This is a genomic window from Planktotalea sp., from assembly GCF_965659345.1.
In the GTDB taxonomy this organism is placed as follows: Bacteria; Pseudomonadota; Alphaproteobacteria; order Rhodobacterales; family Rhodobacteraceae; genus Planktotalea.
The window spans coordinates 114,932-230,274 of sequence record NZ_CBFHVK010000002.1 but is presented as its reverse complement, the minus strand read 5'-3'; the positions used below and the strand labels follow the sequence as shown (position 1 = coordinate 230,274).

Genomic DNA, 115,343 nt, shown 5'->3' with positions numbered 1-115,343 from the left:
CGAGCCTGAGGATGGCGGCAAGGATGTTTTCGTGCATATTTCCGCTGTGGAGCGTTCTGGACTGACAGGTCTTGCAGACAATCAGAAAGTCTCTTTTGAGATGGAAGCGGGTCGCGATGGTCGCGAAATGGCTGCCAATCTGACACTCCTGTAAGCATGCAAAAAGCCCAGCAAATCATGCTGGGCTTTCGTTAATAGAAGCGTATTTCGCGTTTAGTGCGAATGATACGTCGTGTGCGTTGTTATCGTAGTCACATGTTTGGTGACGTGCTTGTGCTTTTTCTTCATCGGTGTGTAACCACGTGCTGCGGTACCGCAGCAGATGACGCCGCCCAGAACGACAGGCTGCAAACCCGCTGGGCAATAATTAGGACCATGATATGCGACCGGGCCTACGCTATTGGGATTATGCGTGCCGTCACCCATATACATATCACCCCATGCAAGCGCCTGAGATCACATAGCGACTGTCGCTGCGATGGCGACTGCGAAAACGTTTGAAAACATGAAACTGCCCTTTTCGATTACTGCTCAAGATCGTCTTTTTATAAGAACTAGAGGTAACATGCGGCGAAATTAAGTCAATTTGAGCAGAGGTTTCTCGTGCTTTCACGAGCTATTCCACTTCGGACCTGTGATTCTTTTGCCAACAAATCGGCTGATTTCCACGACATTACGCGCGCAAATACTCAAAGACTGTACAGCTTGGATCATCTTCGCGCAGATGCGTTTCACCGATGATTTGCCAGCTGTCGGGCGAGATTTCGGGAAAATAAACGTCAGGTTCTTTGACGTCCAGATCGACCTCGGTGATCAAAAGCCTGTCTGCAATTTCGATCATCTCGCGATAAATTCCAGCACCGCCGATCCCGTAAACACGGCGATACCCTTGTGCATAGGCTGCATCAACCGCGTCTGACACGCTGCTACAATCCAGCTCGGCGCCGCATTTTTGCGAGGACACCACGATGTTCAATCGGTTCTTCAACGGCTTGAACGGTAAGCTGTCCCAAGTATTGCGCCCCATGATGATCGCACCGCCAAGAGTTTCGCGTTTGAAAAATTGTAAATCCTCAGGCGCATACCAAGGGATTTCATTCCCCTTTCCGATGGCCCCGTTCTTGTCGCGCGCAACTACCAGTGAAATCATCTGCTAAACCGCCACAGGTGCGCGAATTGCGGGATCTGGCTCGTAGCCTACAATCTCAAAATCATCAAAGGTGAAGTCAAAAATCGAAGCGACAGTCCGCTTGATGCGCAGTTGCGGCAACTCTTTTGGCGTACGTGCAAGCTGTGTTTGCACCTGCTCCATATGGTTGGAGTAGATATGCGCGTCGCCAATAGAATGGATGAAATCACCCGGCTCATAGCCTGTGACATGTGCTAGCATATGCAGCAAAAGCGCATAGGACGCGATGTTAAACGGAACGCCAAGGAACATGTCCGCCGAGCGTTGATAGAGCTGAAGATGCAATTTGCCGCCTGCTATGCGCACCTGCCAAAGTGTGTGGCACGGTGGCAGCGCCATGTCAGGGACTTCCGCGGGATTCCATGCAGACACGATCAAGCGGCGACTGTCTGGAGTATTTTTGATCGCCTCCACAAGGTCAACGATTTGATCAATATACCCTTTGTCGTTGGGCGCTGGAAAGCGACGCCACTGAGAGCCGTAAACAGGCCCTAGATCACCATTCTCATCGGCCCATTCATCCCAGATAGAAACGCCATTCTCCTTGAGGTATTTGATGTTCGTATCGCCCGCGAGGAACCATAGAAGTTCATGAATGATGGATTTGAGGTGTAGCTTCTTGGTGGTAACCAACGGAAAGCCATCGGCCATGGGGTAGCGGCATTGCAAACCAAAATGCGAGGTCGTGCCCGTCCCTGTGCGATCTGTGGATTGCACGCCCAGTTCCAAGACGTCGCGCAAAGCTTGATGATATTGTATCACGTGATGCTCCCCAATTTACTCGGTCCATAACCTGCGTAATTTATACAGACAAGGTCGCCTGGACAGCACGATCCCAACGCGCATAACGCTTGGCCCGCGTGTCTTCGTCCATGTTCGGCTCAAACTTTTGCTCCAACGCCCAAGTCGCCGCAAATTCATCCATCGCCGGATAAATTCCAGCCCTTTGTCCTGCAAGCCACGCGGCTCCAAGTGCTGTTGTTTCCAACACTTCTGGGCGATCAACTGGCGCACCCAAAATGTCTGACAGGAATTGCATCGCCCAATCTGACGCGCTCATCCCGCCATCAACACGCAAAGCCGCTTCCTCTGCGTTTGGCCAATCTGCGTGCATCGCTTCCAAAAGGTCACGGGTTTGAAACCCAACACTTTCCAGTGCCGCTTTCGCAAGTTCTTCGGGACCGGAACCACGCGTCAAACCGTAAATTGCCCCGCGACATTCCGCATTCCAATAGGGCGCGCCAAGCCCTGTAAACGCTGGTACAAGTACCACATCCTGCCCTGCATCCGCATTGTCAGCCAAAGGCTGGGTTTCTTTCGCATCGCGAATAATTTTCAAACCATCGCGTAGCCATTGAACGACCGCCCCTGCGATGAAGATCGATCCTTCAAGTGCATACGTTGGTTGGCCATCAAGTTGATAAGCTATTGTTGTTAAAAGGCGGTTCTTAGATGTAACAGGCTCATTGCCGGTGTTTAACAGCGCAAAACACCCCGTGCCGTAGGTCGATTTCAACATACCCGGTTTGAAACATGCCTGCCCGACAGTCGCGGCCTGTTGATCGCCCGCGACCCCCAAGATCGGAATTTCACGACCAAATAAATCGGCGCGCGTGACACCAAAATCGGCAGCACAGTCCTTTACTTCGGGCAACATGCTCATTGGGATGTCGAGCAGATCGCACATTGTCTTGGACCAACGTCCTTTACGAATATCGTAGAGCATCGTTCGCGCGGCATTCGTCGCGTCCGTTACATGCGACTGGCCACCCGTCAGGTTCCAAATCACCCAGCTGTCAATCGTCCCGAATGCCAATTCGCCCGCCTGCGCGCGGGCGCGCGCGCCCTCCACATTATCGAGCAACCATTTGAGCTTTGTCGCGCTGAAATATGGGTCGAGCAGAAGGCCAGTGCGCTCTGTCACCGTCGGTTCGTGCCCTGCGGCTTTCAAAGTTTGACACAGCTCAGAGGTCCGACGATCTTGCCAAACAATCGCGCGGTGCAGTGCTTTACCAGTTTTGCGATCCCAAATCACCGTGGTTTCACGCTGATTGGTGATCCCTATCGCAGCAATTTTTTCCGCACTAATCCCTGCTTTCTCAATCGCACCACGGCAGGTCGAGGCGGTCGTAGACCACAAATCGCTCGCCTCGTGCTCAACCCAGCCGCTTTGTGGAAAGTGCTGCTCAAACTCTTCCTGCGCAGACGCGACAGGTTGCATATCTGGTCCAAACAAGATCGCACGCGTAGATGTCGTGCCTTGGTCAATTGCGAGAATGTGGGTCATAGGATCTTTCAATACTTAAGTTTAGGACGCCAGCGTCGGCAGCCAAAGTACGATACCAGGGAACGCGACAAGCAGTGCAATTGTCACACCATCGGCGATGAAAAACGGTGTAACGCCTTTGAATACGTCCTGCACAGTAAGATCATCACGCACCCCAGCCACAACAAAACAGTTGAGACCAATGGGTGGCGTGATCAAACAGAACTCCGCCATTTTGACCACCAAAATGCCAAACCAAATCGCGCACATAGGTCCTGACATACCAAAGGCACTATCGGCAGCACTCACAAGCTCCCCCCCGTTTAGCGCCATGACCGCGGGATAAACCACCGGCAAGGTCAGCAATAGCATTCCAATGGCGTCCATGAACATGCCAAGCACCGCATAGGCCAGCAAGATACATATAAGGATCGTCAAAGGGGCCATGTCGAGCGAGGTGATCCAATCCGAAAACGCATCCGGCAATTTGGCAAACCCTAAGAAACGCACATAGATCAAAACACCCCAGATAATCGTAAAGATCATTACGGTCAGTTTAGCAGTTTCAAGCAAGGCTTCCTTGAGCTTCGGCCAGCGCATCCCACGATAAAGCGCCATGCAAAAGATGATGAAAGCACCAATGGCACCACCTTCCGTCGCTGTGCCCCATGCGTCACCAAAAGGGTTGTAGACGAAGAAAATGATAATCACGACGACCGCCACGATAGGCAGTGCGGGCGGCAGCGATTCAAACCGCTCACGCCAGGTGAAACCACCCACCGGCGGACCGATATTCTTAAAGCCGACCGCGAGACCGATGATGAGGACCGCATAAACAATCGCCGAAAACACGCCTGGAATAAAGCCAGCAAGCAAGAGTTTACCCACGTCCTGCTCGACAATGATCGCATAGATCACAAGGATTGCAGATGGCGGGATAAGCGATGCTAGTGTCCCGCCCGCCGCGACAACACCAGCGGCAAAGGCTTTGTTGTACCCAACCTTGAGCATCTCTGGGATTGCAATGCGCGCGAACACCGCAGCGGTTGCAACAGAGGCACCGGAAACAGCCGAAAAGCCCGCTGTCGCAAAGACCGTCGCGACCGCGAGACCACCTGGCACCCAAGCAATCCAGCGTTTGGCGGCCTCAAACAAAGCAACCGTAAGCTTTGCGTGATAGGCAAGATAGCCGATCAAAATGAACACAGGGATCAAGCTAAGGACTTGCGCGCTGACTTTGGAATGCGGGGTGAGACCCGCGACCTTTACGCTGATCTCAACCGCTTTCCAAAAGCGTTCGGGATCATAGTCAAATCCGTTCCACCGCAACCAGACAAGGCCGACAAACCCCGCAAGGCCCGCCGCGAATGCAACGCGCATTCCAAGCAGAACAAAAACCAACATGCCGCCGCTGACCCATAGGCCAATTTCAATGGGTTCCATCAGTCGTCTCCCATCAACGATTTGGCTTCAATTTGCGCTTGTTCCGCAACACTTAACGTCAGTGGAACCGCAACAGGATTTTTCAGTCCCAGAACAAGCGCACGGCCATATCCAACGGCCTGCAAAATCAAGCGTAAACTCAGCACACCAAAGGCGATTGGCACCACGAGCTTTGACGGCCAGATCGGTATTCCAACATCGATAGAACTGTCTCGGCTACACAGCGGCCTCGAACAGTCGAAAGAGCGGTCAAAATGCTCCCAAGCGCCCCATGTCAGCGCCACGATGAGCAACAAAATCAAAAGAACTGAGATCAACTCAAAGAGCCAAAGCACACGGCCACTCAATGCCGAAACCAGCATATCCATACGAATATGCGTGCCATCGCGTTGGACGTAAGAGACGCCCATAATCGCAATAATGGGCATAGCCGCTTCGATATAATCCACATATCCCATCATGGGGGAGGCGAAGAATTTTCGCCCTGTGACCGAATAAACTGCGAGAAACATCAGCGAAAAAATCGCAAGGCCGCTCAGAAGCGCGCAGAATCTTTCGAGCGGTAGCAGTGCGCGATCAAGCTTGCTGAGCAAGCTGGAATCTTCAAGGACGGCTGCGGAGCCTGCCATGTCATTAATCCCGAAATGTTATGAATATGAACGGATCACAAAAGTAGGGTGCGTGGTTTCCCACGCACCCCAGCTTCATTTACATCTTTGCATCAGCAAGTGTTTTGACGACAAGATCATAAAGCTCCTGACCCGGCAGGCCTTGTGCTTCCATATCTTTGATCCATGCATCGCGAATAGGATCTGCCGCTTTCGCGCGGAACTCAGAGATGACGTCTTCTGCAATCTCAACCTTTTCGACGTTCTTCTCTGCAAGAACACTGTCCCAGCGCTCCAACAGCTCGCCGTAGTTCGCAAGGTAGTGATCAAGCGATTCCTTTACAGAGCTGTCCAGTACTTCGCGATGCTCATCGCTCAGGCTCTCATATGCATCAATGTTCACCACAATCGGGCAGTTCACAGTTCCTGGGTTCAAGTTGGCCGTCCACCAAGTCGCTTGGTTGATCGTGCCAAAGCTCAGGTGCGCGTGCTGGGCAAATGCGACTGTATCAACAACGCCGCCTTCCATCGCTTGATACGCTTCTGAAGACGTCACAGACGTTGGAACCGCGCCAACTGCCTCAAATGCGTTGCCGATACCGCCTGTTGCACGCACACGCATGCCCTCAAAATCAGCAAGCGTTTTACGCGCTTCGCCAGTTCCGACCAAGTTGTACTGTGGCATAGGTGACGTCATCAAAAGTTTTGCATTCCACTGCGCCATTTCTTCTGTGGCTGCGGGATGCGCATAAACAGCTTTAGAAACCGCAACTTCTTGCTCAAGGTTCTCGACGCCCAAGAACGGCAGCTCCAGAACAGTAATCACACGGTTCTTGTCGCGGTGATAACCCGCACAGAACTGCGCCATTTCGAACGCACCGATGGAAATTCCATCTAGGTTTTCACGGTTCTTTGAGAGACCTCCATAAGATACGTTCATGGTAAATTCGCCGTTGGTCTTTTCCGACACCAGCTCGGCAAGTTTCTCAACATGCTCAGTAAACGCGCGACGCTTGCCCCAAACTGATACGTTCCATTCTGTCGCAGCAGCCTCAGCACCCAAGGACGCAATAAAAGCTGCTCCAACGAGCTTTGCAGATAAATGTTTCATTTCTCTCTCCCTATTATGATTGGCAGGAGACTAGCGCCACAAACGAAGGGCGCAACGGGATTCTTGAAAATTGCGCAAAGTAAGCACCATCAAACCTGCGCGGAGTCAGCTATAGCAAACTTTCAAAGTGGGCAAAAAAATCCAATTGACGGGAACCATTCTGGCGCAGGTTTGAGAACCGTTACAAAACGCACAATAAGGTTCTACTAGAATTGTCAAGGCAGTGGGATGTGGTGGCGATGCAGGGATTTGAACCCCGGACACGCGGATTATGATTCCGCTGCTCTAACCAACTGAGCTACATCGCCAACAGGGCGTCGGATACTGGACTGCAAAACGTCCGTCAAGTTAGAAAAGCATGGAATTCGGTGAAATTCTTCACAGCACAAGAATCGCGTTTTAGCTTGGAGCGATTGCGCTCGGTGGAACTGCATTTGCTTTCAGAACGGCCCATATGCTTTGCCCCACTTTCAGCTCCATCTGTGAAAGCGCACGGGCGGTGATGCGCGCGAGCAAACGATCGGTTCCTGCGCTTAGTGCAATCGCAAAACCAGAGCTTACGCCTTCTTCAATTGCAGTGATTTTCGCTTGCAGGATATTCTGACTGGACATGCCTTTTGGCTCGCTTTGTGACAAGATCACATCCTGCGCGCGGATGCGAATGCGTACAGAGGTGCCCACAGCGACATTCATTCGTGGCGCGAACAACATGCCTGCGCTCAAACGGATGCCGCTCAGCCCATCTTCGGCATGATGATCAACGACACCAGTGATCAACGCCCCCGCATCTTGAACACCTATCAATTTCATATTTGCGGGATTTGCCAAAACGTCTTCAGCGGTCCCTTGCGCAACGCTTCTGCCATTGCGCAAAACGCATAAATGATCGGCTAGGCGCACAATTTCGCTCATGTCATGGGTCACATAGATCATTGGCGGCCCACCCTCTGCGCGCAGGCGTTCGAAATATGGAAGTATCTCTTGTTTACGCGGCACATCAAGAGCTGCAAGCGGTTCATCCAGAAGCAATAAGTTTGGCGCGCTCAGCAACGCGCGACCAAGCGCGACACGTTGTTTTTCGCCCCCAGATAACGCAGCAGGCCGGCGCTGTAGCAATGCGCCAATTCCGAGCATTTCGATCACTGCATCACGCTGTTTCACAGACAAAGGATCCTCTGCGTATTCCGCGCCAAAATCAATATTATCCGCGACATTTAAATGCGGAAACAAGCGTGCGTCCTGGAATACGTATCCGATGCGGCGTTGGTGCACAGGAAGATTCACACCTTTCTGAGCATCAAAAAGCGTCTGATCATTCAAAGTTATGTAGCCATTCTGAGGAATCGAGAGCCCTGCGATTGCATTGATCAGGCTGGTCTTACCGCTTCCGGAACGCCCATAAATGACCGTTGCCCCCTGCCCTGCGCTCAGCTGTATATCTAGCTTAAACGCGCCAAGCGTGCTCTGGAGATCGACCTCTAAGCTCATAGCCCCGCCACGCGTTTAATTGCACGCCTCGCCAACCACTCCGATATCGCCAAAGCGAGCACCGAAACCACGACGGAGATGGCAATCAGACGCAGCGCATCCGCTTCGCCACCAGGCACTTGCAGCAATGTATAAATGGCGGAGGGTAACGTTTCACTTTCGCCCGGAATTGACGCCACAAACGTAATCGTTGCACCAAATTCCCCCATCGCTTTGGCAAAGCCAAGCACAGCGCCGGTCAGCAAGGCAGGTGTGATCAATGGCAAAGTCACGCGAACAAACACAGCGTTTCTTGGGGCTCCCAGCGTTGCCGCAGCCTCTTCCAAACCTTGATCTACTGCTTCAAACCCTAAACGGATCGCACGCACGATAAGTGGAAACCCCATGATCGCTGCTGCAAGCGCAGCGCCAGTCCAGCTAAATGCAAATGTGATCCCGAAAAGCGTTTCAAACAGCGCCCCTAGCGGTCCTTGGTTGCCAAACAAAAGTAGCAGCGCGTAGCCCGTCACGACGGGCGGAAGGACCAAGGGCAAATGCACAATAATATTTAGGATTGATTTGCCAAAGAACTCACGGCGCGCCAAAAGCCATGCGATCCAAATCGCAAACGGCAAACTCAAAAGCGTTGCAACCAGTGCAACGCGCAAAGATAAAGCGACAATCGCCCATTCAGCCGCGCTCAAGATCATTCGCAGCGCCCCACTTCCTGTGCCGGTACAGCGTTAAACCCTTGTTCCGCAAAGACTTCATTTGCACCCGCAAGCACTTTAGCAACAGCCGCGCTTTTAGCGCGCGCGTTTGCAGTAATAGCCATAGGATATCGTATCGCGGGATAGGCGTCGGGATCGGGAGTAAAGACAACGCGCACGCGCGGCTCTGCGGCGACGTCGCTAGCATAAACAAAACCAAGCGGTGTTTCCCCCCGCGCGACAAGAGCCAAAGCCAAACGCACATTCGATGTCTCGGCGAGATGAGGTCTCACCACCTCAAGCCAGCCCATATTGCTTAGATAAGCCCGCGCATATTGCCCTGCTGGAACAGAACGCATTTGCCCCAAAGCCAGACGTCCACCATTCAAAGCTGCGATCAGATCATCAGCAGTTTGAAAATCATTCTCAAGGGCATCATTGAGGGCCGCAATGACCAAAGCATTGCTCAAAAGATTACATCGGCTTTGGGGATGTAACGTGCCTTGCATGGCGAGCCAATCCATCCAATCGGTATGAGCAAGAATGACAATATCAGCTTCAGCACCCTGTGTGATTTGACGCGCAATCGCAGCGCTGCCACCATAAACCGGCACTGCATCGAGCGAATGTGTTTCGATGACCTGATCCAGCGCTGTTTTCAGGCTGGACGCTGCAAAGATTGTCACTGGCTCTGCCCAAATCGGAGTGGCGAGCGCAACGCTGGTACAAAGCGCGGTTATTAAGGAGCGAATGGACGTCATGGCGCGACTATTTCGAATGGCTGCACGAGGCGCAAGCGCTTGCTTGCGTGACATACGCGCGCTAGGGCTGAATGCACTGACCTGAACGCGAAAGATCTTAGTTTCAATGCTGCTTTACCGTTGCTTATTTACGCTTGCATTGCCGCTTGTGGTACTTGCCTTGTTATTAAGGGTCGTGCGCCGTGTTGAAAGTTTTGTCGACTTTCAAGAACGGTTGGGACTTTGGCCGGAACTTTCGAACGAACCGATTATCTGGTGTCACGCGGCCTCGAACGGGGAGCTAAGCGCAGCGCGCCCGATGATAGAAAAACTAAAAGAAACCAATGCCCTGCTCATTACGTGCAACAGCGTAAGTGGCAAACGTCTTGTTCAATCCTGGGCTTTAAAGAATACACAGTGCCGCCTTGCCCCGCTCGATCTAACATGGCTGCATCACCGGATCGTTCAGAAAAACAATTGTCGTATGTTCACCCTGTTCGAAGCAGATTTTTGGCCGAACCGTTTGATTGCATTAAAAAATGCGAACGTTCCAGTTTCGTTGATTGGGGGGCGTATTTCTGAAAAGAGCGCAAAAGGTTGGGCGCGCTTTGGTGGGCTGGCATCACGCGTTTTTGGGAGTTTTGATCTTATTTGCGCTCAAGATGGTGCATCTGAGAAGCGTTTGCGAAACTTGGGCGGACAGTCTTTCGGCCCACGCATTGCGCTGAAATCTCTCTACCAAGCCCCAAGGCCCCACACGCGCAATCCAGAGCGCGCGAGCACTTGGCTGGCGGCCTCTACTCATCAGGGTGAAGACGAGATTTTGCTCACGGCGCATAAGCAAATCTTAGAACGCGCACCGCACGTCAAAATGATACTCGCCCCGCGCCACCCAAAGCGCGGTGACGAAATAGCGAAGTTTGCGCAGACCCTAGGGTTTGAGGCCAAGCAACGCAGCAAAGTCGCTAGCTTTGATCAAGCGAACGCGCTTTTCATAGCGGATACGTTGGGTGAGATGGACAAATGGTATGCAGCTTCGAGCATCTGCTTTGTTGCCGGGTCTTTGGTCGCCAAAGGCGGGCACACACCGTTTGAACCGCTCGCCCATGACTGCGCTATTTTACACGGCCCGCACCTTGAGAATTTCGCCGAGCCATACGCAGCGCTTGCAACGCATGAAGGCGCGCGCATGTGTTTGAATGCGGAAGACGTTGCCAATAATGTGCTTACTTTGCTTGAGAACGACGTCGCGACGCGGCAGCGTCACAACGCGCGAAACGCGCTTGGGGCTGCACAAACGCTTGATCAAGTTCTCGATGCCCTTCAACACACCTTGAAAAGCTGATATAACGAACAAAAATAAGGATATGCCCACATTTCAACGGCATCATTCATGAGCGGACGAGGCAAAGATACACGCGATGAAAGAGCATCGGGCCAAAGAAACCCCTTTTTCCCCAATTGATTTAATGGGGGCTAAAAAAACTGGTTTGCGCACGCAATTTGCTGCACTTTGTTATCGGTTGCGCAAAGGTAAGCCAGAAGTGTTGTTGGTTACATCGCGTCGTAGCAAACGTTGGATCATCCCGAAAGGATGGCCACAAAACGGTATGCTGCCCGCTCAAAGCGCTGCGATTGAAGCGTTAGAAGAAGCAGGTGTTGAAGGCAAACTCAACAATGAATCGCTAGGGATTTATTCCTACACAAAGCATCATGTGTCTGGACGCCTTATTCCTTGTATCGGTATTGTTTACAGCTTGAAGGTCAAGACGGTTCATGATCGCTACCGCGAGATGGGCCAGCGCAAACGCAAATGGTTTAGCTTGGCAGAAGCGGCGCGCAAAGTCAGCGAACCTGAACTTGCGCACATCATTTACACTTTTAGTCCAAAACAAGCGCGCAAAAGTTAAAACACCTCGACCACAGATTTTTAACTCTATATCGTTGAGCTATGATCCAATACGCCCTCAAATGTTCCAACGCCCATCAATTTGACAGCTGGTTCCAATCCGCAAGTGCGTTTGACAAGTCGCAAAACGCAGGAATGGTAACTTGTGCGATTTGCGGCGTTGCGCAAGTTGAAAAAGTATTGATGGCCCCTGCGGTGCGACCTGCCCGCAAAATTGCCGAAACATCCGGCCCCAAAAGCCCGGGCCCCTTGTCAGCACCAGCGACCCCGGCAGAGCAAATGATCGCAGAAATGCGCGAAAAGGTCGAAGCCAACAGCGAATATGTGGGCGGTGAATTCGCCCAAAAGGCACGTGCGATGCACAACGGCGATGCGCCTGAAGCGTCCATCTATGGTGAAGCCAACTTGGAAGACGCTAAAAAATTGGTCGAAGACGGTGTTCCGGTGCTTCCGCTTCCCTTTAGACCGTCCAGAAAGGGCAATTGATGCAAGTTATACTGACAGGTGGCAATCGTGGCATTGGCGAACACATAACAACGCAACTGCGCGCGCGCGGCGATACGGTTCTAGCAACGTCGCGTGACAGCAGCACGGGCGATATTTTGGACGTAACGAATGCAGAGCAAATTCAAAATCTTGCTGCCAGTTATCAACCTGCCCTCGACTTGTTGATTTGCAATGCGGGTGTCTACCTCGACAAAGGCCATGCGCTTGAGAGCGGTTATGACCCGCAAATTTGGGCAGATACTTTTGCAGTAAATGTCACTGGTGTCTTTCAAACGATACAAGCTTTGCTACCTGCATTGCGCAAAAGCACGGCACCCAAAGTGGCGATCATTGCCTCCCAGATGGGATCATCTGAGCGTGCGGGCGGCAACGCCTTTGTCTATCGCGCGTCCAAAGCCGCGGCGGTAAACCTCGCACGCAATCTCTCCATCGATCTCAAAAGCGATGGAATCGCTGTCGGTGCTTATCATCCCGGCTGGGTCCAAACAGAAATGGGCGGTGCAGAGGCAGATATTGATGCTGCGACCTCTGCTGCAGGATTGATTGAGCGTTTTGATCTGCTGTCGCGTGATCACACTGGTGTTTTTGAGAATTATGACGGCGCGTTGATGCCTTTTTAGGTCAGGCTGTCGCGTTATCGCCCCCACCTCTTGCTCTTACAAGCATAGCGCCGTAAATGCGTGCCAACTTCTCCTAACAAGGACGCTGGTATGCCCGTTCTCGTGATGAAATTCGGCGGCACGTCTGTCGCAAATCTTGACCGCATCAAACGCGCAGCAAAACGCGTGGGTGTCGAAGTCGCAAAAGGCTATGACGTCATTGTCATCGTTTCTGCGATGTCTGGCAAAACCAATGAGTTAGTGGGCTGGGTGAATGAGACGTCGCCCCTTTATGATGCGCGCGAATACGACGCTATTGTAAGCTCGGGCGAGAATGTGACCGCAGGTTTGATGGCGCTGACGTTGCAAGAGATGGAAATCCCCGCGCGCTCTTGGCAAGGGTGGCAAGTTCCTGTGAAAACCACCTCTGCCCATTCCGCCGCGCGGATCGAAGAAATTCCAGACGAGAATATCCGCGAAAAGTTCGCAAACGGTGACCGCGTCGCTGTTGTGGCAGGTTTTCAAGGCGTAAGCCCCGAAGGTCGTATTACGACACTTGGGCGTGGTGGTTCCGATACAACGGCTGTTGCCTTTGCTGCAGCATTCGACGCTGAGCGTTGTGATATTTATACGGACGTTGATGGCGTTTATACGACAGATCCACGCATCACAGACAAAGCCCGCAAGCTCGACAAGATCGCGTTTGAAGAAATGCTCGAGCTGGCCAGCCTTGGCGCGAAGGTCTTGCAAACCCGCTCTGTTGAGTTGGCCATGCGCTACAAAGTTAAGTTGCGCGTGCTTAGCTCATTTGAAGAACAATCAGACACCGCAGGCACGCTTGTTTGCGCCGAGGAGGAAATCATGGAATCCAACGTAGTTTCAGGCATCGCCTACAGCCGCGATGAAGCAAAAATGACCCTCGTATCAGTGGCTGACCGCCCTGGCATTGCAGCAGCGATCTTTGGGCCTTTGTCAGATGCTGGTGTGAACGTGGATATGATTATCCAGAACATCGCTGAAGACGGTCGCACGGACATGACTTTCTCCTGCCCCACCGATCAGGTGAAGCGCGCAGAAAAGGCGATGGAAGATGCCAAAACCGCTGGTGAAATCAACTATCATGATCTGATAGCTGACACAGATGTCGCGAAGATTTCTGCAGTCGGTATCGGGATGCGTTCACAATCTGGCGTGGCGGCTAAGATGTTCAAAACGCTTAGCGATGAGGGTGTGAACATTAAGGTTATTGCAACGTCTGAGATAAAGATATCCGTTCTGGTTGATCGCAAATATATGGAGCTCGCGGTTCAGGCCCTTCACGACGCGTTTGAATTAGACAAAGCCTAAGCGCAAATTCAAACTTGCTAATAGTAATTGGCGTATAAGCTTCTTGCGTGAGACAAGCGCGTTCGAAAGCGACGTTCTCAAATGTTGCGTATCATATGCGTTTGCTCGCCATTTCGTTCAATTCATCTTATGCTAAGCTAAGGGACGGTTTTACCGCTCAAGTATTTGCCGAAAAGGGCACGAGATCGAATGCCGCAAAGACGCGAAAGTGAAAGCCGAAAGTTGCTTGGCCGTCTGCGTGATGCAATGGCTGAGGATGGCGACGGCCAACAAAGGTTGGACAAAATTACCGGTCTCATTGCGTCGTCAATGCAGACCGAAGTTTGCTCAATCTATCTTTTTCGCGATGCCGAAACACTCGAACTTTGCGCTACTGAAGGTTTGAATCCTGATTCCGTGCACCAAACCCGTTTGCGCCTAGGCGAAGGGCTTGTTGGGCGCGTCGCCAAACGTTCGAAAACAATCAACACCGCAGATGCGCCGTCGGAAAAAGGGTTCCGCTACATGCCGGAAACAGGCGAGGAAATTTTCTCGTCATTCCTTGGTGTTCCTATCCAACGGCTTGGCGAACGTCTTGGCGTATTGGTCGTTCAGTCCAAAGCCGCACGCTTGTTTTCAGCGGATGAGCTCTACGCGCTAGAAGTCGTCGCGATGGTTCTGGCTGAGATGACAGAGCTAGGTGCGTTTCTAGGCGAAGGTGAAGCACTTTCTGCGCGCCATCAGCAACCCGTTTTGGTGCGTGGCACCACTGGTCAAGAAGGCGCTGCGATTGGTCATGTGTGGCTACACGAGCCACGCGTCGTCGTAACAAACGTTATTGCAGAAGACCCCGACACTGAATCCAAGCGCCTAACGGATGCCGTCGAAACCCTGCGCGTGAGCGTTGATAAACTGCTCGCTGGGGCCGCTGGTGGGGATGGTGAACAACTTCAAGTCCTTGAAGCGTATCGCATGTTCGCCAATTCCAAGGGCTGGATGCGGCGTATGGAGGAAGACATTTCCAACGGCTTGTCTGCTGAAGCGGCTGTTGAAAAAGAACAAACTCAAGCGCGGACCCGTTTGGGCCAAGTATCAGACAGCTATTTGCGTGAACGCTTGCAAGATCTTGATGATCTGTCCAACCGTTTGCTACGTATTTTGACAGGCCAAGGCGCGATTACAGGTGCTGAAATGCCTGCTGATCCAGTTCTGATTGCGCGTAATATCGGCCCCGGCGAATTGCTGGAATATGGACGATCTTTGAAGGCTATTGTCCTTGAAGAGGGCAGCGTTGGCTCACACGCGGCGATCGTCGCGCGCGCATTGGCCATCCCTTTGGTGGTGCACGCAGACGCGATAACACGCGAGGCGTTAAACGGCGATCAAATCATGGTCGATGGCGATCAGGGCATCGTACACTTGCGTCCCGATGACACTGTGAATGCCGCGTTCCAAGACAAAATCGCCATGCAAGCGGACGCGCAGGAACGCTACTCTGCAACGCGTGATCTGCCTGCGACAACAGTTTGCGGAACGACTATAAGCTTACAAATGAACGCCGGCTTGATGGCAGATCTTCCATCATTGGAAAGCTCTGGTGCCGAAGGCGTTGGCTTGTTCCGCACCGAGTTACAATTCTTGATCCGCAATCAAATGCCGCGGCGTTCTGAGCTCAGTGCGCTTTATAAACGCGTACTTGATGCATCGGGCGACAAAAGAGTGGTCTTTCGAACACTCGATATCGGGTCGGACAAGGTTCTGACCTACATGAAACCGAATGATGAACCCAATCCTGCCCTCGGCTGGCGCGCCATTCGCGTTGGGCTTGATAAACCTGGCGTTATGCGGATGCAGTTGCAGGCGCTTTTACGCGCCGCTGCGGGACGGAACCTTTCTGTCATGTTCCCGTTTGTTGCGCAGTATAGCGAGTATGTCGCCGCAAAAGCCGAGATAGCGAAAGCAATGGATCGTGAGCGCAGACTCGGCCATCCATTGCCAGAAAAGCTCGAAGTTGGGGCGATGCTAGAAACACCATCACTTGCTTTTGCACCGCAAGCATTTTTTGAAGACGTCGGATTTCTTTCGATTGGTGGCAATGACCTAAAGCAGTTCTTCTTCGCGGCAGATCGTGAGAATGAGCGGGTCAGACGTCGCTACGATACGTTGTCCATCTCCTTTTTGAGCTTTTTACAAGGGATTGTAACGCGTTGCGATGTGGCGGGAACCCCGTTGTCATTCTGTGGTGAAGACGCAGGACGCCCTGTCGAAGCGGCGTGCTTTGCAGCAATCGGATTGCGCTCGCTGTCTATGCGACCAGCGTCAATCGGGCCGGTGAAGCACATGTTGCGCAACGTCGACCTAAACGTGCTGCGTGGGATCATAGAAAAGTGCCATGAAAGCGGTGAGCAATCTGTGCGCGCGCCTGTGATGGACTATCTTAAAAGCGTTGCGCGCTAGAGTGATTTAATCGCGTCTGACAAACGAAGCACCAAAGTCTCGCGCGGCAAGTCATGCGCTTTGCCTGCTTTCATCAAGCCAAAATGGACATGCGCCATTTCTTGGTAATAGCTGGTGTAGGCGTAATTGGTCGCCGCCCCTGCGACTGCTCCGATAATCGGCACGGTTTGTGCCGCGAGTTTCTGGCCCAAAGCCGCGCTCAAACGCGGAGCCACGCGCGCGATAATGCCATGCACCGTCGCGCCAGATAGGGTCACACGCGCACTCAGAAAGCCCATGTCAGCACCATCATCAGCAGCAAGTGGACCTGCGGCAGCAAAAACTTGCAAGCATTCGGCCTGAATGTCAGGTTCGCTTGGATCAAAGCCGTATTCCGCTGCAATCCCTTGGATAGCACGCAAAAGGACCGTGGTTGTCACTGGCAATTCGGCAAGTGCTGTGGGCAAGCCGCCTGCCCCACCTGCCGCGCCCATAGCCGTTGCTGCAGCTGTGTTGAGCCATGATTTCTGATCTGGAACTACACCGCGGCTTCTACTCGCGGCGCTCAAAGCAACGTTCAAGGCTTTGGTTGTCGCATCCTCGAGACGGTCTTTGACCGGATCAGGTAAACGTTCCATCAAATTCTCAGCTTGCCCGCCAACAAGGTTGAGCACCTGAATACCGACGCCCCCCGCCTTGCGGTAACGCTTTGCGATCACACTGATGTCGCGATCTAAATCAGGGGTGCTTAAATCTGTGGCCATGTCCCTAAGATCAGCACGTGGCGCATTAATTTCAAGCGCTGCGCGTCACCTTTCCCTGCACATCTTCCCAGACGGCCGCATCTGCATTCAATCCCAAGACGCGTTCAGGATTTGTTGGCGGAGGCATCAAAATGCCGTTCAAACGCGAGAAACCGAATTTTTGATAGTACGGCTCATCGCCGACCAGCATCACCCTGCGCCACCCATTCTCATCTGCGCGCGCAAGGCTATCACGTATCAAAGCACTGCCCAGTCCTTCGCCTTGGCGGGTCGGGTGGACTGCCACAGGACCAAGCAGCAACGCCTGATGCATCCCAATAAGAACGGGCCAATACCTGATTGCACCAGCAAGAATGCCATCGCTGTCACGTGCTACACTGCTCAAGCCCTCAACAGGTGGCACGCCATCGCGTAAGCGATAAGAAGACAACGCCTCTCGCCCCGGCGCAAAGCACAAATCATAAAGTGCTTCGACCTCCCACCAATCCTCAGCTGTTTCTGGTTTGAGCGCGTACACCAATCTGCTTTCACGTTTTTGCTGGCATCGCGCCTAGCATGGCGGTAGCGATTGGGCAAACAAGGAGTCCCTATTGATGTTTTATCGCCCCGAAGACGGTCACGACCTGCCCCATAACCCTTTCAACGCCATCGTTACACCTCGACCAATCGGTTGGATCTCCACACGCGACAGCGAGGGCCGTGACAACTTAGCGCCCTATAGCTTCTTCAACGCAGTCGCTTATGTGCCGCCACAGGTCATGTTTTCTTCGACCGGTGTAAAAGATGATCGCGGGGATACCAAAGACAGCGTTGCAGTCATCCGCGAAACAGGCGTCTTTTGCGTCAACATCGTATCGGCCGCATTGCAAGACGCCATGAACGCGTCAAGCGCTACGTTGCCCGCTGGCAGTGATGAATTTGCACATGCAGGTTTGGAAAAGCTTGAGTGCGAAAGCATAAACGCGCCGCGCGTCGCGGCGTCCCCTGCATCGCTTGAATGCAAAGTGACGCAAATTATCAAGTTAGAAGGCGCGAGCAATCATCTGGTACTTGGCGAAGTCACGGGCGTTCATATGGATGACGCTTGCATCAAGGACGGTCGCTTCGATGTCACGACCTTCCAACCGCTTTCGCGCTTGGGATATCGCGATTATGCCGTTGTGAAAGATCTGTTCGAACTGTCCCGCCCTGACGATTGAGATGAATGGGCGGTCTAATGGCCGCCCAAAATACCTGTACGCACTTGATAATCGACCGCGACTTCATAGTCAGGATCGTCATCACTATCGATCATCAAATGCCCTGCTGTCGTCAAAAGCTGGTGACAATCGCGGCTCAGATGGCGCAGCTGAATGCGCTTTCCTGCTTCCTCGTATTTTGCTGCTACAGCCTCAATCGCCTGCAGGGCTGATTGATCGACGACACGACTTTGGGCAAAGTCGACGATCACCTCTTTTGGATCATCTGCGACGTTGAATAGCTCAATAAACCCGTCTGAAGACCCGAAGAACAAAGGTCCTTGAATTTCGTAAACTTTCGCGCCCTCTGATGTGGAAGATGGACGCTCAATCGCGTGAATGCGGCGCGCGTTGTTCCACGCATACGCCAGCGCGGAGACGATAACACCGACAACAACCGCCACCGCGAGGTCAGAGTAAACTGTCACGACCGTCACGAGGATGATAACAAACGCATCCATCTTTGGAACGCGGCGCAAAATAAGCAGGGAGTTCCAAGCGAAAGTCCCAATCACGACCATAAACATCACACCAACAAGTGCGGCCAACGGGATCAGCTCGATCACAGAGGAGCCTGCAACAATGAACAACAGCAGGAAAATCGCGGCTGCAATGCCCGCAATCCGAGTTCGGCCACCCGACTTTACGTTGATCATCGACTGACCAATCATTGCACAACCACCCATGCCACCGAAAAAACCAGTGACTGTATTCGCGATACCTTGCGCAATACACTCTTGCGATGCACCGCCACGTTTGTTGGTCATTTCACCCACAAGATTGAGCGTAAGCAGGCTTTCGATCAAACCAATCGCCGCCAAAATAACCGCGTAGGGCAGAATGATTTGGAAGGTTTCCCAGTTTAGCGGGACCGTAGGAATGTGCCATGTCGGCAATCCACCTTGGATCGAGGCGAGATCACCAACGCGCGGCACGTCTAGTCCAAAAGCAATCACAACCGCCGCGACGATACCAATACCTGCCAAGGGCGCAGGAATAACCTTTGTAATGCGCGGAGTTACCCAAATGATCGCCATAGTACAGCCGACCAGAATAAGCATTAAGATCATCGGCATTCCCGTAAGCCACTCACCACCGGTCATACCGTGCCCATCACTGACGACGGTTCCAGGCACTTTAAATTGAGTCAATTGTGCTAAGAAAATAACGATCGCGAGGCCATTTACGAAACCGAGCATCACAGGATGCGGTACCAAGCGAATGAACTTGCCCCAGTGCATTGCACCAAAGAATATTTGTAAAAGCCCCATCAAAACAACGGTCGCAAACAGATATTCAACACCGTGTTGAGCAACCAAGGCGACCATAACGACGGCCAAAGCCCCCGTCGCGCCAGAAATCATGCCCGGACGACCACCAATCAACGCCGTGATCAAGCCAACCAAGAACGCAGCGTATAAGCCGACCAAGGGATGCACACCCGCAACAAAAGCAAAGGCAACCGCTTCAGGGACCAGCGCCAAAGCAACGGTCAAACCCGATAGCAGCTCAATGCGCAAACGTGAGATAGTGAAGCCTTCGTCCGGCATCCAGCGTAAGTCAGGTGCGGTCATATGATTGGCGAATGCACCGAGAATTGCTCGTTTCATGAATTTAACCTGTCTTTGGGGGGACGTTCTATTAGCGCTGCGTAAACTATGCTGCGTCCAAAGAACACCCCTGCCCTCACGCCAATTTGGCTCTCCTTTAGCGATTCTTGCATTTTCATTGGACGCGACGCTCGTTAGCTTACTGATAAACTGCACATGACAGGACATAATGAACATGACTGATACTATGATCGCCGTGATCGGCGGCTCTGGCATTTACGACATTGACGGTTTGGCGGACGCCACTTGGCAAACGGTTGAAACGCCTTGGGGCGATCCTTCGGACCAGATCCTGACAGGCACGTTAGATGGCATAAAAATGGCCTTCTTGCCGCGCCATGGCCGTGGGCATGTGCACTCCCCTACAACCGTGCCGTACCGCGCGAATATAGATGCGTTGAAGCGGCTTGGGGTTACCGATGTGATCTCCGTTTCAGCCTGTGGCAGCTTTCGCGAAGAAATGGCACCTGGTGATTTTGTCATCGTCGATCAGTTCATTGACCGCACTTTTGCGCGCGAAAAATCCTTCTTTGGAACAGGATGTGTTGCGCATGTGTCCGTGGCACACCCAACGTGCCCACGCCTCTCTGAAGCTTGCCACACCGCCGCAAAGGATGCAGGCATCACCGTTCACATGGGCGGCACGTATCTCGCGATGGAAGGCCCGCAGTTTTCCACCCTAGCAGAGAGCAAAATGTATCGCACAAGTTGGGGTGCAGATGTGATTGGCATGACCAATATGCCCGAAGCCAAACTCGCCCGTGAAGCAGAACTTTGTTATGCATCCGTTGCGATGATCACCGACTATGACAGTTGGCACCCCGATCATGGGGAAGTTGATGTCACAGAAATCATCAAAACCCTCATTGGCAATTCAGACAAAGGCCGTGACCTGGTTAAACGTTTGCCCGCCCTTCTTGGTGCTGAACGGGACGATTGTCCGCATGGCTGCGATAAAGCATTGGAATTTGCGATTATGACAGCGCCGGAAAAACGTGATCCAGCATTGCTCGCGAAGCTTGATGCCGTGGCCGGTCGGGTACTGGGCTGATGGATCTCTCGCTCTGGCTTGCTTTTGTCGCCGCATCCAGCGCGCTTTTGCTGATCCCTGGACCAACGATCTTGTTGATCCTGAGCTATGCGCTGACCCAAGGACGCAAAGTTGCGATTGCGTCAGCATCTGGTGTCGCCTTGGGGGATCTGATTGCTATGACCGTATCCCTTATCGGTTTGGGCGCGATTATCGCAACCTCAGCGACGGCCTTCATGATATTAAAGTGGGTCGGTGCACTCTATCTCTTTTATATCGGGATAAAAATGTTTCGCTCGGCACCGAGTGAAGGTGCGGGACTTGTGAAAACAGACCGACAAGCAACGCCGCGCCAAGTGTTCCGACATGCGGCCATTGTCACAGCGCTCAACCCCAAGAGCATCGGGTTTTTTATTGCGTTTGTTCCGCAATTTATCTCGGTTGATGCTGCATATGGCCCACAAGCGGGCATTTTGATTGCAACATTTGTCACCTTGGCAGCGCTTAACGCGTTTGCTTTCGCACTTTTGGCCGATCTGATGCGCACACAAATCGCGCGTCCAAAAGTAATGCGACGTTTGACGCAAGCCGGTGGACTTACATTGATTGGCATGGGTGCCGCGACAGCGGCACTGAAGCGCGCATGATCTCGCGCGCACTTATCCTTTGGCTTGCGCTTTCGAGCCAAGGGTATGCGCAAGAGTTTCTGAACAGCGACACAGCACTAAGCGACGATGATTTTTACCGACTGGTCGCCTGCGCCGCCCCCGCCAATGGTGAATGCGGCAAACCTTTCGTGCGCTGGGCTGACGCTAATTTAACAATTGGCATTACAAAGATGGAGCGCGCTTATTTGGGGGGCAAAAAGAAGCGCGCAGAAGCAGCGCTTCAACGTGCGATCGACGAAATAAACGCTGCCGGCTCTGCCGTTCAGCTCACAAGAAACGACGGCAATCCAGATATACCGATCCTTTTCCTCGATATCCCATCACGCAGCAAAATCAAAGGATCTGGCTTTCGAGCACTTGAAGGAACACCCATTTCCGGCGCGGGTGTACGTGTTTTTACAAAGGATGGCGTGATCCTTAAATCTGTCATCATCTTTACGACAGGCTTGCAAATACGTGCCTATGAAAGCGCGATGCTTGAAGAGATTATCCAAGGGCTCGGATTGCTTACCGATGTGGGTGGCACGTACTATGAGAGCCGCTCTATCTTTTCACAAAGCAGCAACGCGCTCACAAAACTGGGTCAACAAGACATCATGGCCCTTGGCCGTCACTACCCACCGCGCTAGACAGCGGTGCAACGCTAAAGGACGCAAGCCCATGAAAACCGTCAAAGACTACATTCGCACTATTCCTGATTTCCCTCACGAAGGGATTATGTTTCGCGATGTGACGACGCTTTTTAGTGACCCGCGCGGGTTTCGCATGGCGATTGACCAGCTTCTACATCCCTATGTGGGCGTTAAAATCGACAAGGTCGTCGGACTCGAAGCGCGCGGTTTTATCCTTGGGGGTGCGATTGCACATCAACTGAGCATTGGCTTCATTCCCGTGCGCAAAGCCGGTAAATTGCCTGGTGCTGTGATTTCTCAAGATTACAAACTTGAATACGGCGAAGCGACTGTTGAGCTACACGACGATGCGATTCAAGCGGGTGAGAAGATCCTCATCATCGACGATCTGCTCGCGACTGGTGGGACTGCCGAAGCCGGCATTCAACTCGTGGAGCGTTTGGGCGGCGAAATCGTCGGTTGTGGGTTCGTGATTGATCTGCCCGAACTCGGCGGACGCAAGCGCCTTGAAGCGCTTGGCGTCGATGTGAAAGCCCTGTGTGCCTACGACGGTCTATAGTGCCAGTACGGCACCGGGGTTCATAACCCCATTGGGATCAAGTGCAGCTTTAATTGCACGCATTGCTGCCAATTTTGCAGGGTCGCCATATTTCTCAAGATCATCTGTCTTGAGACGTCCGATGCCATGCTCAGCGCTCACGGAACCACCCAGCTCATGCACGAGATCATGCACGACGCGTTTCACTTCATCTCGCTCCGCCAGATAGTCTTGGCGCGATTTGCCTGCATCGGGGAACACGTTGTAGTGCAAATTTCCATCACCCAAATGACCAAAGCAATTAATACGCAACGGCCCAAGCTTTTCGATCACCTTCCCCGCACGTTCGATAAATTCCGGGACCAAGCTGATCGGAACCGAAATATCATGCGAGGAGATAGAGCCGACAAGACGGTTCGCCTCTGGAATGTATTCCCTCACTGACCAGAAATCGGTTCGCTGACCGACAGACTGCGCGATGAGCCCGTCGCTGACGAGTTCCTTCTCAAGCGCTGTTTCAAATAGCGTTTCCAGCGCTTCTTGCGGATCGAGCCCGCGTGCCAAGCCCACCTCAATGAGAACACACCATTCCGGCTTTTCCTCGAAAGGCACGCGCACGCTTGGCAAATACTCCTCAAGGAAATCGAGGCCTTGCTTATGAACAATCTCAAATGCACTAATCCCGTCACCAAGTTGGCTTCGCGCTTCAGCCAAAAGGGAAATCGCAGCTTTTGGATGCTCCACAACCATAAATGCCGTTCCTTCACCCGCAGGGCGCGGACTAAGTTTTAGAGAGGCAGCCGTGATAATCCCGAGCGACCCTTCGGAGCCGACAAGTAAATTGCGCAAATCATAGCCTGTGTTGTCTTTGCGCAAACGTGATAGGCCGTTCCAAATTGTCCCGTCAGGTAAAACTGCTTCAAGACCAAGGCAGAGATCACGTGCATTACCATAACGCAGCACATTCACGCCACCTGCATTCGTGGCAAGATTTCCACCAATACGCGCTGTCCCTTCGGCGGCCAGTGACAATGGAAACAGCCGATCCACATCCTGCGCAGCGGCTTGAACATCTGCGAGGATCGCACCGGCCTCTGCGATCAAAACATTTTCTTCAGGGTGCACCGATCTAATCGCATTCATCCGCTCTAAAGATAAGATCAACGGCGCTGGCCCCTCTGGTGCGACTTGCCCGCCAACCAATCCGGTGCCGCCGCCATAAGGTACGATCCCGACGCGCATTTCATTGGCAAGCCGCACAATCCTAGAGACTTCTTCAGTCGTTTGGGGCAATGCCAATAGACCCTCGCGCGTTTCATAGCGCCCGCGTGGCTCTTCTAGGTAGCGCGGCTCAGCAGCACGCACAGAATGCTCTGGCAAAATGGCGCGTAAGGCTGTTTCGAAAGCTTCGGTCACAGGATTAAGCACAAGTCAGACTCCAAATGGTTTATTGATCCCTATCGCGCAGCCACGAAGGACGCAGCAGGAAAATAGTTGGGCGCTTGGGCAATGTGGCCAAAGACACCTCAATCGAAGAGCCACCAACGCGCTTGACGTCAAATTCATCAATCATGCCAGAGACGAAATTTTGCAATCCAAAATCGGTAAACCAATGCATCGGAATCACGACAGAGGACCGTAGGCGTTTCAGGACACGAGTCATCGTCGACACGGGCAAGGTATACCCACCATCCACCGGGGCCATCACAACGTCCAAACGGCCAATGGCCGCATATTGGGCATCATTTGGTTCATGGTGCAAATGACCAAGATGGCCGATACAAAGGCCAGCAACTTCAAAGATAAAAATAGAGTTTCCGCGCATTTCCTCGCCACCAAACTGCGAGCGAATGTCCGTCGAAACGTTACGCACCAGCATTTCATCCAAGTCGAGATTATGATCAACGCCTTCACCAAACGGCCCCCACCCCTTTAGGACATGTGGGATCGCGGGGTCTGGGTTCGCGGTCCAATGGGTGTCATGGGCATGATTCATGGTGACGACGTCAGGAATAAGGTCCGTGGTCCCAACAAAACCAGTGAAATCGGTTACCGCGTTCAAGCCGCCTTGGGTCTGAATTAGAAAACTTGCGTGCGCGATATAAGACAGACGAACCGTATAATCAGGTAAAGGATCCCGAAAGCTCGCCTTATGCAGATAGCTAAGACCCGGCGTTGAGTTCGCAATCGCGATACAATGGCTGGGTCGTCGATCTTGCGCAATCAGTTGGGTCGCGCTGAAAAGAAAACAGAAGATTAGTGATAAACGGATCATGGCAGTCTCCCCCTTTGCGAAAGAGGATAGCGCATTTCGATCAAAAGTCAGCCAACGTCCGTACGACCGCGCCGATCCATACGAAGTGCCGAATAAAGAACGTGGCTTCGCCAACGTCCATCAATCTGCAGATAAGCTTGTGCCACGCCTTCATATTTGAAGCCCGTTCTCTCCAACAGGCCACGCGATGCTTTGTTTTCAGGCAAGCACGCAGCTTCCAATCGCGACAAGTCCATCCGCTCGAAGGCGTAGTGCACGATGGCTGCAATCGCTTCGCTCATATATCCGTGACGCGCGTAATGATGCCCGATCCAATAGCCAAGCGTGCCGCTTTGCGCAGGGCCACGTCTGATATTATCAAGCGTGATCGCTCCCATGAGTGCACCATCTTCGCGACGTTCAAGGAACAGTGGTACTGCCGTGTCACCAGAAATAGATCGCTGCGCCCAATAAACACGATTGGTAAATGCTTTGCGCGTTAAATGATTGCTCGCCCACGTGGGTTCCCACTTGGTCAGAAAATCTGAACTTTCATAGCGCAGTTTAGCCCACTCTCGAAAGTCGGAGTGAATGGGTGGACGCAACGAGAGGCGTTCTGTCTCCAAACGTACTTTTCGCTTGATGCGAAGCATTACGCCGCACGACCTTTAAGCATCTCTGCAAGCTGGGGCGCGCGTTCAACTGGCCCATAAAGCGCAAGCGCTGCTGGTGCTTGGCTCGCAAGGTTGGCTGCAAATTCCTTAACGCCTCCGGTTGTAACCGCATCAATCTGCGCAACGGTTTCTTCGAGCGCAGGGATACGTCCCCAGATTTGCATCAAACGCGCGAGGCGTTCTGCGCGGCTCGATGGGCTTTCGAGGCCCATGAGCATCCCCGCTTTCATCTGCGCACGTGCTCGCGCGACCTCAGCGTCGCTCATATCTTCAGAAGCACGGCCAAGCTCTTGGATAGTTAAACTTGCCAATTCAGGAAGCTGCTCCCCGCTTGTGCCCGCGTAAATCGTCATCATACCAGTATCAGAATGTGCACCGGTTTGCGCGAAGATTGTATAACATAGCCCGCGCTTCTCGCGCACTTCTTGGAACAAACGGCTCGACATCCCGCCGCCCAAAGCGACTGAATAAATTTGTGCTGTATAAATTGCATTGTCGCAATACCCGGGGCCTTCAAAAGCCAGCGCAAAATGCGCTTGTTCTAGTGTTTTGACCTCGCGCCGCTCGCCACCTTGGAACGTCGCAAGGATAGGATCATTTGCGACCCGAGCCTGCAAGCCACCAAATAGCTTTTCAGCTTCGCGCACAATTGCATCGTGATCTACATCGCCTGCTGCCGACAAGATCATCTGCGACGGACCATAGTGCTCATGCACAAAGCGCTTCAAATCTTCACGGCTGAAGCTGCGCACCCGTTCCTCTGGGCCAAGGATCGTGCGCCCTATAGGTTGGTCTGGATAGGCTTCATCCTGCAACCAATCAAAAATCACGTCATCGGGCGTATCAAGCGCTTGGCCAATCTCTTGCAAAATCACGCCGCGTTCGACTTCGATCTCATCCTCATCAAACACGGGATTAAGCAAAATATCTGAAATCACATCAAGCGCCAAAGGCACATCGCCCCCGAGCACACGCGCATAGTAAGCGGTGACCTCGCGGCTCGTATAGGCGTTGATATAGCCGCCCACATCTTCGATCTCTTCCGCGATCTGCAAAGAGGACCGTGTCGTCGTCCCCTTAAAAGCCATGTGCTCTAAAAAATGGGCAATTCCATTTTGCTCAATCCGCTCATCGCGGCCACCTGCTGTCACCCAAATCCCGATAGACGCGGATTGAAGCCCCGGCATTTTTTCCGTGACGATGCGAAAGCCATTAGCCAGTGTGTGTGTTTGCACGCTCATGAAGAAATACCTTTGCGTACAATATCTTGCAGCGCTTTTAGATCATTCGGGGCGCGGGTCACGCGTTCATCGCGCTCAAACAAATCTGCCATGCGCGCAGGTAGCGCTGGCCGCGCGCCTGTCGCAACCTCTACCGCATCCGGGAATTTCGCAGGATGCGCAGTAGCAAGTGTGATCATTGGCGTATCACCTAGATGGCTCTCTGCCACAGCAACGCCAATCGCAGAGTGGGGGCAAAGCACTTCGCCCGTCTCTTTTAGCGCACGCGTTATCATCGCAGATGTACCCGCCTCATCGAGCATGCCGCTGTCGTAATGTTCTTGCAACGCACCCATGGCATTGTCTGAAATCGCGAAGCTCCCATTTGCAGCTAGGTCTTCCATAAGACCCTTGATCGCTGTTCCATCTTGATCATGTGCGAAAAACAAAGCGCGTTCGAAGTTAGACGATACTTCAATATCCATAGACGGAGAAATCGACGGTTTCACCCCAGACTTCGTGTACGCAGAAGTTTCCATGCAGCGATGCAAAATATCGTTCTGATTGGTCGCGATGACCAAACGCTCGATCGGCAAGCCCATTTTTTTGGCGATGAACCCTGCAAAAATGTCCCCAAAGTTACCTGTCGGAACCGTAAAGCTAACTTTACGATCTGGTGCACCAAGCGATGCAGCGGTGGAGAAATAATAAACAACCTGCGCCAAAACACGCGCCCAGTTGATTGAATTGACGCCCGCCAGCTTTACGCCGTCACGAAACTCAAAATCATTGAACATATCTTTCAAGCGCGCCTGACAGTCGTCAAAGTCACCGTCCATCGCAATTGCGTGTACGTTGCTTTCAGTCGGCGTGGTCATCTGACGGCGCTGCACTTCGGACACGCGGCCATGCGGATAAAGAATGAATACATCCACGGCGTCTAGGCCACGAAAAGCTTCTATCGCGGCAGAGCCCGTATCACCTGACGTCGCACCCACAATGGTGACGCGTTGCCCTGAACGTTTAAGGGCAAGTTCAAACATTTGTCCGATAAGTTGCATCGCGAAATCTTTGAACGCGAGGGTGGGACCGTGAAACAGCTCCATCAAGAAGTGGTTTGGCGCGAGCTGCACAAGCGGAGCACGAGCCGTATGACCAAAGCCCGCATAGGCCCGCTCGATACATCCACGAAATTCGTCATCTGTGAACGTGTCGCCAACGAAAGGTCGCACCACTTTGAACGCAATCTCTTCGTAGCTGGCACCACGCATCGCGGAAATGTCGTCAGCACTGAGCTGTGGGATGGTCTCTGGAACATACAGGCCACCGTCACGCGCAAGACCGGTCAGCATCGCTTCTTCAAATGTGAGAACCGGAGCAGCGCCACGCGTTGAGACATATTTCATGATGTGCCCTTCTGCGCGCCGCGTGCGCGCCAAACGAAAGTAAAAGTCATAAGGATCCAGATCAGCGCGAGCGAGAACCACGTCAGCGCATATTGCAAATGATCATTTGGAATACCCACGGTATCAACCGGAAGCGGCGCAACCGGGTCATTGTCAATCGAAGTTTCGCGTGCCACGAGCAAAAGTGCTTCGGTATTGAGATGTGCAGCCATCGCGTCAACATCGCGCGCAAACCAAATCTCTGCCTTTAGGTCCGGCTCAGGAATAGAGCTCCCCTTTTCATCAGGCCAATGCAGGTTTCCGATAACCTCCGCAGCGCCAGTTGGGCGATCTGCGGCTTTTTGATCAACCTTGATAAACCCGCGATCCAGCAAAATGCGGCGACCTGTGTCCGTTTCGAACACAGCGATCACACGGTAGCCCGCGCCAATATTCTTTTGCGACACAAGAACGTGAATTTCTTCGCCAAATACTGTGCCCGCGGCGACCACAGGCAAGAAGCGATCTGCTGCGGGATCTGGTTGTTCCGGCAGCGCGGCAGGCTCAGCAGCAATCCGGCGTTCAATGTTGGACAGGATATCTTGTTTCCACTCAAGGCGCTGCAATTGCCAGACGCCGAGCCAAATGAGGATCGCCGCACCGAGCAGGCCAAAAAGCAGGGAGAAGAGCAGTGGAGTGCGCATGCGCGTCATCAAGGTCCGTCAAATGAAAAAGGCGCAGAAAGGATATTTCCTGCGCCTTTGCTTTTGTCGTTTTGCACTTGGGATTTCAAGCCGCAAATGCTGCAGTCAACGTGGTCTAGCCGCCCCAGACATAGACAGCGGCGAACAAGAAGAGCCAAACCACGTCAACGAAGTGCCAGTACCAAGCCGCAGCCTCAAAACCGATGTGCTTTTCTTGCGTGAAGTGACCGCGCTGAAGGCGCAACAAGCAAACGAACAAGAAAATCGTACCAATCACGACGTGAAAGCCGTGAAAGCCCGTCGCCATGAAGAAATTTGCGCCATAGATATTGCCAGAGAAGCCAAAGGCGGCATGGCTATACTCGTAAACCTGGAAGACTGTGAAAATCAGGCCAAGCGCAACGGCAAGGATAAGGCCGTTCTTCATGTCTTTGCGGTTGTTTTCATGCGCAAGAGCGTGGTGCGCCCAAGTAGCAGCTGCACCGGAGCAAAGCAAAATCAACGTGTTGATCAACGGTAGATGCCATGGATCGAACGTCTCAATACCAGCTGGTGGCCAAATACCGTCCACCGCAGGCGACTGTGGCCCCATTGGATACATCGCGTGCTTGAAGAAGCTCCAGAACCATGCTGCGAAAAACATGATTTCAGACATGATAAACGTGATGAAGCCATAGCGCAGACCAATACGCACGACAGGCGTGTGGTCACCCACATGGCTTTCGTCGACAACTTCTGCCCACCAGCCATACATGACGTACAAAACGCCTGCGAGGCCGATTAGGAACATCCATGGTCCGCTGTCATGGAACCAGAGTACCGCGCCAAACAGCATAACAAATGCGCCGATTGAGCCCAGTAATGGCCACAGCGAGGGGTTAAGAATATGATAGTCGTGATTTTTTGCGTGTGCCATGGGTCCCTCGTCGGATAGGCTTAGTTGTTGTTCGTGTCTGCGGGTTGCTCGAGAGCGGCCTGTTGGACCTCCTCGGGCAGATCGATTTCATAGAAAGTATATGAAAGCGTTATCTCTTGGGTATATTTTGCGTCGCGGTCCGTGACAATCTCTGGATCGACGTAAAATGTGACGGGCATCTCGACACGCTCGCCGGGTTGCAAGACCTGCTCTTCAAAGCAGAAACATGCGATTTTATTGAAGAAATAGCCAGCTTGATATGGGGCTACATTGTAGCTTGCCTGACCAGCGACAGGTTTGTCAGTCGGATTATAGGCCTCATAAAAAACAAGACCTGTCTCACCAATCCGCATTTCTATCTCGCGAACCATGGGTTTGAACTCCCAAGGCATGCCACGTTCTTTCGAAGCATCGAATCGCACAGTGATCTTTTGGTCTAGAATTTCATCGCTGCCGGTGTCGGATGTGTTGGTCACGCCACCAAAGCCCGTAACACGACAAAACCAATCGTAAAACGGCACCGAAGCCCAAGCCAAAGCGCCCATAAAGACAACAAGTGACGCGGCTTGAAGCACAGTTTTTTTCTTAGGATCCATAGGTTGGCGCTGTGTGGGGTTTTGATCTGACATTATTCTTGCACCTCCCCACGCGGAGGTTCGTGGTCACCGCGCGTTACCTTTACGACCGTCAGGCCGAAAATAATTGCAATGAACCCTGCGAGCAGAAGACCAACACCAACGTTACGGCCATAGCGGCGGGTGTGAATTTCATGTTGCTTACCAAGCGCCATTACCACCCCCCTATGCCAAAGCGCTGCATGACCGCTTCGACCAAGATCGCACCGAAATGCAGGAAGAGATACATCAGTGACAGTTTGAAGAAACCGCGCTCAGCTTTGAAATTATCGACTTCACTCATCTCTTCGTCTCGGTTCAGAATGTCCCAAGCCCCTTTGACGAAGAGAATGTTAAGAACAATCGCAAACGCCATGTAGACTGGGCCACCGATTGACGTAACACCTGCGCCAAGCGCAAGAGCCGCGAGCAATAGAGTATAGACAAAAATGTGGATCCGCGTAGAGCGGCGACCATGCGTTACTGTCAACATGGGAACGCCTGCGTGGTCGTAGTCTTTGCGCATAAATAGCGCGAGCGCCCAAAAATGCGGGGGCGTCCACATAAATGTCAGACAAAACATCAACACCGATTCAATGGAAATACCACCTGTCGCAACAGCCCAGCCGATCATCGGGGGGAACGCACCAGCCGCGCCACCAATAACAATGTTCTGAGGTGTCCAGCGCTTGAGCCACATCGTGTAGATCACGACGTAGAAGAATATGGTGAAGCCAAGCAAGCCACCAGCAACCCAGTTTGAAGCCAAACCCAGCATGATCGTGGACAGGCCCGAAAGCGCTATGCCAAATCCAAGCGCTTCGCCTTCTGTCACTTTACCTGCTGGGATAGGTCGTTTCTGAGTGCGCTTCATCACTGCGTCGATGTCCGCGTCCCACCACATATTTAGTGCACCGGATGCACCACCACCGATGGCAATAAACAAAATCGATGCAAAAGCGATCATTGGATGCACGGGCGTTGGTGCTGCCAAAAGCCCAACCAACGCAGTGAAGACCACCAGCGTCATCACCCGCGGCTTCAAAAGCGCGAAGAAATCGCCGAAGCTTGCTTCAGGCGCTAGGCTGGCACTATTTGCGCTGGCGTCGCTCATCATGCTCTCTTTCAACTCGTTGGCTTGAAGCGCGCGAGGGTACAGACCCCGCGCGACTATTTTGTCTTTGGCTTACTTAGCGTCTGCAACCTTGTACGGCTGTGGAACACCTGCGTATTCTTCGATCGCACCATTCAGCCACTGCTCATACGCTGCTTCGCTGACGACTTTGACCGTGATTGGCATATAGGCGTGGTCTTTGCCGCAAAGCTCAGAACACTGACCGAAATAGATACCTTCTTTTTCAGCAGCAAACCAAAGCTGTGCAATACGTCCTGGAACCGCGTCTTGCTTCACACCAAACGCTGGGATCGTCCAAGAGTGGATGACGTCCGCACCAGTGACATTCATAACGACTGTCTTGCCAACAGGCACAACAACCGCTGTGTCCGTTGCGAGCAAATACTGCTCAGGTGCGTAGCCAGCGTCTGCAAGTTCTTCTTTGGCAAGCATGAAGCTGTCAAAGCCAAACTCGTGATCGACGTACTCATAACCCCAATACCACTGGTACCCGGTCACTTTGATCGTGATGTCGGCCTTTGGGATTTCTTGCTGCTTGAACAAGATAGGCAGCGAGAATGCACCGATGAAGACAAGCACGACAATAGGAATAACCGTCCACGCCACCTCGATCGGGGAGTTGTGCGTAAACGTCCCAGGTGTCGGGTTCGATTTGCGGTTGTAGCGCACGATGCAATAAATGATCAACGCGGTTACGAACAGCGTAATGACAGTAATGATGATATTCAGCATGCCATCAAGCCAGCGGATATCGCGCATAAGTTCTGTTGCAGCAGGCTGAAAGCCGATGCCGCCTGGGATCGGCTGGCCGATCACTTCAAGACCTTCTTGCGCCATAGCAGGAACTGCTGCGAATGCTGCCAAAAGGCCGGAGAGAGTTTTTTTCAGTTGCATAGTACACCCTGATCGATAGTGGCGAAATGCCAGTCTAATCTGTTATAGTCGTTTATTTTCAAGTAAACGTCCCTGCCCTCCCGTGATGGCGAGTCACGGACGTTGTCTTTGAGCTGTTTAAAACCATATCCTTACTACTAAATAAAGACTAGGCGTTGCGGCAAACGGACGCTTCTATGATTTCGCCAATACACGAGAGAGACCCCCGCATGACGCATCAGCCCTTTCGCCCCTTTCAGGATCACTTTTCTAAAGAAAGTGCGCTGAAAATTCTGCAAAATGCCTGTTCTGGCGCGGATGATGGTGAGTTGTTCATTGAGCGCCGCACATCAGAGGGCTTGGTTTTTGACGACGGAAAGCTGAAAAATGCCTCGTACGATGCGTCAGAAGGGTTTGGGCTACGCGCAGTTTTGGGTGAAGTCGCAGGTTACGCGCACTCAACTGAAATTTCCGAAGCCGCTCTTTTGCGAGCGTCTGAAACCGCGCGATTGGCTGTCGGCGCTGGTGGAGGCATGTTGGCAGATGCACCGCGCGCAACGAATACCAAACTGTATAAAGACGTCGACCCAATCTCCGAAGTCACCTTTACAGCTAAACTCGACACGTTACGCGAAATCGATGCGTTTTTGCGAGAACTTGATTCGCGTGTTGTTCAGGTCAGCGCCTCAATATCGGCCTCTTTACAGGAAGTCACGATTTTGCGCCCTGACGGCGCAGAGGTCAGCGATACGCGCCCGATGACCCGGGTGAATGTATCCGTCATTGTTGAACAAAACGGACGTCGTGAAAGTGGATCAGCCGGTGGTGGTGGGCGAATCTCGCTCGGCGGTTTGATCACGCGAGAAGATTGGCAACCCAAGGCACGTGAAGCTCTTAGAATCGCTTTGGTGAATTTGGAAGCTGTCCCTGCACCAGCTGGAGTGATGGACGTGGTGCTTGGCCCCGGTTGGCCCGGCATTTTGCTGCACGAAGCTGTTGGGCACGGTTTAGAGGGCGACTTCAACCGAAAAGGCTCCAGTGCGTTTTCAGGACTTGTGGGGCAACGCGTGGCTTCAAGAGGCGTGACTGTTCTTGATGATGGAACCATCCCCGATCGCCGCGGCTCAATCACGATAGACGATGAAGGCACGCCATCGGCCAAGAACGTGCTCATCGAGGACGGCATTTTGATGGGCTACATGCAAGATCGCCAGAACGCGCGATTGATGGATGTGAAACCGACTGGCAACGGGAGACGCGAAAGCTACGCGCATCCGCCTATGCCAAGGATGACGAATACTTACATGTTGGGTGGCGACACAGATCCTGCAGATATCGTCGCAGACTTGAAAGACGGGATTTATGCGGTTGGTTTTGGCGGCGGCCAAGTCGACATTACCAATGGCAAGTTTGTGTTCTCCTGCACAGAAGCCTACCGCGTTGAAAATGGCAAAGTTGGTGCGCCTGTAAAAGGAGCAACTTTGATTGGCGATGGTGCTGCGGCGATGCAACAAATCAGGGCCTTAGGCAACGACATGGCGCTTGATCCAGGCATGGGCAATTGCGGCAAAGCGGGCCAGTGGGTGCCGGTTGGCGTTGGTCAACCGACACTTATGATTGGCGGTTTGACCGTTGGTGGTGCTGGTTCATAGGGCTTTGCCTCAAACTTTCTAAATTCGATTTACGCGCTATTAACCTCGGCTCTGATAGGTCTGATTCTGCAAGCAGACGGGGCCGAGATGAACGCGTATACCCATTCTTCCACTCACCCCCTACTCCCACCCGCCACGGAAGAAGAACGTCTAGATTGGCTTCGTCTCTTGCGCTCTCGTCGCGTTGGAATTGCCACATTTTACCGCTTGCTCGACGAACATGGCAGCGCAGCTGATGCGCTAAAAGCACTACCCGCGATCGCGTCAAAAGCGGGATTAACCAAGTATACTGCCGCAACGCGCGAATTTGCCGAGTGCGAATTCAAAGCTGGCAAGCAAATCGGTGCGCATTTGATTTGCCGCGGTGAAGAACGCTATCCCAGTTTATTGGCAGAAATTCCCGATGCGCCGCCAATGCTTTGGTTGCGCGGAAACCCAGAGGTTTTGAAGCGGCCGATGGTTGCGATTGTTGGCGCGCGTAATGCTTCCTCTTTGGGCACACGCATGGCGCGGACACTGGCGGGCGAACTTGCAGAGGCCGGATATGTTGTCGTGTCTGGCCTAGCCCGTGGAATCGATACTTGCGCGCACGTCGCTGCGGCACCCGCTGGCTCAATCGCTGTGCTCGCTGGTGGCATAGATGTGGTTTATCCCGCAGAAAATCTGACGCTTGCAGAAAGCCTTTTGAAATCAGGTGCGCTCGTTTCCGAACAACCGATAGGAATGGCTCCAATCGCGCGGCATTTTCCGATGCGAAATCGCATTATTTCTGGCTTGTGCAGCGCTAGTGTCATAGTCGAAGCCGCTGGTAAATCTGGCAGCCTTATCACCGCACGCGGTGCGCTTGATCAGGGACGTGATGTGCTCGCCGTACCCGGACATCCGTTCGATGCACGTGCATCTGGTTGCAATATGCTTATCCGTGATGGTGCCACTTTAGTCCGAAATGCTGAAGACGTAATAGCCGTGCTTCAGACGCAAAAGGCTTTGAATGACGGGCAAGCGGAACAAATTCCTTTACCTTTGGAGCGGCACGTCCCCCATCAGCGCAGCCTTACTGAGACAAGGGAACTCCACCAACAGATCCTAAATCGATTGGGGCCAAGTCCTATCGCGGAAGACCAACTGCTACGCGATATCGGAGCACGAAGCAGTCAGATGATTCCGGTTCTGACCAACCTTGAAATGGACGGCCAGATCAGACGCGCACCCGGCGGCCTGATCAGTCGCGCTTAATTTACGCCTTAGCAATAGTCTTTAATTACGCTGACATAACGGCGACAAAAAGGGCCATAAGCGAACCAAACATCTGTAGGTCCAATCGCCCAATGTACGGCCACCCAAGTCTCGCCTGAACGACGCATCAAAGCTTGCATGCTGGTACCGTCCATAAAATCAGGTTCGAGCGTTCCGTTTTGAAAACCAGGCGTCGCGTATAGATCGATTGCACCACCGCCAGGACGCTGGGCTTGTAAAGACGCAAAGCCAAACCGGCCCGCGACACGCAGTTCGTAAACAATAAATTCAACCGGATCACCAAGCTGTTCTTCAGCATGCGCCCGTACCGCATCGAGCATCGCAATGCGATCTTTGCTGCCGCGCGCGGGCTCAGCATACTCAGCCGAAAGCGGGATGATAGACATAAAAAGCACAACAACTGCGCTGCAAATAATATTGAAAAAACGCATCGAACAGGCCTTTTCTAGAATGAATAAGTTCAAGTTAACCTAACATTGACACGCTTGTCTTGTTCCAATTTCAACAGTGCCAAAGGACTGTTTTAATCGGCATGATTGACATTATGGGCTTTCCCCACACATGTAACGCACCCATAAGAAACGTAATACTTGAGACGAGTCGTAAGGAAATCATATGCCTGTTGTAGTTGTCGAATCCCCCGCTAAAGCCAAGACAATCAACAAGTATTTGGGTCCAAACTACACCGTCCTCGCCTCTTATGGCCACGTACGCGACCTGCCCCCCAAAGACGGATCCGTCGACACCGAAGCCGATTTCGAAATGAAATGGGAAATCGGAAATGACAGTCGCAAACATGTCAAAGCCATCGCGGACGCCCTGAAAGACGATAACGAACTCATTCTCGCGACCGACCCCGATCGCGAAGGCGAAGCCATTTCGTGGCACTTGCAAGAGGCCCTGACAAAGCGCCGTTCGATCAAGAAAGATACGCCCGTCAGTCGTGTCGTCTTCAATGCGATCACCAAGGCGGCTGTAACCGAGGCGATGAAAAACCCGCGCCAAGTTGATCAACCCCTTGTTGAGGCATATCTCGCGCGTCGCGCTCTAGACTATCTCGTGGGCTTTAACCTATCACCCGTTTTGTGGCGCAAGCTGCCCGGCGCGCGCTCTGCCGGTCGCGTTCAATCTGTGTGCCTGCGCATAATCGTCGAACGTGAACAGGAAATTGAAGCATTTAATGCACGGGAATACTGGTCCGTCAAAGCGCTGCTCGCGACACCACGTGGTCAAGAGTTTGAAGCGCGTCTGACAGTAATGGGCGGCAAGAAGCTCGATAAATACGATTTGGCAAATGAGACCGCTGCCGAACTGGCCGTTCAAGCGGTTACGTCGCGCGCACTGAAAGCCACGTCGGTCGAAGCAAAACCCGCTGCACGCAATCCGTCTGCGCCATTTATGACGTCCACGTTGCAGCAAGAAGCGAGCCGCAAGTTCGGCTTTGGCGCACGCCAAACAATGAACATCGCACAGCGTCTTTATGAAGCGGGTCACATCACATACATGCGGACCGACGGCATTGACATGGCGCCAGAAGCCATCACGCAAACGCGTGATGCTATCGAGGAGCGATATGGCAAGGACTATTTGCCAAGCAGCCCGCGCGAGTACAAAAATAAAGCAAAGAATGCGCAAGAAGCGCACGAATGTATTCGCCCGACTGAACTTACCAAAGATGCCGCCAGCCTGAAGTTGGGCGAACCTGACCAGCGCAAACTTTATGATTTGATCTGGAAACGCACGATCGCGTGCCAAATGGCGAGCGCAAAGATGGAGCGCACGACAGTCGATCTTGGCTCTGATGACGGTGAAGTCGTGTTGCGCGCGACAGGCCAGGTTGTTCTTTTTGATGGCTTCATGAAGGTTTATGAAGAGGGCCGTGACGATGCGGTCGTCGACGATGATGATAAGCGTCTTCCACAAATTGCGCAGGGTGATGCGATGGATAAGAAGTCCATTTCACCAGAGCAACATTTCACTCAGCCCCCGCCCCGCTACACCGAAGCCACACTGGTGAAGCGCATGGAAGAGCTCGGCATTGGCCGCCCTTCCACCTATGCGTCGATTGTGACCACGATCCAAGACCGCGAATATGTGCGCAAAGACAAGAACCGCCTTTTCCCTGAAGATAAGGGCCGAATTGTTACGATCTTCTTGATGAATTTCTTCCGTCAGTATGTGGGGTATGACTTCACCGCTGATCTGGAAAGCCAGCTCGACGATGTTTCAGCAGGTGACGCAAATTATAAAGAGTTGCTCAGTAAATTCTGGCGCGACTTCCATGCCGCTATTTCTGAAACCTCTGAATTGCGCATCTCGCAGGTTCTGGATGTTCTCGATGAAGCGCTCGCGCCACAGCTGTACCCGCCACGCGAAGATGGCAGTGATCCGCGGGTTTGCCCGAAATGTGGGCTCGGTAATTTGCATCTGAAAACATCACGTACTGGTGGTTTCGTTGGGTGTGGCAACTATCCTGAGTGCACCTATACCCGCCCAATCGCAGGCGAAGGCGCGGATGGGGATGAACGTGTGCTTGGCGAAGATGCCGGCGACGAAATCTGGCTCAAGTCCGGTCGCTTTGGCCCGTACGTTCAGCGCGGCGAAACCACACCAGAGAATAAGAAGCCGCCGCGTGCGTCCCTGCCCCGAGGTTGGGAAAAGGATGACATGGATCTCGCCAAGGCGTTGACCTTGCTCAGCTTGCCGCGCGAAATCGGGGAGCACCCAGAAGGCGGCATGATCAAATCGAACTTTGGTCGATTTGGTCCTTATATTATGCACCAAGGTCCTGAAGACGCGAAACCCGTTTATGTGAACGTCAAAGATCCTAATGATGTTTTTGAAATTGGCATGAACCGATCCGTCGAATTGCTGGCTGAAAAGCGCGCGAACCCGGGGCGTCGCGGTGGTGGAACCGCTGCAAAACCGCTCAAAGAGCTTGGCGAACACCCAAGCGATGGGGGTCCAGTGAATGTTATGGAAGGTCGCTATGGCCCCTATGTGAAGTGGGGAAAAATCAACGCGACCATCCCGAAGGGCACTGAACCCGCAGATGTGACCATGGAAATGGCAGTAGAGTTGATCACTGAACGCGCCGCCAAGAGCGGTAAGAAAAAGGCAGCGCCCAAGAAAAAAGCTGCGCCGAAAAAGAAGGCCGCTGCGAAAAAGCCTGCGGCCAAGAAACCGGCAGCAAAGAAAACGGCTGCGAAGAAAGATGCCGATTAAGTGCCCTAACTTAAAAGTGAATGGCAAATGATCGCACATTCTGAGAAGGCTGCATGAGAATGCAGCCTTTTTTGTGAGGTATTATGACAAAGATTACATTTTCGCGCCGTGCAACGCTTTTGGGTTTGAGTGCAACACTCGCCGCGCCAAGCATCGCACGCGCACAGCTATTAGCACCAAACGCCGTTGCCCCTGCGCGACGCAACGCATCTAGTTTTGTCACACAAGACTGGCGTGATCATTTTGAAACGCTGGGCAAAGGTGTGATTGTAGCCGATACTTTCTCGCGCGCTTTGCACTATTGGAATTCTGACGGCTCCGATTACCGCGTTTATCCAACCTCCGTCCCAATGACGGATGAATTAACAAAGCGCGGATACACGGAAGTGGTTCGCAAGAAAGTCGGCCCAACTTGGACCCCGACCAAAGCCATGCGTGAGCGTGACCCGACCTTGCCAAAATTCATGGAAGCCGGTGACGGTAATCCGTTGGGAAGTCATGCAATGTATTTGAGCTGGCCTGCGTATTTGATCCACGGCACGCATGACACGCGAAAAATTGGCCGTCGTTCGTCATCTGGCTGCATTGGTCTTTACAATGAAAAGATCGCCGAACTCTTCGAGATTACGCCGATTGGTACACAAGTTCGCGTCCTGTAAGCGCGCCGCAGCGCAGCATTGACATTGACTCTCTCTTGACCCTTCGTCACACCTTCTGACGATATTAAGGGTCAGGAGAAATTACTCATGAAAAAAGTCTATGGCAGCGCTGCCGAGGCTCTGGACGGCGTGCTTTTTGACGGCATGTTTATCGCGTCTGGCGGTTTTGGCCTCTGCGGCATTCCCGAATTGTTACTCGAAGCGATCAAGGAAGCGGGCACTAAAGATCTCACATTTGCATCCAACAATGCAGGAGTTGATGATTTCGGCATCGGTATTTTGCTTCAGACCAAGCAAGTGAAAAAGATGATCTCAAGTTATGTGGGCGAGAACGCTGAATTCATGCGCCAGTATTTGTCTGGCGAGCTAGAGTTGGAATTTAATCCTCAAGGCACCTTGGCTGAGCGTATGCGCGCTGGCGGTTGTGGCATCCCAGGTTTTTACACAAAAACAGGTGTGGGCACCGTGATCGCAGAAGGCAAAGAGCACAAAGACTTCAATGGTGAGACCTACATTATGGAAGAAGGCATCTTTGCCGATCTTGCGATTGTAAAAGCATGGAAGGCTGATGCCACAGGCAACCTTGTATTCCGCAAGACTGCACGCAACTTCAACCCGCCTGCTGCGATGTGTGGCAAGGTCTGCATTGTTGAGGTTGAGGAGATTGTGGAAACAGGCTCGCTTGACCCTGACAGCATTCATCTGCCCGGTATTTACGTGCACCGCATTATTCAAGGCGATCATGAAAAGCGCATTGAACAGCGCACAGTACGGGAGGCTTAAGTCATGTGGGATCGTAATCAAATGGCCGCACGCGCGGCACTCGAACTGCAAGACGGCTGGTATGTGAACCTCGGTATTGGCATCCCGACGTTGGTCAGCAACTACATTCCTGAGGGCATCGAAGTGACGCTGCAATCAGAGAATGGCATGCTTGGCATGGGCCCTTTCCCGATTTCGGGTGAAGAGGATGCAGATCTGATCAACGCGGGAAAGCAAACGATCACGGAGCTGCCTCAGACGGCTTATTTCGATTCAGCGCAGTCCTTCGGCATGATCCGCGGCGGCAAAATCGCTATGGCGATCTTGGGCGCAATGGAGGTTGCTGAAAACGGCGATCTGGCAAACTGGATGATTCCGGGCAAGCTGGTCAAAGGTATGGGTGGCGCGATGGATCTGGTTGCTGGCGTTGGCCGTGTGGTTGTTGTAATGGATCACACCAACAAGCATGGTGTCAGTAAGGTTTTGAAAGAGTGTACGTTGCCGCTGACGGGCAAATCCGTTGTTGATCGCATCATCACAAACCTCGGTGTTTTGGATGTTGTTGAAGGCGGTTTGAAGATTGTCGAAACGGCTGAAGGCGTGTCCGAGGACGAATTGCGCGCAGCAACGGAAGCCACAATCGTATAAATCAACGTAAGGTGCGCGCTATCACGCACCTTACTTTACCCACCGAGCTGTTTGAACACACACCCATCTGTCGCGAGTTGCGGCGGCGTCATACAAAGCCCGCGCGCGACTTGGAACGCAGCAAGGACCTTAGGCACATAGTCGCGGGTCTCTGAAAAAGGCGGCACACCGTTATTCTTACGCACGGCCCCCTCCCCTGCATTGTAGGCTGCCAAAACCAGCACTGGATCATTTCCAAACTCGCCCATAAGCCAATCAAGATACGCAACGCCACCAGAGATATTTTGCGCAGGGATATTTACATCTGTGACACCAAAACGAGAGGCCGTTGCGGGCATCAATTGCATCAAGCCTTGTGCCCCCGCAGAACTGACGGCATCAGATTTGCCTGCTGACTCGACCGCGATAACCGCAAGAACCAGCGCTGGTGACACTTTTTTCCCGATTGTTGATTTCAAAATCTCGACGCCATGCGCTTGGCTGATTGTATAAAGCGTCTGCAATCGTGGCGCACGCACACCGCTGCCAGCGGGCGGATTGTTCAACCTATTGAGCGCCGCTTGATAACGACCACCGCTTTTGTCGAGCGCGGTCGGAACTGTGTCCCAGAACCATCCATAAGAGCCTGACGCGCTTGGCCGTGACGACCCACTTGCGCCACTTGATGCACCACCGCTCACAATTGCACCCGCTTTCGGGCCTTCCGGCGTGATCTGAATAGTGATGCGTTTGCGCGACCCTTTTTTAGGTGGCTTTTGACGCTTGGCAGAAAACTCTGGAAATGGCTTTGGTTTTGCCCCTTCTGTTTGCGCATAGCTCTCAGGCGCACTGAATACCAAAGCGCTCGCCAAGATATATGCCGTCGTCATTCGTCCGATAAACCGGTAAAATATCATTGCTCAATCCAATAAACGTCTTTTGCGTTTTTTATGACTATTGAGCATCGAACGACTTTTTGCACTTAAAACCGTCATTTTTCCTATAATTTATCAATCTCGTCTCGAAACACACACACTCACAAATTCACAGATTACCTTAGACCTGCCTTTTTCATGTCTAAATTTTCACGCAACAGCAATCAGCGGGTCTGCGAAAAGGCCTTTGGATTTACCGCTCGACCTGCGCGTCGAGACATTATGAAAGGCAATTGTATGAAAAAGTTCATCTCGTCGTTCGCTCAAAAAGAAAGCGGCGCAATCACGACTGAGTTCTTGGTTATCTGTGCGGCCGTCGTCGGCCTTGGCATCGTAGGTGCGGGCGGCTTGAAAGGTAGTGCGCCGGAGCCAGAGCCAGATGTTAATAAAACTCTGAACCGCTTTACCGCAGGTTTTGAGTGAGTTTCAAACTCCCCTGCCCGAAAAGAAAAAGAACCGATCTGGAAACAGGTCGGTTCTTTTCGTTTACTGCGCAATATACCTATGCCGCCTTCCCGCAAAAGAACGGCTTAACAAAATATTAACATTTCTTAAAAAACCGCATCTCTGACAAATTCGCGCCCGAATTGTATTTGATACAACCTAAATCAGGTAACGGACCGCAGCGCTACGAGGCGGAGCAGACACCAGCGCTTGAGTGAACACAAACCTGATCCTTGAAAGGGACATACTATGACAAACTTTATCAAGAACTTCGCAAACGACGAAAACGGCGCCGTAACAGTTGACTGGGTTGTTTTGACAGCTGCCGTTGTTGGCCTTGCAGTTGCTGCATATGGCTCCATCCAGACCGGTGCTGGCAACTTGACAGCGGCAACAGACACCACAATGTCAGGCATGACAGTTGGTAACGTTGCTCTCCCAACAGAGTAATTTGAAATCACCTCAAGTGTGATTGTTGATACAAAGGGCGTTTCTGGAAACAGAACGCCCTTTTTCATATCATTGTGCAAAACTTAAGACATCATCGCGAATTTTTCACGAATTGAGACTGAAGTCGCCCCAGAGCTGCCCAAATCGCGCCTCATTTGAAGTCGATACAAGTTTCATCAAGTTAAGGACGACAGCGTGGTGAGAGGCGAGGTCGAGCACACCGAAGCTTGAATGACTTTAAAATCAAATCCTGGGAAGGAATATAACATGACTAACTTCATCAAGAACTTCGCAAACGACGAAAACGGCGCCGTAACAGTTGACTGGGTTGTTTTGACAGCTGCCGTTGTTGGCCTTGCAGTTGCTGCATATGGCTCCATCCAGACCGGTTCTTCCAACCTGACAGCAGCGACAGACACAACTCTGTCCGGCATGACAGTTGGTAACGTTGCTCTCCCAACAGAGTAATCGCTACATTTCATAGCCCCCTTGGGCGTGACGCGAAGGGTCGATCTGGGAACAGATCGGCCCTTTAGCGTTTTCGCCCAGGCTTGGAACAAGACCCCCTCATTTTTGAACAGAGTTCTGATAAATATCATTAATTTTTTTTAAAAAAATCTTAACAGGTACTTAAAAGGACGCGTTGCTTCCCCATTCGCGCCCCAATTGCAGGTCAAACATAATACATCAAACGATGAGCAGCCCCGAGGTGAGAGGCGGATCTGCATAACCTGACTTTGATAACAAACTGAGAAACCTGATCCTTGGAAGGACATACTATGACAAACTTTATCAAGAACTTCGCAAACGACGAAAACGGCGCTGTAACAGTTGACTGGGTTGTTTTGACAGCTGCGGTTGTTGGCCTTGCAGTTGCTGCATATGGCTCCATTCAGACCGGTGCTGGCAACTTGACAGCGGCAACAGACACCACAATGTCAGGCATGACAGTTGGTAACGTTGCTCTCCCAACAGAGTAATCGCTTAGCGCGATAGCGTGAATTGAGCGGCTTATCCTTCGCTTGCGTTGGGTAAGCCGTTTTTCGTTGAGCTTCCTTCAAAACAGTTGAAACCGCAGTTACACAAAATTGCGCGCGTTTTGCCCTCGTTTTGCCAAAGTTGAGCGTCATTCACTCAGAACCACGTGTTTTCGCAATAAAGCAACGACACTTTAAGGCCGCTCCACACAGGAAGGCCAGGAGACAACAATGCTGCATTCTCTTTTCAAATTTGCAAAAAATGAAACCGGCGCTGTAACAGTAGATTGGGTTGTTTTGACAGCTGCGATCGTTGGTTTGTCAGTCGCGGCGTACACAACGATCAACGGTGGCACGACCTCCATGAGAGCCAATACAGACACGGCTCTTTCAAACATGGAAGTTGGAAACCCTGTTATTCCTAACTGATCTCTGCCTAACGTCTTGAAAACAGCGCTGAGCAAAATCTGTTTGGCGCTGTTTTTTTGTCGCGCAATTCGCACAGCTTTGCCGACATGTCGCCACAAAGGGCTGGCAAGATTTCAATCATTATAGTGTCGCCAAGATTCGAGTGTTTTGAGTTTTGGCACAGCGAAAGGGTAAGAAAATGCGAATGATCTTCGGAGTCGTCTTATTGATCGGAATCGCCCTTGCTGGGGTAGCCGTTCACATGACGCAAAAGTATGTTAATCAGCACAAAGCCGCGCTCGCGAATGCGCAGGCAAACAAGGGCCCTGTTGTTCCGACGGTTCCGGTGTTTGTAGCGAATCGTAAGCTTAAATACGGTGAAGAAATAAAGCTCCAAGATATCGCAGTTGCGCAATGGCCCTCAAATGCGTTGCCAGATGGCATTTTCAAAACGAAAGAAGAGCTTTTTCCAGCTGATACGCCGGGCCCTCGTTACGTAAAACGCGCGACAGAGAAGTTTGAAGCAATTTTAGCCGTAAAGATCACGGAACCCGGTAAAGAGGTCGGCCTTCAGTCGCGCCTCGAGCCAGGTCAAAGCGCATTTACGATCAAAGTTGACGTAAGTTCAGGTGTTTCTGGCTTCTTGCGCCCTGGCGACAGCGTCGATGTGTATTGGACCGGAAAGGTGCAATCACCTGGCAACGAACGTAAGTCACGCACCGTCACACGCCTCATTGAGAACGCTGTAAAGATCATTGCGATCGATCAGAGCTCTAATGAAGAGGTCAAACAGGCAACAATCGCGCGTACTGTAACTGTCGCCGTGACGCAGCTGCAAGGCGCGTCCTTGACCCAAGCTCAAAGCACGGGTCGCTTGAATTTGTCCCTCGTTGGAGAGCAAAGCGAAGCAGTGGCTGGGCTTATTGAAGTAGACCAGAAACAGTTGCTCGGCATCGAAGAGGCACAACCTGTAGCTCAGCAGGTGGAGAAAAAGGTCTGTACCATCCGCATGCGTAAGGGCGGTGAAACGGTCAATATCCCGATCCCATGTGCCGAAGGTTCTTGATTAAAATGACAACAAAAACGGGGGGCATCGCGATGGCGGTGCCCTCTTTTGTTCCCGACCCTGTTGCTCAAGACACACAACAAGGTCGCATCAGAACCCATTGATTCTTGCAATAAAATCCAAACTAGCGCATGTTTCACATCAAAAGCGGGCAAAAGACCCGCACCCGAGGCGTGATCGGAGAGGCAGGTCACATGAAAAAGTTTAATACCCTAAAAGCGGCTTTCTTAGGCTGCGCAGTATTGTTTACCGCATCCGTCGCACCGGCGTATGCGGACACATTGCGTATCGTACGATCTGGCAGCAGCTCGACCTTACCCATTCCAATGAACCGTGCAGTTGTAGTTGAAAGCGACGTTCCTTTTGCGGAACTGAGCATCGCAAATCCATCTATCGCGGATATTTCGACGCTGTCGGATCGCACTGTCTATGTGCTTGGCAAATCGCCCGGTCTAACGACGCTCACCCTGCTCGATGAAGCTGGGCGTTTGATCACAAACGTCGATGTGCGCGTTTCAGCAGATGTGAGCGAGTTCAAAGAACGTCTTGGGCAGATCCTGCCAGGCGAGAAGATCGAAGTGCGCACAGCGAATGACGGCATTGTGCTATCAGGTACAGTTTCCAGCGCTGGTAAAGTTGATCGCGCGATGGATCTCGCACAGCGATATGCGCCTGAGCGCGTGACCAACCTTTTAACAGTCAGCGGCGTACAGCAAGTCATGCTGAAAGTCCGTTTCGCTGAAATGCAGCGCTCTGTTTCCAAATCGCTAAGCTCATCGCTTGCTCTCGGTGGCAGCGCGCTGGGTGGCAATTTAGGTGTTTCTGGCGGAACCAACACTCTAACAGGGGCTGAATCCGTATCTAATGCTCTGAGTGGGTCAACGCCTGCAGCGAATACAAACAATGGTGCCACACTCTTTGGCTTTAACGCAGGCGGCCTCGAAGTTGGCATATTGCTTGAAGCCCTTGAGAGCAAAGGCATGGTGCGCACGCTTGCAGAACCAAACCTAACGGCCTTATCGGGCCAAGAAGCCAAGTTTCTCGCAGGTGGCGAATATCCCATTCCTGTCTTAAGCAGCAATGGAGTGCAGATTCAGTTCAAACCCTTTGGTGTGCAACTTGCTTTCATTCCCCGGGTATTGGACGATAAGGTGATTAACCTTGAGCTAAACGCTGAGGTTTCCTCGCTCGATGCTGCGAATGGTATTGTAAACGATGGTTTCGCGATCAGCGGTATGAAAGTGCGTCGTACATCGACCACTGTTGAGATGCGCGATGGGGAAAGCTTTGCGATTGCAGGTCTTTTGCAGGATGACTTCACTGATCTCAGCGGTCAGGTTCCTTGGCTGGGTGACATTCCAGTTCTGGGCGCGCTTTTCCGCAGTGCAGATTACAAACGTGAGCAATCCGAACTTGTGATCATCGTTACGCCACATCTGGTCACTCCGACCCGTGGTGAAGCGCTCGCGCTGCCAACAGATCGCATCAGTCCACCGACGGAAAAGGATCTATTCCTATTTGGACGCGTGACAGGAGACTCTCGTCGTCCTAAGAAGGGGGCAGCGGCTGAAGTTGCTCGTCAAGACTTCACCGGCTCATACGGATACGTAATGGACTAAACATGGCAAAGCGCACCTTTCATACACACGCTGCTTTATTGCTCAGCTCCGCAGTTTTGCTGTCGGCCTGCGCCCCTCGCCAAGCTGTTTACAGCTCTTGGGGCACGGAAGCCGGATCAATGCTGGACACTGGTGCGTTTGGTAATGCCACAATGAACAACACGCAGTTGATGAGCGGTGAAAAGCAATACGCCTTTGATCTGTCATCTCGTTTCGCGAGCGAAGTTTTGACAACCGTCAACTTTGCGTTCAACAGCGCCCAACTTGACGCTGGCGCGCGTGACACATTGCGTGAGCAAGCAAACTGGATCCGTCAATTTCCAGAAGTGCGCTTTCGCGTTTACGGACACGCAGACGCCGTTGGATCAAATGGCGCAAATCAAGCATTGGGCTTACGTCGCGCCCATGCAGTCGTGAACTATCTCGCCTCACAAGGCATCAACAAATCACGCCTTGAAGCTGTTGATTCGTTCGGCGAAGAACAACCAGTCGTGCTGAGCGATGGGCGCGAGCGTCGCAATCGTCGCACTGTTACTGAAGTCAGCGGTTTTGTTGGAAGCCATCCAAATGTGATGGATGGACAATATGCGCGTGTTGTCTACCGCGAATATGTCACGAGCGGCACCGCGATTTCCGCGGTTAACCCACGTACACCAAACTAAAAACTTAAGCTTTTAAGAGATAAACAAGCGGCGCAAACAATTGCGCCGCTTGTTTTTTGTATTCGCACAATCGCGCCCATTCGGCCCTAATGTTGCCTAGATTGCCCACGATATCTGACGTCAGCGGGGCAAGTATGCCTTGCAGGAAAAAAGAGCGAACCGGCGACACGCAAGTGTGACGCCATATCGCCAAGCAGGATTTAGGCAATGTCAGGCAATGACGCGAATGAATATGACGACAGCCCCCTCCGGGCCTGTACGATCAGCCGAGATGTTCAAAATTTCGATCTTTTGATCGAAGATATGGAAGCCGTCATGGGCGAAGCTTGGGGAGACCTTAGCTTTGGCGATTCCATTGCGTTTCTGGAACAATTGCCAGCCAAAGGTATGGAATTCGTCGCCATTGCCATTGATTACGAAGACGAAGAGAACCTCGGTCTACTAGCGCGCGTTATCTCCGCCGCCAAATCGCGTGATATAAAAGTCATCTTGATTGCCGAAGATGTTACTCCGGCCTCTTTGCATCAATTGTTGCGCGGTGGCGCGGATGAATTTATCCCCTACCCGCTCCCAGAAAATGAGCTGCGCAATGCGGTTGAACGCTTGCGCAAACCACCGCCCACGCCCGTGGAACAGGCTCCAAACGGCACTGCCGTCGCGTCGCACACTGGCGATTCACGCAATGGCGCTGTGATTGCCGTGCACGGTTTAGCTGGCGGAACAGGGGCGACAACGCTTGCGGTAAACCTTGCTTGGGAACTCGCTACGTTTGAAAAAGAGGCCTCACCTTCTGTCTGCATTCTAGATCTAGATCTACAATTCGGTTCCGTTTCAACGTTTCTTGACTTGCAGCGCCGCGACGCCGTGTTTGAGCTTTTGACAGATACAGAAAATATGGACGATGAAAGCTTCCGTCAGGCGCTTTTGATTCATGAAGAGCATCTGCATGCGCTCACCTCCCCTGCGGACGTGATTCCGCTGGATTTGATCCGGCCTGAAGACATCAGCGTGATCATTGATCTCGCAAAAGCACGCTTTGACTATGTGATCGTCGACATGCCAACGACTTTGGTTCAATGGACCGAGACTGTACTGAACGCGTCGCAGATTTATTTTGCGACACTCGAGATGGACATGCGCTCAGCCCAAAACGCGTTGCGCATGAAACGCGCTTTGCAATCTGAGAACTTACCCTTCGAAAAGCTGCGCTTTGTTTTGAACCGTGCGCCGAAATTTACTGATCTTAGCGGCAAAACGCGCGTGAAGCGGCTTGAAGAAAGTCTTGGCATTACCATCGAAGTTCAGCTGCCAGATGGCGGCAAGCCCGTAGCTAACGGTGCGGATCATGGTCAAACGCTGGCCAAAACTGCACCGAAAAACCCGCTTCGCAAAGAAATCAATAAACTCGCAGCTTCCTTAAAAGAACTCGGGCAACAAGCTGATGCAGCTGCTTAAGGAGTACCACGGGGATGTTTTCCAGATACAAAAAGTCTGATGCTCCAGCACCGGCAGCCGCGATTGAAGCCGCGTCAGCCACGCCTGTTGCTAATATCGAAGCTATGGAACCCGCAGCGGCGGTATCTATGCGCCGTCCGGCGCAGACTGTGCCAGCGAAAAGTGCCACGGCTGACAAGGACAAAAAGCGCAAAGAACGCTTGAGCGAGATCAAGCTAGAGCTGCACCGCGAGCTTTTGGACAACCTCAACCTTGCTGCGTTGGAAACCGCGACGGAGCAAGAGCTACGTGCAGAAATCAATGCCATTGCAGCTGAAGTGCTGCAAGAAAAGGGTATCGTTCTCAACCGAGAGGATCGGACCTCGCTCAGCCAGGACCTTTTTGACGAGGTTACGGGCCTTGGGCTCCTTGAGACGTTGCTCAAAGACGATGACGTAAACGATATTCTCGTGAACGGTCCGCAGCAGGTCTTCGTTGAAAAACATGGTAAGCTCACGCTCAGCGATGTGACTTTCAAAGATGAAAAGCACCTTTTGCGCATCATCGACAAAATCGTTTCCGCTGTGGGTCGTCGCGTCGACGAAAGCAACCCTTATGTTGACGCTCGCTTGAAAGACGGCTCGCGTTTCAACGCAATGGTTCCCCCTGTTGCGGTTGATGGATCACTGGTTTCCATTCGTAAGTTTAAGAAAGACAAGCTTGGAATTGACGATCTCGTAGATTTTGGAGCGTTTTCTGAAGAAATGGCTGCATATCTGCAAGCTGCTGTCGCGACGCGCCTGAATGTTATCGTTTCGGGCGGTACCGGTTCTGGTAAAACGACGACGCTGAACGCGCTGAGTTCTTTCATCGACAACGCCGAACGTATCCTGACCATCGAGGACACCGCGGAACTTCAACTTCAACAGACCCACGTTGGTCGGATGGAAAGCCGTCCGCCAAACGTTGAAGGCAAAGGCGAAGTTTCACCGCGCGACTGTCTAAAAAACGCCCTTCGTATGCGACCAGATCGCATCATCGTGGGTGAGACGCGTGGCGAAGAAGTGATCGACATGCTTCAGGCGATGAACACGGGTCACGATGGATCAATGACCACGATCCACGCCAACTCTGCGCGCGATGGTGTGTCACGTTTGGAGAACATGATTGCGATGTCGGGTATTGAGATGCCCCTCAAAGCGATGCGTAGCCAGATTTCATCGGCTGTAAACCTGATTGTTCAGGCATCGCGCCTTCAAGACGGCTCGCGCCGCATGACGTCGATCACAGAAATCACCGGCATGGAGGGAGAAGTTATCTCTATGCAGGAATTGTTTAGGTTTCAGCGTGTAGGCCTGACACCAGAGAACAAAATTATCGGTCACTTCACCGCAACGGGCGTGCGTAGCCACTATGCCGAGCGCTTTCGTATGTGGGGTTATGATCTACCAACCAGCATCTACGAGCCAACAAAGTTAGACGGATAAACTCATGAGCCTTACAGCTGAACCAATTATCTACGCGCTTGTTTTTATTGGCGTTCTTGTGCTTGTTGAGGGCGTGTACCTCACAATGTTTGGTCGTTCGATCTCGCTAAACAACCGCGTGAACCGTCGTTTGGAAATGCTTGAAAAAGGCGGCAATCGCGAAGAAGTGCTGGAAAAACTCCGCAAGGAGATGAACCAACACATCCGTGGACGTTCGATCCCCCTTTATTCAATGCTTGCTGACAAGGCGAACAAAGCTGCAATCGCGTTTACGCCACAGCAATTGATGGGGATCATGGGCGCTTTATGTGTCTTCGCGTTTCTTGGATTGACGATTGGAACGCAAACCAGCGTACCTGTGCGCATAATTGCTTCTATCGGCATTGGCGTTGGCGGCGTGTTCATGTGGATCAGTCACAAAGCCAAAAAACGCATGTCTATGTTGGAAGAACAACTCCCTGATGCAGTCGAACTGATGGTGCGCTCTTTGCGCGTCGGTCACCCGTTCTCGTCCGCGGTGCAGATCGTTGCTAAAGAAGTACAAGATCCACTTGCCTCTGAAATGGGTGTGATTGCTGATGAATCCGCTTATGGACGTGATGTGGGTGAAGCTTTGAAATCCATGGCCGAGCGCTTGGACAATCAAGACCTTCGTTTCCTCGCAGTTGCGGTTACAATCCAACAGCAATCAGGTGGTAACTTGGCCGAAATCCTCGCAGGCTTGGCTCAGGTCATTCGCGCACGCTTCCGTCTTTTCCGCCGCGTGAAAGCGATAACAGCTGAAGCGCAATGGTCTGGCAAATTCCTGTCCAGCTTCCCGCTTATGGCGCTGGTTGTGATCAACGTGGGTGACCCGAACTACTATGACCCGGTGCTGGATCATGAATGGTTCATTCCCGCTTGCTTCCTTGTTGCCGGTTTCTTGGGCGTCAACCTGATCGTCATGCGCATGCTCGTTAATATTAAGGTTTAGGATCAAACTCATGGAATTTTTCAACAACTTCATGGATATGATGTTCGCCACCTTCGGGCCGAACGCCCAGCTGGTCCTACTCGCGGTGCTTGGCGGCTTACTGTTGCTTCTTGCCCTGCCCTTCATCATGTCCAAAGAAGAAGATCCGCTCGAAAAGCTAAAGGCCCAAGCACAAGGCAAGGCCAGCAGCGGTGACGATCGTCAGCGCTTGCGCACCGCAAAGGGCAATAAGCAGCTTGGCAAATACGCAGCCTTGCTTGAGCCTAAAAGCGAGGAAGAATACTCTGCGATCCGTCTCAAATTGATCCAAGCGGGTTACCGCGACAAAGATGCTGTGCGCTTGTTTCACTTTATGCAAATGGCGCTTGGTGTTTCATTCTTGGTGATCGGTTTGTTGTATTACACGTTTGTAATCAGCGGCGAAAACGCAACGACGCAACAGATGCTCATGTATGTACTTGGCCCCGGTGGTGCTGGATATTTCTTACCAAAATACTGGATCACACGCCGGATCGATACGCGTAAAGAGCAGATTGAGGGCGGTTTTCCAGATAGCCTCGATATGATGTTGGTCTGCGTAGAAGCGGGCCAATCACTTGATCAATCTATCGTACGTGTTGCAAATGAGCTACATCACTCCTACCCGTTTTTGGCGGATGAGTTCGAGATCGTCGCGCAGGAAATGAAGGCCGGAAAAGACAAGATCGCCGTCCTGAATGACATGTCTGAACGCTGTGGTGTACAAGACGTTGCCAGCTTCGTGACCGTTTTGATCCAGTCGACCAGTTTTGGTACCTCTATCGCTGAAGCTTTGCGCGTTTATGCGGGGGAAATGCGTGACAAACGCGTGATGCGTGCAGAAGAGAAAGCAAACAAGTTGCCAACCAAGATGACACTTGCCACAATGATGTTAACCGTGCCGCCACTGTTGATCATCCTTGTAGGACCTTCGGTCGTCGGCATTACAGAACTGGGCAATATGTAAGAGTAGGCAATTCCACATGGCGCAAACGCGTAGGGCAACGCCCCTGCTTTGCCTAAGTTTAAGCTTTGCTTTAGCCGCTTGTTCGTCAGGCGGCTTTGGCACGTCATTGAGTACGCCCTCGAAAGACTCGCCATTCGCGCCTGCGGTCAAACGCAATGCGCAAGGTGAAGACCCGTTGATTGTTGGACATCGACTTTCATCTGCAGGCGAACATGAATTGGCCCTCAAGTCGTTTCGTTTAGCCGCCGCCGATCAAGGGTTAACTACAGAAATCATCTCTGCAATGGCGTCTGTCAACCTCGGACTAGGGCGTTTGGGACAAGCTGAAACGCTGCTGCGCCGCGCGACTAATGCGGATGATGCGACACCAGAGGACTATAATAACTTGGGTGTTGTTCTGATGGAACGTGGAAAAACAGCTGAGGCAACACAAGTTTTCAAAAAAGCCTTCGCGCTTGATGATGGCAGAAGTGACTCAATCCGTCAGAATTTAACAATTGCGCTCGCAAAATTAGAAAATGTTGATTATGGTGAGCAGCAAGAACAAGACTACAAATTGGTGCGGCGGGGGACGAGTGACTTCTTAATCCGTAAGACACCATGACGAACAGAGGCAAGAGCAGTATAAGGACGCAAAAAAATGCGCCATCCTTTCCTTTTTTCGCTATGCATGTTTGGAGTCGTTGCAACAGCAGCGTGTGACAAACCAAATAGCGGGAGCGTGGAACGTTCAATTGCGGGTGTAAACGTAATTGACGAAACCAATTTGAACGACGTCATGTTGACGGTCGCTGATCCTAACGAGTCCGTCTCTTATTTTCAGCGCGCCGTCTCCGATGACCCTGATCGCATTGATCATTTGCGCGGCCTAGCCAGCTCACTTGTGAGAGCAAAACGCTCAACCGAAGCAGTTGGCGCATGGCAACAAGTCACCAGACACCCTGACGCAACAGACATTGACCGCGTTGATCTGGCAGATGCCAACATCCGCGCGAATAACTGGAAAGAGGCAGAAGCGGTCCTTGATCGCATCCCGCCAACCCATGAAACATACAAGCGCTACCGCCTTGAAGCGATGATTGCGGATAGCAATCGTGAGTGGAAAAAAGCTGACAGCTTTTATGAAACTGCAGCAGGTATGACCACGAAACCTGCGGGCGTTATGAACAACTGGGGTTATTCCAAGCTGACGCGCGGTGAGTTTAAATCAGCAGAGCGCCTTTTTGGCGATGCAATCCGCCAGGATCAAAAGCTCTTTACTGCAAAGAACAACCTGGTCCTCGCGCGAGGCGCGCAGCGCAATTACGAGCTTCCCGTCATCCCAATGGATCAAACAGAGCGCGCTCAGTTGCTTCACACCCTTGGTCTTTCGGCCGTAAAGCAAGGTGATGTTGAGACTGCAAAAGGCCTGCTGCGCGATGCCATCGAAACGCATCCACAACACTTTGAGGCCGCTGTGCGTTCTTTGCGCGCGCTAGAAGTGAACTAAGGACGCCAGATAATGATGCTAGAACTCAGCAACTCGGCGGTCTTTGCGCTTTGGTCTTTGCCTTTCATTCTCCCGCTTTGCTTTATCGTTGCGTGGTCAGACATGCGCGCAATGCGCATCCCGAATTGGTGCGTTTTGGCGATGTTCGCTACTTATATTGTTATCGGCATATTCACCCTACCCTTCACAATGTTTCTTTGGGGCTTCGTCAGCTTAATCGTCGTTTTGCTTGCCGGATTTGTTATGAACGCTGTTGGCATGATAGGCGCAGGTGATGCGAAATTTGCAGCAGCTGCAGCGCCTTTCATTCATTTGGGCGATACACGTTTTTTCGTTGCCCTTTTTGCGGCTAATATCGTCGCGGCATTGGTGACACACCGCCTGACCGCGAAGACAAAGATGACCGAACTTGCGCCCAAATGGGACAGCTGGGAACGCATGTGGGAATTTCCTATGGGATTGTCCCTAGGCGGCACCTTAGCGATCTATTTGATTTTAAGCGCACTCTTAGGAGCCTAAAGCAGGCCCCTTACACGCCACAATTTGCCCAAACTCGGTTGATAGCTTGAGCCCAATTCAAGTATTCAATGGGGCTTCAAGATGAACATGCAAACCAGCGCCGTGATGGCACCGCCGCCACCCAAGGGCTTGCAGCAGATGAAGCTTTCTGTCGTCATGATGCGCGACATTATGCTGAAAACGATGTTTCGCAAGAACGTCGACACTGCTTCGGAAGTTGCACGCGCAATTTGTCTGCCCCTTCAAGTAACGCAAGAGCTGATCGACCTCGCTCGCGAGCAAAAACTGCTTGAGGCAACAGGCACGCTCAACGCCAATAATGGCGGCGAAATGGGTTTCCAGCTGACCGATGCAGGCAAAGCGCGCACAATGGATGCGCTTCAGCAATCCGAGTATTTTGGTGCCATGCCCGTACCTTTGGATGTCTATCGCGAGCAAGTAAAGAGACAATCAATCCGCAATATCATGATCACACGCGGTCAATTGACCGATGCCATGGGGCACTTGATCCTGCCTGACGATCTGCTTGGCAATCTTGGACCTGCGGTCAGTTCGGGCCGCTCAATTCTCATGTATGGCCCGCCCGGAAACGGTAAGTCTTCGATCTCAAATGGTATTCGCGACGCACTGGGGGACAAGATTTATGTGCCGCGGGCTATTGAATATGCTGGCCAAGTTATCACCGTTTACGATCCGATTGTGCATAGTGCTGTTGAAGCACAGGTAGACGATCCAAACCAGCTGCGCCGCAAAACCGCTTTCGACACACGCTATGTTAAATGTCAGCGACCCACGGTTATCACTGGCGGTGAGTTGTCACTCGACATGCTCGATCTTGTTTACAACCCGACTGCGCGCACCTATCAGGCACCGCTGCAGCTCAAATCTACAGGTGGTATTTTCATTGTGGACGACCTTGGCCGACAAGCTGAACCTCCGCAATCACTGGTCAACCGCTGGATTGTTCCACTGGAAGAAAGCAAAGATATTCTTGCTCTACAATCAGGTGAAAAATTCGAGGTCCCCTTTGATACGCTGGTAATTTTTTCGACTAACTTCCACCCGAATGAGATTTTTGACCAAGCTGCCTTGCGCCGTATTTTCTACAAGATCAAAATTGATGGTCCGTCTCAGGAAAACTTCCTTAAGATTTTTGCATTGGTCGCAAATAAGAAGGGGATCCCGTTGACTGAAGATGCGTTGATCCATCTTTTGCAAACGAAATACCCGACGATTGATAATGTTTATGCGAACTATCAACCCGTTTTCTTGATAGATCAGATGATTGCCATTTGTGAGTTTGAAGGGATCCCAAACCAAATGTCGCCTGAATTAATTGATCGCGCATGGGCCAATATGTTTGTCAAAGACGAAGTCATTGTGAAGTAAACAAAACCCGTTTTGCAACGCGCAAAGTGCGACGTGGCTTGCACTTTGCTTTGAACGCGATATGTCCAAAGGATGAAGCCTGTTCACCCTTTGATCTCAGATTGGTTTGTCAAACAAGGATGGTCGATCCATCCGCATCAACAAGACATGCTTGATCGCGCGAATGACCCTGCAACTTTGCTCATCGCGCCGACAGGCGGCGGGAAAACCATGGCGGGTTTTTTACCAACGCTGAACGAACTCGCAGACGCTTCTCACGAAGGTCTACACACGCTCTACGTTTCGCCCCTCAAAGCGTTAGCCTCTGATATTAAGAGAAATTTGCGCCGTCCCGTTGATGAAATCGACCTACCAATCAGGATTGAAGACCGCACGGGCGACACCTCTGCGAGTCGTAAAAAGCGTCAACGCGCCGACCCGCCGCACATCCTTTTGACGACGCCCGAAAGTCTCGCGCTCCTAACATCTTACGAAGACGCGCCACGGATGTTCAAAGGGCTCAAGCGGATCGTGATTGATGAAATTCATGCGCTCGCGGACAGCAAACGCGGCGATCAGCTGATGCTTGCGCTAAGCGCGATCCAAAACATGTGCGAAGATCTGCGCCGCGTAGGGCTCTCCGCAACTGTTGAGGACCCTGCGGCCATCGCACATTTCCTCGCGCGTCATCCCGACCCTTGCGACATCGTGCTCGCCGATCCAGGTCCTGATCCAGACATTTCCATGCTGAATATTGCCGAGCCTCCCCCCTGGGCGGGTGGCGGTGCAGCCTATGCCATTCCCGCAGTGCTGGAGCAAATCAAGCAACATAAAACGACGCTTATTTTTCACAATACACGTGCGCAGGCCGAAATCTTCTTTCACAATCTCTGGCTCGCCAATGAAGACAGTTTACCAATCGGTATTCATCACGGCTCGCTCGATAGGGTGCAACGCGAACGGGTTGAAGCAGCAATGGTGCGGGGAGATCTTGCAGCGATTGTGTGCACGGGCTCGCTCGATCTTGGGATTGATTGGGGCGATGTGGATTTGGTTATTCAAATCGGCGCGCCAAAGAACGTGAAGCGCCTCGTGCAACGAATTGGGCGTGCCAACCACCGTTATAACGCCCCCTCGAAGGCGCTGCTGGTGCCAGCAAATCGCTTCGAGGTCGTGGAATGCGTCGCGGCTTTGCAAGCTGTTAAAGAACATGAACTTGATGGCGATCCACGCGGTCACGGGCCCTTAGATGTGCTGTGCCAACACATCCTGATCCGTGCCTGCGCGGGCCCGATTGACCCCAGTGCGCTTTACCATGAAATCAAAAGCGTCGGTGCTTACAGCATGGTTACCCGTGCGCAGTTTGATGACTGTTTCGATTTCTGTGCAACCGGCGGCTATGCCTTGCGCGCCTATGATCGATGGAAGCGACTGCAAGAACGCAGCGATGGAACTTGGGCGCTACGCGACCCGCGCGCGGCGCAACGTATTCGCATGAACATAGGGACGATCCAAGATACTGATACGCTCAAAGTACGTTTGCAAAAAAGTCGCGGCGGCAAACCCTTGGGCGAAATAGAAGAAGGTTTTGCATCCACGCTTACGCAGGGCGATACCTTTCTGATCGGAGGCCAAGTCGTACGCTATGAAGGCCTGCGCGAAATGACAGTCGAAGTGACACGCCGCGCTGACAAGAAGCCCAAAGTGGCGACCTTTGGCGGGACGAAGTTCGCCACTTCGACACAACTGAGCCAACGCATATTACGCATGTTTCAGCAAGACGAATGGCCTGATCTTCCAGCACATACCGCTGATTGGCTGACACTTCAAAAAGGTGTCAGTATCCTTCCACGCCCAGGTCGCCTGTTGATCGAGAGCTTCCCGCATGAGCATCGCAGTCATACAGTTGTATATGGATTTGCAGGCCGGAACGCACAACAAACCTTGGGCCTTCTTTTGTCCAAGCGCATGGAGGAGCTGGGCTATGATCCTCTTGGTTTTGTCGCCACGGATCACGCAACGCTTTTTTGGGGTTTGAGTCCGATTAAGGACCCCGATGCGCTCATGGATCCGAAAACAATCGAGCAAGGTGTTGAACACTGGCTCGCCGGTAATGCATTGATCAAACGCACATTTCGCGCATCTGCAACGATTTCCGGCTTGATTGAGCGCAACCTTCCGTCGCAACGAAAGAACGGGCGGCAGGCAACCTTCAGCTCTGACATTCTCTACGACACGCTGCACAAATATGACCCCGACCACCTGCTCCTACTCATCACCAAACAAGAAGCGCTCAGCGGTCTCGTTGATTTTGGACGCATTCGTTTGATGTTAGAGCAAACCCGCGGGCGCATAGATTTCATGACACTTCCGCGGGTCACCCCACTAGCAGCGCCGATGTTTCTAGAAATGGGCCGTATTCCTATCAAAGGTGCTGCGGAGGAACGTCTTCTCGCTGCTGAAACCGCCGCACTGATGAGTGCTGCGGGATTGTCATAGGGACCGCAAGATGAGCCATTACGCGTTTTCTTTTAAGGGTGAAACTCTTCATGCGCTGCCCTCTGGCGCGCTCTTTTGGCCTGCGCAAAACTTGTTGTGCGTTTCGGATTTACACTTTGGCAAAGCGCAGCGATTTGCGCTGCAAGGCGGTGGAGCACTCCCCCCCTACGAGGTGCATGATACGTTAATGCGTTTGGATCATGACATCACAACACAAGCCGCAACGACGGTGGTATGTCTCGGTGACAGTTTTGATCGTCTGGGGGCGAGCGTTGATCTTGAGCCCGCTGCACGCGACTGGATTATACGGCTGCAAGCAGGACGAAAGTGGATCTGGATTGAGGGCAATCACGATCCTGGACCTGTCGATTTAGGGGGCACCCACTTAGCTGAATATTCCTGCGATAACCTTGTGTTTCGCCACATCGCACTGGGCGAGGCAGCACAGAGCGGTGAAATTTCGGGCCATTATCATCCCAAGATGACCTTGAATTTAAAGGGACGTTCACTCACGCGAAAATGCTTTGCAATAGATCAAGGTCGTCTGATCATGCCTGCGTTCGGAACCTATACAGGCGGCTTGAGTGTCCGCTCTGAACCACTAACAACACTGCTGAGCAATCATGCCATCGCAGTGCTCACCGGTGACAGTGCCCTCCCCGTTCCAATCAACGCGGGTTAAGGCCCTTGGTTACGCAATATCCAACGTTGGAATGCCGAATTTTTCGACTTTAGACATATTGGTTTTACTCACTGGAATTTGGCTATCATTCTCTAGCAACACATATGGTTTTTTAGCATCGGGAACCCAACCACGTATTGCATCACGATGAACCCAATGTGAGCGATGGACCGTCACACCGTATGTGCCATCAAGTTCATCCACGGCGTCCAGAAATCTCATTCGCGTCTGATACGTTTCCGAACACGTCTGAACCTCTACAAAATGGCCTTTTGCCGTAATATGGATGATGCGAGAGCTTTGCGGAATATTAAGCCGCTTCGCCAAACGCGAATGCGCTGGCAAAGAGGCAGGAGCCAAATCGACGATCGGTGCGACAATTTCTTGCGTCTTTTCATCTTCCTGCAAGAAGAAAACAAAGTGTATGAATAACATGAAAGCTACACTTAAGAACACGTAAAGAGTCAGCATCCAAAACCCAGGAATCTCTGCCTCGTCCCCTCCCAATATACTGATCAATATAAAGTTGATCAAAGTCGCTATGATTGGCGCGCAAATTAGAACAAAAGTAATTTTTTGTGCGAATTCGGACAACTTGGCAAAGAAAGCGGTACAAATTTCATGTACGATATAAACAGCAATCGTAGACATGCCCAACAAGATCGACCATGTTAGAAAAAGCTCATAAACGGTGTTGCTGCGATAAGTTCCGAAAGGTCCACTAAAAGCCGCGACAACTGAACACGCGAACCAAATCAAAAGCGTTTTGGGCTGCAAAGCGCCCACAACACCATACATTATAGCGTTTCGTAGTATTTTGAAAAAACTGGGTTTTAAATGGTCTTCTAGGTCCAATACTTCAGTTCCTTGCTCTGCTCTGTCTCCCAATTTTGCTTGTAACAAAAGTGTGTTACATGGGAATTACAGAAAGTATTCCCCTTTGCTGTATTATCAATCATTTAGAAATGTCCCAATGAAGACTATTTCCATATTGATACACGAGTATTTGAACAGCTTTCCGATCCAATGTCATCCTGATCTTGCGACGTAATGCAAGAAAGGCTGCGCAGTGAACTGCACAGCCCTTGAATTCAGTTAGCTGGTTAGGTGGTATCAGGCGGTCAAACCGTCAGGCTCTGCCAAACCGTTCGCACGGCAACACGCCGTGACCGTATTGGCCAACAAGCAAGCAATGGTCATGGGACCAACGCCGCCTGGAACAGGCGTAATTGCGCCTGCTACTGCTGAGCATGATGCGAAATCAACATCACCAACAAGCTTGTTTTTCCCATCACGTTCGATGCGGTTGATACCAACGTCGATAACCGTCGCACCCTTTTTGATCCAATCACCTGGTACCATCTCAGGGCGTCCAACCGCGGCAACAACGATGTCCGCACGACCGACGACTTCGGGCAGGTCTTTGGTACGCGAATGTGCGATTGTGACTGTGCAGCTATCGCCAAGCAAAAGCTGCGCCATCGGCTTTCCGACAATGTTTGAACGCCCAATCACCACCGCGTTCATTCCAGAAAGTGAACCATGATAGTCACGTAACATCATCAGGCAGCCAAGCGGTGTGCAAGGCACCATGCTTTTCTGACCCGTGCCAAGCAGACCCACGTTTGAGATGTGGAAACCATCCACGTCTTTGGCTGGGTTGATCGAATTGATCACCAGATCTTCATCAAGATGTTTGGGCAAAGGCAATTGAACCAAAATGCCATGAATAGTGTCATCATTGTTCAACTCATCAATAAGCGCGAGCAAGTCGGCCTCTGACGTCGCTTCATCAAGCTTATGTTCGACACTTTTCATGCCGACTTCGTTTGTCATTTTGCCCTTAGAACGCACATAAACCTGCGACGCAGGATCTTCACCGACCAGGACCACCGCAAGGCCTGGCGTGATACCGTGTTCCGCCTTTAGAGTCGTGACATGTTCAGCCACTTGGCCGCGAACTTTGGCAGCAAATGCTTTGCCATCTATAATTTGTGCGCTCATGGTTGCATCCTTTTTTAGTTCCTTAAGTACCTAAGTGGGGGTGCGTGCAAAAGCACGGCACCTTACAAACTAAACGCCCGTAAGGTGCGTGAAATCACGCACCGCCCTTTTTGCTTAGAACAAGCCTTCGATCTGACCGTCGTCATTTAGGTGGATATTCTCAGCAGACGGCACGCGTGGCAGGCCCGGCATCGTCATGATCTCACCGCAAACAACCACAACAAATCCCGCACCCGCTGACAAGCGCACTTCACGCACAGGGACAGAGTGACCCGTAGGTGCCCCGCGCAAAGATGGATCTGTCGAGAAGCTGTATTGCGTTTTCGCCATACAAATCGGCAGGTTACCGTAGCCCTGCTCTTCCCAAAGCTTCAATTGATCGCGAATTTTCGTGTCCGCAATAACATCATCCGCGTGGTAGATTTTCTTCGCAATCGCTTCGATCTTGGACATCAATGGCATGTCATCTTCGTAGATCGGTGCGAAATTGGATGCACCGCTTTCTGCAATCTCTGCAACGCGCGTTGCCAAGTCAGCAGAGCCTTCAGAACCAAGCTCCCAATGACGCGACAGGATCGCCTCAGAGCCTTGCGTTGCAACGTAATCCTTAACCGCCTGCACTTCTGCGTCGGTGTCCGTGACGAAGTGGTTTATCGCAACAACGACAGGTACGCCAAAGGACTTGAGGTTGCCAATGTGACGCCCCAAGTTCGCGCAGCCCTCTTTGACGGCGTCCACATTCTCTGCACCAAGGTCAGCTTTTGCAACGCCGCCATTCATTTTCATCGCGCGCACAGTCGCAACCAAGACAACGCAATCAGGTGACAAGCCAGCTTTGCGGCATTTGATGTTCATGAATTTCTCAGCACCAAGATCAGCACCGAAACCCGCCTCTGTCACAACGAAGTCAGCAATCTTAAGCGCTGTTGTTGTCGCAATCACAGAGTTACAGCCATGCGCGATGTTGGCGAATGGGCCACCGTGCACAAAAGCAGGGTTGTTTTCAAGCGTCTGCACAAGGTTCGGCTGCATCGCATCTTTCAGCAACACAGTCATCGCACCTTCTGCTTTGATATCGCGGCAGAACACAGGGCTGCGGTCACGACGATATGCAACGATCATGTCGCCCAAACGCTTCTCAAGATCCTTAAGATCTTTTGCGAGGCACAAGATCGCCATGACTTCGGACGCAACAGTGATGTCAAAGCCTGCTTCGCGCGGGAAGCCGTTCGCAACACCGCCCAAAGACGCTGTGATCTGACGCAAGGCACGATCATTCATATCGACGACGCGCTTCCACTGCACACGGCGAATGTCGATGTCGCACTCATTGCCCCAATAGATGTGATTGTCGAGCATCGCGGAGAGCAAAGAGTGCGCAGATGTAATCGCGTGGAAGTCACCTGTGAAGTGCAGGTTCATGTCTTCCATCGGTACGACCTGAGCGTAACCACCGCCCGCAGCGCCGCCCTTCATGCCGAAGTTTGGCCCAAGGGAGGCTTCGCGAATACAGACAGCCGCCTTTTTTCCGATACGGTTCAAGCCATCGCCAAGACCAACTGTTGTTGTCGTCTTACCCTCACCCGCTGGTGTTGGGTTGATCGCAGTCACAAGGATCAGCTTACCGTTCTTATTGCCTTGAACACCATTGATGAATTCCTGAGACACCTTCGCTTTGTCATGGCCGTATGGCAGCAAGTCTTTGCTTTCGATGCCAAGCTTCGCGCCGATTTCTTGGATTTGCTTTTTATCGGCTTCACGCGCGATTTCGATGTCTGATTTATATCCCATGGGTCTTACTTCCTGTTGAAAATTGGGGCTGCTTATTCCGCAGCGATTGTTTGAACGGCCTCGACGCGCACCGCCGAGAATTTGAATTCGGGGATTTTCCCGTATGGATCGATGGCTGGATTGGTTAGCACATTGGCCGCTGCTTCAACGTACGCGAATGGCACGAACACCATATCCTCAGAAACCGCGCGATCTGCGCGCGCCATGATATCGATAGAGCCACGGCGCGTTGTCAGGCGCACCATGCCTCCCGGCTCAACGCCCAAAGCGCGCAGCGTTTTGGGATGGAGCGAGCAGTTCGCCTCAGGCTCGACCGCGTCCAGAACCATAGCACGGCGGGTCATTGACCCTGTGTGCCAATGTTCCAGTTGACGCCCCGTGGTCATAATCATCGGGTATTCCGTATCCGGCGCTTCGTCCGGAGCAATCACAGCCGCAGGCGTAAAGCGCGCACGCCCATCCGCACGCGGGAAGCCATCGCCGAACACAACAGCCTGACCAGGGTCCGTCGGGCTAAGGGACGGATACGTCACAGTTTCTGTCTTAAGACGGTCCCACGTGATGTTGTCGAGCGATTTCATCACTTGCTTCATTTCTGCAAAGACTTGGCTTGCGTCAGTGTAGTCCCAATCGAGACCCAAACGCTGCGCAAGCTCCACAGTGATTGCCCAGTCTTCACGTGCTTGACCGGGTGGCGTCACCGCAGGGCGCACGCGCTGAACTTGGCGATTGGTGTTGGAAACGGTACCGTTCTTTTCATAAAGCGCTGAGGCAGGCAGTATCACATCCGCGAAACAGGCGGTCTCGGTGAGGAAGATGTCCTGCACGACCAGGTGCTCCAGTTTCGCAAACGCGTCGCGCGCGTGCTCCACATCAGGGTCAGACATGGCTGGGTTTTCGCCCTGAATATACATCCCCTTGATGTTGCCCGCATAAGCCTGATCCACAATTTCCGTAACCGTCAAACCACGTTTGTTCGACCAATCCTCATCACGGCCCCAGACGCCAAAGATATCCTCACGCACTGCATCATCCTCGACAGAGCGATAATCAGGCACAAACATCGGCACGAGACCTGCATCAGACGCCCCCTGCACGTTGTTCTGACCGCGCAGCGGATGCAGGCCAGCGCCCTTACGACCCACTTGTCCGGTCATCAGCGCAAGCGAGATCAAGCAACGCGAGTTATCCGTGCCGTGGATATGCTGGCTGACACCCATACCCCAGAAGATCATGCCCGCCTTGGCACCCGCAAAGGTGCGCGCAACATCGCGGATCACATCGGGCGCAATGCCACAAATCGGTTCCATCGCTTCGGGTGTGAAGGCCTTAAGGTGCTCCTTCTCAGCTTCCCAATTTTCGGTGTAAGCGTCGATATACTGTTGATCGTAGAGCCCTTCTTCAACGATCACATGCATGATCGCGTTGAGCATGCTCACATCTGCGCCGGGGCGGAATTGCAGCATATGACTTGCGTGTCGCTTAAGCCCCTGCCTGCGCGGATCCATCACAATCAGCTTGCCGCCGCGTTTGGTGAACTGCTTGAAATAGGTCGCCGCAACTGGGTGGTTTTCCACAGGGTTCGCACCAATGACGATAGCCACATCGGAGTTTTCAATCTCATTGAACGTCGCCGTCACTGCGCCAGATCCGACGTTTTCAATCAGCGCCGCAACGGAGGATGCATGGCACAAACGCGTGCAGTGATCGACATTGTTATGCTGAAAGCCTTGGCGGATCAGCTTCTGGAACAAATACGCCTCTTCGTTAGTGCATTTGGCGCTACCAAAGCCTGCAACCGACTGACCGCCATGCGCTTGGCGAAGCTTGGCGAGGCCACCAGCGGCATGTGCCATCGCCTCTTCCCAACTCGCTTCGCGGAAGTGCGTCAGCACATCGCCCGGATCGACGTTTAGCCCCTTCGCAGGCGCATCATCGCGGCGGATCAGCGGTTTGGTCAGGCGGTGCTCGTGATGGATGTAGTCAAAGCCAAAACGACCCTTAACGCACAGACGACCCTCGTTCGCAGGGCCATTGATGCCCTCAACATACTTAACTTTGTTATCTTTGACCTTGAGCGAAACCTTGCAGCCGACACCGCAAAATGGGCACACACTTTCGGTTTCGGTGTCGAAATCAGCGCGATCGCCAACTTGGTTTTCGTCAACCACGGTGGACGGCATCAGAGCGCCCGTTGGGCAGGCCTGCACACATTCACCGCAGGCCACGCAAGTGCTGTCCCCCATCGGATCGGCAAGATCGAAGGTTGGATAAGCGTTCTGTCCACGACCGGACATGCCAATCACATCGTTGACTTGCACTTCGCGACACGCGCGCACGCAAAGACCACATTGGATACAAGCATCAAGGTTCACGGACATCGCAACATGACTATCATCAAGCAGCGGAATGTGACCGTCTTCGAGTTTAGGGAACCGCGAGGCATCAATGCCATTCGCCTCTGCCATATCCCAAAGATGCGCGGATTTATCATGGGCAACATCACGCTCTGGCTGGTCCGCCAAAAGCATCTCGACAACCATCTTGCGCGCACTTGTTGCGCGGTTCGAATTGGTGGTGACAACCATGCCCTCGCTCGCTTCGCGAATACACGAAGCAATCAAAGTACGCTCGCCCTCGACCTCAACCATACAGGCACGGCAATTGCCATCGGGGCGATAACCAGGCTGGGGTTTGTGGCAGAGGTGCGGGATGACAAGGCCACGCCCGTTTGCGACTTCCCAGATGGTAAGCCCCGCGTCCGCTGTGACTTGCTCACCGTCGAGCGTGAATGTTACTTGATCAGACATCAGTTACACCTCATCCGCAAAATGTTTCATCGTCATCCGAATGGGGTTCGGCGCTGCTTGTCCCAAACCACAAATCGACGCATCGCCCATCGCCGTGCAGAGTTCTTCGAGCAGCGGTTGATCCCATTTATCGGCCTGCATCAGCTTGACCGCCTTCTCGCAACCAACACGGCATGGTGTGCATTGACCGCAGCTTTCATCCTCGAAAAAGCGGAGCATGTTTAGGGCTGCACCACGGGCGCTGTCTTGATCTGACAGGATCACAACGGCAGCGGAACCAATGAACGTACCAAGCGGTTGCAGCGTGTCGAAATCCATTGGCACGTCGTTGATAGATGCGGGCAGCAGACCCGCAGAGGGGCCGCCCGGTTGATAGGCTTTGAACGTGTGACCCTCAAGCATGCCACCGGCAGCCTCGATCAAGTCCATGATTGTGGAACCTGCGGGGAGCAGATGCACACCGGGATTATTAACACGGCCAGAGATAGAATATGAGCGCAGACCTTTGCGGCCATTCTTTTCTGTAGAGGACAGAACCTCAGGACCCTCGCGCACAATACGCGTAACCCAAAGCAATGTTTCTACGTTATGCACCAGTGTTGGCTTGTCGAAAATACCAACCTGCGCCACGAAAGGTGGGCGGTGACGGGGCAAACCGCGTTTACCCTCGATGCTTTCGATCATCGCGCTTTCTTCGCCGCAGATATATGCCCCCGCGCCGCGACGCAGATCAATGTAGCCTTTTTCGACAAGGCCAGCCTCTTCAAGCGCTTTGATTTCTTCGGCCAAAATGTGCAGGACAGCAGGATATTCATCGCGCATGTAGATAAAGCAGGTTTCCGCCTCGACCGCCCAAGCGGCTATCAACATGCCTTCAAGAAACAAATGTGGTGTGCGCTCTAAGAAGTAGCGGTCTTTGAATGTGCCGGGTTCGCCCTCATCCCCATTGACGGCCAAATAACGCGCACCTTCATTGGCGCGCACAAAGCCCCACTTTTTGCCAGAAGGGAACCCCGCACCACCAAGTCCGCGAAGACCTGCGCTGAGTACATTTTCCTGAACCTGCTCCCAATCGCCATTCGCGCGCAGCTCTTTCAAAGACGCGTAGCCGCCCGCCGCCTCATAGGCCGCGAAATCCTCATAATCCGGAATATCCGCGTGTGTGTGATTTGCAGAAATCGCAGCGTTCACCTTTTCAGGCGTCGCGTGATCAATGTGGTGGTGGCCCAGCTCAAGCACAGGCGCGGTATCGCAGCGGCCCATGCACGGCGCACGCAATACGCGCACTTCTGAAGCATCCAATCCGCCTTCGAGCGCAGATTTCAAAGCTTGTGCACCTGCAAGTTCGCATGACAATGAATCACACACGCGAATGGTCAAAGCAGGCGGCGGTGTCTCACCTTCTTTCACCACATCGAAATGTGCGTAGAACGTCGCAACCTCGTAAACTTCAGCCATGGACAGGCGCAATTCTTCAGCCAAGGCGCGCAGGTGTGCAGCACTCAAATGCCCAAAAGCATCTTGGATCAAATGCAGGAATTCTATCAACAGATCAGAGCGACGTGGACGATCGCCCAGCAAGGCACGCACTTCATCCCATGCTTGATCCTCTAGCTGGCGACCCTTGGGCGTATGACGGCCCTTACCTTTGCCAGATTTCCAAACGCCTTTGCGATCATCAAGCGCCATCTGCGATCCCTCCAAAGTGGCGCTAAATGCACCGAATCCAATGACTCCTTCCTACGCCATACAGTCGCATACAATCGCTGATTTAAGACACGATTTGTCGGAAAAACGGTCTTGGGTTCTAGTGCGTTTAGGACAGTTCAGACCAGACCGGCTGATCAGGGATATGCAAACGCAATGTCATGCCCAGGCTTAATGTTCCAACACGTTCAACACTTGCAGTAACGCCGCGACGGCCTTTGGCAGCCGCTTTGAACGCCTTGCCCTTGCCGGGGTTCTCCGCCTCGATGAAGGGCGCGGGCAAATGGCAAGGTCGGTTTTCCATATCAATAACAAGCCCCGGACCATCCGCGGCGACCAAGCGCGAGGATGGCGGAACATGGCTCCAATCTGGGATGCCTTCAATCACTAAAGATGCACCGACCAACTGCGGAGCGAGCTGCGCAAGCCCCATCTCAGCAGCGATCAGGTCCAATTCTTCTTGCGACACGATAGAAAGCTGGCGCGCGTTCTTGATCTCGGTAAAGCGCGGATATTGCTGCTTAACGCGGGAGCAAGATGGGCGCGTGAGACCTGCGTGAAACTCAGCTTCAAAACCCGCGAAGGTGAGAGGCATTTCGACGGTTGGCGTCGACGTCAAATCCGTTTCGCTGTCTTTGACAGAGCCGAGCCATTTGACTGTCGCATAATAATCTGTCGGTTTGAGTGCTGGCATGTGTCACCTATTCATTTTTCTTGCGCTGACACTGCCGCAGCAACCTGTTGCGTACAATCCAAAAGCTGTCATTTCAAATATCACAGTCTGGAATGAAAAACCCCGGCGCGTGGCCGGGGTTATTTGTCTTATGCTGTTGGTTCAGGTTCCATGCCACCCGTGGGCTTTGCCCGCGGCTTGGTCTTGGGGATGGCCGTAACGCTTGGCGCGCTGCCCTGATCCGGTGTGTCGTCCTCATCCGAGCCTGAGTTCGGCGCTTCGCCGTTCATCACCCGTTTGATTTCATCACCCGTTAGCGTTTCATACTCAAGCAAACCCTGCGCAAGACGCTCCCACTCTTCGTTCTTTTCAGTGAGGATCCGGTGAGCAGTCGTGTAAGCATCATCGATCATGCGCTTCACTTCGGATTCAATCAGCTCTTTCGTCGCCGCAGAGATTGAAAAACCACCCGCGCCATTGCCGTTGTATCCTTCGTGGGCCTGCTCATAATCGATATTGCCGACTTTGTCAGACATACCCCAGCGCAAAACCATTGCACGCGCTAAGCCCGAGGCTTGCTGGATATCACCTGCAGGACCGTTGGAGACATTGTCTTCACCGTATTTGATGATCTCCGCAGCTTTACCAGCCATCGTCATCGCCATCTTCTCTTCACATTCAGAACGATGCCAATTCAAACGGTCGATTTCTGGCAAGGACACAACCATGCCCAAAGCACCACCACGTGGAATGATCGTCGCCTTATAGACCGGATCACATTGCGGCAGCTCTAGCCCTACGACCGCGTGACCCGCTTCGTGATACGCCGTCTTCTCTTTTTGATCCTGCGTCAGCACCATAGATCGACGTTCGGCGCCCATCATAACCTTGTCTTTCGCGCTCTCGAAGTCTTCCATCGTCACGAAACGTCGCCCGACACGGGCCGCCATAAGCGCTGCTTCATTGACAAGGTTGGCCAGATCAGCACCCGAGAAACCAGGCGTACCGCGCGCTATGATGCGCATGTCAGCATCTGGGCCAAGCGGTGTTTTACGCGCATGCACGTTAAGAATTTTCTCGCGACCTTTGATGTCCGGGTTAGGCACAGTGACCTGACGATCAAAGCGACCAGGACGCAACAAGGCTGGGTCGAGTACGTCACGACGGTTTGTCGCAGCGATAATAATCACGCCTTCATTTGCTTCAAAGCCGTCCATCTCAACAAGAAGCTGGTTCAGCGTTTGCTCACGCTCGTCGTTACCACCGCCGTAGCCTGCGCCCCGGTGGCGACCGACCGCGTCGATTTCGTCGATAAACACAATGCACGGCGCGTTCTTTTTCGCCTGCTCAAACATGTCGCGAACGCGGGATGCACCTACACCGACGAACATCTCAACGAAGTCGGAACCAGAGATGGTGAAGAACGGCACACCTGCTTCGCCCGCAATCGCACGCGCCAGCAAGGTTTTACCAGTACCAGGAGGACCGACAAGCAAAGCACCCTTAGGGATCTTGCCGCCCAGGCGCGAGAATTTCTGCGGGTTGCGCAAGAACTCAACAATTTCCTCAAGCTCTTCCTTGGCTTCATCAATACCAGCAACATCGTCAAACGTGACACGACCTTCTTTTTGGGTGAGCATTTTAGCTTTGGACTTGCCAAAACCCATTGCCCCACCTTTGCCGCCGCCCTGCATACGGTTCATGAAGTAGACCCACACACCGATCAACAGAAGGAATGGAAGAAGCGATAGAATAAATGTCTGGAAACCAGATTGCTCTTGCTGCTCTGCGCGAACTGCGACGTTCTGCTCGATCAAGAACTCAGACACGTTCGCGTCCGCTGGCTTAATCGTTACATAGTCACTGCCGTCTGATCCACGGAACCGAATACGCTCTCCATCGAGCGTTACGTTAGTGACATTGCCACCGTTCACATTGGAGACAAACTCAGAATAGCTGATCTCTCTGCTCTGCAAATTGGCGTTGTTGCCACTAAACAGGTTAAACAATGCCAGGATCAACAGGAACAGAACGACCCAAAAGGCGATATTTCGTGCGTTACCCAACGACACTCTCCTTGATATATCTTTGGCGCGAGCCCTAGCACGTCGCCGTTGAAACTAAAATAGACACATCGCAGTGATGTTCAATGAAGCGCAGCGTTCAAAAACGATCAATTCTCCAAATATCGGGAATTTACGCGCTTATTCGCTGACTTACGTGGGACTTAGAGCTTTGAAGAAATCACACCAGTGGCAAAACCGCCCATGCGCAACTCTCCAAACAATCGCTGATATTCGATTTTAGGACAGCGGTTCTGGATCACATTTAAACCTGCACCTTCTGCTTTGACGGTGGCTTGTGCATGCTCAACCCCAATCTGCATCCAAAGCGTTTTAAGCTTAGGAAGATGCGCCAGGGCTTCATCCAAGACCTCTGGCACATGCTCGGAACGGCGAAAAATGTCCACCATATCAACGGGTTCACTGACCTCGTTTAAATCTGCCCGAATAGTTTGGCCGAATAGCTTTTGCCCCGCATAGACTGGATTTACAGGGATCACGGTGTATCCCTTCAAATCAAGGTAGCGTGCAACGTAATAGCTCGGGCGCACTGGATTGGTCGAAACACCAACAACCGCAATGACCTTGGTGCGCTTCAGTATGTCGCGCAAATGTGAATCAGAATAGCTCATAGGCGTATTCACGCTAGTTTTTTCAGAAAGTTCAAAAGAAAAATGCGCCCGCGGGAGGGACACCCGGGGCGCAAGGTATGGAACGAGGGACAGTCGAGGGACGCTAAAGGTTCCAATTTTGGCGTCTCTGGTATTCAAATGGGCACTTCCAGCGCGTCTTAAAGGTCTGCTCGAGATTTCGTGAACACGCGGCTGAAATCCGCTGATTGCTCGCTATACTGACAAATACGTATCACGGATTTCCGGCTGAGCGTTCAGTTCCGCAAGCGTACCTTGATACTTCGCCGTGCCGCTTTCGATGATCACAACACGATCGGCAACCGCCTGCGCGAAATGCAAGTTCTGCTCTGACAAAAGTACCGTCAGCCCGTCTTTCTTTAGACGTAAAATGACCCGCGCCATTTCCTCAACAATCACAGGCGCGATTCCCTCCGAGGGTTCATCCAGCAGAATGAGACTTGGATTGCCCATCAAAGTTCGCGCAATCGTGAGCATTTGTTGCTCGCCACCGGACAACTCTTTGCCCCTATTCGTGCGCCGCTCTGCAAGGTTCGGGAACATATCAAACAGCATATCCTCAGACCATTTGACCGTGCCCTCGCGCGCTGGCTGTCGGCCTACTTCAAGGTTTTCCATCACAGTTAGATCCGTAAAGATCCGCCTTTCCTCTGGCACATAACCAAGACCCATTTTTGCGACTTTATGGGGCTGCGTGCGCGTGATGTCTGTGTCTTGAAACGTGACCGAGCCTGTTTGCGGAACAACAAGTTGCATCACCGATTTCATGGTCGTCGTCTTGCCCGCACCATTGCGCCCGAGCAGCGCCACCACCTGCCCCCGTGCCACATCAAAGCTCAGATCATTGAGGACATGCGCCTTACCATAAAAGCTGTTGATGCCTTTTATCTCAAGCATTGGCGCTCTCCCCGTCGTGCTTGAACAATGTGCCACCGCCAAGATAAACCTCACGCACGCGCGCATCATTTCGGATCTCATCAACGGACCCATTCGCGATCAGCTGACCACGATTGAGCACCATCACGCGATGCGCATGGGCGAAAACAACGTCCATGTCATGTTCGGTAAAGAGTACGCTCACCCCACGGCTTTCCACGATATCGGCCGTGAGTTGCATCAATGCAATGCGTTCTGCGGGAGCCATCCCAGCTGTCGGCTCATCCATCAACAAAAGCGTCGGTTCATGCGCCAGAGCGATTGCAAGTTCGAGGCGCTTCAAGTCGCCATATGCCAGCACTGCACAGTGCCGTTCCGACTGATTTCCCATCCCCACAAGATCAAGCAGCGCCATCGCTTCGTCGCGATACATTTGATGCGCGCGCGGTAAGAGTGAATAGATCTTTCGGTGATGTGAGATCAAAGCCATCTGCACGTTTTCGATCACGGTCATTGATGCGTAAGTGCCAGTTATCTGAAACGTGCGCCCGACACCAAGTCGCCAGATTTGGCGCGGCTTCAAACCTTTCAGGTCTTTGCCTGCAAGCTTAACAGTGCCGCCAGAGGACTTCAGCTGGCCCATAAGCATGTTGAAACAGGTGCTCTTGCCAGCCCCGTTTGGACCAATGAGCGCGAGTAACTCACCCTTTTGAAGGGTAAAGCTTACATTATCGACGGCTTGGATCGCGCCAAAAGCTTTGGAAAGCCCATTCACTTCGAGAACCGCACTCATGCTTGATCCTCCCGCTTCATCAAACCGATTTTCTCGGCCCATTTGCGCAAAGTTCCTGCGATGCCATCCGGTGCCACAATGACGACGAAAATGATCAACAAACCAAGCAACAAACGCCAGTATTCAAAGCGTGTAATATAATCTTTTGCACCCTCCAAAGCGGCCCCGCCAACAACGCCCCCCGCGAGGGTTTTCACGCCGCCGAGGAAGACAACGATCAAGGCATCGAAACTGCGCGCTATCTCTAACTCGTTCGGAAAGATCGATCCTTTAGAGAAGACAAATAAGCCACCTGCAATTCCGGCCATCGCACCCGCAAAGCCAAAGGCAACCCATTGCACATGTTTGGTGTTAATTCCTGTCGCTTCCGCCTGACGAGCAGAGTCCCTCGCGCCGCGAAGCGCATACCCGAAAGGCGAATGCGCGGTGTGACGCAGCATGATGATGCCACCAATACACAGCACCAACGAAAGGTAGTAGAACGTAGTTGTGCCAGAGGCCCATTCAGATGGCCAAATGTCCACAAGTCCATCGTCGCCCCCCGTGAAATCGCCCCACTGAAAGACCAGTGACCAAAGAAGCTGCGCAAAGGCGAGCGTGAGCATGGCAAAGTAGACACCGGTTAAGCGCAAACAGACCCAACCAAAAATGATTGCCGTCAAACCCGCAGCAATCGGGGCGAGGATAAGGGCAAGCTCCATAGGCGTGCCCGCATATGTAACGAGCAGCGCCGCTGCATATGCGCCGCCCCCGAAATAGGCCGCATGTCCAAATGATACGAGACCGCCAAGCCCTAGAAGAAAATGTAAAGACGCGGCAAACAGACAAAAAATTGCAATATCCGTAATGAGAACCTGCAAGAAACTGTCACCCACCAAAGGCAGCACAGCGAGTGTCAAAAGCCCTGCCATCACAATCATCCGTGCCGTTTGTCCTGCGGGTTTGATTGGGCGCTCTGGTTCGCCGACTTGTCCATGCTCTCCGGCGACCTCTTCGCGCCCGAATAGTCCAAAGGGTCGGAAAATCAGTACAACGACCATAACAACAAACATCAAGGCAAGCGTGGATTGCGGCAAATAATTCACGCCAAAGACGTTGAGCACAGAAATAAGCACAGCCGCCACATAAGCGCCGGGCAATGAGCCCATACCGCCAATCACAACAACAACGAAGATCGCGGACAGAATATTGAAATCCATCAACAAATCTGCGCCACCTTTTGGCAACTGAACCGCGCCACCCAGACCTGCAAGAGCGCAGCCAAGGAAGAACACACCTGTGAAAAGCCAAGCCTGATTGACACCTAAAGCGCCAACCATCTCGCGGTCTTGTGTTGCGGCACGCACAAGAATGCCAGTGCGGGTTTTCGTGATTAGCCACCAAAGCGCGAAAGCGACGAAGGGCGTCAACGCGATAAGTGCAAGGTCATATTTCGGGACAGGTTCCCCCATGATCCGAATGATCCCTTTCAACCCTGGCGCGCGCGGGCCAAGCACGTCATCAGCGCCCCAAACCAACAACGCAAGGTCTTGGATCACGAGGATCACACCAAAGGTTGCAACAAGCTGAAACAGTTCAGGCGCTTTATAAACGGGACGCAGCACAAGGACTTCAACGACAATCCCGATAAGCCCAACCACAAGACCCGCAAGCAGAATTGAGGTCCAAAACCCCCACGCCCCCGGCAAAACTTGCATGAAGGAATAGCCAACATACGCGCCGAGCATGTAAAAAGAGCCATGGGCAAAGTTTACAATGCGCGTAACCCCGAAAATCAGCGAAAGGCCAGAGGCAACCATAAACAGCGCACTCGCGTTGGCGAGGCCCGTGAGGATCTGCGCAATAAAGAAACCCATGTTATGACCTTTGGTAGGAAAGTTTAGGACGGCCCGCCACGTTTGGCGGACCGTGTTTCGAATTTTCTAACGAAATTCGTACGCTTAGTTGCCAGAACCGCGAAGCTTCATGACTTCTTCGTCTGACAGCGTGTAATCCGCGCCATTTTTGTAAACCCAATCGACCAACGTGCCTTTACCGTCTTTCAAAGCAATGGTTCCCACGTAAGCGCCCATCGTCGCTTGGTGATCTTGTGAGCGGAATGTAATGTCGCCAACGGGTGTGCTGACTGGCAAATCAGCAAAGGCCGCGCGAATTGCCTCGCTATCAGTGGTACCTGCTTTTTCCAAAACCGCAGCAATGGATTGTGCAGTCATATAGCCAACCAAGGACCCGATACGAGGGTGATCATCGTATTTCGCCATATATGCATCCACAAAGGTTTTACCCGGACCTTCTGTAATTTCAGACCATGGATAGCCTGTTACAACCCAACCCTCTGGTGCTTCGTCACCGAGCGGATCCATATACTCTGGCTCACCTGACAGCAGACCATATACATTGCGCCCCTCAAACAAACCGCGGGTGCCGCCTTCGCGCACAAACTTGGCAAGATCCCCGCCAAAGGTAACGTTATAAATTGCGTCAGGTTTTGCACGCTCGAGGGCCTGCGCTTCCGCGCCCGCGTCAATCTTGAACAAAGCTGGCCATTGCTCGGCCACAAACTCAACTTCTGGCTTCAGCTTTGTCAGCGCTTTCTTGAAAGCAGCAACCGCATCTTTACCATAAGCGTAGTTTGGCGCGATTGTCGCATAGCGGATCGCATCGGTTTTAGCGGCTTCTTCCGCAAGCATCGCAGCCTGCATGTACGTGGAAGAACGCAGACGGAAAGTATAGTCGTTGCCCTTGGACCATGTGATCGCGTCAGCAAGGGGTTCGGAGGCGAGGTATACGTATTTCTTCTCCGCTGCGAGCGAACTAATCGCCAAACCCACGTTTGACAAGATCGTTCCTGTCAGCATCACCGCGCCGTCGCGTGTCATCAATTCTTCCGCGATCTTCACAGCTTCGCCTGGCTTGCCTTGGTCATCACGGAAAATGAATTCCAGCGGCTTGCCCAGCACACCACCATCAGCATTGATTTCTTCCAAAGCCATCTCGATCCCGAGCTTATAAGGGCCAGCAAAAGCCGCCATGCGCTTGTAGTGATTGATCTCACCAATCTTGATCGTTTCTTGAGCAAATGCAGGTAGACCCACTGCGGCAATCGCAGCTGCGCCCATAAGGCTTTTCAAAAATGTCTTTCTTTTCATGTCGTTCCCTCTTCTGTTGGCCCGACTCTCACAGCGTCAATCGTGCTGTACAAAGGTCGGATGGAGCGGCGCACCGAGATCTTCGGTCGCCTCCGCCTCCACAAGGTCGCGTATTCTTTTGCGATACACATTTGGTCCCTTGTCGATGGCAATTCTGATCGGCTTGCGCTTTTGTGGGCGCTGTTCTTCGATGTGGATGGCCTCTAGCACTTCTTTATCTTCGGCAAAGGCAATGCGGAACATTTTGTCCATGTTTTCTGATGCAGCCTCATCGCCAACCGCCGTGTTGCGCAGGTGCATCCAATGATCGATTGTGTAATCTTCAGTCACAGGCGTCACGAAATGAAGTGCGAAAATACGAACGCCTTTGTCACGCTCGTCTTCTTCCAGCTTCGCTTCAACCGCGGCACTACCGAAATCAATTACAGCGGTGCTGGGAAGGTGCAGATAGTAGTAATGCCAGCGGTCCACATTGCCTGTGAAATCACCAAAGTTCTGGAAAAAACCAACCGGCGCAGAATCCTTGATCCAACGCCACGCAACGATCTGATCCCCAGACGTCGACACATGCACAGGCACGTTTTCTGACGCGGCACTGCCAAGCGTCGTAGGATGCACAAAACTCACATGCGCCGGATCAACCAGGTTCTCCGCCACGTTGAGATAATTAGCCTTAAGGTGCAGCCCATCCCCATGATGCGCATGCCAGTTCGGATCGCTGAACTCGGGCATATCAAAAACAGGCGTATCCGCCGCCAAAGCCGCTTCACCGGGCCAAACCCAAACGATGCCATGCGCTTCATACACCGGAAAAGTATCCACATATGCGGACGCAGGAAGATTGTCCTGCCCCGGTACGCGCACGCACTTGCCGTCAATGCCAAAGGTCATGCCGTGATAGCCACATTGCACAGTATCGCCGATCCGCTTGCCTTTCGACAGCGGCAAAAGGCGATGCGGGCATCGATCCTCAAGCGCGACGATACGACCATCAGACGCACGGAACATAACCATGTTTTGTTCTGTAATAGTAATCGCGCGCAGCTCTTCGCCAAAGTCTTTGGACCAACCGGCCACGTACCATGCATTGCGCACAAACGGCATATTGAGTGTTCCCTTTAAGTCTTGGCAGACGAGTTAATTGGGACCAAAAACTTGTTCGTTGTCAAACAAATTATGCGCGCATATCCTTAGCAAACACCTATGAGGGCATCAGATGGACCAGAGCGAGGCAAAAAGCGCGTATAAGCTAGAAGACCAGATTGGTTTTCGGCTTCGTTTGGCTAATCAGAAACACTTAGAGCTCTTCGCTGAAATCATGCCCGATGCAACGCCGACGCAGTTCGCCATTCTCGCGCGCTTGTTTGAGGACGGCCCTTTGTCGCAAAACCACCTTGGTCGCCGCGTTGGCATGGATGCTGCGACGACCAAAGGCGTTGTTGATCGTTTGAGAAGCAAGGGGTGGGTCAAAAGCACCGCCTCCAAAACGGATTTACGAAGGTTAGAAATATCTTTGACTCCAGAGGGTAAGGGTTTTACCAAAGATGCCATTGATCGCGCGCAAGTCGTGTCGGAGCAAACCACGAAAAACCTTAGCACACGCGAGACAGAACGCCTTTTGGCGCTACTCGACAAGCTCTAGTCAACGGATTCAACGCAGAAAATGGCCTTAACGTAGGCCGTCTTTGCCTTCCGCATCCGTATGCGTCAAACCACCCACGCGGGGCAAAGGCCGACCACTGTCTGTAACTGCGATGGCGACTAAAATTTCATTTGAACGCGGCGCATCATTCAAACGCACCTCCACGCCATCAAAATGGGAACGTACATAGGCCGCGTCTTTATGGCCAAGGGGCACATCCAAATCCTGCCCGGGACCACCCATCTTTTTGGATGATGGCACCAAGGCCGCGCCCTTTTCAACTTCTTTGCGCAAAGGTGCACCCATCTTTGGATGAAGCAAAGCGGCCGCATGTTCCAGCTCGCCATTCTCACCAACCATCGCAGCTTTGCCGTAGCTTTCCGCTTGCTCTGGTGAAATGCCCAACGCTTCGACACATCGTTTTCCGAGCGTTTCGCCAAGCTCTGCCCCGATCTCCATTAACGGTGACAGGTCTTCAACATATTTTCCCGCAAACGGATTCGCGATAACAGCAACGGCGACCGCTTTGCGCGTAGCGGGCGAAATTGCTCGTCCCGCTTCTTGATGCGTTTCTTCAACCCAAACAGCGATTTTTCGAATGTCAGCAGTCATCGTAGACCATCCTCACCTTTGATATCCGCGGCGCTCAAGCCGCCAGCACGGTCGTGAACACGCGCTCCTGTGCTCATCACAAGTACAAAGGCCAATTCACTTGCGCGCGGCGCATCGTTCATACCCACTTCCATCGCATCGAAATGTCCACGCACATACGACGCGTTGATATGCGTGATCGGCACATCAAGGCGCACGCCCGCAGCGCCCACTTTCTTTGTAGAGGGCACAATCGCCTTCGCGTCGCCCAAAAGCTCACGCATCGCATACCCACCTGGGGCATGCCAAAGCGCACCGTGTTCCAACTCACCTGCAGTCCCCACAATGGAACCTTTTCCATAACCTTCGATCATCGACGCATCGCCGCCCAGCGCATCAATAAGCTTTTGCGCCATTTCGAGCCCCAAAGGCTTTAAATCTTCCATGAATGGCTGAATATCTTCGACGTAAGCGCCGGCAAAGGGGTTTGCGATCACCGCAATGACAGCGCCCCGCTTTTGCGGCACGTTGGCGCGTGGCCCGCCTTCATGAAAGACTTCTTCGATAACCGTTGCGATCTTGCGCACCACGACGTCAGGCATGTTCCAGCACCTTTTCCAAATTCATTTCTATTTGTCTACTTTGGCCGCGCAAATGCAAGCTTGCCGCTTGAATGAGGCCCTGTTGTTGCATCTGCTTTGCCCGCTGAACACCAAATTCAAGCGCGCTTGAGACATCCTTTGCACCAAGATCACCGACTTGGGTCACCACCTCGCGCGCTCCCAAATCACTGCCCTCGCGTATTTGCTTAGCGGGCGCACGTAGAATGGCAGGGTGGTCCGGCACATCAACGGCCCCTGCGATCAACGTTGCAGCGACATCTGCCATGCTTGCCGTCTTGGCCAGAACCGTCACGCTTTCAGCGATCCCGAAGGACAAGCTGCGCCCACCTTGACCGCTCGTCGCAATGCCCCGAACTTCGCTATCAGAGTTTAAGGTTATCTTGCCTAAATCCGCGCCCGCCAGACCAGAAATCGCAATATCAAATGTTGCGTTATGACTTAGGTGCAATGCGATATCGCCACCGTTGTTTACATAGGCACGGCGAAGATCAGTGGTGCTACGCATGGCCTGCAAAACTGCCTCGGCGACGGTACCAGCCACTGCGGCCATAGGCGTGACAAAACCTTGATACGCTTGCGCCGCGCGCCACATCTTACGAGCAATAGCGCCCTTGGGAGAGGGCCCATCGTGCCGCTGCAACAGATCAATCTCATCCATCAATTCTGCTAAAACTGTGCTCAGTCGCAGTTCTGCGGCTTCAAATGCACGCGTACGTGTGCCATCTGCGCCGATGATCAGATCAATCGGTCCATGCTGCAAATGCAAACGGTCACCTGACAGCAAGGCGCGCTGAACCTGCATCACCAGCGCCCTTCCCTTTTGTTTCGCTGGGCTTGGTGCGGATCGGGCTGACAGCGCACGGGTTTTACCTTTCGTACCTCAGGGGTAAGCACTGAGGCAGCATCTTGAATATGCTCCATGTGACCACCCAGCGCTTTATAGTCTTCGCGGCGCAGCGTGAACTCGATTGGGGCGACCAAAGCGGGGGTTGGCACGTAACCGAAAGAGTTAGTTGGCATTTCCATGACATCGACCATCACCGTGATCCCACCGCCGGGCCAAACATAAGCCTCTGCGCCGCCGCAAGATACGTAGGTCAAAGCGTCTTTGACTGAGCGCGTGAGCCGCACTGGGTTTTCTGTTACACCGGCCCGCAAAGATCCGCCAGCTCCGCCCATGAAGAGCACAGAACACAAAGACGGCTCACAATTCTCGGCAATACGATCTGCACTTATGCGCAGAGCCTCTGAAATCTGAGCCGGTTGCGGGATCAATTCTTCATCTAGCTCGTAGTAAGCCCATTGCTCACCCGTGGTAGACACCATGAGTAGCCGCAAACCCGCCCAAGCTTTTTTCGGATCGGCAGGCTTAAGGATGGTCAGCGGATCATCAACATCAGTGCCGCCCCATCCGGTGCCCGGTTCGGCCACTTGGAAATACCGTCCTGGCGTGGACCGGCGTCCTTGGATCTTAATTCCAGACGGGCGCATATCAAGCTGCTTGCCTGCTTCATGCTCGGTCAAAACGCCGGTGATGTGATCATCTACGACGATGACCTCATCCACATGTGGCTCCCACTGTTTTGCAAACATCCCAATCGCCGCGGAGCCACAACCAACGCGCATTAGTTTCTCGCGCTCACCATTGATGATCGGCGCTTGCCCCGCTTGCACGACAACTTCTGCGCCATCGTCTATTTGCATGCTCACCGCTTCGCGATTGCACAGCTTCATCAAAGCATCACAGGTCACGCGGCCTTCAGACTTGGTGCCGCCAGTTAGATGTTCTACCCCACCAAGCGAGAGCATCTTTGAGCCATACTCAGACGTCATCACATGACCAATCGCTTCGCCACCCACGCGCACAACTGCGCGTTCGTGACCGATGAAACGATCTGTGTCGATCTTCACTTTCACGCCGCAGTACGAATAAATCCCTTCGGTCACGACTGTCACCATATCTGCGCCATCCACCTCCTGAGAGACAATAAAGGGCGCAGGTTTGTAATCGGGGTATGTTGTGCCAGCACCCACGGCCGTCACGAATGTCCGGGATCCTTGCAGAATGTCACCGTTCCAGTCCTGAGCGTTATTCCCCTGATCCAGAAACGCGACCGCTGGCGCGCCACGTTCGATCACCGTCAACGGATCAAGTCGCACCAATTCACCGGAATGATTGGCATAGCGATCACAAGCCCCTGCTTTTCCTTCGGCGATAAAGCACATCACAGGGCATGCATCGCAGCGAATTTTCTCGGGCTTAACGCGTGTTGTCTCAGTCATACCCGAACTCCTTCAAAGCGGCGCGCACGCGGTGTGGTAACGCAGGAACATGACGCAAACGTACCCCTGTCGCATTATGAACGGCATTCAGGATCGCGGGAGCCGTGGGGATTAACGCGTGTTCCCCCAAGCCTTTCGCGCCAAACGGACCATGTGCGTCCGGCTCTTCAACAATCACCGTTTCAATGGGAGGGACATCCCCAATCGTTGGGATCAAATAGTCGTGCAGATTGTCCGTGCGCCCCGGAATGAACTCTTCCATCAAAGCCATCCCCAAACCCTGCGCGACGCCCCCTTGAACCTGCCCTTCCACGAGCAACGGATTGATCGCTTGACCAACATCATGGGCTGCAACAAAGTGAATTGGCTTAATCGTCCCAAGCTTCGTGTCCACCTCAACCACCGCAAGATGCGCCGCATAGCCAAATTGCGCATAAGGGACGCCCTGCCCGTTTTCATCCAATGGGCTCGTGGGCGGATCGTAGCTCGCAACTGCGCGCAGCACATAGCCGTCCTCACCAACGTCCATGCGCGATAAATCAATCTGATGTCCCCCGCTCAACTCAATCTGGCCATTTCCAAGACTTATCTCTGCATCTTCAGCAGCGTTCACCAAAGTCAGCACTTGGCGGCGCAGGCTTTCCCCCGAAAGTTTTGCCGCGTTGCCGCTTACAAATGTTTGGCGCGAGGCAGAGGTCTTGCCCGCATCGGGCGTAACGTCCGTGTCCGCTCCGACGCGCGCGACCTGATGTACAGAAACCCCAAAAGCCTGTGCAAATATTTGCGAAATGACCGTGTTGGACCCTTGCCCGATATCAACCGCACCTTGATGCAGCACCAATGTTCCATCTGCTTTCAAGCCGCATTTGATGGTTGAGGGGTTCGCCATTGATGTGTTGCCGCACCCATACCACCCCGCCGCGATTCCAACGCCCCGCTTGAGATGTGTGCTGTTTTCGTTGAACGTCGCGCAATCTTGCTGGCCAGTTTGCCAAGCAGGTCGCAAAGCCTCAAGGCAGGGCTTCACGCCGACGCCTTGTTCAAACACTTGCCCCGACACCGTCGGCACCCCGTTATCAAGCGCATTCAAGATACGAAATTCTAACCCGTCCATGCCAATCTCAGCGGCCAATTCGTCGAACAGAGTTTCTTGCGCAATGGCTGATTGCGGGACTCCGAAACCACGAAATGCACCGGCAGGCGGGCAATGGGTATAGATCCCTTTGGCCTGTGCGCGGTAATTGGGAATGCGATAGGGACCAGACGCATGCAATGGCACACGATTGGCGACCGTCGGCCCCCAACTGGCGTAGGCACCTGTGTTGAAATCCCCATCGAACCGAAGACCTGTCATCGTGCCATCCTTGCGCACACCACCTTTTACCGTGATGCGACCAGGATGGCGCTTGGTTGAGGTCGCCATGCTCTCGACCCGTGAATAGGCAATGCGCACAGCGCGCCCTGTCACCAGCGCACCAAGACACACATAAGGGTGCACTGTCAGATCCAGTTTTGAGCCAAAACCACCACCAACAGCCGTTGGTACAATGCGAATATCTTCTGTATCGAGCGCGAGGATCCCTGCCAGCGCTTCTTGATTCATTACAGGACTTTGCGTGCACACATGCAAATGAACGCGCCCATCCACCATTTCAGCAAAGCCTGCTTCAGGTTCGATGTATGCGTGCTCCACAAAGGATGTTTCAAACTGCCGTTCAAGGACAACATCCGCCTGCGCAAGGCCCGCATCCACATCACCACACGCCACAAAGCCGCCGCACATGACATTATTTTCAGATCCTGTGTGAAGCTGGGGCGCATCGCTCTTTTGCGCCTCTGTGACATCCTGCACTGGCGTAAGTTCGCCCCATGTGACTGGGAAGTCTAACACGCGAAATGCCGCAATCACGTCGGCTTCCCCGATCAAGGCCGCAACGGCTTCGCCTTTGAAACGGGTTTCCTTTTCAGCAAAAACAGGCTGATCAATGAATCCGGGAATTGTGCCAAAGAGATTTGATCCAGGAATATCTTTCGCCGTAAGGACTGCTTCAATACCGACACGCGCGCGTAACTGATTAAGGTCGCCAAACTCAAACGCCGCATGCGCAAAAGGCGAGCGGATCACAAGAGCAACCAAAGCACCCGCTGGAGCGACGTCATCGCCAAAGCGTTCGGTGCCATCCACTTTCGCGGTGCTGTCTAGACGTGCGATTGCGTCGCCAACATCGCCCTTAGCCTGCGTTTCGGGATTATCAGAACCAAGCGCAACAATGGCATCAATGATCTTGCGATACCCCGTGCAGCGGCACAAAACGCCGCCCAATGCATCTTGGACTTGCTCTGCGTTAGGTTTCGGAACGTCGTTTAGCAAAGCCGTAGCGCTGATCATCATGCCCGGTGTGCAAATCCCACATTGGGCCGCTTGATGTGCGGTGAAACTGGCCTGCAATCGCGCAAGCATCGCAGGGTCAATGCCGCGCAAGGTTTGCACATCACGACCTTTCGCTTGTGCAGTGGCGGTCAAACAAGCACAGACAGGCGCGCCGTTGATCAAAACTGTGCAAGCCCCGCAATCCCCTGCATTGCAGCCCACTTTCACCTCTTTTGCGGCCAGCTCTTCGCGAAGCGTTGCACTTAGCCGCGCGTGACCTGCGGCATGACTTTGCACAGGCGCACCATTCAGCGTGAAACCAATCGTTTCTGAAGAGCTGCGCTTATCCATGAGCTGCCTCCTGCAATGCGCGCAAGATCAAAGAGCCGACAATGTCCTTGCGATATTCCCCAGACCCACGCACGTCGTTTATCGGCGATAGTTCTTTCATATCAGCGTCTGCAATGACCGCCTCTGCTTCGTTCAGCGCAGTGTTATTCAACGCCTGTTCTAATTCAGAAAGGCGGGTCGCAACTGGGGAACAGGATCCGACTGCAATACGCAAGTCACTCAATACACCTGCCTTCACCTCGCAGCTCACAGCGACCATCGCGATGGAAATGACAAGATATTTACGCGCACCAAGTTTCGCAAAAGCACTTTTGCGCGTTTCGGATACGTTCGGGATTACCAGTGCCGTAACCAACTCGTCTTGCTTCAACGAAACACGGCGGACACCGGTAATAAAATCCGCAAGTGGTATCTCGCGGGTTTCGTGTAAGGAGCTGACTTCTAAAGCTGCATCAAGCGTGAGCAACGCGGGTACACCGTCTGCTGCAGGTGAGGCATTGCAAAGATTGCCCACCAAAGTTCCCGCATTTTGAATTTGTACGGATCCAACTTCGCGCGCGGCAGCTTTCAAACCGTCAAACGCTGACGGTAGATCAGCGTTGATGACGTCGCTCCATGTGCTCGCAGCGGCAATGCGCCAGCCTTTTGGGGTCTTTTCAACACCACGCAAACCCGCAATGCGCGTGATATCAAGCATGTCACATTCGATAGGACGCTCGCCTTGTGCGGGATACCAATCCGTGCCGCCAGCAATGATGCTCATGTCGCGCACGCTCAATGCCTCCAGGGCATCTTTTAGGGTAGTTGGTGTCAAATAGTCCAAAGATGGTCTCCTCGGCGCGTCAGAAACTTGTTTGTATACGAATAGAATATCGCATCGAGGATTCTGTCAAATCCTTTCAACAGCCCCTTGATCGAAGCAGCACTTCTGTTAGCGTTCAAATGAATTTGAAAGGAACGCCTGATGTCTGAAGCGCCACAAAAACTCGTCATTCGCAACATTGGCCTGATGCTGTCAGGCAAGATGGAAAACCCGATCTTTGAGGCCGATTGCATCATCGCGCTGGACGGCAAAATCGCCGAATGGGGTCGCGAGAAGGACATGGATATCAGCGGCGCTGATACTGAGATTGATGCGATGGGCGTTACCCTTGCCCCGGGATTGATCGACAGTCACATCCACCCCGTCGTTGGGGATTATACGCCGCGCCAACAGCAGCTTCATTGGATCGACAGCACGCTACATGGAGGCGTCACAACGCTCATATCTGCGGGAGAAGTTCACATGCCCGGCCGTCCAAAAGACGTTGTCGGTCTGAAAGCAATGGCGATCGCAGCACAGCGTTGGTACGAAAATTTCCGTCCCTCAGGAATGAAGGTCCACGCTGGCGCACCTGTGATCGAGCATGGGATGGTCGAAGAAGACTTCAAAGACCTCGCCGCAGCTGGTGTGACTTTGCTGGGTGAAGTCGGCCTTGGGACGGTTAAAGATGGTAAAACAGCTCAGCAAATGGTCGGCTGGGCGCGTAAATACGGTATCCAAAGCACGATCCACACAGGCGGCCCGTCAATTCCAGGATCAGGTTTGATCGATGCGGATATGGTAATGGAAACGGGTACAGATGTCATCGGGCACATCAACGGCGGACACTCTGCACTGCCTGATGATCAGATTATCTGCCTATGCGAAAGCTGCAAGGCCGCGTTCGAGATTGTGCACAATGGAAATGAACGCGCGGCGGTGTTGACCGTTAACACCGCACGCGAACTTGGCAAACTTGATCAAGTGATCCTTGGCACCGATGGGCCTGCGGGTTCTGGCGTCCAACCACTTGGAATTTTGCGCATGATTTCAATGCTCTCCGCCTTTGGAAATGTCCCTGCAGAGATTGCGTTCTGCTTTGGGAACGGCAATACATCGCGTCAACGCAAACTCGATACTGGCCTGATCGAAAAAGGCAAATGCGCTGACTTTGTTTTGATGGATCAAGCACAGCATGCACCTGGTAAAAATATCTTGGAAAGCGTGCAACTGGGCAATCTTCCGGGCGTTGGCATGACAGTGATTGACGGCGTTGTAAGATCAGAGCGCAGCCGCAATACGCCACCTGCAAATAGATTGCCGCAGATTGTTTAAGCAATGTATTTCGCGCGGCATTGCTGTTAGTGCGAGGGATAGACTACCCACCTTGCTATAGAAAGTTGAGCTGATGGCTGGCGCGCGCGATTACGACCTAACGACCGGCTCCATCGGGAGCCATTTTCGCAAGCTTGCAATCCCGGCGGCGCTGGGGATGCTATTCACAACGCTTTATAACGTTGTTGATGTCTATTTTGCAGGACAACTTGGCACCCAAGAGCAAGCGGGTCTTGCCATAGGCTTTCAAGCGTTTTTTGTTCTGGTTGCTGTCGCTTTTGGTCTTTCCTCTGCGATGTCTGCCCTTGTTGGCAATGCGCGTGGCGCAAAAGACAATCGCGCAGCGCGGCGCTTGGCTGTGCAAGGTCTGGCTTTTGCGACCTTGGCCACAATCGTTCTAATGATTTTTGCGATCTGGTTTGGACCGCGCGCTATCATCTTGATTTCTGAGCCCGGCGCATATCGCGATGCTGCAACGGGTTATTTCTACTGGCTGGTCGCAGCGCTGCCTGGGTTCATCCTCGCTTTCTCAGCCAATGGTATTTTGCAAGCTCATGGCGATAGCGTGACGTTGCAACGCGGTCAGATGGTGGCATTCTTCGCTAATATCGTGCTCAACCCCCTGTTTATTTATGGCATTCCAGGCGTCATTGGCGGAATGGGGTTCAATGGCATCGCGCTCGCTACCATTTTAAGCCAAACCGGTGTGATGATCTGGATCCTATGGACCGTCTCCCGCCTAGAAATCATGAAAGGCGTAGAGCCACGTCACGTGCGTTTGGAAAGCGCAACAGTAAAAGAAATCCTTGCCCAAATGTTGCCTACAACGACCGCAATGTTGGTGATGTTTGTCTCAGGTTTTGTTGTGCAATACGCGCTCAAAGGGTTCGGAGAAGAGGCAATCGCGGCCTACGGGATTGCACTGCGCATTGAGCAAATCTTGCTGTTACCTATCCTTGGCATGACGGGCGCATTACTGCCTATCGCTGCGCAAAACTACGGCGCGAACGATCATGCACGCGTGCGCGAAGCGCTCTGGTTTTGTTGGAAGCTTGGTTTTTTGATGACAGCGCTTGCCGCCCCGATCCTTTGGTTCGGCGGTGGTTTGGCCATGCGGATCTTTACCGATGACACAGAAGTTATTCCAATCGGACAAAGCTATTTGCGCGTCGATGGGTTTTTGTTTCCGCTCTACATGATGCTCTTTGCGATTAATTCGCTTTTGCAAGCGCTGAAAAAACCCGTCTACACCCTTTGGATTAGCCTCTATCGCCAAGGGTTTGGCATAGCGTTCTTTGTTTGGCTTTTGATCGGCGTTTTCGGAATGGAGGTTTGGGGCGTTTGGCTTGCCATTGGCGCGTCTGTCAGCACTGGATGGGCGATTGCGCTCTGGCTCACCATTCGCATCTCTAACGAGAAAATCGGCGGGCTACGCGGCTAAACCAGCCTATTAGTTTTGCGTGAATTTCTTGTGTGTACTGACGTGTTTTGTTGACCCCCAATAGTTTGCAGTGCGAGCTTAGACGCAAGCAAAAGCGAGGGCGGCAAGATGAATTCGAAGAAAACACGCGGCTGGAACAGCTACCTCGACTGGGCTGCGTTGCGCGCTGGCGCATATGGTGCAACGCCGCCTGAACTTTGGGAGCCTGTCTTTGTACGCAGCAAAGATGCGCAGATCAGCACCGCCGACTTCTTTGCAACGGTGGATACTGAAGCCGATTATTCCTATGATCCATTCGAGCAAACCTACAACGATGAATACCGCGTTGCGGGAACCCCGATCGAAGCCTTTTTGTTGCGTAGGCACAAGAAGACCAGATCGAACAACGCATTCGAAGCGAGCATGACAGTCCTTCACGTTGGAGCCCTCAGCCCACGCAGCGACATCGTGCGACCGGCGATAAATCCGCCAACGCAAAGCATCCCAGCTGCGACCGCAATTGGGATCATAGATGACGGCATCGCTTACTTGCACCCACGTTTCCAAAATGGTCTTGGCCAGACGCGCTTTGCCGCTGCGATGTTACAAACCTTGCCCGCACTCACAAACGGCGGGCTTGAGTTAAACGAGGCGGACATCAATGCCGATCTCGCACAACTCAACAATGCGAGCGAAGAAGAAATTTACAATGCAAGATGCACTGATCTGTATGATCCACTAACCCGTCACAGTATGCGCCAATCCGCAACGCATGGCACGTTCATGCTGGACCTTGCAGCTGGTGCAGACCCCCTCGCCAGCGACGACGCGGCAATGCGCGCCGTGCCTTTGTTGATGGTGCAACTGCCACCAGAAGCATTTGACGATACTTCTGGCGTACGCATGCAAACCCACATTCTTCAAGGCCTGCGCTGGATGATCCACCGCACGTTTGCGACCAATCTATCAGATGAATTGGTGCTAAACATCAGTCTCGGAATTACGGCTGGCGCTAAGAATGGAAAATCGTTCCTGTCACAACTGATCAAACGTGAAATCGAACGCGTGGCGCAACATTATGGTGGTCGCAAAACGTTGGAAATCGTGTTTGCCTACGGCAATGCTTATGACGAAGGCCTTATCGCACGTGCACCCTTGGCTCCCGCGGCAACGAGGTCCGTTTCGCTTGCGCTGCAACCCGATGATCACACAGCTAGCTTTGTTGAACTGCGCCTGACAGATCAAAGCGCAGAAACGAAACCCAAGCGGATTGAGGTCACGCTCACCTCACCAGACGGAACGTCAAAGACGCGTACATTGCGCAAGGGACGCCATGCCACGTTCTTTGGAACAAAAGAAAACCCGGTCGCACGCCTATATCACACACCCGCGTGTGAGATTTTGAATGGCGAGAAAGACCCCGCCTTTCTTACCCTCGCGTTTGCACCAACAACATCGGAAAAACCGGACGAAACGCTTGCGCAAAGCGGACTGTGGACGATTTCTATTCGTAACACCTCGAGCACAGCGATGGATCTCAGCATGCAGGTGCAGCGCGACGATAGTCCCTTTGGGCGAAACACAGGTGCGCGCCAAGCATATTTCGATGATGCTGATGCGCGTGCGTGGAATGAAAATTTACGTGACTATTCAGGGATTGCGCCGACCAGCGCGCTTACGAATGAGGGCAGCAATTCCGCGTTTTCAACGGTCTCACATGACAACGTACATACCGTCGGCGCTGCTATTGTCCGCCACCATGAGGTCGCCCCCGCCAATTACACTGCGCAAGGGGCAAACTGGTCAGGCGGTGCCCCAGACGCAAGCGCCATCGCAGAAACGGGGCGCACAACAGCGGGCGTTTTGGCCGCTGGAACGTTTGCCAACGGAACCGCGCGATTAAGCGGGACCAGCGCTGCTGCGGCAACCTACACGCGCCATCTGGTCCAACCTGTCGACACGACGCAAATCTCCGAAAACTTTGATCGTTTAGGGACAATATGCGTGTTGGAAAACCCATCCATCAAAGATCAAAGACGAGGCTCCCCGCCTTTGACCGTGTGAAGCTTAGGCTTTCGTTGTCATTTCGCCAACGGCGGCACCCCAGACCGCTTTGAGCAACTCATCCCGCGCAGCAGGCGCTTGAACAAAATCGACCTCTGTTCGCGTGCCTGATGTTAGCAATGCAGCGAGGGACCCTTGCGTCAGCTCGGGATTTTCACTCGTGGCTGGCGCAGCCATTTGATAACTGTACGTTCCGCTCGCACCGCTCAAGTAATTCACCAAAGCCTCACCCAGCGAAATGCCGAGCAGCGATCCTGCCATGCCATCATGGGGATAGTGCACACCTGCCACAACGCGATTGTCTGCAATCCGCATGGCGATGCGCAACAAAAGATTGCCAAGCTTTTCATCGCTATTGCTCACCGCATGCATAGAAAACAAAGCAGCGTCATCCGTTTGGCGATACAGCAAGCCTGTCAAAACTGTCGCAATTGCGAAGGCTTCCGTAGCGTGGCCAGAGGGCCAGCTACCGTGTGTAGGTGTTTCAATTATCGGCATCACCCGCGTAGACAACTGTGATGGACGTGCGACATTAAAATGGAATTTCAACGGAAATTCAATGTAGCCGCATAAGCGCAGAACGGCACTCAGCGTTTCGAAGATCCAATCAGACCGTGTCTCATCCAGCTGCAAAGCGGAGGTGAAAAATGAAATAATATCATCAAGCTGAATATCGATTTCGCCCATGCGGTCGCTTCGCAAATCTGCATACGAGCGCATATGCATCAACTGACGTTCAAAAAAGGCCCCGTCAGGTGAAGTCATCGACATAAGCGGCGTCGCGGCTCCCGCTGTCTGGGTGAGTTCAGTCAAAAATACTTGCGCACCGGCGGGTTGAAAGCGCGAAAACAAGCGCTCATCCAGAACAAACTCTCTTGGCGTTGGCGAGAGCGATTTCAATTTTTTAAATTCGCTCGGCGCAGTGGTAGTGTTTAACGAAAGATCTGCCGAGCCATCCCAAAATGGCAAAACACCTTCGCGCGTCGTTAAAAGGGCGTCCGCCAAACCTATATCGTCAACGACGAAATCACCGCGACCCGCACGTCCGGCGCGACCTGCTCTTCCTGCGCGTCCAGCCCGCCCTGCTCGACCCGCGCGCCCTGCTCTGCCGGCACGACCTGCTAAATGAGCCATAGAAATCTCCCCTATCTAAATGAACTGAAAGTTATTGGTTGGATCGCTGCTATCGCTGTCAACTAATCTGAGTTATTTTTTATATTTTTATACAACTTTTAACGCAGGCTTTGCGTACGCGTACAATTTGCGTATCATATTGACATATTAAGAAAGCTACGTTCATGACAAACAAATATAGCGTGACTTTTTATGGCACATTTGCGGTGCATGACCCTGAAGGCAGAGATGTTACGCCCAAAGGTAGCAAGGCCAAAGGCGCGCTGGCGATGATTTGCGCAACGACAGAAATGCGCCGTGGGCGTCGTTGGCTTGAGGCAAAACTTTGGTCCAACCGATCCGCGGGACAAGCAAGCGGAAGTATGCGGCAAACGCTAAGCGAAATAAGAGGTGCGTTCTCTTCACACGAGGGGGTTTTCGACGCCAATCGGCTTGACGTTTGGATAGACCCAGAGCGGATTGAGACCGATTTAGACGCGACCACCCAAGATTTGCCTAAAGATCGCGAGCTCCTTGAAGGCCTAGAAATTCGTGATCCTGCGTTTAAACAATGGCTAAATGCGTTTCGGGCGCGTCACAATGGCTTTAACCCCGCACCTGATGGTGAGCTTGAAGCGCCCTCACTTGGTGATACGGGTCGGATTAGAATAAATGCAATTGTGACCGAGCAAGGGTCGGCAATTGAGCGTATCGCCGGCAACATTATTGCCGACCAAGTTGCCAAAAGCTTAGAAGAACGGCTGAGCACAGACCGCTTTGCCCTTTCCAATTCAAGTGCGCGATCGTTGGCACCGGCTGATCTGGAAATTCGATGTAATGTAGCAAAAGATGGTGGCCAAGGGATTGTATTTTTGCAGATTCACCACGGGCTTGATGGGCGCATTTTGTTCTCAGGCCACCGAAGCCTAAGCGACGGAATTTCAAGCGCGTTTTCAGAAAACGTAGTGCAAGGCTTGATACATTCAGCGGTATCTAAACTTAACCATCGGCTGCCGTTTGTTTTTGACTTGAAAAGACCAGAAATTGCTGCGGCTGGCTTCAACAGTCTCGGTCTTAAAAAGCTCGCTAGATTTGATACCGAGGGTTTGGCCGACGCTAAATCCTATTTCGAGCAAGCGCATAATGCTGATTCAAACGGCATTTATTTGGCATGGCGAGCTTTCGCTTTGATGGCTGAACTCATCGAGGGTGCTGACAGCGACCGTGAAGCGCAGCTAGAAGAAGTTCAACAACTTACTGCAAACACGTTACAAAAATCCGGGGACAATGCTTTTGCGCTTGCCTTAGTGTCGCTCACGCGGATCATGCTGGATGATGATTTGAACGCACCCGCGGAATTAGCTGAACGCGCGATCAAATCTAATGAAGACAACATTTTCGCGCGTCAAACGCTCGCCGTTGCGCATAGTGCCGTTGGGGATACCGAAAAGGCATATCTACTGTCCAAAGCATGCCAGCAATCCAATATTCAAGATGACTTCGCTCATCTTTGGGATCTGTATCACGCGTTGGTTTGCATTAGCTCTGGCCGATTTGACGAAGCGCGCATCGCGGCAACACGCGCCACAAATGCCGCGCCAAATTTCATCGCGCCACGACGTCAACTCATTGCCCTATGCGCAAATGCAGGTGACCTTGAAGGAGCGCGTACGCACCTTAACGTTATGCGATCCTTAGAACACGATTTTTCGCTAGATCGCTACTTGAACGACTTTGATTATCCGGTCCTGACACTCCGAAACGCCGGCCTTATAACGCCGCTCAAACGTGACGACTTTGGCGAATAGCCTAGTTCAGCGAATTGATCATGGCCTGCACGTCTTTGCGACGCCACACCACTTGGAGGCGCGGCGCACCTGATTGCTTGAGCCGCAGCAAATGCTCCGTCTTAAGGCCAGAAAGCCCTGTGAACGCATCAAAAAGCGCATCCGCGCCTTCTGCACTTACGGGAATTTGTAAAGTCGCGCCTTGGTCGGGCACCAAAAGCCAGTGGGCAGGTTTGGAGCGTCCATCAAGACTTAGCGCTGCAAGTTCCGATATCGCCACAGCACCGCCAGTCAAAGGACCATAGTAGCTCACTTGCCCTTCGATCACCTGCACAACGCCTTGGCCACCACCACGCCCGCGAAATCGCCCGCGCTGGATGCCTGTTAAGATCAAAAGCACCGCAAATGCGAGTAAAACCAGCGCAAGAATGCGCAGAATACCAAAAGCATTAAAGGCCCAAAGCCCCGCGAGCGCCGCTAGGGCAACGCCAAGCAACACTTCACGCCAATGCCAAAGAGCCGCTTGCGCTTCTGGCCGCACGAAACTCACGCCCAATCCCCCAAAGCTGCTTGCCAGATTGTCATTGCGGCGACCGCAGCTGTGTCTGCGCGTAAAATACGCGGGCCTAGGCTGACCACATGTGCCTGAGACATCGCGTGCAAACGGGTGCGCTCTTTCGGAGAGAATCCGCCCTCAGGTCCAATCAAAATCGCCCAAGGTCCGCGTGACGCAGACGCGAGCGAAGTCGCGGCCCCCAGCTCGGTCTCATCGCAAAACATCAGCTGACGGTCTTGCGGCCAATGATCAAGCATCGCACTTAACTTTTTAAGCTGCTGCACTTCGGGGACATACGTGCCACCGCATTGCTCTGCCGCTTCAACCGCGTGCGCTTGCAAGCGCTCCTGCTTGATACGTTCGGAATTAGTGAACTCCGTCTGGATAGGACAAATCTTTGCAGCACCCATTTCAGCCGCCTTTTCAACGATGAAATCTGTGCGGGTCTTTTTGATCGGCGCAAAACAAAGCCATAGATCCGGCGGCATTTGCAACGGTTTGGTTTGCTCTGTGCACTCCAACTTACCTTTGCGCTTGCCTGCAGCTACAATCTCGCCGCGCCATTCACCCTCAATTCCGTTGAACAGTGACACAGCATCGCCAACCGCCAAGCGCATCACACCAAAAAGATAATGCGCTTGCGGCTGGGACAGGGAAACGCGGTTCCCAAGGCCGAGCGGGTGGTCTACAAAAAGGCGAGTTTTAGCAGTCATGGACCCTACATATGCAAGGCGCATCGCAAGAACCAGAGGGCAGTTTCACAATTGCTGACGCAGTCACTGGAAATTGGGTGGACACAGCTGCGCCCAATTGGATGAAGCCATATTTGCGCCTGTCTCGGCTAGATCGCCCGATTGGGACGTGGCTCTTGTTACTACCATGCTGGTGGGCGCTTGCCCTCGCAATGCTGTGGAGCGATGAGGCCAGCTGGTTTGATGCTTGGATTTTCGCCGGATGCGCGATTGGTGCCACGCTCATGCGCGGAGCTGGTTGTACATGGAATGATATTACGGACCGCGATTTCGACGGTGCTGTTGAGCGTACGCGCAATCGTCCGATCCCATCTGGTCAAGTTAGCGTAAAGCAGGCCGTCATTTGGATGGTGATCCAAACAGGTGTTTCGCTTGGGATACTTTTGACGTTTAACTGGGCCGCAATTGCGCTTGGCGTGCTCTCGCTTCTGCCCGTTGTGATCTACCCTTTTGCAAAGCGCTTTACGTGGTGGCCGCAAGTGTTTCTTGGCCTGGCCTTTAACTGGGGTGCCCTGTTGACGTGGACTGCACACAGTGGCTCGCTTGGATGGCCCGCCGTTACGCTTTATGCAACGGGTATCGCTTGGACGCTGTTTTATGACACGATCTATGCCCATCAGGACACCGAAGATGACGCGCTGATCGGGATCAAAAGCACAGCGCGCTTGTTCGGAGATAGCACCCCGCGTTGGCTGCTGTATTTCCTTGTCGCAAGCGTCACACTCTTTTGCTTTGCTGTTGTTCAAAGCGCGAGCGAACGTTCGGTCTGGTCGCTCATTGTGGCTCTTTGTGCCCCTTGGGCATTTGGCTGGCACCTGAATTGGCAACTGCGCAAGTACAATCCAGAGGATCAAGCGGGATTGATTACGCTTTTCCGCTCTAATCGCGATGCGGGTCTTTTGCCTGTGCTGTTTTTCGCCATAGCATTATTGCTGTGATTGAAACCTGTGCCGACTGGGCGTATCACGCCAATAAGGTCGAATAGTCTGGATGCCAATGCGCTTGTCTTCTTACATCACTATGATCGCAACATTTATTGCCGCCGCTGCAATTTGCATCGTTGCTGCGGGTTTTGCTGTGACATTGATCGAGGATAACTCGAAAACTGCGGTACGCCGCGCCCTTGATAAAGAAAGCCTGACCTGGGCCGATGCAGATACCGATGGTCTGCAAGTGTTCTTGATCGGCACCGCTCCTAATGAGGCAGAGCGTTTCAAGGCCGTGAGTACTGCGGGAAGCATCGTCGATGCGGCAAGAGTGATTGATCAGACAGAGGTCGCTGATCGTAAAGCTTTCGCGCCCCCCCGCTTTTCCGTTGAAATCCTAAGAAACGATAGTGGGATTTCATTAATCGGACTTGTTCCAGAAACCGGCGCTAGCGTGGATATGCGCGAAGACGTGAACCGCTTGGCCCGCGACGGGAAAGTCAGTGATCTGCTCGAAAGTGCTGCATACCCTGCCCCACAAGGCTGGGCCGCCGCAATGGAACTTGGGATGGATGCTTTGCGTCTTTTACCGCGATCCAAAATATCTATTGATGCAGGCAACGTCTCCGTCACGGCGATGTCTGACAGTGAAGAAGAAAAACGCCGCTTTGAGCAAACTTTGCGCCGTGCGAAACCGTCCGGCGTCGAGCTTGCGATGAACATTTCGGCACCGCGCCCTGTGATTAGCCCCTTCACCCTACGTTTCCTGATTGACGAAAATGGTGCGCGATTTGATGCCTGTAGTGCCGATACGGAAGAGGCGCGCGCCCGAATTGACGCAGCTGCGCGCCGCGCTGGTATGACGACAGAACACGCGTGCCGGATCGGGCTTGGCGTTCCCTCTCGCCAATGGTCACCTGCGGTGGCACTCTCAATTGATAAGCTTGCAGAATTGGGCGGTGGATCCATTACCTTCGCAGATGCTGACATTTCGCTCATCGCGTTAGAGGGCACGGATCAAGCCTTGTTTGATCGTGTGGTTGGTGAGTTGGAAACAGGACTGCCTGAAGTGTTTGCCTTGAACTCTGTTTTGCCAGTTCCACAAGACGCAAGCCAAGGCCCACCCGAATTCACCGTGACCCTCAGCCCTGAAGGGCAAGTACAGATGCGTGGACGTGTGCTAACAGAATTGGCCCGCGAAACCGCCGATAGCTACGCCAAAGCTCGTTTCGGTTCGGCCAATGTTTATACTGCAGCGCGGCTTGATGAAAACCTACCACGCGATTGGTCTGTGCGCACGCTTGCCGCGATCGAGGCTCTTTCGCAACTGGAAAATGGAGCCGTCACGGTGACCCCCGAACGCGTGCGCGTCTTTGGTGACACAGGCATTCCAGCAGCGAAATCACAAATCACTCGCCTTTTGGTTGATAAGCTTGGCGATTCAGCGGATCTCGCGATTGATGTTACATATCAAAAGAAGCTTGATCCGGTGCTAGGACTACCCACCGCAGCGGAATGTGAAGAACAAATTACTGAAATTCAAACAACGCGTAAAATTGCGTTTGAACCGGGGTCCGGCAATCTTGATGCCTCTGCTGAAAAGATCCTCGATGATATTGCGGAAATATTAGTAAAATGCCCTGAAGACATGCGTATGGAAATCAGTGGTTATACAGATAGCCAAGGTCGCGAAACAATGAACCAGGAATTGAGCCAAGCGCGTGCTAATTCGGTTCTAAATGCGCTGCGAGAACGTCGCGTGCTCACATCGCGCTACACGGCCAAAGGCTATGGCGAAGAGAACCCGATTGGAGACAACGGCACGGAAGCGGGGCGTGAAGCCAATCGCCGCATCGAATTTAAAGTGATTTTGCCCAAGCCAACGGTAGAGACTACAACAACGCTTGAAGCTGCCGCAGAAAGCGCGCAAGACACAAGCGAGCAAACAGGCACTGAAGGAACAACCGATGAGCAGAACTGAGTTCATCATCGCAACGGCGATCATTCTATTCGTAGCCTTCTGTATGGGCTGGTTTGCAAACTGGCTGATCCACCGTTTTACGCGCGTGTCTCGCTCCGACGTAGGTGAGCTAGAGCGCATGGCGCAAGAGCTGCATGAAGCCGAAGAGACCCGCGATCAAGCGATCACATACTTGCAGCAGCGCGAGGCAGAGCTGACAAATCAAATGGCTCAGACCGAGGCAGAGCTTAACGCTGCCATGGAAGGCTTACGCGACGCACGCCACGAGGCGGAAGAGCTGCGCGCCTACATCGAGCGCGCGCAGCAAGGCTAGATCTAAAAGACCCCCATCTTTTTGAAGTGCTCCCATACGACAGGATCGCTCCAATAGTGGCTATGTCCTTTGGCGCGGATCTTGTGGTTTTGCGCCTCTGTTCCATGACCAGTCACATGGGTGCCGACAAAATCATCACCGCGATAAATGTTGTGCCACGCCTTGAGCGCACCGTTTGTTTCAAGCGTGAATTGATAGTTATCTTTGAAATAATGCCCGTAGATACGTGTCAAAGGCGAGCCCATCGTGATGAGGGTCGGCTCCACAGGCATATCTTCGGCAATTTCGGCCAGCCCCTTGGCTGCGATCACGGTCCCTTGTGAATGGGTTAAAAAGGTTATGCGCGAAATATCTGCGTCCCGTTCCTGCGCAATCATATGTGACACAACCGCGTGAAACCGCGCTTGGATTTCATCGGCAAAAACATAGACATGTTTTTCATCGTCCAGCATCGGATTATCGCGCTCGGAACGAGTCAAAGAGGTTGTCACATCCCGTGCAATGCCTACGCCGCTGGCGATAATGCTCGAGAAGTTGAACATGATGAACCCGATGGCCGTTATCACAAAGAAGGCAACGGTTTGCCATTGCTTCACCCTCGCATCGAAGGCATGCGCAGTTTGATAGATTGTTTGCAGCGTATTCGTTGGTATCCAATCTTTCGGATCATCGAAGACAAACTCCGCGAAGGCGACATAGGCTGAAAACGACAGTGCTGCGATGCCAATGATCAATGCAATATTAAGCAAAGGGTTCAGGATAACCCGCCCATATTTCTTATCAATGTCGGAATGTTCAGAGCCAGTTGCGCTCAGTTGGTCACGTAATTTACCGCGCCGCCACGCGACAAACATCCCGACCCCCACCAACATGACCAAGCAGAACACCCCATAAACAAGTGTTTGTGTCGCTTCTTTGAAACTCATGCTGATGATTTCTTTAGCAGGTGCAGTATCACCCAACGGAAGGCTTTCAACCGCTTGCACAAGCAAAGCCCAAATCGCCACCGTGAACGTCATCCACAGGATGAGCATCCCTGAGCAAACCGCCAAATAGATCGAGCGCTTGTCCCACAGGTCCTTGTTAAAACCACCCAAGGATGCGAGCGCCATCACATTCAAAACGAAAATAGCAATGAGCCAAGACCCTTGAAGCGCGAAAACCCCAAGGCCGGTGAAACATTTAAGATTGTTGACAGCCTCGAGTTTGCTTTCAGATGCTGACTGGTTTTGGCACAATTCCGACGCAAAATTCAAAAAGCCCAAAGGCACATTCGCCAGAAACAGGACCGCAAAAGCCATCATGATCGCGCCGCACACCGCAAGCCCGCGCATGATCATACGATCCAGATACGTCTTGGCTGAACCGGCCTGCCTATGGCCAAAGTAGGCAAAGAAAATGCCGATGGCTGCGAAAACAACGTAGGTGCCAACTGCATTCTCACTAAACTCAAACACAAATGGATCAATCAGCAGCGCGCTGGCACCGACCAACAGAAACAAATTCAGCGGCGCGATCACCGCATAGAACAGCCAAACGAACCACGGCAGCGCATATCTCACAAACGGGCTGGCGTTTGTGCCATTGTTCTGCACATTGTCTAAAGCAATGTAGCCCATCCCCAAAACAAGGCGCAAAAGATCAAGCGCGGTCGCGGCGAAACCTGAGGGCGCAGGCGAGATATCTGCCCAATGCACTTCGGCGAAGACCAATTCTTCGTCCTCATTGGGACCGTTCATGCGTCTTTGATGGCTCGGAAAGAGGTTCAATATATCCTCTTTCTGATCGGATTTTTTGGCAAGGTGGAGCGTGTTGTTCACGACAGGTCCATCGAGATCAAGTTGCTCACAGGCCGCGCCCACGACCTCATCAACGGTTTCACCGGGAACTTGCTCACCCAAGCCATGGCATAGAAAAACGACATGCTTTTTCATCAAAATCACCTCTATAAACTGCTTTAAATAGAGGTAGATTATCAACTATAGGCGGTATTGATAGGGAAAATGCAGCTAAACTAGGAGCGCGACCAGCGCTTCAAAGCGTCTTCATCATCCTGTTTGGATGCGACCCAATCGTCAGAAGTGAGCGTTTGTTCTTTCTTCCAAAACGGCGCACGGGACTTCAGGAAATCCATCAGGAAATCTGCTGCCTCAAACGCGTCTTTGCGATGTTTAGACGCTGTTGCAACCATCATAATGGGGTCTTCTGGCTGCATTCTTCCGTAACGATGAATGACCAATACATCCCCCAGATCCCAGCGCGCCATTGCATCCGAAGCGATCTGTTCCAACGCGCGTTCTGTCATGCCTGGATAGTGCTCGATGTCCATATGCTTCAAACCAGCACTCACATCACGCACGATGCCGGTAAAGCTAACGATGGCACCCATATTGGATTGCGCAGCAGTAAAGGAATTCAGCTCACTGCCACCATCAAAAGGGTCTTTTTGAACGATGATGCGCAAGGTTTAACCCCCTGTCATAGGTGGAAAAAACGCCACTTCCCCTGCACCTGTGATGGATGCATCAAAATCAGTCAGCTCTTGATCCACGGCAACGCGCAAGGCGCTCAAGTCTGAGAACGCAACCGCGTACCGTTCTTCGCGCAAGCGTAGTTCCTCGATCAAATCCAAAACAGTTGCGGCATTGGTTTCTAGCGTTTCTTTCGGCAGGCCAATGCGTTCACGAACCCATGCGAAATATAACACGTCCATTATGCATCATCCTTCAAGTGCGGCAAAGCTTTGCGGAAATAATCCCAACCGGTGATCAACGTCAAAGCTGCGGCAAGCCACAACAACCACAAGCCAACACGACCTGACCAGATCATACCTTGGTACTTCCACCCAAGGCCCAACACGTCATCTTCAGCACCACTTAAGATGGCTTCAAACATTTCCTGATCCATGCCCCATGCGGACATCGCCAGATAATGCTCAAACACGCCCTGACTGAAAAGCACCGCAATCGCCACCATTTGTGCGGTGGTTTTCCATTTCGCCAGTTTGGTCACTTTCAACGTGCCAGCGGTGTCACCCAAAAACTCCCGCAGACCAGACACAAAAACTTCTCGAAACAGGATCATGGTCGCAGGCAATACCAACCACGCTGACCAAGATGAGAAACCGATAATCACCATCAGCGCGATCACAACCATTGCCTTGTCAGCGATTGGGTCAAGCATCGCGCCCAGTTTGGTTTCCTGCTTCCAAGCGCGTGCAAGATATCCATCTACCCAATCCGTCAGCGCAGCCAACACAAATAGGCAAAGGGCAAACCAGTCAGCATAGGGGCGCGTGAAATAAAGGAACATCACAGCCACGCCGGGTGCGGCAAGCAACCTAAGAACAGTGAGCATATTGGGGATCGTCATATTCATCCCCAATATCTATGCGTCCTGAATCGGACCCGCAAGCCCGCTTAAAGCCTGCCTTAGGGTTTGGCTTAGGGTTTACGCGGCGCTTTGCGCATTGGCTTGGCGTCAGGACCTTTGCCCGCACGGGTTTTCACCTTGTAAGGCTTGCTTTCGCCACCTTTGGGTTTGCCAGCGGCCGCTTTCGCACGTGCCTTGCGATCCCCCATCGGCTTGGAAGGATCCATTGCCCCTTTTCGCGACTTAGGTTTTGGGGCAGCACTTGTTTTGTGCGCGACTGCACCTGTATCCACGGGGTTTGGTGCGCGCGCGGGCTTGGACGTATTTGGTGTCCCGGACTTCGCCGCATGTTTTGGTGGACGCGGATCATTCTTGCCAGGCTTGCCTGCTTTGTAAGGGGCCTTGCCCTTAGGTTTGTCAAACTTCGGCTTGTCCCCGTACCTTGGCTTTTCACCGCGTGGCTTGTCGCCATAGGACGGCTTATCGCCACGGGACTTTTCGTATTTCGGTTTATCGCCGCGTGGCTTATCATAGCGCGGCTTGTCTCCACGTGGCTTGTCTGAGCGCGGTCGATCCTCACGAGGCCCTTTATTGTAGGGTTTTGACGCGCCATCCGCTGGCGGACCATTGGGCGATGCATCAAAGTCAGGCTTGCCGGGCAACTCAGTCAAGCTCGCACCCTGCTCAAGGTTCAACCCTTCGCCAAGCTCTTTCTTCATGCGCTCAACCGCAGACGTCTGAACTTCAACAAATGTCTCTTGATACTGAACCCGGATGGCACCAATATCATCCTTGGAGATATTGCCGTTGCGACACAACATCGGCAGCAACCAACGTGGCTCTGCTTTATGTTTGCGACCCAAGGAAAGTGAGAACCAAGAACTCGGCCCGAAATCACGCGGTGCACGAGGCTCTCGCTTATCGCGCTTGTCGCGTGGTCCACTGTCTTTTACTTCGCCCAGCTGCTCCGGCGCAGAGTGTTTGGAGCGGTGCAACCTTAAAAACGCAGCTGCGATCTGCTCCGGTTTATACTGAGCAAGCAGTTTACCAGCGAAGCTTGTCTCATCCTCAGTCATCGCCTCGGACCAAGACGGATCATTCAGCATACGCTCTTCATCGCGCGCATTCACATCATCCGCAGAGGGTGCATTGCTCCATTCAGCCGTCAACTTGGCAAACTTCAACAAACGCTCCGCTTTGGATTTTTGCCGCCCCGGTACGATCAGGGCAGAGATACCTTTACGACCCGCACGGCCCGTACGGCCAGAACGGTGCAACAGAGTTTCACCATTTGACGGAAGGTCCGCATGGATCACCAATTCAAGGTTCGGCAAATCAATTCCGCGCGCGGCGACATCCGTCGCAACACATACACGTGCACGCCCGTCGCGCATCGCTTGCAACGCATGAGTACGCTCATTCTGGGACAGCTCGCCGGAAAGCGACACAACAGAAAAACCTCGGTTTGAGAAACGCGCCGTCAAACGCGCAACCATGGCGCGCGTATTGGCAAACACAATTGCATTCTGCGCCTCATAATAGCGAAGCGTATTGATGATCGCGTTTTCCGTATCAGACGGCGCAACCGTCATAGCGCGGTAAGTAATATCTGCGTGTTGTGGCCCTTCGCCAATCGTCTCGACGCGCTTGGTATCACTGCGCTGATACTTCTGCGCCAGTTTCGCAATGCCGCGCGGCACGGTTGCAGAGAACATCAAAGTGCGGCGGTCTTGTGGGGTCGCATCCAGAATATATTCCAAGTCCTCAGAGAAACCCATATCGAGCATCTCATCAGCCTCATCCAATACGACGGCACGCAACGCCGACAAATCTATCGCGCCGCGCATGATGTGATCGCGCAAACGACCGGGCGTCGCGACAACAATATGTGCGCCCTGCTCAAGGGAGCGGCGTTCCGTGCGTGAATCCATCCCACCAACAGTAGAGGCAACAACAACGCCCGCGGGCGCAAACAACCAGTCAAACTCACGTTTGACCTGCAACGCCAATTCACGGGTTGGCGCAATCACCAGCGCAAGCGGCGTCGCTGCACGCTCAAATCGGCCGTTCTCTTCCAAAATCGTAGGCGCAATCGCCAAACCAAAAGCAACTGTTTTACCTGAGCCCGTTTGCGCAGACACCAACAAATCTTGATCCACAAACTCCGGCTGGGACACCTCCACCTGAACCGGCGTCAGCGTTTCATAGCCTTTGGCCTTCAAAGCCTCATTCAATGTAGGGATTACGTTTTCAAAATCAGTCATTGCATACCTGCCGTTCGAACAAGCTTTGCGCATAGGCCTATTAAGGTCATATGTATACCCCCTAGACCAAAAATGCTGCACCGCAGCACCTTCATCTTTCCAATTAGACTCTGGGGTTTGGGGCAAAGCCCCATATCGCCGCCTTAGCGGCTCATAAAGTGCGCAGGTATGCGCGCAATTTGATTACCCGCGCTCATGGAAATAATCATAGATTACCTGAGCCAAAGCCGCTGAAATCCCATCTACCGCTTTCAAGTCCACCAGATTCGCACGGCCTACGGCCTTGGCTGATCCAAAATGCGCCAACAAAGCCCGCTTTCGACCTGCACCCACGCCCGGCACATCATCAAGCGGTGTCGCGCCAATCGCCTTGGAACGCTTCGCACGGTGGGTTCCAATGGCGAACCGGTGCACCTCGTCGCGCATGCGCTGAATGAAATACAAAACAGGATCGTTATGACGTAACGCAAATGGGCGCTGGCCGGTGCGGTAAAACTCTTCCTTGCCCGCATCGCGATCCACTCCTTTGGCCACACCGACCATTGGAATATCGCCAACACCATAGCTCTCCATGATTTCGCGCACCGCACTCACCTGCCCTGCACCACCATCGATCAGCAACAAATCCGGCCAATCGCCTTTCTCACGGTTTGGATCTTCTTTGATCAAACGCTTGAAACGACGCGTCATGACTTCCTTCATCATGCCAAAATCGTCACCGGGCGTAAGATCTTCACCCTTTATATTGAACTTGCGATAGGCATTTTTCACAAAACCCTCGGGTCCAGCGACAATCATGCCCCCCACTGCATGCGCACCTTGAATATGCGAGTTGTCGTAGACTTCGATGCGTTGTGGCACTTTCTCTAGCCCGAAGGCGTCCGCGACCCCTTTAAGCAGCTTACTTTGTGCCTGCGTTTCTGCCATTTTGCGTGCAAGGCTCTCACGCGCATTGCGCACAGCACCGTCCATAATTTCGGCCTTTTCGCCACGTTGCGGCACAATTAATTCAACTTTTTTCCCGAGCTTTTGCGCCAAAGCATCCATCATCAAGTCTTCATTTGCCAAAGCATGGCTCAGCAAAATTTGTCGTGGCGGATCTTTGGAATCGTAAAACTGCCCCATGAACGCTTCGAGCACTTCCGCCTCGTCAACGTCTGCCGCCAATCTCGGATAGTAATCCTTATTGCCCCAGTTCTGGTTTGCACGGATAAAGAAGACCTGCACACAAGCTTGCCCACCCTCCATGTGAAGCGCGATCACGTCGGCCTCAGAGACACCGCGCGGATTTATGCCTTGAGCGGTCTGAACCTGCGTAAGCGCTTTGATCCTATCGCGCAAAGCAGCGGCACGTTCGAACTCCATCTCCTCAGAAGCCAGCGCCATCTGTCCTGCTAGCTTCTCCTGAAGTTCCGTTGATTTTCCTGCTAAGAACCGCTCCGCGTCGCGTACCGTTTCTGCGTAGTCTTCTTCGCTTATTTTACCGACACAAGGCGCGGAGCACCGTTTTATCTGATGCTGCAAACAAGGACGTGTCCGCACCTCGAAGCTGGAATCACTGCAATCTCTCAGCTGAAACGCGCGCTGCAACTGGTTCAGCGTCCTATTCACCGCACCTGCAGATGCAAACGGCCCATAATACGCGCCCTTTGCTTTCTTTGCGCCGCGGTGCTTGGAAATCATTGGGTAGGCATGATCTTTGCTCACCAAAATGTTCGGAAAACTTTTATCGTCTCGCAGCAGTACGTTATATTTGGGCTTCAATTGCTTGATCAAGTTTTGCTCAAGCAAGAGCGCTTCTGTTTCTGTCTTTGTTGTCAGAAACATCATACTCGCAGTGTGCGAGATCATGGTAGCGATCCGACCTGAATGCCCCGTTGGGCGCGCATAGTTGGACACGCGTGCGCGCAAATTACGCGCTTTACCTACGTACAGCACACGGCTCTGCTCATCGAGCATGCGATAGACTCCCGGAGAGCTATCAAGTGTCTTAAGATAACCCTGAATAACTTCAGTGCCGCGCGGCTGAGTTTCGCTCAATTTTTCGGATATTTCGCTCATGGTTGGAAGATATGATTCTTCAAACTGCGCTGCAATGGTACAAGCGCATGATCAAGAGCAAAGACATCCACGATTCCTGTGGATAACTCTGCGGATAAATTACCTTGATCCCGAATTTTCCTTTGTATTTGGCTCACTTCGTTGAAGTGCCTATTTTTTAGGCACATACACAAGCAACTGAAAACAATCAATAAAATTTTCCCTAGATCGTAAATATCTGAAAACATTAAGATTTTACTAACGATGATCTCACACAGCTGTACACAGTGCAAAACTTCCGTCCAACTTGACCAAAGGGCAACTCGCTGAAGCTCCCCAGCCTCAACGTTTCAGGATTTAAAGCAGCACAATCGCGATGTAGCAGACATATGCAGCGCTCAACCCGATGCCCCATGCGCGGGTGATGTTCCAACCCCAGAAAACGAACGGGGTAAGCAAAACCGATGCCCCTATCATGACCCACAAATCAAATCGCAAAAACTCGGGCGCGACGGGAATGGGGCCGATCAAAGCTGCAACACCAATGATGGCCAACAAGTTGAACATGTTCGAGCCAATCACACTTCCAAGAACCACATCAGCCTGACGTCGTAGCGCCGCCATCGTCGTTGTTGCCAACTCAGGCAAGGATGTGCCCAGCGCCACCAACGTAAGGCCGATCACCGTCTCGCTCACACCGTATTCGCGTGCAATCAACGACGCATTGTCGACCAATAGATCCGCACCAAGTGGAAGACCAATCAAACCCAACAGCAAGAACACTACGATTTGCCACCACGGCATATTCGGGTCCGCACCTTCGACTTCTTCTTCTTCGACTGCGTTAGCCGCCGCATCCTTGCGGTGAAGATGCGCGTCGCGAAACGCGTCAAACAAAACGTAGCCGAGTGCCGCCAAAAGCACCAAAGCTTGCCACGTTCCAAAGCTGCCCGTGAACGCAAGCGCAATGAAAAGTACCGTTGCAAGCATCATCAAAACATAGGTCTTGCGCGTATTGCATTCAGAGGTGTGAAGTGTTGCAAGGATAGCAGGGAAGCCAAGAACCAACAATATATTGGCTGTGTTGGAACCAACGACATTGCCCATGGCAATATCAGGCTTGTTTTCCAAAACAGAGTTGATCGCGATCAAAAGTTCAGGTGCCGAGGTGCCAAAGGCAACGATGGTCAAGCTCACAATCAAGGCTGGAATGCCGACGCGCAGACTTAGGTTCACGGCCCCTTTTACAAGCGCGTCGCCCGCCAAAAGCAGTATCACCAAGCCCAATGCGCATAGGAGCCATGCCATCATGATCTACCCTTTTCTCTTTCCGCAGCCGCATGGGCCGCGTCCGATCTTAAAACGACCGCACTTAGCACACTTAGCGTTGCGCAACTGCTTTTGGCCAGGAAGGGTGAGCTTCCCGAACATGGCAAGCACGCCCATACCAACGAGGAAAAGTGTGACAATTTTAAAGATCACGTCAAAGCCCAAACCGTGCGAATTGCGCGCGTTCTTCGATGCCTGACAATGCGTCATTTGCAAATTGCGCACCGAAACGGCTCATAAAGCTGCGTTTTGGCCCGTAGCGTTTGAACGAAACCTTATCGCCAAAACGCGCCTTCATTGACGGCACAAGATGAGCAACACCATCGATCAAGCCGACGTCTTTCGCGGCCTCACCCACCCAAATGTCGCCCGTAAACAAGTCGCGCGCCGTATCAAGCTTGTCTGCACGGCGCTTTTGAACGTGACGGATAAAGTTCGTATGGATTTGCTCAAGCATCACTTTCAGACGCTCTACATCTTCTTCAGCTTCGGGCTTGAACGGATCAAGCATGGATTTGGATGTGCCGGCAGTATAGACGCGTCGCTCGATCCCTTGCTTTGCAAGGAAAACATGCGCGCCAAATCCGGCAGAGATAACGCCGATTGACCCCACAACAGAGCTTTCGTCCACGAAGATTTCATCCGCTGCTGCTGCGAGCCAATAGCCGCCCGACGCGGCGACATCCTCGACAAAGGCGATGACCGGAATTTCTTTTTCCTCTGAAAGACGACGAATACGCGCACCAATCAGAGAGCTTTGCACAGGGCTACCACCGGGCGAATTGATCTCAAGCGCAACGGCATCCGGCTTGCCCCGCGAGAATGCTTTTTCAAGCACAGGTGCGAGCGACTGGTCGTTCAAAGACCCTCGCCCGGACCCACCAATCACGCCAGAGAGCCGCACAACTGCAACAGTCGGCTCGGACTTAATAAAGGGGATAAATCTTTTCATTTTCTCGATGTAGATCGCCCAAGTGCGCGAAACAAGGTGCGCTGATTTAATATTCTTGTCTGTCTCATCTGCGGCGTCACTTACGGATCCGCCAACCGGTCTTAAAGATCCACCAAACGCCAATCATGCAAAGCGCAGTAAAGCCAGCAATTGCGAGCAAACTCAGTCCAATTGGAACATCTGCCATGCCGAAAAACGCCCAGCGAAAGCCGGAAATAAGATACACCACGGGATTAAACAAAGTGATCGTTTGCCAAACTGGTGGCAGCATCGAAATCGAGTAAAACGAGCCCCCCAAGAACACTAAAGGTGTGACAATCAGCAAGGGGATGAGTTGAAGTTGTTCAAAATTCTGCGCCCAGATACCGATAATGAAGCCAAACAGCGCGAAACTCACGCAGGTCAGAAGCATAAAGGCCATCATTGCAACGGGGTGTTGGATTTGCAGATCAACAAAAAGCGCGGACGTCGCGAGAATGACGATGCCGATGAACAAAGCCTTCGTCGCCGCCGCTCCCACATAGCCGATTACTATTTCCAGAAAATTCACAGGCGCAGAAAGAAGTTCGTAGATCGTACCTATAAACTTGGGAAAATAGATCCCGAAAGATGCATTGGAGATCGCCTGTGTCATAACACTGAGCATGATCAGACCGGGCACAATGAACGCGCCGTAGCTCACACCATCGACCTGGTCGATACGACTGCCAATGGCTGCGCCGAAAACTACAAAGTAAAGCGATGTTGAGATGACGGGGGATATAAAGCTCTGCATCAATGTGCGAAAAAACCGCGCCATTTCAAAGGTATAAATTGATCGTATCGCTTGCCAATTCATGCTGCGTCCTCCGCGACGAGACCGACAAAGATATCTTCCAAGCTCGATTGTTTGGTCTGCAGGTCGCTCATACTCAGTCCGGCACTCGCAAGATCTGCAAGCAATCCAGTGATGCCCGTGCGCTCTGCGCGGGTGTCATATCTGTAGAGCAATGCCGTGCCATCTTGGACCAATTGTAAGTCATATTTGGAAAGTACATCGGGCACCTCGGTAAGCGGTGCGCTCAGATCGATCTGCAACTGCTTTTTCCCCATACGGGTCATAAGTGCTTGCTTTTCTTCGACCAAAAGCAATTCGCCTTTGGCGATCACACCGACACGGTCTGCAATTGCTTCGGCTTCTTCGATATAATGGGTTGTTAGAATGATGGTTGTTCCGCTCGCCTTGAGCGCTGCCACGATCTCCCACATATCTTTGCGTAATTCCACGTCGACGCCCGCAGTCGGTTCATCAAGGAAAAGCACCTCTGGTTCATGGCTCAGCGCTTTAGCAATCAACACGCGGCGTTTCATGCCGCCGGACAGCTCCATGATGCGATTGTCTTTCTTATCCCACAAGGAAAGCTCGCGCAGAATTTTCTCTAGATAGGCTTCATCCTTGGGCTTGCCGAAAAGTCCCCGTGAAAACCGCACGGTGTTGATCACCCGTTCAAACGGTTCAAGGCTAATTTCTTGCGGAACCAAACCGATCATACGGCGCGCGTCACGATACCCTTTGACGATGTCATGCCCCCCTACGGTAACGGTGCCGCTCGTGCCTTCAGTAATCCCGCAAATCGTTGAGATTAAGGTCGTTTTCCCTGCACCGTTCGGACCAAGCAATGCTAAGATTTCACCTTGCTTAATGGAAAGCGTGACACCTTTGAGCGCCTCAAAACCATCATCATACCGCTTCACCAGATCGCGTACGCTTAAAATTTCTGACATTTTTGGCCCCTTACTTGCGCTCTGCCTATCTGCTTCTGTTGGCAGTCGCAAACAGACTAGCGCTATCCCCGCAAGGCAGATAGGCACACACCATGACAACGCGCGACTCTTCAACGGCAGGCATCTTGTTCATCCTGATCGGTATGACTGCAATTTCTTTAAATGATGTACTGATAAAACAGCTATCAGGCGCGTATCCACTACATCAGCTTGTCTTCACGCGCTCTTTCATCGGGATCTTTGTCTCTATCGTTTTGCTTCAGGTAGAAGGCGGTTGGTCACTGCTTAAAACCTCGACCCCTGGCTTGCATCTGTTGCGCGCTTTTATGGTCGTTCTGTCCAACATGTCGTTTTTCGCAGCAATTGCGGTCCTGCCCTTGGCTGAAACAACTGCCCTCTTCTTCGCCGCACCTTTGATGATCACCTTGCTCTCGATCCCGATCCTTGGCGAGAAGGTTGGACCAATGCGGATGAGCGCTGTTTTGGTTGGCTTTATTGGCGTTTTGATCATGCAACGGCCTTGGCAAAGTATGGGAGATAGCGATGTAAATCGTCTGGTGTTGTTGTTGCCGATCATCGCAGCGCTCACCTACGCGATAAACCAAGTGATGACGCGCAAATTGGGTGTGAGCAGCAAAGCCTCAGCCATGGCAATCTATATCCAAGGGACGTTTATCATTATCTCAGCTGGGTTCTATTTTGTAGCGGGTGACGGTCGTTTTGCTGAAGGTGTCGAAAACGGCGCTGTCGAATTCTTGCTGCGCGCGTGGCAATGGCCACCCAAGGGCGATTGGCCCTTTATGGCCGGACTCGGCTGTTTATCCGCCATGATTGGCTATTGCCTAAGCCAAGCTTACCGTGTGAGCAGTGCAGCCACGGTTGCGCCATTTGAATACGTTGGCTTACCGCTGGCAGTGATATGGGGCTTTTTCATCTTTGGTGAGCTGCCCGATCTCGCGGTGAGCCTTGGCATCATCTTGATTATGGGCGCGGGTTTGTTCGTTTTCTTACGCGAACGCATGCTGGAGCGGCGGATCACACGCCCCACAAACATGCGCCGCTAAGCGCTCATGTAGGCATTAACGCGCGCGACTTGGGTTGGGTTCAAACGCAAGCCAAGCTTGCTGCGGCGCCACAACACGTCTTCACCCGTGCGCGCAAATTCATGTGCTTTAAGCCAGTCCAATTCATACGCTGTGATGGTTGCACCAAAATTTTCACCTAACTCTTCAACCGTTTTAGCATTACCCAAAATGTCCGCAGCATCGGTGCCATAGGCACGGACAAGACGACGCGCCCACGGCTCATCCAAAAACGGATAGCTGGCTTGCAGTTTCGCGATGAGCGCGGGCACGCCATCGACAGGAAAATCACCACCAGGCATCGCGACTCCAGCTGTCCAGTTACCACTAAGCCCATTAAATTGCGTACTGATCTTGCTCAACGCACTTTCCGCAAGGCGGCGATATGTCGTGATCTTCCCGCCAAAAATGTTCAGCAAAGGAGCCGCCGTATCATCTAGTTTCAACGTATAGTCCCGCGTTGCAGCTGACGCGCTATCGGCACCATCATCATAGAGCGGACGCACGCCAGAATAGGTCCACACGATTTCATCACGCGTAACAGGCTTTGCGAAATACTTCGACGCAAAGGCGCAAAGATAATCCTGCTCTTGTGGCGTGCACACAGGTTTTTCGGACGGATTGCTATGATCTGCATCCGTTGTTCCAATGAGGGTGAAATCACCCTCATAAGGGATAGCGAAAATAATCCGACCATCTTCACCTTGGAAGAAGTAGCATTTGTCATGATCATACAGCTTGGGCACCACAATATGTGAGCCCCTAACGAGCCGCACACCTTCACGACTGTTCAAACCCAAAGTGCCGTTCAGAACATCGCCCACCCAAGGGCCAGCGGCGTTTACGATCATCTTTGCGGTGACATTGCGCGCGCCCTCGGTATCTTCGAGCCTTACAGTCCAATGATCATCGCTGCGCTGTGCACCAATAACTTTGGTGCGGACCATAATTTCAGCGCCGCGCGCTTGGGCGTCACGCGCATTGAGCACCACAAGGCGCGAATCCTCAACCCAGCAGTCAGAATATTCATAGGCTTTGGCAAAGCGATCATCCAAAACGGCTCCTTCAACGCCAGAGCGCAAGTCGAGCGTGGATGTCGCAGGCAGTATTTTACGCCCGCCAAGATTGTCATACATAAAAAGACCCAAACGGATCAGCCAAGCAGGGCGGCGCCCTTTCATCCAAGGCATCACAAAACTTAATAGCTTGGACGTTGGCGTCGCACTCTCAAAGCGCATGTCTTTGTGATAGGGCAGCACAAACCGCATGGGCCAAGAAATATGCGGCATCGCGCGCAACAGCGTTTCGCGCTCTATCAACGCTTCGCGCACAAGACGTACTTCGAAATATTCCAAATAGCGCAGGCCACCGTGAAACAGTTTTGTCGACGCACTTGAGGTGGCAGACGCTAGATCGTTCATTTCAGCGAGTCCCATACGCAAGCCACGACCCGCTGCATCACGCGCAATGCCGCAACCATTGATACCACCGCCGATAATCAACACATCGTAGTCAAAGTCCTGCGCCATGAGAAATGCCCTTTACCGCTTCTGAGTCCACCTGATGTTGCTCATTTAGCGCAAACATCTCCGCTGTTCCACACTCGCACATCATTAGTTCACAATGGGCGCAATGATGTCAGTAGCAGCTTGCGTGATTTGATACCTTTTCAATGTGATATTATGCGCTGTATCAGTGTTTGAACTGCAAACGCCCAATGGAGAATGACCCTGCCCCGTGTCGAGCGAAATACAGAACGTGCGATACCGCAGGAACGCGATACGTCCATGCGTAGCGCGCTCTACACGTTTGAGATCTATGTGGGTAAAGGCTTTTGCGAATATGAAACGGCAGCCATTACGCGCACTTTGAAAATCGCGAACGAAGTCTTGGGCGGCCCCGTTTTTCATTGGCGATATGTTTCTGAAACGCCGGGTCTTTTGAATGGCGATTGTGGAATGATCGTGCGTGCCGAACCTGTGGTAAAGGATCACGAACTTTCGGATGTTTTGATCATTGTTGGCGGGCACAGTGGGGCCGACGCGCAGTGGTTCTCTCGGTTGCGTCAGATGACGCGTATCTCGCGCCTGTGCGTGTTGCTTTCCGATGCAGCAACTGCCTACATCAAACGCACTAAATCGCCCGCAGGCAAGGTCACGACACATTGGCGCGATGCCCTCTCATTAACGGAAACAGGCGATCACCCGAACCTAACCAACAGCCTATCGGAAAAGTCCGGTTCGGTCATTACGGCGGCAGGCACAGGCGCGACTGAAGAGCTGATCATCTCGCTCTTGCTTCCTCAATTGAGCACATCAGATGTGGCTGAACTAAGCAATCGACTTGTTTTGTCAATGGTGCGCACTGCCCACGCGGATCAACCCAAAGACATCACTAAGCTCCCTGCTCTGTCTGACACGCGCGTACGCTCTGCTGTCAAGGCAATGGAAGATTCCCTCGAAATGCCCTTCAATATTTATGAGCTTGCGAACGATATTGGTGTCTCCACACGCCACCTTGAGCGAATGTTTAAAGACGTTTTCAACCAAACCCCGGCCCGCTTTTACAAACAATTGCGCACCAAACGCGCGCGCGCATTGGTCGAGGACACTCAGCTTTCCATGATGGAGATCGCAGTGGCGACAGGCTTTGGATCTAGTAGTTCGATGAACGAAGCGATTAAAAAAGAATATGGGGTCACCGCGACAAAAATGCGTGCGCGGCGCTAAAAATCGTGTATGTGAGCGCTAACAATTTAAACTTCAGAGTGGACCAACGAAAATGATCTTGAATTGCGGCGAAGCGTTAATTGACATGGTCGCAGGCCAAACACGCGATGACCAAGCAGCATTTGTGCCTCATTCTGGCGGTGCTGTGATGAACACAGCTGTCGCTTTAGGCCGGCTTGGCGTGCCATCGGGGTTTTTCGCGGGCTTGTCGTCCGACTTCTTTGGAACACAGCTCAAAGCACATCTGCAAAAGAGCCATGTGAGCTACGACCTTTGCCCGATAAGCGACGCCGCAACGACGCTTGCCTTTGTTCAGTTGGTTAATGGCCAAGCAAAATACGCGTTTTTCGATGAAAACACCGCTCTACGCGGCCTATCTCAAAATGACGTTCCAGACCTGCCCGATGAGGTGAACGCCTTGTTCTTTGGCGGTATTTCCCTGGCCTACGGCGCGTGCGCTGAGACCTATGAAACGATGCTTATGAATGCGGCCGAAACCCATGTTACGATGATTGACCCCAACATCCGACCCAGCTTTGTACGTGATGAAACTGCATTTCGTGCGCGGATCGAACGGATGGTGAGCGCGAGCGATATCGTGAAACTCAGTGATGAAGACCTAGAGTGGCTTGCGGGCGCAGGCGATATCGCCACAAACGCGCGCGCATTGCTCGCCAAGGGCACGAAACTGGTCCTGATTACTCAAGGCAGCGAGGGTGCGACTGCATATCACAATGATTACGAGGTATTCGTTCCGACCGTACCTGTCGATCTAAGCGATTCTGACACGATCGGGGCAGGCGATACATTCAATGCGGGTGTGCTCGCATCACTGCATGAAGCGGGCTTGCTCAAAAAGGACGCCATCGCGCAGTTGAGCAAAGAGGACGCAGAAAACGCAGTCGCTTATGGCATGAAAGCAGCGCGCATCACTGTGTCGCGCAAAGGGGCGAACCCGCCATGGAAGAGCGAACTTTAACGTTCATCCAAGAATAAACATTGCATTTCAGACCACTGCTCGATCAAGGTTGTGAAGCCCGTATCGCATAGGTCTTTCATGTCTGACGATTCCAGTTCTCCGCGTCGCTCTGGGCGCAAAGCCCGCTTAAAGCAGCGTGCCGCACCACCTGTTGTCAACCCTGCCCCGCCTGGACAGATCGGGGGGATGTATCGCCCGTTGAGCGAAAAAGACATGCAGGATATTTACGCAACCGCCTTGCGCTTGCTCAGTGATTTGGGGATGGGAGAGGTTCCAGACCGGCTGTGGGACGATCTTGTCACCGCAGGTGCGCGTGATCTTGGCAATGGCCGGATCGGCCTGCCAAAATCACTTGTTGAAGACATTATTGCTGGTGCCGTCAAACGCTTCACTCTGTATGGACGCGACCCGGAGCGCTCTATCGAAATCGGCGGTGAAAACGTCTATTTCGGAACTGGCGGCGCTGCGGTGAACACGCTTGATCTCGACAGCGGGCTTTATCGTCCCTCAACCTTGCGCGATCTGCATGATTTCACCCGTCTGCAGGACACGCTCGATAATGTGGCATGGTTCACGCGTTGCTGCATTGCGACGGATGTGCCCGAACCCTTCGACCTTGATGTGACGACTGCTTACGCTTTGATGAAAAACACCAGCAAACCTGTCGCCACAGCCTTTACGCTTGCGCAACACGTCGATCCGCTTGTCGCGATGTTTGACATCGTTGCTGGTGGGGAGGGTAAATTCGCAGAGCAGCCTTTCTTGAAAACCCATATCAGTCCGGTCATTTCACCGATGCGTTTCGGCGAAGATGCGGTCGACGTTGTTTACAAATGCATCGAACATAACATCCCAATGTCTTGCATCACCGCTGCACAAGCGGGCGCGACCGCTCCTGCCACTTTGGCTGGCTTTTTAGCCCAATCCCTCGCGGAGACTTTGGCAAGCTTAGTGATGGTAAACGTAATTTCACCCGGCTTCCCAATGATCTTTTCGAATTGGCCGTTGGTCATTGATCTGCGCAGTGGCGCATTTGCCGGCGGTGGCGGAGAGACGACAGTGCTCAACGCAGCCTCCGCGCAACTCTCCAATTGGCTCGGATTACCTTCTGGTGTGGCCTGCTCGATGACAGACGCAAAAGCGATTGACGCTCAATATGGCGTTGAAAAAGGCATGACGTCGCTCGCGGCTGCCCTCGCAGGCGGCAACCTCATATATGAAAGCTCCGGCATGACTGCCGCGCTTTTAGGCGCGAGTTTCGAAGCTTTCATTTTGGACAACGATATGCATGCGATGACTTATCGAGCGATGCGGGGCATTGAAGTCAGCGAAGAAAACCTTGGCTATGATGCTATTTGCGAAACAATTTTGGGTGACGGTCATTTCTTAGGGTCTAGCCAAACACATGCTGCGATGGAACGTGATTATCACTACCCTAAATTTGCAGATCGCGAACAACCGCGCACTTGGCAAGAAGCTGGCGCGCAGAGCGCATGGAGGCGCGCCAACACCCGCGCACGTGAAATTCTAGCGCACCATCAACCGAATTATCTAAGCCCAGACCAAGACCGAAAAATTAGAGCGATTTTCAAAGTGCTAGATTAACCATTTGCCCGGTGCGATCAGGTTGGTGTCTTGCATCACCTCAATCAAATTGATCCCGCCCCGCGCACGTGCGTCACTTAGGGCCGGTCTAAAATCTTCGACATTTTCTACGCGTGCAGCATGCGCCCCGAAGGAGCGCGCGAACTCGCAAAAGTCTGGATTGATCATTTCAGTGCCAGACACCCTGCCCGGAAATTCGCGTTCCTGATGCGCTCGGATCGTGCCATAGCGCGCATTGTTAACAACGATCACAGTGAAACGTAAATTATGCTGCGCAGCTGTCGCAAGCTCTTGGCATGTCATCATAAAACACCCATCACCCGCGATTGCATAGACTTCCCGCTCAGGAGCCGTCACCGCTGCGCCAACAGCCGCAGGCACACCATATCCCATAGAGCCAGACGTCGGTGCGAGCTGCGAGCCCGCGCTGCGATACTTGTAAAAACGATGCAGCCAAGCTGCGTAATTGCCCGCGCCGTTGCACACAATTGCATCTGCGGGCAGCGCGTCTGCCAGATGTCCGAAAATCGATGCCAATGGATCATCCCCGAGCGTTTCGGGCGCCACGTAAGTCTCAAACTCTTGGCGCAAACGCTCTGTTCGACGCATGAATTTGTCAGGAGCGATTGGGCCCCATTCCGCCACCGCCTCACAAAAGCTCTCCATATCAGACGCGAGCGCGAGGGTTGGTTCATAGACACGGCCCAATTCTTCAGGCTCTGCGAACACATGGATCAAATCTTGCTCCGTCACAGGTGGCTTTAGCCATGTATAGCCCTGCGTGGTCATCTCCCCCAAACGCGGGCCGATCGCGAGGAGTAAATCCGTTTGGGCTAACGCATCCTTGAGGTAGGGCGTCGGGCCAACACTAAAGTGGCCTACATAATTGGGATGGTCGTTGTTCATTAAACTTTGGCAGCGCAAAGAAACCGTAACGGGCAAGCCCTGCGTCTTGGCGAAACTTTCCAGCGCGTTGATCCCTTTCTCGCTCCAGCCTCCCCCGCCTATCATGATCAAAGGTTGTTTGGCCGATGCCAAACGCTCACGCAACTCATC

At 52.6% G+C, this 115,343-nt stretch carries 108 protein-coding genes and 1 tRNA gene (2 of these 109 running past the window's edge); 48 read left to right on the top strand and 61 right to left on the bottom strand.

From position 1 onward, the window contains the following. Positions 1–154 carry the 3' portion of a cold-shock protein gene (locus ACTG3Z_RS02550; RefSeq protein ID WP_375265609.1) on the top strand. It extends 53 nt beyond the left edge of the window, so 154 of the gene's 207 nt are visible here — the last part of the coding sequence; its start codon lies off the left edge, out of view; its stop codon occupies positions 152–154. A 59-nt stretch (positions 155–213) separates the two neighbouring features. Here ACTG3Z_RS02550 and ACTG3Z_RS02545 read toward each other — a convergent pair whose 3' ends face one another. The 11 genes from ACTG3Z_RS02545 to modA form a co-directional block, all read right to left on the bottom strand. Further along, entirely contained in the window at positions 214–432 is a 219-nt protein-coding gene (locus tag ACTG3Z_RS02545; protein WP_439141073.1) for a hypothetical protein, read from the bottom strand. Between the two features lie 241 nt (positions 433–673). Continuing rightward, the gene (locus ACTG3Z_RS02540) at positions 674–1,150 is read right to left on the bottom strand and encodes a dihydrofolate reductase (protein WP_439141072.1); all 477 of its coding nucleotides are present in this window, start codon (positions 1,148–1,150) and stop codon (positions 674–676) included. Between the two features lie 3 nt (positions 1,151–1,153). Next, positions 1,154–1,951: a thymidylate synthase gene (locus ACTG3Z_RS02535; RefSeq protein WP_439141071.1), complete on the bottom strand. Its 798-nt coding sequence runs from the start codon at positions 1,949–1,951 to the stop codon at positions 1,154–1,156. A 40-nt stretch (positions 1,952–1,991) separates the two neighbouring features. After that, positions 1,992–3,476 carry a glycerol kinase GlpK gene (gene glpK, locus ACTG3Z_RS02530; protein WP_439141070.1) on the bottom strand — a complete coding sequence of 495 codons (1,485 nt, stop codon included), beginning with the start codon at positions 3,474–3,476 and terminating at the stop codon, positions 1,992–1,994. Positions 3,477–3,497: 21 nt separating this feature from the next. Beyond that, positions 3,498–4,898: a TRAP transporter large permease gene (locus ACTG3Z_RS02525; protein ID WP_439141069.1), complete on the bottom strand. Its 1,401-nt coding sequence runs from the start codon at positions 4,896–4,898 to the stop codon at positions 3,498–3,500. Next, positions 4,898–5,527, bottom strand: a complete 630-nt coding sequence (locus ACTG3Z_RS02520; RefSeq protein WP_439141068.1) for a TRAP transporter small permease subunit — start codon at positions 5,525–5,527, stop codon at positions 4,898–4,900. Before ACTG3Z_RS02520 ends, ACTG3Z_RS02525 begins: the two co-directional genes overlap by 1 nt. A 79-nt stretch (positions 5,528–5,606) precedes the next feature. After that, positions 5,607–6,617 carry a C4-dicarboxylate TRAP transporter substrate-binding protein gene (locus ACTG3Z_RS02515; protein WP_439141067.1) on the bottom strand — a complete coding sequence of 337 codons (1,011 nt, stop codon included), beginning with the start codon at positions 6,615–6,617 and terminating at the stop codon, positions 5,607–5,609. A gap of 231 nt (positions 6,618–6,848) precedes the next feature. Further along, a tRNA-Met gene (locus ACTG3Z_RS02510) sits at positions 6,849–6,925 on the bottom strand. A gap of 91 nt (positions 6,926–7,016) precedes the next feature. Beyond that, positions 7,017–8,105, bottom strand: a complete 1,089-nt coding sequence (gene modC / locus ACTG3Z_RS02505; RefSeq protein ID WP_439141066.1) for a molybdenum ABC transporter ATP-binding protein — start codon at positions 8,103–8,105, stop codon at positions 7,017–7,019. Next, complete coding sequence (gene modB, locus ACTG3Z_RS02500) at positions 8,102–8,794, bottom strand: molybdate ABC transporter permease subunit (RefSeq protein WP_439141065.1); 693 nt, start codon at positions 8,792–8,794, stop codon at positions 8,102–8,104. Before modB ends, modC begins: the two co-directional genes overlap by 4 nt. Next, positions 8,791–9,609, bottom strand: a complete 819-nt coding sequence (modA, locus tag ACTG3Z_RS02495) for a molybdate ABC transporter substrate-binding protein (RefSeq protein ID WP_439141064.1) — start codon at positions 9,607–9,609, stop codon at positions 8,791–8,793. Before modA ends, modB begins: the two co-directional genes overlap by 4 nt. Positions 9,610–9,661: 52 nt before the next feature. Here modA and ACTG3Z_RS02490 point away from each other — a divergent pair, with 52 nt between their 5' ends. From ACTG3Z_RS02490 to ptsP, 6 genes are all read left to right on the top strand, one after another. Beyond that, the gene (locus ACTG3Z_RS02490; protein ID WP_439141063.1) at positions 9,662–10,879 is read left to right on the top strand and encodes a 3-deoxy-D-manno-octulosonic acid transferase; all 1,218 of its coding nucleotides are present in this window, start codon (positions 9,662–9,664) and stop codon (positions 10,877–10,879) included. Positions 10,880–10,955: 76 nt separating this feature from the next. Further along, positions 10,956–11,444 (top strand): NUDIX hydrolase, encoded by a 489-nt coding sequence (locus ACTG3Z_RS02485; protein WP_439141062.1) that lies wholly within the window; start codon positions 10,956–10,958, stop codon positions 11,442–11,444. 41 nt (positions 11,445–11,485) lie between these two features. Next, on the top strand, positions 11,486–11,929 hold the full coding sequence (locus ACTG3Z_RS02480; protein WP_439141061.1) for a DUF1178 family protein: 444 nt from the start codon (positions 11,486–11,488) through the stop codon (positions 11,927–11,929). Beyond that, positions 11,929–12,570, top strand: coding sequence for an SDR family NAD(P)-dependent oxidoreductase (locus ACTG3Z_RS02475; protein WP_439141060.1), 642 nt, complete (start codon positions 11,929–11,931; stop codon positions 12,568–12,570). The genes ACTG3Z_RS02480 and ACTG3Z_RS02475 overlap by 1 nt, the downstream gene beginning before the upstream one ends. Before the next feature lie 90 nt (positions 12,571–12,660). Beyond that, entirely contained in the window at positions 12,661–13,896 is a 1,236-nt protein-coding gene (locus tag ACTG3Z_RS02470; RefSeq protein WP_439141059.1) for an aspartate kinase, read from the top strand. A gap of 189 nt (positions 13,897–14,085) precedes the next feature. Beyond that, on the top strand, positions 14,086–16,332 hold the full coding sequence (gene ptsP, locus ACTG3Z_RS02465; protein ID WP_439141058.1) for a phosphoenolpyruvate--protein phosphotransferase: 2,247 nt from the start codon (positions 14,086–14,088) through the stop codon (positions 16,330–16,332). Here the strand turns inward: ptsP and ACTG3Z_RS02460 are convergent. Together ACTG3Z_RS02460 and ACTG3Z_RS02455 are read right to left on the bottom strand one after the other, a co-directional pair. Next, a complete protein-coding gene (locus ACTG3Z_RS02460; protein ID WP_439141057.1) occupies positions 16,329–17,075 on the bottom strand; it encodes an EcsC family protein in 747 nt (248 codons plus the stop codon). The genes ptsP and ACTG3Z_RS02460 overlap by 4 nt on opposite strands. A 31-nt stretch (positions 17,076–17,106) precedes the next feature. Next, positions 17,107–17,592 (bottom strand): GNAT family N-acetyltransferase, encoded by a 486-nt coding sequence (locus tag ACTG3Z_RS02455; RefSeq protein WP_375265591.1) that lies wholly within the window; start codon positions 17,590–17,592, stop codon positions 17,107–17,109. A 76-nt stretch (positions 17,593–17,668) separates the two neighbouring features. Here ACTG3Z_RS02455 and ACTG3Z_RS02450 point away from each other — a divergent pair, with 76 nt between their 5' ends. Beyond that, the gene (locus ACTG3Z_RS02450; protein WP_439141056.1) at positions 17,669–18,274 is read left to right on the top strand and encodes a flavin reductase family protein; all 606 of its coding nucleotides are present in this window, start codon (positions 17,669–17,671) and stop codon (positions 18,272–18,274) included. Positions 18,275–18,288: 14 nt separating this feature from the next. Here the strand turns inward: ACTG3Z_RS02450 and ACTG3Z_RS02445 are convergent, their stop codons facing one another. Further along, positions 18,289–19,923, bottom strand: a complete 1,635-nt coding sequence (locus ACTG3Z_RS02445; RefSeq protein WP_439141055.1) for a SulP family inorganic anion transporter — start codon at positions 19,921–19,923, stop codon at positions 18,289–18,291. Between the two features lie 175 nt (positions 19,924–20,098). Between ACTG3Z_RS02445 and ACTG3Z_RS02440 the strand changes: the two genes are divergently transcribed. Genes ACTG3Z_RS02440 through ACTG3Z_RS02425 form a run of 4 tightly spaced genes read left to right on the top strand, consistent with a single transcriptional unit; the run spans position 20,099 to position 22,812 of the window. Next, positions 20,099–20,974 (top strand): S-methyl-5'-thioadenosine phosphorylase, encoded by an 876-nt coding sequence (locus ACTG3Z_RS02440; protein WP_439141054.1) that lies wholly within the window; start codon positions 20,099–20,101, stop codon positions 20,972–20,974. Continuing rightward, on the top strand, positions 20,974–21,600 hold the full coding sequence (locus ACTG3Z_RS02435) for a LysE family translocator (RefSeq protein ID WP_439141053.1): 627 nt from the start codon (positions 20,974–20,976) through the stop codon (positions 21,598–21,600). Before ACTG3Z_RS02440 ends, ACTG3Z_RS02435 begins: the two co-directional genes overlap by 1 nt. Continuing rightward, complete coding sequence (locus ACTG3Z_RS02430) at positions 21,597–22,250, top strand: hypothetical protein (RefSeq protein ID WP_439141052.1); 654 nt, start codon at positions 21,597–21,599, stop codon at positions 22,248–22,250. Before ACTG3Z_RS02435 ends, ACTG3Z_RS02430 begins: the two co-directional genes overlap by 4 nt. A gap of 31 nt (positions 22,251–22,281) precedes the next feature. Continuing rightward, a complete protein-coding gene (locus tag ACTG3Z_RS02425; protein WP_439141051.1) occupies positions 22,282–22,812 on the top strand; it encodes an adenine phosphoribosyltransferase in 531 nt (176 codons plus the stop codon). On the opposite strand, the gene ACTG3Z_RS02420 is transcribed toward ACTG3Z_RS02425, so the two are convergent. From ACTG3Z_RS02420 to coxB, 11 genes are all read right to left on the bottom strand, one after another. Further along, on the bottom strand, positions 22,807–24,219 hold the full coding sequence (locus tag ACTG3Z_RS02420; RefSeq protein ID WP_439141050.1) for an FAD-binding oxidoreductase: 1,413 nt from the start codon (positions 24,217–24,219) through the stop codon (positions 22,807–22,809). The two genes, ACTG3Z_RS02425 and ACTG3Z_RS02420, sit on opposite strands and share 6 nt — an antisense overlap. Before the next feature lie 19 nt (positions 24,220–24,238). After that, positions 24,239–25,066 (bottom strand): MBL fold metallo-hydrolase, encoded by an 828-nt coding sequence (locus ACTG3Z_RS02415; protein WP_439141049.1) that lies wholly within the window; start codon positions 25,064–25,066, stop codon positions 24,239–24,241. A 47-nt stretch (positions 25,067–25,113) separates the two neighbouring features. Continuing rightward, complete coding sequence (locus ACTG3Z_RS02410; protein ID WP_375265583.1) at positions 25,114–25,698, bottom strand: GNAT family N-acetyltransferase; 585 nt, start codon at positions 25,696–25,698, stop codon at positions 25,114–25,116. Then, positions 25,698–26,960, bottom strand: coding sequence for a M16 family metallopeptidase (locus ACTG3Z_RS02405; protein ID WP_439141048.1), 1,263 nt, complete (start codon positions 26,958–26,960; stop codon positions 25,698–25,700). Before ACTG3Z_RS02405 ends, ACTG3Z_RS02410 begins: the two co-directional genes overlap by 1 nt. Beyond that, on the bottom strand, positions 26,957–28,345 hold the full coding sequence (thrC, locus tag ACTG3Z_RS02400) for a threonine synthase (protein WP_439141047.1): 1,389 nt from the start codon (positions 28,343–28,345) through the stop codon (positions 26,957–26,959). The genes ACTG3Z_RS02405 and thrC overlap by 4 nt, the downstream gene beginning before the upstream one ends. Then, positions 28,342–29,028: an SURF1 family protein gene (locus ACTG3Z_RS02395; RefSeq protein WP_439141046.1), complete on the bottom strand. Its 687-nt coding sequence runs from the start codon at positions 29,026–29,028 to the stop codon at positions 28,342–28,344. The genes thrC and ACTG3Z_RS02395 overlap by 4 nt, the downstream gene beginning before the upstream one ends. A 115-nt stretch (positions 29,029–29,143) precedes the next feature. After that, positions 29,144–29,944 carry a cytochrome c oxidase subunit 3 gene (locus ACTG3Z_RS02390; protein WP_439141045.1) on the bottom strand — a complete coding sequence of 267 codons (801 nt, stop codon included), beginning with the start codon at positions 29,942–29,944 and terminating at the stop codon, positions 29,144–29,146. A 20-nt stretch (positions 29,945–29,964) separates the two neighbouring features. Continuing rightward, positions 29,965–30,573, bottom strand: coding sequence for a cytochrome c oxidase assembly protein (locus tag ACTG3Z_RS02385; protein ID WP_439141044.1), 609 nt, complete (start codon positions 30,571–30,573; stop codon positions 29,965–29,967). After that, positions 30,573–30,734, bottom strand: coding sequence for a hypothetical protein (locus ACTG3Z_RS02380; RefSeq protein ID WP_439141043.1), 162 nt, complete (start codon positions 30,732–30,734; stop codon positions 30,573–30,575). The genes ACTG3Z_RS02385 and ACTG3Z_RS02380 overlap by 1 nt, the downstream gene beginning before the upstream one ends. Continuing rightward, positions 30,734–31,672 carry a heme o synthase gene (gene cyoE, locus ACTG3Z_RS02375; RefSeq protein ID WP_439141042.1) on the bottom strand — a complete coding sequence of 313 codons (939 nt, stop codon included), beginning with the start codon at positions 31,670–31,672 and terminating at the stop codon, positions 30,734–30,736. The genes ACTG3Z_RS02380 and cyoE overlap by 1 nt, the downstream gene beginning before the upstream one ends. A 72-nt stretch (positions 31,673–31,744) precedes the next feature. Further along, positions 31,745–32,587 (bottom strand): cytochrome c oxidase subunit II, encoded by an 843-nt coding sequence (coxB, locus tag ACTG3Z_RS02370; RefSeq protein WP_439141041.1) that lies wholly within the window; start codon positions 32,585–32,587, stop codon positions 31,745–31,747. 209 nt (positions 32,588–32,796) lie between these two features. Between coxB and tldD the strand changes: the two genes are divergently transcribed. Together tldD and dprA are read left to right on the top strand one after the other, a co-directional pair. After that, positions 32,797–34,218: a metalloprotease TldD gene (gene tldD / locus ACTG3Z_RS02365; RefSeq protein WP_439141040.1), complete on the top strand. Its 1,422-nt coding sequence runs from the start codon at positions 32,797–32,799 to the stop codon at positions 34,216–34,218. An 87-nt stretch (positions 34,219–34,305) separates the two neighbouring features. Then, positions 34,306–35,454 carry a DNA-processing protein DprA gene (dprA, locus tag ACTG3Z_RS02360; RefSeq protein ID WP_439141039.1) on the top strand — a complete coding sequence of 383 codons (1,149 nt, stop codon included), beginning with the start codon at positions 34,306–34,308 and terminating at the stop codon, positions 35,452–35,454. A gap of 8 nt (positions 35,455–35,462) precedes the next feature. Here dprA and ACTG3Z_RS02355 read toward each other — a convergent pair whose 3' ends face one another. Next, positions 35,463–35,906, bottom strand: a complete 444-nt coding sequence (locus ACTG3Z_RS02355; protein WP_439141038.1) for a hypothetical protein — start codon at positions 35,904–35,906, stop codon at positions 35,463–35,465. A 184-nt stretch (positions 35,907–36,090) separates the two neighbouring features. On the opposite strand from ACTG3Z_RS02355, the gene topA reads away from it, so the two are divergent. The 4 genes from topA (at position 36,091) to ACTG3Z_RS02335 (ending at position 40,769) form a co-directional block, all read left to right on the top strand. Continuing rightward, the gene (gene topA / locus ACTG3Z_RS02350) at positions 36,091–38,700 is read left to right on the top strand and encodes a type I DNA topoisomerase (RefSeq protein WP_439141037.1); all 2,610 of its coding nucleotides are present in this window, start codon (positions 36,091–36,093) and stop codon (positions 38,698–38,700) included. Positions 38,701–38,783: 83 nt separating this feature from the next. Beyond that, a complete protein-coding gene (locus ACTG3Z_RS02345) occupies positions 38,784–39,359 on the top strand; it encodes a L,D-transpeptidase (protein ID WP_439141036.1) in 576 nt (191 codons plus the stop codon). An 87-nt stretch (positions 39,360–39,446) separates the two neighbouring features. Beyond that, positions 39,447–40,142 (top strand): CoA transferase subunit A, encoded by a 696-nt coding sequence (locus ACTG3Z_RS02340; protein WP_375266180.1) that lies wholly within the window; start codon positions 39,447–39,449, stop codon positions 40,140–40,142. Positions 40,143–40,145: 3 nt separating this feature from the next. Beyond that, positions 40,146–40,769: a 3-oxoacid CoA-transferase subunit B gene (locus ACTG3Z_RS02335; protein ID WP_439141035.1), complete on the top strand. Its 624-nt coding sequence runs from the start codon at positions 40,146–40,148 to the stop codon at positions 40,767–40,769. Positions 40,770–40,804: 35 nt separating this feature from the next. Here ACTG3Z_RS02335 and ACTG3Z_RS02330 read toward each other — a convergent pair whose 3' ends face one another. Continuing rightward, positions 40,805–41,665: a lytic transglycosylase domain-containing protein gene (locus tag ACTG3Z_RS02330; RefSeq protein WP_439141034.1), complete on the bottom strand. Its 861-nt coding sequence runs from the start codon at positions 41,663–41,665 to the stop codon at positions 40,805–40,807. Positions 41,666–41,920: 255 nt separating this feature from the next. Between ACTG3Z_RS02330 and ACTG3Z_RS02325 the strand changes: the two genes are divergently transcribed. The 18 genes from ACTG3Z_RS02325 to pdeM all read left to right on the top strand — a co-directional run bounded on the left by ACTG3Z_RS02325 (position 41,921) and on the right by pdeM (position 58,745). Continuing rightward, positions 41,921–42,106 carry a hypothetical protein gene (locus tag ACTG3Z_RS02325; protein ID WP_439141033.1) on the top strand — a complete coding sequence of 62 codons (186 nt, stop codon included), beginning with the start codon at positions 41,921–41,923 and terminating at the stop codon, positions 42,104–42,106. A gap of 270 nt (positions 42,107–42,376) precedes the next feature. Next, on the top strand, positions 42,377–42,577 hold the full coding sequence (locus ACTG3Z_RS02320; RefSeq protein WP_439141031.1) for a hypothetical protein: 201 nt from the start codon (positions 42,377–42,379) through the stop codon (positions 42,575–42,577). 267 nt (positions 42,578–42,844) lie between these two features. Beyond that, positions 42,845–43,045: a hypothetical protein gene (locus ACTG3Z_RS02315; RefSeq protein WP_439141032.1), complete on the top strand. Its 201-nt coding sequence runs from the start codon at positions 42,845–42,847 to the stop codon at positions 43,043–43,045. Between the two features lie 311 nt (positions 43,046–43,356). Further along, on the top strand, positions 43,357–43,557 hold the full coding sequence (locus ACTG3Z_RS02310; protein ID WP_439141031.1) for a hypothetical protein: 201 nt from the start codon (positions 43,357–43,359) through the stop codon (positions 43,555–43,557). A 228-nt stretch (positions 43,558–43,785) separates the two neighbouring features. Then, on the top strand, positions 43,786–43,983 hold the full coding sequence (locus ACTG3Z_RS02305) for a hypothetical protein (RefSeq protein ID WP_439141030.1): 198 nt from the start codon (positions 43,786–43,788) through the stop codon (positions 43,981–43,983). 178 nt (positions 43,984–44,161) lie between these two features. Further along, on the top strand, positions 44,162–45,028 hold the full coding sequence (gene cpaB, locus ACTG3Z_RS02300; protein ID WP_439141029.1) for a Flp pilus assembly protein CpaB: 867 nt from the start codon (positions 44,162–44,164) through the stop codon (positions 45,026–45,028). Between the two features lie 194 nt (positions 45,029–45,222). Continuing rightward, positions 45,223–46,647, top strand: a complete 1,425-nt coding sequence (locus ACTG3Z_RS02295; protein WP_439141028.1) for a type II and III secretion system protein family protein — start codon at positions 45,223–45,225, stop codon at positions 46,645–46,647. A gap of 2 nt (positions 46,648–46,649) precedes the next feature. Beyond that, positions 46,650–47,309: an OmpA family protein gene (locus tag ACTG3Z_RS02290; RefSeq protein ID WP_439141027.1), complete on the top strand. Its 660-nt coding sequence runs from the start codon at positions 46,650–46,652 to the stop codon at positions 47,307–47,309. A gap of 207 nt (positions 47,310–47,516) precedes the next feature. Next, positions 47,517–48,764, top strand: a complete 1,248-nt coding sequence (locus tag ACTG3Z_RS02285; protein WP_439141026.1) for an AAA family ATPase — start codon at positions 47,517–47,519, stop codon at positions 48,762–48,764. Positions 48,765–48,778: 14 nt separating this feature from the next. Then, positions 48,779–50,230 (top strand): CpaF family protein, encoded by a 1,452-nt coding sequence (locus tag ACTG3Z_RS02280; RefSeq protein WP_439141025.1) that lies wholly within the window; start codon positions 48,779–48,781, stop codon positions 50,228–50,230. 4 nt (positions 50,231–50,234) lie between these two features. After that, a complete protein-coding gene (locus tag ACTG3Z_RS02275; RefSeq protein ID WP_439141024.1) occupies positions 50,235–51,203 on the top strand; it encodes a type II secretion system F family protein in 969 nt (322 codons plus the stop codon). A 10-nt stretch (positions 51,204–51,213) separates the two neighbouring features. After that, entirely contained in the window at positions 51,214–52,188 is a 975-nt protein-coding gene (locus tag ACTG3Z_RS02270) for a type II secretion system F family protein (protein WP_439141023.1), read from the top strand. A gap of 16 nt (positions 52,189–52,204) precedes the next feature. Further along, positions 52,205–52,792 carry a tetratricopeptide repeat protein gene (locus ACTG3Z_RS02265; RefSeq protein WP_439141022.1) on the top strand — a complete coding sequence of 196 codons (588 nt, stop codon included), beginning with the start codon at positions 52,205–52,207 and terminating at the stop codon, positions 52,790–52,792. Positions 52,793–52,828: 36 nt separating this feature from the next. Beyond that, positions 52,829–53,677: a tetratricopeptide repeat protein gene (locus ACTG3Z_RS02260; protein WP_439141021.1), complete on the top strand. Its 849-nt coding sequence runs from the start codon at positions 52,829–52,831 to the stop codon at positions 53,675–53,677. 12 nt (positions 53,678–53,689) lie between these two features. Then, on the top strand, positions 53,690–54,196 hold the full coding sequence (locus ACTG3Z_RS02255) for a prepilin peptidase (RefSeq protein ID WP_439141020.1): 507 nt from the start codon (positions 53,690–53,692) through the stop codon (positions 54,194–54,196). A gap of 81 nt (positions 54,197–54,277) precedes the next feature. Beyond that, entirely contained in the window at positions 54,278–55,585 is a 1,308-nt protein-coding gene (locus ACTG3Z_RS02250) for an ATPase (protein WP_439141019.1), read from the top strand. Positions 55,586–55,657: 72 nt separating this feature from the next. Beyond that, entirely contained in the window at positions 55,658–58,063 is a 2,406-nt protein-coding gene (locus tag ACTG3Z_RS02245) for a ligase-associated DNA damage response DEXH box helicase (RefSeq protein WP_439141018.1), read from the top strand. A 10-nt stretch (positions 58,064–58,073) separates the two neighbouring features. Continuing rightward, positions 58,074–58,745, top strand: coding sequence for a ligase-associated DNA damage response endonuclease PdeM (pdeM, locus tag ACTG3Z_RS02240; RefSeq protein ID WP_439141017.1), 672 nt, complete (start codon positions 58,074–58,076; stop codon positions 58,743–58,745). A 9-nt stretch (positions 58,746–58,754) separates the two neighbouring features. Here pdeM and ACTG3Z_RS02235 read toward each other — a convergent pair whose 3' ends face one another. From ACTG3Z_RS02235 to ACTG3Z_RS02175, 13 genes are all read right to left on the bottom strand, one after another. Beyond that, positions 58,755–59,648: a LytTR family DNA-binding domain-containing protein gene (locus ACTG3Z_RS02235; protein WP_439141016.1), complete on the bottom strand. Its 894-nt coding sequence runs from the start codon at positions 59,646–59,648 to the stop codon at positions 58,755–58,757. 210 nt (positions 59,649–59,858) lie between these two features. Continuing rightward, on the bottom strand, positions 59,859–60,749 hold the full coding sequence (folD, locus tag ACTG3Z_RS02230) for a bifunctional methylenetetrahydrofolate dehydrogenase/methenyltetrahydrofolate cyclohydrolase FolD (protein WP_439141015.1): 891 nt from the start codon (positions 60,747–60,749) through the stop codon (positions 59,859–59,861). A 114-nt stretch (positions 60,750–60,863) separates the two neighbouring features. Then, positions 60,864–62,540 (bottom strand): formate--tetrahydrofolate ligase, encoded by a 1,677-nt coding sequence (locus tag ACTG3Z_RS02225; protein ID WP_439141014.1) that lies wholly within the window; start codon positions 62,538–62,540, stop codon positions 60,864–60,866. A 32-nt stretch (positions 62,541–62,572) separates the two neighbouring features. Next, positions 62,573–65,350 carry a formate dehydrogenase subunit alpha gene (gene fdhF, locus ACTG3Z_RS02220; RefSeq protein ID WP_439141013.1) on the bottom strand — a complete coding sequence of 926 codons (2,778 nt, stop codon included), beginning with the start codon at positions 65,348–65,350 and terminating at the stop codon, positions 62,573–62,575. A gap of 3 nt (positions 65,351–65,353) precedes the next feature. Next, positions 65,354–67,039: an NAD(P)H-dependent oxidoreductase subunit E gene (locus ACTG3Z_RS02215; RefSeq protein ID WP_439141012.1), complete on the bottom strand. Its 1,686-nt coding sequence runs from the start codon at positions 67,037–67,039 to the stop codon at positions 65,354–65,356. A 127-nt stretch (positions 67,040–67,166) separates the two neighbouring features. Next, positions 67,167–67,751: an MOSC domain-containing protein gene (locus ACTG3Z_RS02210; RefSeq protein WP_439141011.1), complete on the bottom strand. Its 585-nt coding sequence runs from the start codon at positions 67,749–67,751 to the stop codon at positions 67,167–67,169. Positions 67,752–67,879: 128 nt separating this feature from the next. After that, a complete protein-coding gene (gene ftsH / locus ACTG3Z_RS02205; protein ID WP_439141010.1) occupies positions 67,880–69,796 on the bottom strand; it encodes an ATP-dependent zinc metalloprotease FtsH in 1,917 nt (638 codons plus the stop codon). A 161-nt stretch (positions 69,797–69,957) separates the two neighbouring features. Beyond that, positions 69,958–70,425, bottom strand: coding sequence for a CoA-binding protein (locus tag ACTG3Z_RS02200; protein WP_439141009.1), 468 nt, complete (start codon positions 70,423–70,425; stop codon positions 69,958–69,960). Positions 70,426–70,638: 213 nt separating this feature from the next. Beyond that, positions 70,639–71,340 (bottom strand): ABC transporter ATP-binding protein, encoded by a 702-nt coding sequence (locus ACTG3Z_RS02195; RefSeq protein ID WP_439141008.1) that lies wholly within the window; start codon positions 71,338–71,340, stop codon positions 70,639–70,641. Next, a complete protein-coding gene (locus ACTG3Z_RS02190; protein ID WP_439141007.1) occupies positions 71,333–72,112 on the bottom strand; it encodes an ABC transporter ATP-binding protein in 780 nt (259 codons plus the stop codon). Before ACTG3Z_RS02190 ends, ACTG3Z_RS02195 begins: the two co-directional genes overlap by 8 nt. Then, complete coding sequence (locus tag ACTG3Z_RS02185) at positions 72,109–73,968, bottom strand: ABC transporter permease (RefSeq protein ID WP_439141006.1); 1,860 nt, start codon at positions 73,966–73,968, stop codon at positions 72,109–72,111. The genes ACTG3Z_RS02190 and ACTG3Z_RS02185 overlap by 4 nt, the downstream gene beginning before the upstream one ends. A gap of 84 nt (positions 73,969–74,052) precedes the next feature. Then, positions 74,053–75,261 carry an ABC transporter substrate-binding protein gene (locus ACTG3Z_RS02180; protein ID WP_439141005.1) on the bottom strand — a complete coding sequence of 403 codons (1,209 nt, stop codon included), beginning with the start codon at positions 75,259–75,261 and terminating at the stop codon, positions 74,053–74,055. Positions 75,262–75,297: 36 nt separating this feature from the next. Then, positions 75,298–76,365, bottom strand: coding sequence for an aromatic ring-hydroxylating dioxygenase subunit alpha (locus ACTG3Z_RS02175; protein ID WP_439141004.1), 1,068 nt, complete (start codon positions 76,363–76,365; stop codon positions 75,298–75,300). 112 nt (positions 76,366–76,477) lie between these two features. Here ACTG3Z_RS02175 and ACTG3Z_RS02170 point away from each other — a divergent pair, with 112 nt between their 5' ends. Then, a complete protein-coding gene (locus ACTG3Z_RS02170; RefSeq protein ID WP_439141003.1) occupies positions 76,478–76,903 on the top strand; it encodes a MarR family winged helix-turn-helix transcriptional regulator in 426 nt (141 codons plus the stop codon). A gap of 27 nt (positions 76,904–76,930) precedes the next feature. Here the strand turns inward: ACTG3Z_RS02170 and ACTG3Z_RS02165 are convergent, their stop codons facing one another. From ACTG3Z_RS02165 to ACTG3Z_RS02140, 6 genes are read right to left on the bottom strand one after another with little or no spacing between them, the layout of a single operon-like run. Next, positions 76,931–77,515: an amino acid synthesis family protein gene (locus ACTG3Z_RS02165; protein ID WP_439141002.1), complete on the bottom strand. Its 585-nt coding sequence runs from the start codon at positions 77,513–77,515 to the stop codon at positions 76,931–76,933. After that, a complete protein-coding gene (locus tag ACTG3Z_RS02160; RefSeq protein WP_439141001.1) occupies positions 77,512–78,096 on the bottom strand; it encodes an amino acid synthesis family protein in 585 nt (194 codons plus the stop codon). Before ACTG3Z_RS02160 ends, ACTG3Z_RS02165 begins: the two co-directional genes overlap by 4 nt. Then, positions 78,089–78,919: a UPF0280 family protein gene (locus tag ACTG3Z_RS02155; protein ID WP_439141000.1), complete on the bottom strand. Its 831-nt coding sequence runs from the start codon at positions 78,917–78,919 to the stop codon at positions 78,089–78,091. The genes ACTG3Z_RS02160 and ACTG3Z_RS02155 overlap by 8 nt, the downstream gene beginning before the upstream one ends. Beyond that, entirely contained in the window at positions 78,919–80,400 is a 1,482-nt protein-coding gene (locus tag ACTG3Z_RS02150; RefSeq protein ID WP_439140999.1) for a 6-hydroxynicotinate reductase, read from the bottom strand. Before ACTG3Z_RS02150 ends, ACTG3Z_RS02155 begins: the two co-directional genes overlap by 1 nt. Next, positions 80,393–83,122 carry a molybdopterin-dependent oxidoreductase gene (locus ACTG3Z_RS02145; RefSeq protein ID WP_439140998.1) on the bottom strand — a complete coding sequence of 910 codons (2,730 nt, stop codon included), beginning with the start codon at positions 83,120–83,122 and terminating at the stop codon, positions 80,393–80,395. The genes ACTG3Z_RS02150 and ACTG3Z_RS02145 overlap by 8 nt, the downstream gene beginning before the upstream one ends. Then, positions 83,115–83,945 (bottom strand): FAD binding domain-containing protein, encoded by an 831-nt coding sequence (locus ACTG3Z_RS02140; protein WP_439140997.1) that lies wholly within the window; start codon positions 83,943–83,945, stop codon positions 83,115–83,117. The genes ACTG3Z_RS02145 and ACTG3Z_RS02140 overlap by 8 nt, the downstream gene beginning before the upstream one ends. 141 nt (positions 83,946–84,086) lie before the next feature. On the opposite strand from ACTG3Z_RS02140, the gene ACTG3Z_RS02135 reads away from it, so the two are divergent. The 3 genes from ACTG3Z_RS02135 (at position 84,087) to ACTG3Z_RS02125 (ending at position 88,743) form a co-directional block, all read left to right on the top strand. Then, complete coding sequence (locus ACTG3Z_RS02135) at positions 84,087–85,259, top strand: amidohydrolase family protein (protein ID WP_439140996.1); 1,173 nt, start codon at positions 84,087–84,089, stop codon at positions 85,257–85,259. A 73-nt stretch (positions 85,260–85,332) separates the two neighbouring features. Further along, on the top strand, positions 85,333–86,700 hold the full coding sequence (locus tag ACTG3Z_RS02130; RefSeq protein WP_439140995.1) for an MATE family efflux transporter: 1,368 nt from the start codon (positions 85,333–85,335) through the stop codon (positions 86,698–86,700). 108 nt (positions 86,701–86,808) lie between these two features. Beyond that, positions 86,809–88,743 carry a S8 family serine peptidase gene (locus ACTG3Z_RS02125; RefSeq protein WP_439140994.1) on the top strand — a complete coding sequence of 645 codons (1,935 nt, stop codon included), beginning with the start codon at positions 86,809–86,811 and terminating at the stop codon, positions 88,741–88,743. 3 nt (positions 88,744–88,746) lie between these two features. On the opposite strand, the gene ACTG3Z_RS02120 is transcribed toward ACTG3Z_RS02125, so the two are convergent. After that, positions 88,747–89,877 (bottom strand): phosphatase PAP2 family protein, encoded by a 1,131-nt coding sequence (locus ACTG3Z_RS02120; RefSeq protein WP_439140993.1) that lies wholly within the window; start codon positions 89,875–89,877, stop codon positions 88,747–88,749. A gap of 164 nt (positions 89,878–90,041) precedes the next feature. Between ACTG3Z_RS02120 and ACTG3Z_RS02115 the strand changes: the two genes are divergently transcribed. Continuing rightward, positions 90,042–91,664 carry a hypothetical protein gene (locus ACTG3Z_RS02115; protein ID WP_439140992.1) on the top strand — a complete coding sequence of 541 codons (1,623 nt, stop codon included), beginning with the start codon at positions 90,042–90,044 and terminating at the stop codon, positions 91,662–91,664. A gap of 1 nt (position 91,665) precedes the next feature. On the opposite strand, the gene ACTG3Z_RS02110 is transcribed toward ACTG3Z_RS02115, so the two are convergent. Together ACTG3Z_RS02110 and ACTG3Z_RS02105 are read right to left on the bottom strand one after the other, a co-directional pair. Further along, the gene (locus tag ACTG3Z_RS02110) at positions 91,666–92,193 is read right to left on the bottom strand and encodes a hypothetical protein (RefSeq protein WP_439140991.1); all 528 of its coding nucleotides are present in this window, start codon (positions 92,191–92,193) and stop codon (positions 91,666–91,668) included. After that, positions 92,190–92,912: a 16S rRNA (uracil(1498)-N(3))-methyltransferase gene (locus ACTG3Z_RS02105; protein ID WP_439140990.1), complete on the bottom strand. Its 723-nt coding sequence runs from the start codon at positions 92,910–92,912 to the stop codon at positions 92,190–92,192. The genes ACTG3Z_RS02110 and ACTG3Z_RS02105 overlap by 4 nt, the downstream gene beginning before the upstream one ends. 11 nt (positions 92,913–92,923) lie before the next feature. Here ACTG3Z_RS02105 and ubiA point away from each other — a divergent pair, with 11 nt between their 5' ends. Genes ubiA through ACTG3Z_RS02090 form a run of 3 tightly spaced genes read left to right on the top strand, consistent with a single transcriptional unit; the run spans position 92,924 to position 96,171 of the window. Then, positions 92,924–93,889, top strand: coding sequence for a 4-hydroxybenzoate octaprenyltransferase (gene ubiA / locus ACTG3Z_RS02100; protein ID WP_439140989.1), 966 nt, complete (start codon positions 92,924–92,926; stop codon positions 93,887–93,889). 58 nt (positions 93,890–93,947) lie between these two features. Beyond that, positions 93,948–95,858 (top strand): OmpA family protein, encoded by a 1,911-nt coding sequence (locus ACTG3Z_RS02095; RefSeq protein WP_439140988.1) that lies wholly within the window; start codon positions 93,948–93,950, stop codon positions 95,856–95,858. Then, positions 95,845–96,171 (top strand): hypothetical protein, encoded by a 327-nt coding sequence (locus ACTG3Z_RS02090; protein ID WP_375265559.1) that lies wholly within the window; start codon positions 95,845–95,847, stop codon positions 96,169–96,171. The genes ACTG3Z_RS02095 and ACTG3Z_RS02090 overlap by 14 nt, the downstream gene beginning before the upstream one ends. Before the next feature lie 2 nt (positions 96,172–96,173). Here ACTG3Z_RS02090 and ACTG3Z_RS02085 read toward each other — a convergent pair whose 3' ends face one another. The 10 genes from ACTG3Z_RS02085 to ACTG3Z_RS02040 all read right to left on the bottom strand — a co-directional run bounded on the left by ACTG3Z_RS02085 (position 96,174) and on the right by ACTG3Z_RS02040 (position 107,892). Continuing rightward, on the bottom strand, positions 96,174–98,105 hold the full coding sequence (locus ACTG3Z_RS02085) for a hypothetical protein (protein ID WP_439140987.1): 1,932 nt from the start codon (positions 98,103–98,105) through the stop codon (positions 96,174–96,176). Between the two features lie 80 nt (positions 98,106–98,185). Beyond that, positions 98,186–98,635, bottom strand: coding sequence for a molybdenum cofactor biosynthesis protein MoaE (locus ACTG3Z_RS02080; RefSeq protein ID WP_439140986.1), 450 nt, complete (start codon positions 98,633–98,635; stop codon positions 98,186–98,188). Between the two features lie 3 nt (positions 98,636–98,638). Next, complete coding sequence (gene moaD / locus ACTG3Z_RS02075) at positions 98,639–98,884, bottom strand: molybdopterin converting factor subunit 1 (RefSeq protein WP_439140985.1); 246 nt, start codon at positions 98,882–98,884, stop codon at positions 98,639–98,641. Beyond that, positions 98,884–99,549, bottom strand: coding sequence for a CDP-diacylglycerol--glycerol-3-phosphate 3-phosphatidyltransferase (gene pgsA, locus ACTG3Z_RS02070; protein WP_439140984.1), 666 nt, complete (start codon positions 99,547–99,549; stop codon positions 98,884–98,886). Before pgsA ends, moaD begins: the two co-directional genes overlap by 1 nt. Before the next feature lie 65 nt (positions 99,550–99,614). After that, complete coding sequence (locus ACTG3Z_RS02065; RefSeq protein ID WP_439140983.1) at positions 99,615–101,807, bottom strand: DEAD/DEAH box helicase; 2,193 nt, start codon at positions 101,805–101,807, stop codon at positions 99,615–99,617. A gap of 183 nt (positions 101,808–101,990) precedes the next feature. Beyond that, positions 101,991–103,868, bottom strand: a complete 1,878-nt coding sequence (gene uvrC, locus ACTG3Z_RS02060; protein ID WP_439140982.1) for an excinuclease ABC subunit UvrC — start codon at positions 103,866–103,868, stop codon at positions 101,991–101,993. A gap of 336 nt (positions 103,869–104,204) precedes the next feature. Beyond that, positions 104,205–105,158, bottom strand: a complete 954-nt coding sequence (locus tag ACTG3Z_RS02055; RefSeq protein ID WP_439140981.1) for a calcium/sodium antiporter — start codon at positions 105,156–105,158, stop codon at positions 104,205–104,207. Between the two features lie 172 nt (positions 105,159–105,330). Continuing rightward, positions 105,331–106,128, bottom strand: a complete 798-nt coding sequence (locus tag ACTG3Z_RS02050) for a S49 family peptidase (protein ID WP_439140980.1) — start codon at positions 106,126–106,128, stop codon at positions 105,331–105,333. 76 nt (positions 106,129–106,204) lie between these two features. Continuing rightward, positions 106,205–106,966: an ABC transporter permease gene (locus ACTG3Z_RS02045; RefSeq protein ID WP_439140979.1), complete on the bottom strand. Its 762-nt coding sequence runs from the start codon at positions 106,964–106,966 to the stop codon at positions 106,205–106,207. Beyond that, complete coding sequence (locus ACTG3Z_RS02040; protein ID WP_439140978.1) at positions 106,963–107,892, bottom strand: ABC transporter ATP-binding protein; 930 nt, start codon at positions 107,890–107,892, stop codon at positions 106,963–106,965. The genes ACTG3Z_RS02045 and ACTG3Z_RS02040 overlap by 4 nt, the downstream gene beginning before the upstream one ends. A 92-nt stretch (positions 107,893–107,984) precedes the next feature. Between ACTG3Z_RS02040 and ACTG3Z_RS02035 the strand changes: the two genes are divergently transcribed. Continuing rightward, the gene (locus ACTG3Z_RS02035) at positions 107,985–108,956 is read left to right on the top strand and encodes a DMT family transporter (protein WP_375265547.1); all 972 of its coding nucleotides are present in this window, start codon (positions 107,985–107,987) and stop codon (positions 108,954–108,956) included. Here the strand turns inward: ACTG3Z_RS02035 and glpD are convergent. Then, on the bottom strand, positions 108,953–110,503 hold the full coding sequence (gene glpD / locus ACTG3Z_RS02030; protein ID WP_439140977.1) for a glycerol-3-phosphate dehydrogenase: 1,551 nt from the start codon (positions 110,501–110,503) through the stop codon (positions 108,953–108,955). The two genes, ACTG3Z_RS02035 and glpD, sit on opposite strands and share 4 nt — an antisense overlap. Before the next feature lie 195 nt (positions 110,504–110,698). Here glpD and ACTG3Z_RS02025 point away from each other — a divergent pair, with 195 nt between their 5' ends. From ACTG3Z_RS02025 to ACTG3Z_RS02015, 3 genes are all read left to right on the top strand, one after another. Continuing rightward, entirely contained in the window at positions 110,699–111,703 is a 1,005-nt protein-coding gene (locus tag ACTG3Z_RS02025) for a GlxA family transcriptional regulator (RefSeq protein ID WP_439140976.1), read from the top strand. Between the two features lie 52 nt (positions 111,704–111,755). Next, positions 111,756–112,682 (top strand): carbohydrate kinase family protein, encoded by a 927-nt coding sequence (locus ACTG3Z_RS02020; RefSeq protein ID WP_439140975.1) that lies wholly within the window; start codon positions 111,756–111,758, stop codon positions 112,680–112,682. Between the two features lie 78 nt (positions 112,683–112,760). Then, positions 112,761–114,287, top strand: coding sequence for a trimethylamine methyltransferase family protein (locus tag ACTG3Z_RS02015; RefSeq protein WP_439140974.1), 1,527 nt, complete (start codon positions 112,761–112,763; stop codon positions 114,285–114,287). Here ACTG3Z_RS02015 and ACTG3Z_RS02010 read toward each other — a convergent pair. Next, positions 114,279–115,343 carry the 3' portion of a thiamine pyrophosphate-dependent enzyme gene (locus tag ACTG3Z_RS02010; RefSeq protein ID WP_439140973.1) on the bottom strand. 588 nt of this gene lie beyond the right edge of the window, so 1,065 of the gene's 1,653 nt are visible here — the last part of the coding sequence; its start codon lies beyond the right edge, outside the window; the stop codon is at positions 114,279–114,281. The genes ACTG3Z_RS02015 and ACTG3Z_RS02010 overlap by 9 nt on opposite strands.

Bases quoted from the DNA above. Each gene is read 5' to 3' on its own strand.
- ACTG3Z_RS02545 (WP_439141073.1), bottom strand. From the start codon at position 432: ATGTATATGGGTGACGGCACGCATAATCCCAATAGCGTAGGCCCGGTC.
- ACTG3Z_RS02540 (WP_439141072.1), bottom strand. From the start codon at position 1,150: ATGATTTCACTGGTAGTTGCGCGCGACAAGAACGGGGCCATCGGAAAG.
- glpK (WP_439141070.1), bottom strand. From the start codon at position 3,476: ATGACCCACATTCTCGCAATTGACCAAGGCACGACATCTACGCGTGCG.
- ACTG3Z_RS02525 (WP_439141069.1), bottom strand. From the start codon at position 4,898: ATGGAACCCATTGAAATTGGCCTATGGGTCAGCGGCGGCATGTTGGTT.
- ACTG3Z_RS02520 (WP_439141068.1), bottom strand. From the start codon at position 5,527: ATGGCAGGCTCCGCAGCCGTCCTTGAAGATTCCAGCTTGCTCAGCAAG.
- ACTG3Z_RS02515 (WP_439141067.1), bottom strand. From the start codon at position 6,617: ATGAAACATTTATCTGCAAAGCTCGTTGGAGCAGCTTTTATTGCGTCC.
- modC (WP_439141066.1), bottom strand. From the start codon at position 8,105: ATGAGCTTAGAGGTCGATCTCCAGAGCACGCTTGGCGCGTTTAAGCTA.
- modB (WP_439141065.1), bottom strand. From the start codon at position 8,794: ATGATCTTGAGCGCGGCTGAATGGGCGATTGTCGCTTTATCTTTGCGC.
- modA (WP_439141064.1), bottom strand. From the start codon at position 9,609: ATGTCACGCAAGCAAGCGCTTGCGCCTCGTGCAGCCATTCGAAATAGT.
- ACTG3Z_RS02490 (WP_439141063.1), top strand. From the start codon at position 9,662: ATGCTGCTTTACCGTTGCTTATTTACGCTTGCATTGCCGCTTGTGGTA.
- ACTG3Z_RS02485 (WP_439141062.1), top strand. From the start codon at position 10,956: ATGAAAGAGCATCGGGCCAAAGAAACCCCTTTTTCCCCAATTGATTTA.
- ACTG3Z_RS02480 (WP_439141061.1), top strand. From the start codon at position 11,486: ATGATCCAATACGCCCTCAAATGTTCCAACGCCCATCAATTTGACAGC.
- ACTG3Z_RS02475 (WP_439141060.1), top strand. From the start codon at position 11,929: ATGCAAGTTATACTGACAGGTGGCAATCGTGGCATTGGCGAACACATA.
- ACTG3Z_RS02470 (WP_439141059.1), top strand. From the start codon at position 12,661: ATGCCCGTTCTCGTGATGAAATTCGGCGGCACGTCTGTCGCAAATCTT.
- ptsP (WP_439141058.1), top strand. From the start codon at position 14,086: ATGCCGCAAAGACGCGAAAGTGAAAGCCGAAAGTTGCTTGGCCGTCTG.
- ACTG3Z_RS02460 (WP_439141057.1), bottom strand. From the start codon at position 17,075: ATGGCCACAGATTTAAGCACCCCTGATTTAGATCGCGACATCAGTGTG.
- ACTG3Z_RS02450 (WP_439141056.1), top strand. From the start codon at position 17,669: ATGTTTTATCGCCCCGAAGACGGTCACGACCTGCCCCATAACCCTTTC.
- ACTG3Z_RS02445 (WP_439141055.1), bottom strand. From the start codon at position 19,923: ATGAAACGAGCAATTCTCGGTGCATTCGCCAATCATATGACCGCACCT.
- ACTG3Z_RS02440 (WP_439141054.1), top strand. From the start codon at position 20,099: ATGACTGATACTATGATCGCCGTGATCGGCGGCTCTGGCATTTACGAC.
- ACTG3Z_RS02435 (WP_439141053.1), top strand. From the start codon at position 20,974: ATGGATCTCTCGCTCTGGCTTGCTTTTGTCGCCGCATCCAGCGCGCTT.
- ACTG3Z_RS02430 (WP_439141052.1), top strand. From the start codon at position 21,597: ATGATCTCGCGCGCACTTATCCTTTGGCTTGCGCTTTCGAGCCAAGGG.
- ACTG3Z_RS02425 (WP_439141051.1), top strand. From the start codon at position 22,282: ATGAAAACCGTCAAAGACTACATTCGCACTATTCCTGATTTCCCTCAC.
- ACTG3Z_RS02415 (WP_439141049.1), bottom strand. From the start codon at position 25,066: ATGATCCGTTTATCACTAATCTTCTGTTTTCTTTTCAGCGCGACCCAA.
- ACTG3Z_RS02410 (WP_375265583.1), bottom strand. From the start codon at position 25,698: ATGCTTCGCATCAAGCGAAAAGTACGTTTGGAGACAGAACGCCTCTCG.
- ACTG3Z_RS02405 (WP_439141048.1), bottom strand. From the start codon at position 26,960: ATGAGCGTGCAAACACACACACTGGCTAATGGCTTTCGCATCGTCACG.
- thrC (WP_439141047.1), bottom strand. From the start codon at position 28,345: ATGAAATATGTCTCAACGCGTGGCGCTGCTCCGGTTCTCACATTTGAA.
- ACTG3Z_RS02395 (WP_439141046.1), bottom strand. From the start codon at position 29,028: ATGCGCACTCCACTGCTCTTCTCCCTGCTTTTTGGCCTGCTCGGTGCG.
- ACTG3Z_RS02390 (WP_439141045.1), bottom strand. From the start codon at position 29,944: ATGGCACACGCAAAAAATCACGACTATCATATTCTTAACCCCTCGCTG.
- ACTG3Z_RS02385 (WP_439141044.1), bottom strand. From the start codon at position 30,573: ATGTCAGATCAAAACCCCACACAGCGCCAACCTATGGATCCTAAGAAA.
- ACTG3Z_RS02380 (WP_439141043.1), bottom strand. From the start codon at position 30,734: ATGGCGCTTGGTAAGCAACATGAAATTCACACCCGCCGCTATGGCCGT.
- cyoE (WP_439141042.1), bottom strand. From the start codon at position 31,672: ATGAGCGACGCCAGCGCAAATAGTGCCAGCCTAGCGCCTGAAGCAAGC.
- coxB (WP_439141041.1), bottom strand. From the start codon at position 32,587: ATGCAACTGAAAAAAACTCTCTCCGGCCTTTTGGCAGCATTCGCAGCA.
- tldD (WP_439141040.1), top strand. From the start codon at position 32,797: ATGACGCATCAGCCCTTTCGCCCCTTTCAGGATCACTTTTCTAAAGAA.
- dprA (WP_439141039.1), top strand. From the start codon at position 34,306: ATGAACGCGTATACCCATTCTTCCACTCACCCCCTACTCCCACCCGCC.
- ACTG3Z_RS02355 (WP_439141038.1), bottom strand. From the start codon at position 35,906: ATGCGTTTTTTCAATATTATTTGCAGCGCAGTTGTTGTGCTTTTTATG.
- topA (WP_439141037.1), top strand. From the start codon at position 36,091: ATGCCTGTTGTAGTTGTCGAATCCCCCGCTAAAGCCAAGACAATCAAC.
- ACTG3Z_RS02345 (WP_439141036.1), top strand. From the start codon at position 38,784: ATGACAAAGATTACATTTTCGCGCCGTGCAACGCTTTTGGGTTTGAGT.
- ACTG3Z_RS02340 (WP_375266180.1), top strand. From the start codon at position 39,447: ATGAAAAAAGTCTATGGCAGCGCTGCCGAGGCTCTGGACGGCGTGCTT.
- ACTG3Z_RS02335 (WP_439141035.1), top strand. From the start codon at position 40,146: ATGTGGGATCGTAATCAAATGGCCGCACGCGCGGCACTCGAACTGCAA.
- ACTG3Z_RS02330 (WP_439141034.1), bottom strand. From the start codon at position 41,665: ATGATATTTTACCGGTTTATCGGACGAATGACGACGGCATATATCTTG.
- ACTG3Z_RS02325 (WP_439141033.1), top strand. From the start codon at position 41,921: ATGAAAAAGTTCATCTCGTCGTTCGCTCAAAAAGAAAGCGGCGCAATC.
- ACTG3Z_RS02320 (WP_439141031.1), top strand. From the start codon at position 42,377: ATGACAAACTTTATCAAGAACTTCGCAAACGACGAAAACGGCGCCGTA.
- ACTG3Z_RS02315 (WP_439141032.1), top strand. From the start codon at position 42,845: ATGACTAACTTCATCAAGAACTTCGCAAACGACGAAAACGGCGCCGTA.
- ACTG3Z_RS02310 (WP_439141031.1), top strand. From the start codon at position 43,357: ATGACAAACTTTATCAAGAACTTCGCAAACGACGAAAACGGCGCTGTA.
- ACTG3Z_RS02305 (WP_439141030.1), top strand. From the start codon at position 43,786: ATGCTGCATTCTCTTTTCAAATTTGCAAAAAATGAAACCGGCGCTGTA.
- cpaB (WP_439141029.1), top strand. From the start codon at position 44,162: ATGCGAATGATCTTCGGAGTCGTCTTATTGATCGGAATCGCCCTTGCT.
- ACTG3Z_RS02295 (WP_439141028.1), top strand. From the start codon at position 45,223: ATGAAAAAGTTTAATACCCTAAAAGCGGCTTTCTTAGGCTGCGCAGTA.
- ACTG3Z_RS02290 (WP_439141027.1), top strand. From the start codon at position 46,650: ATGGCAAAGCGCACCTTTCATACACACGCTGCTTTATTGCTCAGCTCC.
- ACTG3Z_RS02285 (WP_439141026.1), top strand. From the start codon at position 47,517: ATGTCAGGCAATGACGCGAATGAATATGACGACAGCCCCCTCCGGGCC.
- ACTG3Z_RS02280 (WP_439141025.1), top strand. From the start codon at position 48,779: ATGTTTTCCAGATACAAAAAGTCTGATGCTCCAGCACCGGCAGCCGCG.
- ACTG3Z_RS02275 (WP_439141024.1), top strand. From the start codon at position 50,235: ATGAGCCTTACAGCTGAACCAATTATCTACGCGCTTGTTTTTATTGGC.
- ACTG3Z_RS02270 (WP_439141023.1), top strand. From the start codon at position 51,214: ATGGAATTTTTCAACAACTTCATGGATATGATGTTCGCCACCTTCGGG.
- ACTG3Z_RS02265 (WP_439141022.1), top strand. From the start codon at position 52,205: ATGGCGCAAACGCGTAGGGCAACGCCCCTGCTTTGCCTAAGTTTAAGC.
- ACTG3Z_RS02260 (WP_439141021.1), top strand. From the start codon at position 52,829: ATGCGCCATCCTTTCCTTTTTTCGCTATGCATGTTTGGAGTCGTTGCA.
- ACTG3Z_RS02255 (WP_439141020.1), top strand. From the start codon at position 53,690: ATGATGCTAGAACTCAGCAACTCGGCGGTCTTTGCGCTTTGGTCTTTG.
- ACTG3Z_RS02250 (WP_439141019.1), top strand. From the start codon at position 54,278: ATGAACATGCAAACCAGCGCCGTGATGGCACCGCCGCCACCCAAGGGC.
- ACTG3Z_RS02245 (WP_439141018.1), top strand. From the start codon at position 55,658: ATGAAGCCTGTTCACCCTTTGATCTCAGATTGGTTTGTCAAACAAGGA.
- pdeM (WP_439141017.1), top strand. From the start codon at position 58,074: ATGAGCCATTACGCGTTTTCTTTTAAGGGTGAAACTCTTCATGCGCTG.
- folD (WP_439141015.1), bottom strand. From the start codon at position 60,749: ATGAGCGCACAAATTATAGATGGCAAAGCATTTGCTGCCAAAGTTCGC.
- ACTG3Z_RS02225 (WP_439141014.1), bottom strand. From the start codon at position 62,540: ATGGGATATAAATCAGACATCGAAATCGCGCGTGAAGCCGATAAAAAG.
- fdhF (WP_439141013.1), bottom strand. From the start codon at position 65,350: ATGTCTGATCAAGTAACATTCACGCTCGACGGTGAGCAAGTCACAGCG.
- ACTG3Z_RS02215 (WP_439141012.1), bottom strand. From the start codon at position 67,039: ATGGCGCTTGATGATCGCAAAGGCGTTTGGAAATCTGGCAAAGGTAAG.
- ACTG3Z_RS02210 (WP_439141011.1), bottom strand. From the start codon at position 67,751: ATGCCAGCACTCAAACCGACAGATTATTATGCGACAGTCAAATGGCTC.
- ACTG3Z_RS02200 (WP_439141009.1), bottom strand. From the start codon at position 70,425: ATGAGCTATTCTGATTCACATTTGCGCGACATACTGAAGCGCACCAAG.
- ACTG3Z_RS02195 (WP_439141008.1), bottom strand. From the start codon at position 71,340: ATGCTTGAGATAAAAGGCATCAACAGCTTTTATGGTAAGGCGCATGTC.
- ACTG3Z_RS02190 (WP_439141007.1), bottom strand. From the start codon at position 72,112: ATGAGTGCGGTTCTCGAAGTGAATGGGCTTTCCAAAGCTTTTGGCGCG.
- ACTG3Z_RS02185 (WP_439141006.1), bottom strand. From the start codon at position 73,968: ATGGGTTTCTTTATTGCGCAGATCCTCACGGGCCTCGCCAACGCGAGT.
- ACTG3Z_RS02180 (WP_439141005.1), bottom strand. From the start codon at position 75,261: ATGAAAAGAAAGACATTTTTGAAAAGCCTTATGGGCGCAGCTGCGATT.
- ACTG3Z_RS02175 (WP_439141004.1), bottom strand. From the start codon at position 76,365: ATGCCGTTTGTGCGCAATGCATGGTACGTGGCCGGTTGGTCCAAAGAC.
- ACTG3Z_RS02170 (WP_439141003.1), top strand. From the start codon at position 76,478: ATGGACCAGAGCGAGGCAAAAAGCGCGTATAAGCTAGAAGACCAGATT.
- ACTG3Z_RS02165 (WP_439141002.1), bottom strand. From the start codon at position 77,515: ATGACTGCTGACATTCGAAAAATCGCTGTTTGGGTTGAAGAAACGCAT.
- ACTG3Z_RS02160 (WP_439141001.1), bottom strand. From the start codon at position 78,096: ATGCCTGACGTCGTGGTGCGCAAGATCGCAACGGTTATCGAAGAAGTC.
- ACTG3Z_RS02155 (WP_439141000.1), bottom strand. From the start codon at position 78,919: ATGCAGGTTCAGCGCGCCTTGCTGTCAGGTGACCGTTTGCATTTGCAG.
- ACTG3Z_RS02150 (WP_439140999.1), bottom strand. From the start codon at position 80,400: ATGACTGAGACAACACGCGTTAAGCCCGAGAAAATTCGCTGCGATGCA.
- ACTG3Z_RS02145 (WP_439140998.1), bottom strand. From the start codon at position 83,122: ATGGATAAGCGCAGCTCTTCAGAAACGATTGGTTTCACGCTGAATGGT.
- ACTG3Z_RS02135 (WP_439140996.1), top strand. From the start codon at position 84,087: ATGTCTGAAGCGCCACAAAAACTCGTCATTCGCAACATTGGCCTGATG.
- ACTG3Z_RS02130 (WP_439140995.1), top strand. From the start codon at position 85,333: ATGGCTGGCGCGCGCGATTACGACCTAACGACCGGCTCCATCGGGAGC.
- ACTG3Z_RS02125 (WP_439140994.1), top strand. From the start codon at position 86,809: ATGAATTCGAAGAAAACACGCGGCTGGAACAGCTACCTCGACTGGGCT.
- ACTG3Z_RS02120 (WP_439140993.1), bottom strand. From the start codon at position 89,877: ATGGCTCATTTAGCAGGTCGTGCCGGCAGAGCAGGGCGCGCGGGTCGA.
- ACTG3Z_RS02115 (WP_439140992.1), top strand. From the start codon at position 90,042: ATGACAAACAAATATAGCGTGACTTTTTATGGCACATTTGCGGTGCAT.
- ACTG3Z_RS02105 (WP_439140990.1), bottom strand. From the start codon at position 92,912: ATGACTGCTAAAACTCGCCTTTTTGTAGACCACCCGCTCGGCCTTGGG.
- ubiA (WP_439140989.1), top strand. From the start codon at position 92,924: ATGCAAGGCGCATCGCAAGAACCAGAGGGCAGTTTCACAATTGCTGAC.
- ACTG3Z_RS02095 (WP_439140988.1), top strand. From the start codon at position 93,948: ATGCGCTTGTCTTCTTACATCACTATGATCGCAACATTTATTGCCGCC.
- ACTG3Z_RS02090 (WP_375265559.1), top strand. From the start codon at position 95,845: ATGAGCAGAACTGAGTTCATCATCGCAACGGCGATCATTCTATTCGTA.
- ACTG3Z_RS02085 (WP_439140987.1), bottom strand. From the start codon at position 98,105: ATGAAAAAGCATGTCGTTTTTCTATGCCATGGCTTGGGTGAGCAAGTT.
- moaD (WP_439140985.1), bottom strand. From the start codon at position 98,884: ATGGACGTGTTATATTTCGCATGGGTTCGTGAACGCATTGGCCTGCCG.
- pgsA (WP_439140984.1), bottom strand. From the start codon at position 99,549: ATGAATATGACGATCCCCAATATGCTCACTGTTCTTAGGTTGCTTGCC.
- ACTG3Z_RS02065 (WP_439140983.1), bottom strand. From the start codon at position 101,807: ATGACTGATTTTGAAAACGTAATCCCTACATTGAATGAGGCTTTGAAG.
- uvrC (WP_439140982.1), bottom strand. From the start codon at position 103,868: ATGAGCGAAATATCCGAAAAATTGAGCGAAACTCAGCCGCGCGGCACT.
- ACTG3Z_RS02055 (WP_439140981.1), bottom strand. From the start codon at position 105,158: ATGATGGCATGGCTCCTATGCGCATTGGGCTTGGTGATACTGCTTTTG.
- ACTG3Z_RS02050 (WP_439140980.1), bottom strand. From the start codon at position 106,128: ATGAAAAGATTTATCCCCTTTATTAAGTCCGAGCCGACTGTTGCAGTT.
- ACTG3Z_RS02045 (WP_439140979.1), bottom strand. From the start codon at position 106,966: ATGAATTGGCAAGCGATACGATCAATTTATACCTTTGAAATGGCGCGG.
- ACTG3Z_RS02040 (WP_439140978.1), bottom strand. From the start codon at position 107,892: ATGTCAGAAATTTTAAGCGTACGCGATCTGGTGAAGCGGTATGATGAT.
- ACTG3Z_RS02035 (WP_375265547.1), top strand. From the start codon at position 107,985: ATGACAACGCGCGACTCTTCAACGGCAGGCATCTTGTTCATCCTGATC.
- glpD (WP_439140977.1), bottom strand. From the start codon at position 110,503: ATGGCGCAGGACTTTGACTACGATGTGTTGATTATCGGCGGTGGTATC.
- ACTG3Z_RS02025 (WP_439140976.1), top strand. From the start codon at position 110,699: ATGACCCTGCCCCGTGTCGAGCGAAATACAGAACGTGCGATACCGCAG.
- ACTG3Z_RS02020 (WP_439140975.1), top strand. From the start codon at position 111,756: ATGATCTTGAATTGCGGCGAAGCGTTAATTGACATGGTCGCAGGCCAA.
- ACTG3Z_RS02015 (WP_439140974.1), top strand. From the start codon at position 112,761: ATGTCTGACGATTCCAGTTCTCCGCGTCGCTCTGGGCGCAAAGCCCGC.